The following is a 115,343-nucleotide window of genomic DNA, read 5'->3' on the forward strand; positions in this document are numbered from 1 at the left end:
GCACGAATCGCCGGGGGGTTGGAAAAAGTACGATTTACCGAGCTCCATTGGACACTCGGTCAGGCATATCTGGTGAAACGCGAGAGTGAGCAGGGGATAGCCGTTTTGGAGACCGGGCTGGCGATCGATTCGATGACGCCGGGGATCCACCGTGACCTATACACGGTTGCGGCGTTAATGGAAGATCAGCCGAAAGTCGCTTTGCACCGGGAATGGTTGAAGCAGTTGATACCGTGGTATCTCCCCAGACTCGACTCTATTACCCAGCAACGGCTTGAACGGGCCCGGCAGGGGAGCCAGCAGCCCTGAGCGCGGTCAATTCTTCGAGGAAACCTGTTGACAAGGTTTGTGTCCGGCATATATTGAAAGTCGCCTGAAGTCAACAGACAGGCAGTTCGATAAGCGGGAATAGCTCAGTTGGTAGAGCACCACCTTGCCAAGGTGGACGTCGCGAGTTCGAGTCTCGTTTCCCGCTCTTTTTTTTCGGCGCCATAGCCAAGTGGTAAGGCAGAGGTCTGCAAAACCTTTATTCCCCAGTTCGAATCTGGGTGGCGCCTTATCTTCCCTGGCACTCCCCCTGATCACTCGCTCCAACAGAACAAAGGTCACCTTCGTATATTCTGGTATTCCGTTCGCCATCCGGGGGGGATCTTTTGTTTGTGAATTTGCGTACAAAGTATAGACCATAGAGGTCTCTGTAGGGTGAATCCTTACGGCCAAGTATATGATTGTTGGACAGTGAATTAAAATCTTTCCGGCCCGTGGAAATTCGCTCTTGTGGGACCGACAATATTGCATATATTCTCGCAGAAGATTTGTATCGAAAAAGCTGACCGAGCCAAAAGGAGCATATACCATGGCGATGAAGATCAATGAAGATTGCACGGCATGCGGACTCTGTCTGCCCGAATGCCCGACCAATTCGATTTCTGAGGGTGATATCTATGTGATCGACGAAAGCACCTGCAATGAATGCGATGACCAGGGTGACGGTCCGCATTGCGTCGCGGTCTGCCCGGTCGACGCTATCCATAAGGCATAGATCTAAGCACAGCCTTGCAAAAGCCGCCTTTCGGGCGGCTTTTTTATTGTCAGCAAGAAATGTCGTGGGAGACAATAGAAAGAGGGTGCGACTCTGGTAGGGTAGAGGGGGCTAGGAAACTACCCAGGGACAGCAGAGAAACACCCTCGCACTGATTAAATTAAGCTAAGCTTCTGCCAGATTGTCAAGTACTTAATCTTTCGGCAGGCGGGGCCAAAACTTTAGACAGGAGATAACGGCGCAGATTTTGATGGTTAATATCTGACGATTTTAACCGGAATAGTCAGCAAGAATGGATTGGCGCCCTCGGAGGGGTCTATCCGGAGTCGGAAGCTTGAGTAATATGTCCCTTTGGAGAGGTTCGGAGAGACGGCTACTTCGATCTCAGTTTTTTCACCTTTTGAGACCACCTGTTTCTTCACACTTACAGAGTAGATCGAGTCAGCCTGGTCGATGAAGGTGATTCCAAGTTTACCGGCTCGTGGATTGGATAGAGTCAGAGTCTTTGTCTTATGCGCAGGGAGAAAAAATGCCGATGCCGGCTCAGGTTTTACGCCCAGTAGCCACTGGCCAACGTTACTGATATAATAGTATTCCAATTCCGGAAAGGATGGGTCGGTGGTTGAAATCGTAAATGCCTTGGCGGTTGGTCCAAAGACGTTTTTGGTGTCGAATTCGAGGCGGATACTGGTTGAATCACCCGGCGATACCAGCGTGTCGCCAAACGTCACTTTGGAGCACTCGCATGGGACATTCTTCGTCTTCAGGACAACCGGCTTGGAGGACTGATTCACATACGTGAAAGAGTGAAAGACGAGGAAATCAACGCCCACGGCTCCAAAGTCGACCGTGCGCCTACCATCGGTTTGCGCGGCCTCGATTCCGCAGATTCCAAACAGATAGACGAAGAGGAAGGTGACTAACCCCAAACTCTGTTTATGTAGACGCAAAACCCGTTGGCAATTGATCATGTAGTATCATCCAGTTTGTTGCTTTGAGAAAGCCACCCGTTGTGTGCTTTCTGTCTCAGCAAGTATACCCACAAAGTGCCGGTTCGGACCAACTGATCCATCAGATTTTTGGGAGGCGCGTCCGCAACCGATGTGTGGCCTCATGAGGTTCCCAAAGTAACCAAGAACGAGATTTGGCGCAAGAGCTTACGTAATTGTCGATTCCCCATTTTTACATTGACAGCCGGTGCCTGTGTCTACTAAGATTGCCTGCGACAAGTCACCCTAACAGAAGTCAGGCAGTTCACGTGATTCAAGATAGACAACGGCTATTCGCGGTAGCACTTTTGATGGTGTTGCTGGTGTCGGTACTTGGGATCGGTTGTTCGGAGGAGCGCAAAAGAGAAGCGGCCCGGATCGCCGCCGAGTTGGATGCAAAAGAGCGAGGAGAGGTGCTCCCCCCGGAGACGACCGTTGTCGACACAACGTCCGGAGTTGGTCAGCTCTCAGGATGAAGCCTTGGGTATGCAAACGGCCGGGGAGTCTCTTGCCGTTCCAGACACGGCGGCCCAGATAGAGGCGGCTATTCAGGAAAAGTTGGGACAACAGAGCGAATCGTCTGGTTCCCAAAGTGAGGTCGTCGCGCCTGCTGTTACCCCGCAGTCCATGCCGCCAGTTTTGCACGACGGGTTTACGGTGCAGGTGGAGAGTTCTCCGCTGCAGAGTTATATTGAACAGCAGGTGCAGGTCTTCAAGGATCGTGGCTATGATGCATATATTGGCTCGGTCACCAAGGAAGACAAAACGTATTACCGAGTGAGAGTGGGGAAGTTTGCCGACCGGGCCGAAGCGGTACGCGTCAGTACAGAGATCAATTCGATGTACAATCTGCAGAGTTGGGTAGATCAGGCGAGTTGGTGATAGGCTCGGCACCAGATTATATGAAAACGGCAGGCTGATAGCCTGCCGTTTTTCTGTTCTGTTTGATCGATCCGGCTAGTGCGCTTTTTCTTCCGGCTTCATTTCCGTGTTTTTCAGATACGTATTCAGGAACTGCATCTGCTTTTCATACTCGGGGATGATATTTGACCGCTTGCCGGCGCCATGCCCTTCATCCGCAAAGATCATTGAGTCAACGATTCCGCCGTTTTTGGTGACGGCTTCGATGATCTGGCGGGCTTCGCCGATTGGTACGCGTGGGTCATTAGCGCCATGAATGACCAACAGCGGCGTTTTGATCAAATGCGCCTTGTGGATCGGGGAGATCTCTTTAAGGAATGCAGAGTCGGATAACGGTCCATATTCTGCCTCGCGAAGACCACGCCGATACGCCGCGGTGTTTTGCAGGAAGGTCACGAAGTTGGAGATACCGACCGAGCCGATCGCCGCCGAGAAGAGATCGGGATAGTCAGTGATCATGCCGAAGACGACATAGCCGCCGTACGAACCGCCGCGAATCGCCAGTTTCCCTTGCGCGCTGTAGCCTTTTGAAATGAGCCATTCAGCCGCCGCCTTATAGTCCTGCAGTGAATGTTTGCGGTTTTTGTAATTGTCCAGGTTCAAGTACTCACGCCCATATCCTTCAGATCCTCGCACATTGGGAAGCATCACTCCATAGCCGTTGAGGAGCAGGAACTGGATATTGCGCGTGAAATAGGGTTGTGATTGTCCTTCCGGCCCGCCGTGTGCCTCGATGACAAAGGGGATCGGGGTCCCTTGCTTGTAGGATTTCGGCAGATAGACAAAAGCGGGGATTTCCAGGCCATCAAAACTGGTGTAATGGATCAACTGTGGCTCGGAGAAGAGCTCGCGGTCAATTCCTGCATAGGTGGCGAAAGTGAGTTGGGTCAGTTCGCCTGTTTTCGGGTTCCAGCGCCAGACATCGGTTGTTCTGGTGGGGCCATTAAATGAAAAGACCACGTTGCCGTTCTTGTCAAACCCGCCACCGCTGACTATGCCGTCTAATGGCGGTGTGGAGAGAATCTGGCCGGTTTCAACTTCGCGCAGTCTGATCCGGACATACCCATCTTCGTTGACCAGCGCCATCATATATCGGTAGTCACGCGAGAAGCCGAGAGCGGTCGTTTCCCACCGCGAGTCTATCCAGCCATCCTCGAGGAATTCAGGCTTCCCCTTTCCAACTTTCACTTTGGCAACCCGACTGATCCCCTCTTCATTGTTGTTGGAGAGCCAGTAGATAGTTTGGTTGTCCGGCATCATGGTGGCTGTCTGATAGAGAACATTGCCGGTGTCAGAATTCAGTTTCTGGTACTTGCCGCTCCCCAGTTCCACGAGATAGAGATCATTGGCGACATTTGACCGCAGATTACTGATGATCATTCGGCTGCCGTCCTGTGAGAGGTCGGCTATCCAATTGTACCCACGTATTCCGCCAGTCGTGTCACCAAAGATCTTTTGCGCTACGCCGGTGGTGACATCCATTTTGTAGATGAAGAAGTCTTTGCCATTCTCTTCGGTCGAGTTGTAATAGATCGATCGGTCATCATTGGCCCAGGCGACCGAACCGTATCGTGCAGTGGGGCTGTTGGTCAGAGCAACCAATCTTCCGGTCTCAGTATCCATGAGGAAGAGCTGCGACTGTTCCGACCCGCCAACCGAGGCTCCGACGATTCCCATGTCGCCTCCCCAGGAGAGGGTGAAGAAGTCGATGCCATCTTCAAACATGGTCAACTGGTATGGCCAGCCGCGATCGGTCAGGCGATAGATCTGCGAGGCACCTGATGCTGAAGAGGTGAAGTAGACTGTACTACCGTCCCAGCTTGAAGCTGAGAAGGAATTTGCCCCTATCTGCAAGAAAGTCCCGATATCAGGGATATAGGACCCTTTGAAAAGCAGGGATTGCTCCTTGGTTTTCGTCTGGGAAAAGAGACTGGAGACCAGGCCGAGGAGAATAACCAGGGCGCAAATGAGATGTCGCTGCTTCACTCAAACCTCCTTGATGCGATGAGCTGGGCGTACCGAAAGGTCATCTTGTGCAAATATATAGACGGATTAGCGACGGTAGGCAACTGCAAAAAAAGAGGGCCGGAAATTCATCCGGCCCCTCAAAGTGGCTGTTTTTTCGATAGATCAGACCTCGATAGAGGCCAGGCGACCTGAAATTCGCTGTTCTTCCTCGAAATTGACCCGCCGGTAGAAGTCGCAGGTGTGGCAGGACTGCCCGTAGCAGGGGGAAGTAGCGGGCTTGGAAATCATCCAGCATGCCCTCCCGCCTCCGCGTCCGCCGTTGGTTCCATCGAGTTTCATGCAGGCAGAGACAGGGCACTCGCCCTTTCCGTCTGCCATAAGCCCCCCTCTTTCGTGACCGCAATTCTTGAACTGCCAACAGTTCAGTTTTTGCATCGCACCGGTCCTTCTCACTGCTCGTTCTGCACGACTCTCAGGACGGCAGTATAAGCTCTATCCTGTTCCATACGCTGGAGCTGATCCTGGGTGGCCATCTCCTTGAACTTGTCGTAGCTCTTTTTAACGTTCTTAAGGTCATCATCGCCAAAGTAGCAGAGCATCAGATACTGATAGATGAGCGGATTGCCAGGGTCTTCAGACCGGGCATCCTTAAAGTGCTTGATCGCCTGCTTGTAGTTACCCAGTGCGAAACGGGCTTCGCCAAGGCCGAAATTAGCCTGAGCTGACCGTTTATCGACTTTGAGGATCGCTTCATAGTCGGCAATTGCGGCGATCTCTTCCTGCTTGGCCATATGCAGGCTGGCCCGTCCGAGCAGGGCGGGAACGGAGTTCGGCATCATTTTCACCGCGTTATTGAATGAGGTCATCGCCTGGCCGTAATCGCCATTAACGCGCAGGATCTCCGCCGCCCGGAGGTAATCATCGTGCGCATCGGTGCGTCGAGAGGAGAGCGTGTAGGCTTCGGCTCTCGTCAGATAGGCAGGGGTGTAATTAGGATGCGTTTCAAGGATCGACGAAAGTGTGGTAATTGCATTCTCGACACCGCCTGAACGCAGTGTTGATACGGCTTGATTATATTGGCCTTCCAGTGAAATCACCGCAACATTTTCAGAGGTTGGCGTCAGGCTGACATCCAGGGTGACGATCGCATCCGCGGGGACATTAACGACACCGGAAGCAGTCTGGTAGCCGTCTTTGGAGACGGCGTACGTGCGCTGACCCGCTGAAATGCGGCTGAAGGTCAGGTTGCCGGCACCTACGACGGTGCCATCGATAGTCAGTTTCGCTCCGTCGACGTTGGCCGCAAGGGTTACCTTACCGACAGAGGATTTGTTTGTTTTCGTTGTCGTGGACGGCCGTTGTGCAGTCTCGCTCTGCTGTGCGACTGTCGGACGGTTATCGTCGTATGCCTGGTTGTAGTTCTCTGATGGAGTCGAGGCAACCTGAGGGAGGTCTTCCATGGAGGCGAGTTCTCCGGGGAAGAGGGTCATAGTGGTCAAATCGCCGGCGGTGACGGTCGCGTAGTCGACTTTAATGGTCTGCCCATTGACCAGATATTCGACGCGATGAGTGCCGGGATTAAGACCGCCAATACGGAAGAATCCTTCGCCATTGGCAGTGGTGGATTTGCCAGTCTCGGGGAGGCGAATGACCGCGCCTTCGATGAATGGCTGATGGTTTTCATCCAGCGTGACACCAACTATCTCGCCTTGTCCGTTGTGCGTGTCGCGGACTAACATCGGAACGAGGATAGCGAGCAACACGACGAACGCCGCGGCCGCCACGATACCGTACGTCTTGGTATCGAGTCGCTTCTTGCGGAGGAGGTACGGACGATCATTGATGATGATCTCATCATTTTCGTTTAAGTCAACTTCGCCATGGATCTGAATGTAGTTTTTCATGAAATAGGCGAGACCGCGGCCCCGTTTGGAGACGGCTGGCTTGCCGAGATCAACCGGCTTACCGGTGATCGGGTCCTGCGGTTTTGGAGCAGTGCCGGTACCCATTTTCTTGAGTAGGGCCTGCTTTTCATTTTCAGACAGATATGAGCCGCTGTTGTACAGCTTCTTCTCAATAGACTGTACTTCTTTTTCAGAGAGGCGGCGGATCTGCTGTGATTCGGTTAGATCGGTTTCGGCTTGTTTTGCGACAATTGAGGATTCAACCGGGGGAGGAGTAACAGAACTGGTCGGCTGTTCTTCTTCCTGACGTTCGAGCCATTCAGCGCTCGACTGTACTCCCAGCGTATCCTTAGCGGGTCGACCAGCATAACTGGTGGCATCGTCATCTTTTTCTTTACTGTCGTTCGCCTCGGAGACGGTGAACTCCAGGGCATCGTCATCATTGGGTGTGGCTTTCAGAGACACGCCGCAATGTTCACAGAATTCCGTGCTTTCAAACAGGATTTCCGTCTTGCAGTTTGGGCATCGCTTCAAAGGAAAGTCCCCGTGTTAGCTGGTTATCGCTTTTCTGTAATTATCGACTGCCGAGGAGATTTCTTTAAATACCCTTTGATGTCCAACCGTCTATGCTGCAAGCGCAAACCGCCAAATAATACCCTTGACACTCGCGCGACGCGGGTGTTATACTGGCGGTTCAATTTGACGCATGTTAGTTCAACACATCCGGTTCGCCCCCGGAGGAGGAAGAGATAAATGCTAAGGCGAATTAAGTTCTTGCCTGTATTGCTCTTAGCTGCTTTTGTCGTCGTTATGGCGGCGGGCTGCTCTCAGGATGAGGATGTCGTCAGTCCGGTTTCCACGACCGAACTTACCCTGTCGGCTCTTCGTTTACCGATTCCGCCGCCTGGCATGATATATGAACTGTGGGCTGCCAGCTCCGATGATACCATTTCACTCGGAAAGTTCTCGTATGATCCGACGTTGCAGACCTTTCTGGATGCCAACGGCGATCCGCGCGAGAATGTCTTTCAGCTTGGCGGCGATGTATTCGATTACAATTCGCTGTTTGTATCAGTCGAAGTCGACCCCGACGATGACCTGGATGCACACGGTCCGATCATGTTGATCGACGCTGTCAGCGATCCGGCGAATTCCCCGTTCCAATTGGTCTTTCCGCTTTCAGATTCGCTCTGGGAAGGGTATGCGAGACTGAATATGGAAGGGGTCTCCGACCGCGATCGTAACCAGAATGACGGGAATGGTCTCTGGTTCAGTCGCTACTCGACGATTTTGTTCCAAGTCCCTGATACGTTTGCCGTCACGATTGATACGGTCGACAGTGTTGACTCAGTCGGTACGCAGCCGATCAACTTCATTATCGGGATCGAGGACATTGAAACGACAATCGTCTTTGTCGAGCAGGATACTGCCCTTTGGAGAAAAGGGATGGTCTGGTTGGGTGCGCAGCCGCTGCGCCATTATGGGCTTAGTTACACGTTCGTAACACAGTGGGATTCGACGCCGCCGTTCTCTGCTCGGGCGCTGAAGCCGACCTTTACGACCGGTGCCCGTTCGGACCGCGTTGATTACTTCACGCAGGATTACGATGCTCTTCCCGACTATACCGAATGGGGTTGGAAATACAAGGGTTGGATGGTGCTTCCGCACTACAACTCAGTGGCGATGACGACTAAGTGGCGGATGACGCCGCCGGCGTGGCGCTATAAATCAGACAACTTCAATTGGCTACCCGGTGATACCGGCGTGCTGTTCACAACGGGAACGTTTGCCAGAATCGACACGACCGACGACAGCAATCCGTACAAACTGGATGGACCAATTCCGCCATACCCGGGTGAGGATTTCCTGAATTCGACAGCTCTCCAGGCTGCCTTCGGGATCAATAGCATTGAGATCATGCCGTTTGGATTTGGGAATGAAGGAACGATATTCATCTCCCTTGAGCCTGAGAACAGGCTCACCGACACTACCAATTTCCCGTTGATCCTGATGACGAAAACGTTGCCTTTCAGCCGCGATTCGATCGTTGCCGGAACGGTGCAACTGGGGATGCAGAACCGGAGCAGTACACTGGATAACGATCCGTTGGCGCCCGGATTCCCGCAGATTGACGTAGCGATCAAGCGATTCTAGTTTAGTATCACATTCGCTAAGTAATGAAGTAGAGCCTGTCCTCAGACAGGCTCTTTTTATGTTCGGCAAATTGGTCGTTGATGGTTGGGGGGGAGGCATTTAGGCTGCAACTTTGTTGCACAATACCGGCAGTAGTTCTGACGGCCGTGCCCCGGCACCACTCCCGGAAAGTACGATATTTCATTGCATAATCCGGTACGGGGTCGTATATTTTATCCACATCGGCCAGCGGCACAGCGCTTGCTTGGTTCTAATTCGTGAGAATGCGTCTATCATTCCCTTATTCGTAAACTCGTCACTTGAAATAAGGGAGTGGTGAGCGCTGGTTCGCCAGCCACCTGACGTTAGAGTCGGGCATCCCCCCTCCACCACTCCCTCTTTTTTCTTACAGCCAAGCAGATACTCCGAGTTCCGTCACTGTTCCCCGCTCTTCCAAGGAGCAGGGTAAACCTTTGCCTCAATCTGTCGATATCTCCCCAAGTATGTGGTTTTTCCCAAGACCTAATCTTCGGTCGGCTAAGAGCGATGATATCGTGATGCGTACCGGGTTTCTGGCGCGTCTCGGTCATTTGATCGTTCTACAAGCGATCTTCGTCTTTGCGGCGATCGCCCTGGTGCTTTTCTATCCGGGGCCAAACAAGACTTCGTCCGAAGATGCAGGGCCGTTCCACGCGACCGTACAAGACCTCGGCCAACGCCTATTGGAAAACTACCTTCAGGATCCCAATCTTTCTGACCAGCGCGCGACTGGTACATTGAGAGATGAAATCCAGCTCAGCGGTGAAGGGATCGTCTCGGCCGCTCTGTTTATGGTCAAGGGGGATGGCACTGTCGAATGTCTCAATGCACTCGGTCCGCAAATGCCGACCTCGAGTGCCAGTGATCTGACCGAGGGGGTCAGCACGATCCGCCAGGATCTGATCAGGCACGTTGCCGCCGAAGCCCCCGGATTCTTTCTTTCAAGCATCATCAATGATGAACAGAAGAATGTCTATTACCGCCCGCTGGGAAGCGATATCCCAGCCGTGCTGGTTGCCACAATTAATCATGACCTTTTGATCTCCAGTCGGTCGGAACTACAGTATGCGCTGATCATGCTCTTTCTGGTCTCGGTGCTGCTGTCACTCATGACCATTTATCTCATCTGGAAGCGATTCCGCCAACCGTTGGTGCACTTGATCCGACGCTTGGAGAAGACGGCTGATGGCGAGGTCTATTACCAGTTGGAGACGGAGGGGGATATCGAGTTGAACGTGTTGAGCAACACCTTCAATCGTTTGACGAAAACCCTCTGGTCGAATCAGCAGGAGATGAAATCGTACAACAATCGCCTCAGGGAGATCAATGCTTCGCTTTTGCAGTCGCGTCTCTTCCTGGCGACCCTGATCGACAGCTCGCCTTCGGCGATAGTAGTGACATCACGCGACGGCCAGATAATCATCTTCAACCGGGAAGCGTGCAAAGTATTTGGCTACAGTTCAGATGATGCGGTGGGAAGAAACGTCTCCGAGTTATTTAAACAGCCGATCAATAAGAAGCTCTCGGATGAAGATGATAAGCCGGGTTTTGAGGCGATCAGCCTTCGCGCAGATGGTTCTGCGTTTCCGGTATGGGTGACGATGACACCGACCCGATCCGATGAAGGGGATGTCTGGGCATTCGTTTATATTCTGCACGATATTACTGAGTCGACTAGTTTTCAGGAGATGATGATCCGCCTTGATCGATATTCCACCCGCGGCGAAATGGCGGGCGATATCGCTCACGAGATCAACAACTACCTGGCGGTGCTGTCGGGCAATCTCGAACTGCTCCCTATCATCCTGAAGAAGGGGGATCCCGAGAAGATCGAGAAGAAGCTCGAACTAATGCGGAATACCGTTGATCGAGTGGCCCGCTTCGCCGACGGACTCATGGATACCAATCGAGACGAAGCGACGCCAGAACCGACCAGCCTTAACCAGGTGGTTGAAAACGTGCTGGCATTCCTTAAGCCACAGAACAAGTTTGATGCGGTCGAATTCACGACCATACTCTCGTCCGAACTGCAGGTGATAGCAGTTGATCCGGGACAGGTTCAGCAGCTTCTGGTCAATCTGGTTAACAACGCGACTGATGCCGCTATTGCGATCGGGGTTAAGCCGGACATCAGAATTGCTACCAGCTGTACTCTAATAGAAGGTAATCGCTACGCCCAGGTGTCGGTGGCCGATAATGGCAGTGGCGTACCTGAAGAAAAGGTGGAGGCACTGTTTACGCGCCGGTTCACGACCAAGCGCAAGGGACACGGCATTGGCCTGGTCACCTGTAAGCGGATCATGGATGCCCACCAGGGGAAGATCGAGTATCACTTTGTCGATGGCGCCATTTTTACCTGTAGTTTCCCATATGAACGGACGGCTGTAGTGGAACAAGAAGTCTCGCCTGTTCAGCCGACCTCCGAGTTGGTTCGCGCGTAACTTTATCTTGCCGCTCTCCTAAGGTCACCGTACTTTTCCCACATGCGAGCAAAGCGGGAAGACCAATCCCCCCTTGATCAACGAACCGTTGCCCTGATCATTGTCGCCATAGCATTGGCGGTACTGGTCTTTACGTGGGTTGGGATCAGCCAGAGCCGCAAAGACAGTTTTCAGCTTCTGGTGCGTCAGGGCGTCGCTTTCACAACCGCTTTGGCCGAAGCCTCACAAAATGCCATTGATGCCGAGCGATTCTATGATCGACTGATGCAACGTCGATACGCCGATCTGGTCACGACTCTTCTTGGCAACCGCCAATCCGTTTCCAACCAACAATTATATCAATTTGCCAGAGATCACGACCTGCTGGGAGTCTGGTTGTTCGAGCGCGACTCCAGTGGGGTGATTCGTTCTGAGGCCGGCTCCGCCCGGATCAATCTGCCGGAATTCGTTCGTTTTGAGGCCGATACGCTGGGGCTTTCCAATGCACCCCAGTTCATTCAGTTGATCGATGAGCAGGAGGAATCGGGTGAGGTTGCACTCTACTACCTGCAACTGACTGACAGTCTCAACCGCGTGATCATATTGGCGGCGGATGGCCGCGCGTACCAGTCTGCGTTGCAGCAGACCGGGATCGGCTTTCTCTCGCAGCGCATGGCGCGCGAAGAGGGGGTCGAGTATATCATTTACCAGTCAACTGAGGGGATTATCTTTGCCTCCCGCAAGCCGGGCGAACTGCTGGCTATCGAGTCTGATCCATTCCTGCAGGAAGCATTGAAGAGCGACACGACGGTCAATCGGATATTCGAATTCCAGGGAGAAGATGTCCTGGAACTGGTGCACCCATTCTCAACGGTCGACTATCCTCAGGGTGTATATCGGGTTGGTCTGTCGCTGCGCGGCTACAATGCAGTCTCGAGAGGTTTCGACTGGCAAATGATCGTTCTGTCGATTCTCCTTTTTGGCTTGGTGATTACCGCAGTCCTATATCTCAACAGCCACCGGAAGCGGAGAGAGATATCCCGGGAGTACTCTCAGATAAAGTCAGTGACTGAGCGAATATTCGAGCAGATGGAGACCGGAGTGGCGGTTGTTTCATCTGATGGCGTCGTGCAGTTCGCCAATGCGGCATTTGGACGAGCTATCGGGAAGCCGGAGATCACGGGAAAAGGGTGGCGTGAGGCCGCCGGCGCTGTCGATACACGCTTGCGTGATCTGATCGATGCCGGCGAATCGAAGGGGGAGACCGAGATCGTTCTCCGATCAGGATCTGAAAATCGTTATCTCCTCTTTGGATGGTCCCGAGTGGATTTCGAGCAATCAGGTAAGGCGGCAACTGTCTTTGTAGTCTACGACATCAGTCGAATGCGCCAGATTGAACAGGATGCGGCGCGGAGGGAACGTCTTTCAGAGATGGGGAATCTGGCGGCCGGGGTTGCGCATGAAATTCGGAATCCGCTTAATACAATCTCTATCGCGGCACAACGGCTGGCCTCGGAGTTCACGCCGACCGAGCGGTCGGACGAGTTTGCCCAGTTCACGCAATCGATCCGTACGGAAACCAAGCGCCTGAATGACATCATCACCCGGTTCCTGGCGCTGGCGAGGGAAGATCAGAAGCGCCGCCAGCGTGTCGAGCTCGGTCATTTGATCGAACAGAGCATGGCGTTGGCGATGGTCGAAGCGCCGCAGTTGGGCATCCGGCTCTTGATGGAAATCGAGTCGGGGCTTGAGATCGAGACTGACCCCGATGGAATGAAGCAGGTCTTTGTCAATCTGTTCAACAATGCAAAAGAGGCGGCCGCTGGGAGGCCGATTGATGTCCTCATCGAAGCTCATCGCGAAAATGCGCAGGCGATTATCTCATTCTCGGACACCGGGCCCGGCATTCCGGCTAATGTAAGAGACAAGATATTTACTCCTTATTTCACTACCAAAGAGGCCGGAACGGGACTTGGATTGCCGACTGTCCATAAGATCATCACCGGACTTGGCGGCACCATAGTGACGGGCGATTCGACAACGGGTGCGCGCTTCGTCATAACTTTGCCTCTCCACTAGCCAAAGAAAAAGGCGGTCCTGCGACCGCCTTCTCTCAATCAACAATTGATACTCAGCTTTCTCAGCCTTTGGCTTTCGCCACCTGGGCTTTGAGCCAATCGGTTCCGACCGATTTCGGACGGGTGATCGGCGTGCCGAGTGCACGGTTCAACACCAACTGCGCCAGCATGCCCATGGCACGCGAGACGGAGAAGAGAACCGTATAGTAGTCGAATTCCTTCAGGTCATAATACCAGAGGAGCGAGCCGGAGGCGGCGTCGACATTCGGCCACGGATCTTTCGCCTTACCATGCTCTTTGAGCACTTTCGGGACGATCTTGAAAACGCGATCGACAGTCTGGAAGACCGGATCGTTCGGCATATGCTTGTTGCCAAAATCGCGGAAAGCATCAAAGCGCGGATCGGTGATACGGAGAACGGCATGACCGTAACCCGGGACGACCTGTCCACCCTTGAGAGTTTCCCACGCGTACTTTTCGAGTTCTTCTTCGGTCGGGACGCCCTTGAATTTCTTGATAGTCTCAAGCACCCAGCCGAGGCATTCCTGATTCGCCAGACCGTGCAGGGGGCCGGCCAGTCCGTTCAGACCAGCGGAGACCGAATAGTACGGATCAGACAGAGCCGAGCCTACCGTATGGCAGGTATTGGCGGAGACGTTTCCACCTTCGTGATCTGAGTGGAGCACGAGGTAGAGGCGCATCATGTCATAGACTTCTTCAGCCGCGATCTTCGGAGCGCCCTTTTTTGCTTTCGGCTTGTCGATGCCGAGCATGTGGCAGTAGTCCGCACCCCAGTCAAGTTTCGGGCTCGGTTTGATGATCGGACCCTTCTTGTATTTGATGCGATAGACACCGGCGGCGATACTGTGGATCGTTCCGAGAATGCGCATGGCGTCATCCAGCGTCGGCTCCCAGTATTCAGACTTGTTCATACCTTTGGAATAGCGTTTGCGGAAGATCGACTCATTCTCCATGGCGAGAATAGCGGTATCAAGCATCGCCATCGGATGCGAGGTCTTCGGCATCGCTTTGAGCACTTTCCAGACGTAGTCCGGAACTTTACTGTTCTTCTTCAGCTCTTTCTGGAAACCAACCAGTTCTTCCTTGGTCGGCATTTCACCGGTAAGAAGCAGCCAGAAGATCTCTTCGGGGAGTTTCTCGGTGAGATCTTTGATCGGGATGCCGCGGATGACCAGACCAGTATCCGGTTCGACCAACGAGGTATCACAGACCATACCTTTGATCCCGCGCATGCCGCCGATCGCTTGTTCCACCGTCACCTGCGAGATGACGACATCGCGACCGTCTTTCATGATCTGCGCGCGTTCTTCACGAAGCTTGGGAATCTGTTCGGCCATTCTCTGTTTTAGTGTCTTGGCCATCGAAGTACTCCTTTGTTTATGAGTCGGCGAATAGCTCTCTTACATTCTAATGTGTGAATTGTTTCACATTACCGCAGAAAGTAGTATTACTTGGTTCGGTTTGTCAAGCAACGAACTTGTGAAGATGGGTAGATTTGCCAATTTTTAGTCGGGGAGCAGCTTGCCCGGATTCAGGGCGCCATTCGGGTCAAAGATATGCTTGATCTGTCTCATCGCCGAAATGGTGGCCGGGGGGAATTCAAGGGGTAGGTATTGCCTCTTGGCCAGTCCAATGCCGTGTTCGCCCGTCAGCGTCCCACCCAAAGCAATGGTCTTTTTCATGAGGGTGAGAATCCCCTCTTCGATCAAAGCTCTGTCAGCCTCCGAGCCGGTTGAGGAGAGGAAATTGACATGCAGGTTGCCATCGCCAGCATGACCGAAAGAGTTGATGCGGAGCGGGCTTGCGGCGTTCATTTCCGCCACAAAGTCAACCAGTACAGGGAATTGGCTGTTGGGAACGGCAACATCCTCAGAGATGCGCAGCGCTGCTGATTCTCTGATAGCCTTGGAGAGATTTCTTCTCACCGCCCAGAGCGTCTCTGCCTTTGCAGCATCAGTCTCTGCACGGAGATAGGAGCAGCCATTCCTGGAACATATATCACGAATTTGTGCGGTTTCTTTCTGGGGATCTATACCGGTGGTTTCAATCAGGAGGATAGCTGCAACGTCATCTAAGCCATCATGCTTTTCATATTGATTGGAGCAGGCGGCAGCATCGCCGTCGAGAAATTCCAGCACTGTAGGGATGATTCCCTCAGCCGTGATATCTGAAACAGTCTTAGCCGCTTTGGTTGGGTGTGGAAAAGCGACCAGGATGGTGGCCCCACGAGTCGGGATAGGGATGAGGCGGAGGGCAATCTCGGTGATGATTGCCAGAGTCCCCTCAGATGCCACCAGCAGCTCTCCTAGGCCACCGAAGCCTGATTGTTGACCGAGAATACCTGTTTTCAAGAGTGAACCGTCGGCCAGGACTGCTTCGAGCCCAAGGACGTAATCCTTGGTGACGCCAAAGCGTCGACACCGAAGTCCACCGGCGCCTTCTGCCACGTTGCCGCCAAGTGTAGACTCCAAATAGCTGGCGGGGTCAGGCGGATAAGTCAATCCAATCTTGGCGGCTTCGTCCTGCAGGGTCTTGGTGATTACACCCGGACCCACGAACGCCGAGAAAGTGGCAGTATTAATGCGCTGGTGTGCAATAAGTTCAGTTGATATGACTAAACTATTACTTGAAGGTACGCAACCACCTGAAAGGCCGGTCCCGCCGCCTCTTGGGACAACGGGGATGCTGTGCTGAGAGCAGAAGCGGACTGCCGCCTGAACATCCTCGCGGACCCGCGCCATCAGAATAGCAGAGGGTTTCCCGCTGTAATTGGTGGCATCTTTGAAATACTTTTCGTGAGTATAGTCGGGTTCGATTATGAGCGAATCCGGGAATGAGAGTTGTTCGCGAAGAAGTTCAAAAGGGGACGGAGGCATTGGAGTGAGACTCGATCTCTGCAATTTAGTCCGACTTGGGCTTGTTGCCTGAGTCAGACTTGCTTGAGCTGCTCCCGGAGGATCCGGAATCCGACTTGGATTCCCCTTTGCGCTTATAGTCAGTGATGTAGAACCCGGTCCCTTTGAAGATCAGTCCGATTCCGCCGGAAATGAGTCGCTGGGTCTTTTTGCCACATTTTGGGCAGAGTTCGACCGGTTCTTCAGACATTGCCTGAAATTCTTCGAATTCATGACCACAGCTCGGACACCGGTATTGGTAAGTCGGCATACTCTTCGATTCTCCATAAGGACGCCCGTCTCTCCGGGCAATAGGCTGCAAGTATCGGAGATATTGAACCGCGAAACAAGGGGAAAAGTTCTTCGCCTCGGCCATCAAAGGGCGTTCAGAGCCCCAGTTTTACTGCGAGTCCGCAACTCAGGACGACCAAGCCGGCCATTGCGTGGGAGAACTGTTCGAGCCGTTGCATCGGCAGAAACTTAATACCGCGTTGTAAGAGGAGTACCATGCCGAGCATCGTGCTGATAGTTGTAATAGTGAACACTACGGTGACCAGCCATAATCCGGCGGTGCTTTCGTTGGCGGCGGGGTACATCAGAATCGGGATCAATGGTTCACAGGGGCCAAGGACAAATACTGTGAAAAGGACCCAGGGGGTGATATTGGCGCGCCTGCCTGCCCTGTCATGTGAATGAAAATGCGAATGGGGATGGGCGTGAAGAGTGCCGTCCTCGTGGGTGTGGCGATGTTTGCGAACGCCTGGCGAATACCCCAGACCATGTAGACCAATCCGAAAGCGATTAGTGCCCACCCGGCCAGATCACCGCGAAATGACTCGGCCGATTCCAGGCTAGTAACCGCGATACCCAGACCGATCCCGATAAACCCGAGTACCACGCTACTCAGCACATGGCCGAGTCCGCAGAGTACTGTTATCAGGCTGGTTTTCCAGGTAGACCAATTGCGAGCATGCGACATCGCAAGAAAGGGGAGATAGTGATCCGGTCCCAACAATGTATGGATGAAACCCATAGAAGCGGCGGCAATCAGAAGTGCTGTCATTTCGGACGTCATGGTGCCCTGCCAGAAGTTGTCTTTCTACCCCAATATGCGTGAAAGGCACGAGCGGTCAAGGAGGAATAGTGGATAATCGTGGCTATGTACTGCGTCAATGAAGGAGTGCGGTATTCTGCGAAAGAAATCCGGTTTGGAGGGGATTCTTCCGCAGGAATTGCTCCCTGAATGTCCGCCAAATCAGGTCTTAGTTTTGGATTGGGCAGCCAACATCTCGCGAGAACGGAGGAGGGCGTCATCGTATGTCGGCAACACGTTCTCTTTTCCGATCTGGTCCAACAGGCCAGAATCCTCCATCGCTTTCATCACGGCGGGCTGGGCGCCGGACATAAGAAAGATCGTGCCGGCTTTTTTGAATGAGTGGAAGACATCTTCGATCGTACGAACGCCAGTAGCATCAATGACGGGCACCTGCCGCATCCTGACAATGATCGCTTTGGGTGGCTTGCCAACTACCGTCAGTGATTCCTTAAACTTGTAGGCGGCGCCGAAAAACATCGGACCATTGATCTCAAACACCCGGACTCCATCAGGGATCGGCGAGAGAGAAAAATTGGAGACATCATCGAGGCCGTTGGCGTCATCCCAACTTTCCGATATAGCGGTGACATTGCTGGAATAGGACATGGAGCGCAGGAATGCAATGGAGGCGATCACCAGTCCGACCTGGAGGGCGATGGTCAGGTCGAGCAGGACTGTGAGAGCGAAGGTGCTGAGCAACACGGCCGCGTCGCTCTTGCTACCGCGTAATTGCGCGAGGAAAGTCCGCCACTCGGACATGTTGTAAGCCACGACAATCATAATTCCGGCCAGCGCTGCCATCGGAATCAAACCCGCCCACTTTCCGAAAGCGAGCATAATTATCAACAGGACAACGGCATGGACAATTCCGGCAACCGGAGTTCGTCCACCGTTTTTCACATTGGTTGCTGTACGTGCAATCGCACCGGTGGCAGGAATTCCCCCGAAGATCGGCGAAGCGATATTGGCCACTCCCTGGGCGACCAGTTCCATATTCGAACGATGTTTCCCTGAGATCATTCCATCAGCAACGACAGCGGCAAGCAATGCTTCGATTCCGGCCAGCATGGCGATCGTGATGCCCGGCTGAATCAGATTTTTGATGGTGCTCCAGTTCACATCGGGTAGCGAAGGAGTGGGGAGGCTGTGGGGAATCTCACCGAATCGGGCGAAGATGGTCTCAAGCGGGAGATTCAGCAGCGGGACAGCCGCAGTTGCTGCGACCAGGGCCACAAAGGGACTGGGGATGATTGTCGTGATCCTCGGCCAGAAAACGATAACGATGATCACGCCAAGACCGAGCGCCAGGTTCGCCAGTTGTGCATCTCCAATGTGGGTCAGAATGATGATCCACTTCTCGATGAAATCCGCTGGAAGGTCCTTGATTCCAAGGCCGAGCAGATCGTTCATTTGAGAGGAGAAGATGATCACCGCAATTCCCGTGGTGAAACCAACGATCACCGGGTGCGGAATGAACTTGATGACCGAGCCGAATTTGAGCAGACCCATGGCGATCAGGATCACGCCGGCGATGAGGGTGGCGGCCATCAGGCCATCGACACCATACTGCTGGACGATCCCGTATATGATCACGACAAAGGCGCCGGTCGGACCGCCGATCTGGACGCGACTCCCGCCAAGTGCGGAAATGATGAATCCGGCGACGATGGCGGTAAAAAGCCCTTTTTCCGGAGAGACACCTGAAGCGATGGCGAAGGCGATCGCGAGCGGGAGGGCTACGATGGCTACAATCGTACCCGCCGCAGCATCGGCGCCAAACTGGCGGATCGTGTAACCCTTGATGGTATCGAGTAATTTCGGTCTAAGCATGGTCTGTTATCGACTCCTAAGCAGGCGAAAGTAGACCGTCATAAACCCGATGTCAAGAATTGAGCGAATTTTGTAGAGACCGGCAATTATTCGTCCAAAAAAATCGCAGAGATCATCTTGCCGCAATAGACTTTTCTGTCTATGCTATTAGATAAAGATGATTATCTGACAAGGACTATAGACGATGAAGCGTTCGCTTGGCCCCAAAACGCTGGTTTATCCGACTCCGGCATGGGTGATCGGAAGTTACGACCAACACGGAAAACCGAATATCATGACAGTCGCCTGGGGAGGGATCTGTAACTCCAAGCCGCCGCAGGTGACGATTTCGCTCCGCAAGGCGACCTACACGTACGGCTGCATCATGGAACGTAAGGCGTACACGATCAATCATCTTCCGGAGACATTGGTTGCTGCTGTTGACTATTGCGGGATGGCCTCGGGACGGTCAGGCGATAAATTTGCTGAGACCGGTTTGACGCCGATCGGCTCCGAATTAGTTGATGCTCCATATATCGAGCAGGCAAATCTTGTATTGGAGTGCAACCTAAATCAGGCGATCGAGATTGGGCTGCACACCATGTTTATTGGGGATATTGTTGATGTTAAGGCGGATGAGGCAATCCTTGATGTTGCAGGTAACCCAGACCCGCTGAAATTGCTTCCGATTATCTATGCTACCGGAGTTTCGCGATATTACGGGATCGGCAAAGAGATCGGGAAGGGGTATTCGGTCGGGAAAGCGGTCAAGAAGAGCGACGACCCGACATATTGATCTTTTCCGCCGCAATTTTCATCGTGGCATGAGGGCGGCCTCACACAGTATATTTGCAGAGACGGGGATGGAGTCCCCCTTAAACCGCTCTAATTGAGCTGATGACTCCTGCCAATCGAACATCGAACTTGCAGGAGTTTATTGGATGATGAAAGTGTTGATGATCGCCGCCGCCGGTCTGGTGGGGACTTTGGCACGGTACGGACTTGGGGGGCTGGTCCAGAAACAGGTAGATTCGCTTTTCCCACTGGGAACAGTTGTTGTGAATGTTCTTGGGTGTCTGCTGTTCGGCATCCTCTGGTCTTGGGCCGAAAATCGCATCACGGTCGATGCGACGATCCGCGCCGCCATTTTCATCGGATTTTTCGGCGCATTCACCACATTCTCGAGTTTTGCCTATGAGACAGTTGCACTGATGCGTGAATCGCAATGGTTCGCCGCAGGAGCCAATATTCTCCTCCAGAACCTGCTGGGAATGGCGGGACTTTTCGGAGGGTTGATTGTCGGCCGAAAACTGTTCTAATGGAGGGTCGTATGCAGTTACCAGAGCAATCCGAACTACTCCGCATTTTTGTCGGCGAATCAGATCGCTGGCAGGGGAAACCGCTCTATGAGGCGATTGTCCTCGAAGCGCGCGCTGCTGGGCTGGCCGGGGCAACCGTGAGCCGCGGGCTAATGGGCTACGGTGCGCACAGCCGTATCCACACCACCAAAGTTCTACGGCTGTCGGAAGACCTTCCGATCATTATCGAGATCGCGGACCGGGCAGACCGGATAGAATCATTTCTGCCGAAACTCGATTCGATGATTGTTGAAGGGTTAGTGACGGTGGAGAAGGTGCGGGTTCCTCGGGGAGTAAGCTACCGCACAAGAAGAGGTGGGGCGGGGGTAAAGCGCGGCGGGGCATAAGACATATCGATACTGTGATATGCGGAGTCCTCTGTGGGCCACCCCAAAAGAGGGCTAATTAAGTCTATGTCCCAAACAAAACGAGTTACCGCTCGCTCTTTTTGCGTCCCAGGATCCCGCCGGTCAGGAAGAGGCCGGCTCCCAGCACAAATCCGAAATTGTACCAGTTCCCGTTGTTGTGAACCTCGTAGACGTTGATGCTGTCCATGAAGAGCGACAGGACGAAGGTGATGGGGGAGATCATCCCATGCCAGATGCCGATCAGGAATCCGGCTGTCTTGCCATTGCCTGAGGGGATGTCCTCGACCGTGTTCGGTCCGGGGGTACAGGCGGCAAGGAGAGTCAGTGCGAGTAAAACGATGAAGCCAATCTTGAGATATTGCATGGTTGATACCCTTTGCTGCAAAGGTGATGGGGAAAAGATAGCAGGTTGGAGGGGAGAGGCAAGCGGAAAGAGGCATGGCTTTCGGGTCTCGTCTTCGCTCGACCCGACGGGGCGGAGGTACAATAGGGAGTTCGTAGCCTATCGTGGGCCACAGATCTTTGCGGTGACCTTGCTCGTCTCAATGTTGACCTGGATTTGACAACCGCAGTCTGCGCAGACGAAGAGAGTGTCCGGTGAGACGTACATGTCATAGTCGTAGTTAACTGCCAGGATGGGCGCTCGAAACAAGTAAGTGCGATTTCACTTCTGTGAGATCTTGTTCTCTTTCGCCCAAACCTGATCAGCGGCTGTGACCGCAGACGTCCACGCAGGGTCCATATCTGAGGTGAACTCTCCAACGTACAGATATCCCTTTGAGTCACTTTCGCCATTGACGCAGCATGAAAGCCAACTGCATCCGAGGCTGCACCACAAAGTGACGAGCAAGAGAGATAATGCGAAAAGGAAGCGAACCATACGGTCCTCGCAAGAAACTCGTCTAATGCATGAAGGCAGGAGCTCGCGCTCCTGCCTTCTATCTCGAAACAGTAGTTTACCGCGTTTTCACGAATTCCTTCTTCACCGGGCCGGCGGCGATCACCTCAGGTGTGCAGCCATCACGGAACTTCTTGAAGTTCTCGATGAACAACGCCGCCAACTGCAAATACCTCTCCTGGTAGGCGTTCGGGTCATCCCAAGTCTCGATCGGTTTCAGTACCTTGTCCGGAACATTCTCACAATGCATCGGGACCTGGAAACCAAAGACCGGATCAGTGTAGAATTCGGCGTTGTCGAGTTTCCCATCCAGCGCCGCGTTCAAGAGCGCGCGGGTGTGGTGGATCGACATACGCTTGCCGATACCGTACACTCCGCCGGTCCAGCCGGTATTGACCAGCCAGCACTGAGCGCCATACTTGAGCATCTTGCGGCGAAGCAGATCGGCATAAAAGAACGGATGATGCACCATAAACGGCGCGCCAAAGCAGGCCGAGAAGGTGATCTCCGGTTCTTTGCCGAGATCAATTTCTGTCCCCGACACCTTGGCGGTGTAGCCGGAGATGAAGTGGTACATCGCCTGTTCCGGCGTCAACCGAGCGAGCGGGGGCATCACGCCCGAAGCATCGCAGGTCAACATCAGAACGTTTTTCGGATGTCCGGCCATCTTCTCCGGAACGGAATTGGTAATAAACGAAAGCGGGTATGCGGCGCGGGTGTTTTCGGTCCGCTCCATATCATCCAGATCGAGCATGCGCGTGACCGGATCATAAATGACGTTTTCAAGAACTGTCCCGAATTTCCGCGTGCAAGCAAAGATCTCCGGCTCGGCAGTCGGGGAGAGGTTGATCACCTTGGCGTAACAACCGTTTTCGAAATTGAAGACGCCTTCATCGGACCAGCCATGTTCATCGTCACCGACCAGGAATCGATTCGGGTCAGCCGAGAGCGTGGTCTTGCCGGTGCCGGAGAGACCAAAGAAAAGGGCGACATCGCCAGTCTTGCCGACATTGGCCGAGCAGTGCATTGTCATCAGTCCCTGCAACGGGAGCAGATAATTAAGCAGCGTGAAAACCGCTTTCTTGATCTCGCCGCCGTAGCCTGAGCCACCGATGATGCAGAGCTTCTGATCAAAGTTGAGCATGATAAAGGTCGGCGTGTTGGTGCCATCGATCTCAGGGAGTCCCTGGAACGATGGGACAGAGATAACGGTGAACCCAGGAATGAATTTCCGCAGTTCGTCGTTGCTGGTCGCCTGGATCAGCATATTCTTGACAAAGAGCGAGTGCCAGGCCAATTCAGTGATAATACGGACCGGGAGGCGATAGTTCGGGTCGGCGCCGCCGTAGCAGTCCTGCACAAAGAGGTCGCGCCCTTGCAGAAAGCCCTGCAAGCGCTGGTAGACCATATTGAACTTATCTTCGGCAATCGGGCGATTGTACTGCCCCCACCAGATATGTTCTTCGGTGGTGACTTCGCGGACGATGAATTTATCGTTCGCAGCGCGAGCGGTATGTTTGCCGGTGTCGACGATCAGCGGACCATGAAGGGATATCCTGCCTTCGGAGCGGAAGATCGATTCTTCATACAATGCTTCGACCGGGAGATTCCAGTAGACATTGCGGATATTGCGCAGGCCGTGATTATCCAGGCCGTAGTCGGGTTTGAGCGACGACGCCTGTTTTTGCGCAGGGGTCTTTATGTCCAGAATATAGTGGTTCATTTCCAGTCTCTCCTCAATTTGCGGTCGCCAATGTAGATTTCATTGGGGGATTCCGGATCGAGTGCCCACTTGATACGGGCGACCCCTTCCATAATTTCTTTGATCGTTCCGCAGTAGCTCAGGCGCAAGTGACCCTCGACGCCGAATTCTTTGCCGGGAACTGTCACCACCAACGCCTTCTCCAGCAGGAACTGGGACAGCTTCACCGAGTCCTGACTGTAGGCGCGGAAATCCGGAAGGCAATAGAAGGTGCCGTCCGGCTCGTTGATGCGGATGCCGGTGAAAGCGCGAAGTTCGTTCATCATGACATTCTTGTTATTCTGAAGTGTCTGGCGCAGTGATTCGATCGAGCTTTGCACTCCGTTGAGTGCACCGGCCGCCGCCGCCTGTAGTAAGACTGCCGGGCAGGACATGTTCTGCGCCTGGACGTTGATCATCGCCGCAGTTATCTTCTTGTTGGCGACTGTCCATCCAATGCGGAATCCGGTCATGGCGTACGCTTTGGAGACGCCATTTAGGATGATCAGCTTGGAAGATTCGCTGTCATCCTTGGCGTACTTGTATGCCGAGACCCAGGGAGTCTTGCCAAACGTCAGGCGATGATAGATATCATCCATGATCAGGTAGATACCCTTTTTCTCGCAGAACTCGACTACCTGCTGGATGAATTCGGGAGGATATACAACGCCTGACGGGTTGTTCGGGCTGTTGATCACGATCGCTTTGGTGTATGAGCCAACCACTTCTTCGATATCATCAAACTCCACCTGGAAGGTGTGGTCTTTCGGTTTGACAATCACCGGCTTGCCGTAGACCATCTTGACGATCTCAGGATAGCTGACCCAATACGGGGCGAGAATGACCACTTCATCCTGCGGATTGACCAGCGTCATCATCAGGTTGTAAAAGGAGTGCTTGGCGCCATTGGAGACGATGATATTGTCCGTACTGACCAGTTTGCCATACTGGTCTTCGGTGTAGTGGACGATCGCCTTCAATAGCTGCGAGATTCCCTCGGTTGGGGTATAGCGAATATCCGCAGTATTCAATTTCGAAGCGCAGGCGATGATGGCATCAAGCGGCACCTTGCTTTTCGGTTCGCCGGCGCCGAGGTGGATGACCGCCTCGCCTTTGTCACGCAGTTTGGCCGCCGCTTCATTCAGTTTGAGCGTCGGCGACTCGTGAATTTCTTTGGCCAGTTGACTGATACTCATATTTGTTACCCTCTCATCAGAGTAGCTATAGCCGAAACATCAACGATATCATCGACCGAACAGCCACGGGAGAGATCATTGGCGGGCTTGTCCAGCCCCTGAATGATCGGCCCGGTGGCGGTTGCGCCAGCCAGACGTTGTGTCAACTTGTATCCGATATTCCCCGAATCGAGGTCCGGGAAGATCAGGCAGTTGGCATCGCCGGCAATAGCGGAACCGGGGGCCTTTGATTTCGCAACTTCAGGAATGATTGCCGCGTCGAGCTGGAATTCACCATCGGCCTTGAGATTCGGATAATCGCGCTTAAGGATGGCAAGGGCGGCGAGCACTTTGTCGACATCTTCATGCTTGGCTGAGCCTTTGGTCGAGAAAGAAAGCATCGCGACACGCGGTTCTTCACCTACCAGATTGCGCATCGTCTCGGCAGTCGAGACGGCGATAGAGGCAAGCTGCTCGGCAGTCGGATTCGGAACGACGGCGCAGTCGCCAAACATGAAGACCTTATTTTCGACATTGCGGAATTTCGGGACGGTCATAATGAACGAGCTGGAAACAGTGGTGATCCCGGGCTTGAGGCCAACGCAGTGGATTGCTGCGCGGAGGACATCGCCGGTGGTATTGACTGAGCCGGCTACCGAAGCATCTGCCAGATCATGACGAACCAGCATGGCGCCATAGTACAGGGGAGTGGTCATCGCCTTTTTGGCGTCATCTTCGGTCATTTTCCCTTTGCGGATCGCGACCAGCTCCTTGACGAATTCGGCGTACATTTTGCCAGTGGCCGGGTTGATTACTTCGACCCCGTCTAGACTGACTGAATTCTCTTTCGCCAATTTTTCGATTGTCTTTTCATCGCCGAGCAGGGTGACTTTGCAGATTCCCTGTTCAATGATCTTCTTGGTGGCAAGGATGACTCTTGGTTCGGTTCCTTCAGGAAGGACCACGCGACGCCCTTTGGCTTTCGCTTTTTCCTTTATCTGTGCAACTACGCTCATCTTATTCTCCCGCCGCCCGGATGCGGCTAGATTATTACGAGATTACTTGGTCTTTCAAATCTGGGTCGGACAGATAGGCGGCAATAAACGGATCGATCCCGCCATCCATCACTTCCTGTATATTGGAGGTCTCGTGCATGGTCCGATGGTCTTTCACCATATTGTAGGGGTGGAAGACATAGGACCGGATCTGAGAACCCCATTCGATCTTCTTTTTGGATTTTTCGAATTTCTCCATCTTCTTGGCTTCTTCTTCGCGCTTCAGTTGATAGAGTCGCGCGCGGAGGACCATGAAGGCGGCTTCTTTGTTTTTGTGCTGGCTTCGCTCAGTCTGACAGGTCACCACGATCCCGGATGGATTGTGGGTGATGCGAATCGCCGAAGAGGTCTTGTTGACATGCTGACCACCGGCCCCTGAAGAACGGTAGGTGTCAATACGAATGTCTTCATCCTTGATCTCGATATCGACAGCATCCTCGATAACCGGATAGACGTGGACAGATACAAACGAAGTGTGGCGGCGGGCATTGGCATCAAAGGGGGAGATGCGGACGAGGCGATGGACGCCGGATTCCGCTTTCAGGAAACCGTAGACATACTCACCCTTGATCTCCAACGTGACCGACTTGATGCCGGCTTCTTCGCCCGGTTGATAGTCGATCAGCTCGGAAGTGTAGCCTTTTCGCTCAACCCAGCGACCATACATGCGGAAGAGCATCTCGGCCCAGTCCTGGGATTCGGTGCCGCCGGCGCCAGGATGAATGGTGAGAATCGCGTCGCGGTGGTCATCCGGACCGGAGAGGAGGGTCTTGAACTCAAAAGCATCGATCTCTTCGACCAACTTGGTGATGGACTGCTCAAAGTCGAGCGCATCGGAGGAACCTTCCTCCACCATCTCGCCGATCTCTTTGAGGTCGTTGAGTTCGGAGATCAACTTATTATGGGAATCCAGCCACCGCTTGTGCATGGAGACCTCTTTGAGGACCCCCTGGGCGGTCTGGTTATCGTTCCAGAAGTTTGGTTGAGTGGTTTTCTCTTCTAGTTCGATGATCCGCTTTTGGCGGGCATCAAGGTCAAAGATACCTCGCAAGCTTATCCAGGCGGGACTTCAAATCAGGCAATTTCGTCTTAAACTCGGCAATCATACTATTTCAACACCCTTCCACTTTGAGAAAGAAAGCACAAATATAGCCAGTTTTATGGCTGCCGTCAAACAGATTTGCCAAGTTTTCCACCGTCAAGATACCCCAATGTAGGGCGTAAAATGATACGGGATAATACAGTTTAGAGTTGACAGGGTTAGTCCACGTCGTATTTTCGCCGGATGGCGATTCGCATTGATACTATTGTGGTTGGCCCGTTTGAAGTGAACTGCTACATCGTGTGGGATGAGGCAAGCAAGGACGGGCTGATTGTCGATCCCGGCGCCGATGCCGACGACATTTTTCGGGGGGTACAGCGTTCCGGAGCTCATCCGCGTGCAATTCTGCTGACGCACGGTCACGGGGACCATATTGCCGCCGTGGATGCGGTCAAGTCTAAGTACAATATCCCTTTATACTGCGGCGAAGGGGAAGAGAAGATGCTGGCGGATGCTTCACTCAATATGTCATCCGCGCTCGGCAACCCGATCGTCACACGCCCTCCCGATGTCAAACTGAAAGACGAAGAACATGTGGTTATCGGCTCGCTCCAGTTTCTGGTACTGTCGACCCCCGGTCACACAGAGGCTGGCGTCTGCTATCTGCATGAGCGCGAGGGGATTTTGATATGCGGAGACACATTGTTTGCCGGTTCGGTCGGGCGCACAGATCTACCCGGAGGATCGATGGATAAACTCATCCAATCGATTCGGACAAAAATCCTGACACTTCCTGACCAGGTTATTTGTTATCCAGGTCATGGCCCACGCACCACTGTCGGGGCGGAGCGAAACAGCAACCCATTCTTGAACGGAGAGATCTACGTCTGATGAACCGAATCCAGCCACTGCATATTGACGGGCTTTCGGACTTTCACGTCCATTGCGATTATTCGATCGACGCTTCCGGCACGATCGAGGAATATTGCGAGGCCGCACTCGAGCGCGGGCTGGCGGAGATCTGCTTTACCACACATTATGATTCCAATCCCCGCTCGGATGGTTTTGCAAACTATATCCGGATCGGGGGAGAGAAGAAACCGGCTACACCCGAAAATCTTGCGCCCTATGTGAATGATGTTATGGCCGCGCAGGAGAAGTTTTATCCGCTGGGATTGTCGGTGAAACTGGGACTGGAATTCGGCTGGTACCCCCATTGCGAAGAGAAGGTAACTCGGATCAAGGAGTGGTATGATTTCGATCATTTGATGGCGGGGGTCCATGAGATAAAGGATATCTGTTTCTGCGCCGCCTCAACTTATGAACAGTGTTTCGCCAATCTTTCGATGGAAGAGGCGGTGGCGGATTACTTCAAGCAGGTGTGTGACGCTGCCCGTTCGGGGCTGTTTAACACGGTGGCGCACCTTGATTATTACCGCAAGTACGGCGAGCAGGTGTATGGCCCGGCGATTCATCGTGCCCATTTGCCGCATATGGATGCGGTCTTTGCCGCGCTGACTGAAGGGAGGACCGCGATTGAGATCAACACTGCCGCGCGGCGCAAAGGGCTGGACAGCTACTTTCCTTCAATGGAATTGATCAACAGCGCCAAGCGGGCAGGAGTAGAGATCACGACGCTCGGCTCGGATGCCCATGCTCCCACACAGGTCGGATATGATTTCGAAACCGCCGCACATCTGATCCCACAGCAGATCGGTGGCTGCGACGAGTAAAGAGGATCCGGGCCGGATGTCTCGCGCGCATCGTCTCACTCGATCATTCTTTGATAGACCAACGCTGGATATCTGTCGAGATATTCTGGGCAAGTATCTCGTCTATCGAACTCCTTCAGGCCGGATGGTTGGTCGCATAGTTGAGGTTGAGGCGTATCGAGGAGAGGATGATCCTGCGTGTCATGCCGCCCCCGGACAGACCGGGCGCTCTATCTATCTGTACGCCAAGCCGGGTATCGCCTACATTTATCTCATCTATGGCTACTACTTCTGCTTAAATTTCGTCACGGAGAAGGAAGGCTTTCCTGCGGCAGTGCTGATCCGGGCGGTCGAGCCGATCGAGGGGATCGAGCTGATGCGAGAGCGCACACCGGGGAGACTCTCGGACGACAAGTTGGCATCGGGTCCGGGGCGACTTTGCAGAGCTTTCGGGCTGACACTAAAGCAAAATGGATGGGATGTGGCGGATCGGAGCTCAATGTTGTACCTTGAGGACTGGTATGGAGAGGTGGTGGAGCCCGCAGTGTCAGCCAGAGTGGGGATCACCAAGGGTGTGGATAAGCTCTGGCGATTTTATGATCCAGCCTCATCCGCCGTATCCAAAGGAAGATGATCTCGTATAAGGGGAGACACCAATATGGATGAAAGAAACGATACCTGATGTTTGGACAAGATTTTCTACGACTGGCCGCTATCGGGCTTCCGATCCTGCTCCTATCACTTACGGTGCATGAGTACTTCCACGCATGGTCCGCAAAGAAGTTCGGAGATGATACGGCCGAACGAATGGGCAGATTGACATTGAATCCGATCGCGCATATTGACCTGCTGGGGCTGCTGGTCATGGTGGCCTCGCAGTTTCGTTTTGGTTGGGCCAAACCGGTGCCGGTCAATCTGATGAATGTTCGGAATCCGCGACAGGCCGATCTCTGGATCAGTGCCGCGGGCCCTCTCTCGAACTTTGGCCTGGCTATCATTGCCGCGATCTTTTTTCGAGTGCTCGAATTGGGGGTCGCGGGATACGGCGAAGGGGCATCGGCTCTGTCTACCATGATGTGGTATGCGGTGCGCATCAATCTGGGACTAGCGTTCTTTAATTTGATCCCGCTCTTTCCTTTGGATGGCTCACACATTTTACGAAGTCTGCTTCCTCCGCGATACGAGGAGGCTCTGGAGCGATTCGAGTCCGTGGCACCGTTTGTTTTATTAGGCATGGTGATCTTTGGCTTTACATGGGTGATAATTGGACCACCCGTCGTCATTATTAGCAGAGTACTGACAGGAGCATAATACGAAGCCGGTTTTTTCAAATCGAAGCGGCGCGACAGCGGCATCCATACTTCTTCTGGCCGCCATGTTGTTTTCTTGCCATCCTTCTCCGAAACAAGGGGCAGAGACACAGTCTGCCGGTAGTGGTTCGGCGTTTCTCTTCGATGCCGAATTACGCCGCTCCGGAAAACCGACCTCATTCCGCCTTGAGATCTTCCATACCGACACCGTCATGGCACTTTCCGGGCGCGGGTATCTGGGCAAGGGTGCGCTTCGGGGGCGGGTGACCATAGATTCACTCGAGTGCTATTTCCCATCTACTAACGAATTTGTACAGGAACCGATTCTGAACCTGTTACATTCGCTTGAATGTCAGGTCGCTCCCAAAGGGATCAATCTCGTGAGACTGCTGAATCATCTTCCAGATTCAACTGCGGTCGACCCCACTGTGAAGATCGTGGCGAATTTGCAGGATCAGAAGCGGCCCGGGTACATTATCTACATTGAAAACTGTCCATGGCAGATGGAACTTCGTTATCGCGCAGAGTCGATCTCGGAATGGCGGTTGGACGAGTTCTTCTTCTTCGATGGGAAAGAGACTCGACTCAAAGCGACTTGTCGCGAGTACAAGCGTTCGGTCACGCTTAAGCCGGAGCGGTTTCTGGTTCGTATTCCTGACGACGCACAGCGGATAATCCCCTAAACGATATTTACTTACCCCTCATTGACAAACCGCTCTCAATTGGCGATGTTGGTTAATTGAACTATCCTGAAGAGGAGCCGGTGAATCTCTATAAACGCACATTCTCTGTACTGGTACCATACTGGCGGCAACTGACTGTTGCCTCAGTCTCTGCGGCATTGAATGCGCTCCTCTCCGGTCTGCTGATCTGGATGGTCGGGCCGCTCCTCAACACACTATTCAAGGTGGGTGGTTTAACCAATCCATTGTCCAACACTCCGACTGACTCCCCGGCTGACTCCCCGGCACCGGTCGGTGAGATCGCCAAAGGGTTTGATTCTCTCAAAGAGATCATGAAGAGCTGGGTCGACAGCCTGGTGAACGCCGACAGCCAGTCTGAGATGCTGGTGAATTTCTGTATCCTGATCATGGTGGTGGTCATCCTGAAGAATCTTTTCCTGTATCTTCAGGGGTTCTATATGGCATATGTGCAGCAGGCGATTGTGCGTAAGTTTCGCAATGACCTCTTCTCAAAGTACCTTCGACTTTCACTCGACTATTTTCAGGCCCGACGGACCGGGCATATCATGTCTCGAGTCACGAATGACGTCGTGGTGCTCAATGAGTCGATCGATCTCGGCTTTAATCGCCTGGTGACCGATTCCCTTTTCACTATAATGCTGGCCGGGTTCCTGGTGATATTGAGCTGGAAATTGACGCTGCTAGCTATGATCGTGCTGCCGGTCATATTTGGGTTTATCTGGTTTGTCGGGAGGAAACTTCGCAAATATTCCGAGCGGTCTCAGGAGCGAATGGCCGATGTCACCTCTGTGTTGGAAGAGTCGGTGAACAACGCCCGCATTGTCAAAGCCTTTTCGATGGAGAAGTTCGAGCAGGCGAAGTTTTTCGGAGCGACTCAGAACTATTTCAAGGCGCTCCTGCGGATGACACGCATTCGTCACTTGGCGTCGCCGATCAATGATACTTTGGCGACGGTCGCCGGAGTCATCATACTCCTCTACGCAGGTTCGCGCATAGTCGCTGGATCAGGCGAGTTGAGCGCGGCGGACTTCATGACTTATATACTGGCAATGTTTTCCCTGATCAAACCAGTCAAGGATCTGAGCCAGATCCATATTAAGTTGCAGGAAGGGATGGCCGCCGCCGAACGAGTCTTTGAAGTGATCGACACGCAGGAGAAGATCGTCGAACCATCGCACCCGAAGACAGTCGAGTCCTTCAAATCCGCGATTCGGTACGAGCAGGTCGGCTTTAGCTATAATCCGGGTGAGCCGGTACTTCGCGATATCTCCTTTGAAGTGAAGCGGGGAGAGATCGTGGCGGTGGTAGGACCCTCGGGCGCCGGTAAATCTACTCTTTTTGATCTGCTGCCACGCTTTTATGATCCGCTCCAGGGTCGGATAACTATCGACGGAATCGATATCAGAGAGCTGTCGCTCGGTTCGTTGCGAGGGCTGCTCGGGATCGTCACACAAGAGACCTTCCTGTTTAATGATACGATCCACAGCAATATCGCATATGGTATGCAGGGTGTCGCCAAAGAGAAGCTGATCGAAGCGGCCAAAGCCGCCAATGCGCATGACTTCATCATGCAGTTTGAGCATGGCTACGATACGCAAGTGGGGAACCGGGGAGTGATGCTTTCCGGGGGGCAGCGCCAGCGCCTCGCAATCGCACGAGCTTTGCTCAAAGATCCACAGATCCTCATCTTTGATGAGGCGACCTCGTCACTGGATACCGAGTCGGAGATGCTGGTCCAGCAGGCGATCGATCATTTGATGGCCAATCGCACGACGCTGGTGATTGCTCACCGACTGTCTACGATCAAGAACGCTCACCGCATTCTAGTTCTGGAAAACGGCCAGATCGTTGAATCGGGGACTCACGAACAACTGCTGGCGAACGGCCGCTTGTACGCCCGCCTGTATGAAATGCAATTCCGGGGGGATGCATGAACGTGATGTTTCTCGACTCGATCGAGAAAGAGACCTACGGCGGCATGGAGGAATGGGTCAGGCTGGTTGCATCGGGCCTGGTGGCGAAAGGCCATCGCGTGCGAGTTGTGGGACGACCTGGCTCTCGTTTCCTCGACCGGATCGAGCGTGATACGGAGAATGTACAGATCACCGGCCTTGATATCTCGGGTGATTTTCATCCACGCACGATTGGCGCACTCAAGAGTCTTATGGCCGAGGATCAGACTGAGATAGTAGTAACCAATTTCAATAAGGACCTTCGACTTGGCGGACTGGCGGCTAAACTTGACGGCAATCCTCGCGTTGTCTGGTCAGTGGGACTGGATATCACTCGCGATTCGTGGATTCACCGTCTGCTGACGCCCCGCCTCTTTGACGGCGTGCTGGTCCCATCTAATTCGCTGAAATCGCAGATCACCCGGCACGGATATATTGATCCGAACCTGGTAGAGGTGATCCCGATCGGGATTCCGGAAATACTTCCGGCCGCCGATGCGAAAGAGCGGAGTGTGTTCCGCCAGAAGAATGGTATTCCTGGTGATGCGATAGTCGGCGTCACACTCGGGCGGTTTGTCGAACAGAAGGGGCATCGTTACTTGATTGAAGCGTTGGCGACTCTTGCAGCGCGTTATCCGAATCTCTATTTGATCTGGTGCGGCGATGGCCCTCTGCTGACGGAACTCCAAGAAATTGCAGCGAAATTGCAAGTTGAGAAGCAGATCATCTTTGCCGGAATGCTTACGGATATCGTGCCTGCGCTGGAGGCGTCGGATCTAATGGTCCATCCTTCCATTGAAGAGCCGTTCGGCATCGCCGTTCTTGAAGGGATGCGCTCTGGCCTCTCGGTGGTGGCGTCCAATGTTGGAGGTATTCCGGAAGTGCTGGGAGATGCCGGTCTGCTGGTGAAGGCGGGGGATCCCGAAGCGTTCGCGGAGGGGATATCAGGTCTTCTGGAAAGCAAAGAGACGCGATCGCAGCTAGGCGCCAGAGCTCGTCAGCGATTTGTTGAGCAGTTTTCATTGGAGGCTATGCTCGGTCGAATTGAGGGGTATTTTCAGGCGATGCTTCAGGCGGAGAGACGGCATGGATGAGCTGAAGCCGATTGAGCATAAGATCAAAGCCGCCGCATTCGCACTGGCTCGCCCGCTGTTGAAGCGGCCGCACCGGGAGTTTCAGCCCCTGGACGGCACCAAGTTGTCGCGCGTGCTTTTTCTGCGCCCGGAAAAGATCGGTGATATGGTCATCTCGTTTCCCGTCTTTGATGGCCTCATGTCGAGGTTTCCGAATATCAAGATCTCGATCCTGGCATCGCCGCGAAATCAGTCGATCATCAAAGGCGACCCTCGCTTTGAGCATATATACCTGTACCGGAAGAATCTCTGGCAGGATATTGGCGAGGTTCGAGCGATCCGTAGAATGCGCTTTGATTGTGTTGTTGATATGATCTGCGATGATTCGGTGACCGCGCTCTTTCTTTCGCAATTGTGTGCTCCAGGGAAACCACGGATAGGGGTGGGGAAGGTCAAGTACCGCGAGTTCTATGACTTCAATTATGACCATAGGATGGGGAATACCGGTCACATAATTGACAATACTCTGAAACTACTCGAGGCGTTCGCCATCGACAGTAGCACTGTTTCAGGCTATGCAGCACCGTATATCGAGAAGAGTACTCACCAGCGTATGGCGGAATTTGCCGCCACCGTGCGTGGGGACAGTCGGGATCTGTTGGTGGGATACAATCTATCTGCGGGTTCGCCGACTCGAATTTGGGCGGCGGAAAAATCGGAATCATTGGTCAGGCGGCTGCTCGATTCACAATCAGACCTCAAGGTCATTCTCTTTACCACTCCGGATGAGCGTGAGCGCGGTGATGCATTAGCCGCGCGATTCGATTCTCGGGTCTATCAAGTACCGCCTAGGATGAGTCTGCAGGAAGCTTCCGCGTTGATCTCACAGCTTGATCTTCTGGTGACGCCGGATACATCGCTCGCGCATATCGCCCGGGCCTTCAGAGTACCAGTGGTTGGGTTGTACAGCCGGTTCATGAAGAACTTCCTCCTCTGGAAACCGTTTGGTCAGGAGGTCGGCGCGGTGGTGTCGGGGAATGATGACAATATACACGATATCACTGTAGATCAGGTGTATGAGGCGTTTACGCAAGTCATGTCCAGTCGTAAGGTGGCGACCAGATGAGCCGACTTTCGGTTATCATGATCACGCTCAATGAAGAGGCGAATCTTGCCCGGGCATTGAGTTCTGTCAATTGGGCAGATGAGATAGTCGTTGTGGACAGCGGCTCAACTGATCGAACAGTGGAAATTGCTCAGTCATTCAAGGCCAAGGTATTTCAGTCAGCTTGGGAGGGATTCGGACGAGCCAAGCAATCTGCGGCAGATCATGCCACGGGAGAGTGGCTACTGTCTCTGGATGCGGACGAAGAGATCTCACCGGCGCTGGCGATCGAAATCAAACAGGTGATATCAAGCGCTGACAGTTATCCCGGTTATAGTTTGCCGCGAAAGACGATGTTTCTAGGGCGGTGGATTCTCCATTGCGGTTGGTACCCGGACCATGTGTTACGCCTTTTCAAGAGATCCGCCGGAAGATTTGACACCGCACTGGTCCATGAGCGGGTCTTGTTGCAGGGTGACGAGGGACGGCTAACCGGAGAGATACTTCATTATAGCTATCCCAATCTCGAACTTTATTTGGAGAAGCTAAATCGCTACACCACATTGGGGGCCGAGGAAAGTTGGCGCGAAGGAAAACGGGCCAACTGGTTTCATGTTGTCGTTAAGCCGCCAATTGCTTTCTTTAAGCACTATATCTCCAAGCGGGGATTTCTGGATGGGCTCGAAGGGTTTATCCTTTGCGCGCTGTCGGCGATGTCGGTGATGGTGAAGTATGCCAAATTGCGGCATATGGGGCGAAAGAAGGAAATTGAATGAATAAAGAGATTGAAATTCAGCCGGGCGAAAAGATACTGATCAGCCGATCGGACAAGTTGGGTGATCTGGTGCTTGCGCTCCCTTTCATTGAGACAATGAAAGAACGCTATCCGGAATGTCAGATAGACGTCATGGCCTCGCTGTATGCTTCGCCGATCCTGGAAAACAACCCGCGCATCGATAAGATCGTCCGAGTACAGAATGACCAGTTGATCTCCAACAAGCTGTACAAGAAGGACCTGCTGCATCGTCTGCGCCTGAACAAATATTCCGTGGTTGTCGCCCTATATCCGGAGCGTCATGTCTGCAGCCTGTTTTACAAAGCGGGGATACCACACCGGATCGGTACCGCCGGACGCTTCCATTCGGTCTATTTCAACCATCTGTTGCTGCACAGCCGCAAGGCGAACAAAAAGCACGAATATGAATACAATCTCGACTTCCTCCGTTTCTTTCGAAACGGTCCCACGCTCTCGACTCCAATGGTCTATCCAAAGGAAAAGGAGTTCAAGAACGCTCGGAGAATCCTGAAGAATGCCGGAATCGATAAACCGTTTGTGGTGCTGCATCCCGGGTCAGGAGGATCGGCTGAAAACTGGCCGATGGAGAAATTCCTTGAGCTGTATGCCGCTCTCAAAAAGACCAGTATTCAGGTAGTCATCTCCGGCTCCGATAAAGAAGGGGAGATGATAGACGAACTGGCATTTCGGAAATCGGTCGAGGTACGCAAGATAACCGGCGAAACCGACCTGAGGACGTTGGCGGCGGTGCTTTCGCTTGCGTCGGCTGTGGTAGCGAATTCTACCGGCCCACTTCACCTTGCGGTCGCGGTCGGCACCAAGGTTGTTGGGCTCTATCCGGCACGTGAAGTAATGTCGCCGTTGCGTTGGGGACCGCTCGGAAAAGGACACCAGGTGATCGTCCCGCCCACCAGTTGCAGTTGTCCTCCCAAACTCTGTCGCTGCATGGAGACTATATCGGTGGCGCAGGCGGTCGAAAAGGTTAAGACAGTCTTCAAGGCGAGACAACATCAGGTGGCCTGACCAGTGCAGCTATGAATCTTGCCGAATTTATCATCCGGGTCGAGTCGTACAACGCGAATATTGATATTCCGCTGATCCGCCGAGCCTACGAATTCTCCGACAAAGCCCACGCCGGCCAGAAGCGGCAGTCGGGCGAGCCGTATGTCGAGCACTGCCTCGAGGTTGCGTTTGTCCTCGCTGAACTCCATATGGACTCCACCACCATTGCCGCCGGCCTGGTGCATGATGTTGTCGAGGATACTACCTTCACGCTCGAGGATGTCCGCAGAGAATTTGGTGATGAGGTCGCTGAGTTGGTTGATGGTGTCACCAAGATCGGGGCCGTTTATTTCAACTCACTCGAAGAGCAGCAAGTTGAGTACTTCCGCAAAATGCTTCTCAGTATGGCCAAGGATATCCGGGTCATCCTGATCAAGCTGGCAGATCGACTTCACAATATGCGTACACTGGCCGCTATGCCTCCGGAAAAGCAGAAACGGATCGCGCAGGAAACTCGCGATGTGTACTGCCCGCTCGCTCACCGCCTCGGGATCAACAAAACCAAAGTCGAACTGGAAGACCTCTGCTTCAAGTACCTTGAGCCGGAAGTATACCAGGAACTGGCTGTCCAGATCAAGGAGCGGAAGGAAGAGCGCGAGAGTTACATTCTGGAAGTAACCACTCCTATCAAGGAAGCGCTAGCCCGGGATGGTGTGCTGGGGACTGTGAGTGGACGTGCGAAACACCTTGATTCAGTCTATCGAAAGATCCGCGTGCGGAAAGTTCCGTTCGAGGAAATCTACGATCTGTTTGCCATTCGTGTGATCGTCAACACCGAACGAGAATGTTATCACACGCTTGGTATCATCCATGCCATGTGGAAACCGGTGGCTGGGCGTTTCCACGACTATATCGCCAATCCCAAGCCGAATGGCTATCGCTCACTGCACACGACCGTTATCGGGCCCCGGAGTAAGATGGTCGAGATCCAGATCCGCACTCATTCCATGCATCATGTGGCGGAGAATGGAATCGCGGCACACTGGCTCTACAAAGAGGGTCGCCAGCAGATGTCGAAGGACGACCGCCAGATGGTCTGGCTTCGCGACGTCCTGGAGTGGCAGAAAGATATGACCAACCCGAGTGAGTTCATCGAATACCTCAAGATGGACCTCTACTCGGAGGATATTTTTGTTTATACGCCGAATGGCCGACTGGTTCATCTTCCGCGCGGCGCGACACCCCTTGATTTTGCATTTTCTATTCATACCGAAGTTGGGATTCACTGTACGGGGGCCAAGATCAATGGTCGGCTCCAGCCATTGTCGACCCAATTGAAATCGGGCGACTCGGTCGAGATCATTACCAATCCGAACAGGACGCCGTCGTCGGACTGGCTGAAGATGGTCAAGACTGCCAATGCGAGAACCCGCATCAAGCGGTGGATCAAGCAGGCCGGCTATGAGCAGGCGGTGGCGCTAGGAAAAGAGATGCTGGAGAGGCGTTTGCGGGAACAGCATATCAAAATGCCACACGAGGATCTGTTGCTTGAGTATGCGCAGTCGCAGGAGCGCAAGACGGTCGAAGATCTGCTTGCCGCGATTGGCAATGGATCACTGTCGCTGCAATCGTTGATCCTTTTCATCCAGCCGGAAGAGAAAAAGGAAGAGGTTGGTTTTGTCGGCAAGGTGATCGACCGGATCCGTGGCTCGCGCGGTGTGCGCGTGCAGGGATTGGATAACCTGATGTTCCGGTTTGCCGGATGCTGCCAGCCAGTCCCCGGAGACAATATTGTTGGGTTCATTACGCGCGGGCGTGGGGTGACGATTCACCAGGCCGAGTGTTCGCTGGCTGTGGAGATTTCCAACAAATACCCCGAGCGGAAGATCTCGGTCAGTTGGGATACCGGCAAGGATCAATCATTCGTGGTGCAGTTGGAGATCGTGGTGGAAGACCGCCGCAACATGCTGCGCGATATCACCCAGGCGATCGCCGACTCAAATACCAACGTCCGTGGCGCGGAGATGTACGCGCACGACACGACCGCTATCGGTAAGTTTGTGGTTGAGGTGACCAACCTCGCCCACTTGAATCGGATCATCGACAAGGTGAAGAAAGTCAAGGGAGTGCTTTCGGTCCGGCGTGCGCATGGCCGCGAACAGATGGAGAGCTGAGTTCAGCCTACCTGAAATCTCTGGATTTGAGCGCCATCACCTGCTGCTCGTACGGGACAAGGGCAAAATGATGGCCGATGACATTGATCACATTTTCTTTTCGCTCCACCGTTCCCCGCACCAATATCACGCTCGCATAGACAACGATCTTGCGGTATCGTTTCACCAGATTCGGTTTGACCACAATATTCGAAAATCCAAATTCATCTTCAAGTGTCAGGAAGGTAAACCCCTTGGCGGTCCCGGGGCGTTGCCGTATCACTACGACTCCAGCTATCGTGACCAGCTTCCCGTTCGAGGTCGCAAAGAGGTCGCGTGAGGCGAGCACGCCGCGTTCGGTCAATTGCTCACGGATCAGGCTGATCGGGTGCCGCCCGGTGGAGAGGTCCATGCCGCGGAAGTCTGCGGCGATCGTTTCCAGTTCATCCATCTGGGGAAGCATTGCGCTTCCGGTGTCTGATGTTTCAATCGGCAACTCTCCGGCTGATCGATGCGCGGTAGCAAGTGTCTCCCAGAGCGCTTCGCGTCGTTCGACGCCAAAGCAGGCAAAGGCACCGACCATGGCCAGTTGCTCCAGCGCGTCCTGCGGCAGTTCGGTCCGGAAGATGAAATCACGGATCGAGCGGAAGGGCCCACGCTGTAAAGCTGTTTCGATCTTCTCCTGAGCGGCCGGGCCAAGTTTTTTGGCATAGCGGAAACCAAGCCGGACCGCACCATTCTCGATCGTGCAATCCCAAAGCGATTTGGAAGCATCGATTGGGTGTATCGTGACGCCACGACGTTTTGCTTCGTAAAGAATGGTCGAGGTCGAATAAAACCCCATCGGTTGGGCATTAAAGAGCGAGCAGTAGAATTCAGGCGGGAAGTAGACCTTCAGGTAGGCGGAGACATATACCAGCAGGGCAAACGAAGCGGCGTGTGATTCGGCAAAGCCGAAATCAGCAAACGCAGAGAGTTGCTGGTATATACGTGCGGCAGCTTCCTTATCGATCCCATTCTTCATCATTCCGTGGATGAGCCGTTCACCGATCGCCTGCATTTTTTCGCGGGAGCGTTTGTGTCCCATGGCGCGGCGAAGTTCATCTGCCTCGGATGGGGTAAATCCGGCCGCCGCGACAGCGACCTGCATCCCCTGTTCCTGAAAAAGGGGAATACCGAGTGTTCGCTCAAGGATCGGTTTCAGCGATGGATGTGGATAGCTGACCGCTTCCTCGCCGTTGCGACGTCGCAAATAGGGGTGGACCATATCCCCTTGGATCGGGCCTGGGCGGATTAGCGCAACCTCGACTACCAGATCATAAAATCTGGTCGGCTTATGACGGGGCAGGGTGTTCATTTGTGCGCGCGATTCGACTTGGAAAACGCCGACGGTGTCGGCGGTGCAGAGCAGGCGGTAGACTTGCGGGTCATCGTAGGTCATGCGAGCTGGGTCGAGGGTGATGCCACGATGTTTTTTTACCAGCTTGAGAGCGATATCTATCAGCGTCAGCATGCCGAGTCCCAAGAGGTCGATCTTGATCAGTCGCATCTCGGCCGCATCATCCTTATCCCACTGGATGACCGAGCGGTTGGGCATGGTGGCATTTTCCACCGGGACAAGATGGGAGATCGGTTTGCGCGTGATCACCATCCCACCAACATGGATGCCGAGATGCCGAGGGAAACGCTTGATCTTGCGGGTCAGGTCGATCAGGAGTTGGACACGACGGTTCTTCAGGTTGAGGTGAGCCTCGGCAGCACGCTCTTCCAGTTCGGTCTGATCGGTGTAATGGTCCAGCAGTTTGGCGAGTTTATCTACCTCTTCAAGCGAGAAGCCAAGCGCTTTGCCGACATCGCGCACTGCCGACCGTCCCCGATAGGTGATCACTTCACAGACCATGGCGGCATGACGGCGGTCATACTTGTTATAGACATACTGGATGACTTCTTCGCGACGGTTATTGGCGATATCGATATCAATATCCGGAGCCTCTTTGCGATTCTCGGAAAGGAATCGCTCAAACAATAACTTTAACTTAATAGGGTCAACTGCTGTTATTCCAAGACAATAGCATACAGCGGAGTTAGCCGCCGAGCCACGCCCCTGACAAAGGATCTGTTGTTCGACACAAAACCGCGCGATATCCCAGACGATCAAAAAGTAGCCTGCCAGATCAAGCTTTTCGATTATCCGGAGTTCATGCTCGAGTTGTTTGACAACCGGGTCAGCCGGGTCTCCGTATCGTTTCTGCGCCCCCAAATAGACCAGTTTTCGGAGATAGCTTTGTGCAGTCTCGCCTTGGGGAACGGGAAACTCCGGGAGGGTGGTCTGCAGGTTATCCATTGAAAAACGACAGCGGTCAGCAATGGCGAGGGTATTCTCGATAGCGTCAGGATATTTCCGGAAGCGGTAGGCCATCTGGTCGGCGGTTTTGAGATATCGTTCAGCATTGGGGTAGAGGAGCGCGCCGGCTTCATCGAGAGTCGTGTGATGGCGGATACAGGCCAAAACATCGGCGAGGCGCCGGCCATCCAGATTGGCGTAATGGACGTTATTGGTGGCGACAATGGGAAGGCTGACTTTTCGTGCGAATTGGTCAAGCAGTTCGCAGAGTCGGTCCTGGGCAGGGAGGTTATGGTGCTGCATTTCGAGATAGAGATTTTCACGACCGAAGATATTGACCAATTGCCCGGCAACCGCTTCTGCCTGCAGAGTTTGTTCGGCCAGGAGGAGTGAGGGGATCTCACCCTGACCGCATCCGGAGAGCGCGATCAGACCATCAGCATGTGAAGCGAGGTTCTCGGGTGTGACCTTGGCGTCCCCTTTTTTTCCGGCGAGTTGGGCGAGACTCAGCAGTTCACTCAAGTTGGCATAGCCGGTCTCGTTGCGGACCAGCAGGGTCAGGTGGTGGGAATTGGCAAGAGTGATCTCGGCGCCGATGATCGGGATGATATTCCGCTCACGAGCCGCTTTGTGGAACTGGACAACCCCGTACAATCCACTATGGTCGGTCAGCGCCATTGCCTGATAGCCAAGATACCATCCCTGCTCCACCAGTTGATCCGGATCGGAGGCGCCATCCAGAAACGAGAAATTGGAATGGCAATGCAATTCGACATATGCTTCGGTCGCCATTCAATCAAAGACCCCCTGAATGAACCAGCGTGCGCCGATCCGGTCGTAAAAGATGAGGTAGAATTTCCGGTCGGTGGTCTGTACTTCGTAGTAGAGCCGGTCGAAACCGGATTGCCACCATTCGCCGGAAAGTTTCCAGGGGCCAAAGGTCCGTTCGATGGTGTAGAGCTTCTGCTTGATCCGAAGCAACATCGATTGTGTGCCGGTATTTATCAGATCGCCTGCTAACGGCGGCTGGAGGAGGCGAAGTCCGCTCAGCGAATGACCGGTGTATGGCTGGAGACTGGGCCGATCGATCGGTTCTCGTTTTACTTTTTCGGTCGCCGGAAGCAGACGGAAATTCTGTTCGGGGAGATGTGCCGCCCGAAGGTGCGGGCGACAGCACCGGTATTCCTCGGTCAAGCGTGTCAGTTGCTGTTCTGTATCTCCCGATGCCCCGCCGGTTGACTTCTGCTGGAATGATAACTGCTCAAGAAGCAAGACAGAGCTTCCCGGGATAGAGACAGTGATATCAACCACGCCTGAGGTGAGGTCGATCGTTTCTCCCTGTTGGTGTAATTGCCGCATGAACGGGGGGAGTGTGCCGCTCGGCTGGTCGAGGGCGATGGTCAGGGTGATATCAGAGCGATCTTCGAGACGGCAGATGATATCGATATGGCGCGTGCAGCGCCCTGCCTGACGCAAGCGCTCCAGCATCCGCTCAAGGATCCGCTCGACATACAGGCAGAGTGATCCGACATGGAAAAGCGGGAAACTGAGGGGGAGTCGTTTCACCAGTAGTTCCGGCGGAAATTCCGGAAGGAAATTATCCGGATCATCGCCATTGGCCAGACGGGAGAGCAGCATGCCATCGGCGGCAAATCGCTCCATAAGTTCGTTGAGAGGGAATGCTTTCACCTGGCCGATCGTCCGCAATCCCAGCTCATAGAGCGAACTTCGCGTCTCCGGTGAAATCGGCAACAGGTCGACCGACAACGGTTTGAGAAACGGGCGTTCACCGTTGGTCGGGACGATCTGGATATTTCCCGGCGCACTCATCTGCGCGGCGACTCGAGCAATGAATTTATTCGATGCAATTCCGACCGAGGCGGGGAGTTTGGCGGCTTGTAGCCGGGTGATGATCTGCCGGGCGAAGGTTGTTTCGCTGTCATAGATGAAGCGCAACCCGGAGCCATTGAGGTAAAAGAGTCCATCCTCGGTTGACTGCACGAAGGGAGAAAGATTACGCAGGATCTCGACAATGTCGCGAGTGGCGTTTGCTTCCTGTTGTTTATCTCGCACTTTTACTTTGAGACCAGGACAAAGCGTGTGCGCCTGTGCCACTGTCAGTTCGGGCGTGACCCCAAATTCCAGTGCTTTCCGATTGCAGAGCACCAGCGCGGCCGATTCCCCTTCTTCCTCGGCAATGGCCAATGGCGCATTGGTCAGCGAGGGGATGGTCTGCAGCCAGAGAGCGATCGGGAATTCCGGGATAAAGCAACACCCGATCCGGATCGGCGTCACGTCAGGCGTACCTCCGCCGTCCCCCCATGTAAGGTAAAGCGACTGCGCGTCACGGTAGCGGCAATGATCCGTGAACTGCGACGGGTGATCTCCAGGCGGAGTGAGGTGATACTGGCAGGAATTAGCGACGCATTATTCTCCGTCAAAAAGATCACCATCCCTTTGGCGCGGATAGTTTGCAGCCGCAAACGATGCAAGAGTGTGTAGGGAAGAGGGAGCCGATGTCCTACCAGATCGATCACCACACAACAGGCGAGGCGATGGCGGAAGAGCAGTTCGGTCGCTCGAAGTCCTGCGGCCAGAGTATCCGGACGGATGACTAAAAGCCGTTCAAGATCAACCCCACCGGTCATCGCCGCCGGTGGGAAAAGTGTGCCGTGAAGATCGATATAGGCGGCGGTGCCGGTGCGGGTGATGGCCGCCAACATCACAAAGACCAGACTTGTTTTCCCCGAAGAGATATCTCCCGACAGTTCGATCAACTGCCCATACGGAATCCCCCCCTCAGGAAACAGGCGATCCAGTTCAACCGCGCCGGTTGTAAATCGAAGCGATGACCAGTCGGAACCGGAATAAAATGATTCCGGCCATTTTTCAGTGATGAGTGTTTTCAACTCATCCAGGGACAGCCTGCTCCCGGTGGACTCTCTCGACATATGTTATTCCTAACCCCATATTCGCGTACTGCTCGTTTGTGCAGTATTATGGTACGGTTCGCCCGATTATTGTCAATACCTTTTGAACTGGAGTGAGGATTGAACGGTTAGACAGCAGAGACCTGAGAAAACGAAAAGCATGCAGGACATTTGACAGAAGATGGCAACATATCAACTTACGCGAACCCAAACGTTACCGATATCACTTCCGGAAGGATGGCGATTTTTCTCCGACCCGCGCAACCTGAAGGTGATCACCCCGGAGTGGCTTGGGTTTGAGATTCTGGATGACCTGCCACATCATATCTATCCCGGTATGATCATACGATATAGAGTCCGGCCGTTATTCGGTCTTCCGGTAACCTGGGTGACAGAGATCAGTCAGGTGCAGGAGCCGACACTTTTTGTCGACGAACAACGCGTAGGGCCGTATGCTCTCTGGCACCATCAACATCACTTTCGCCAAGTAGAATCCGGAATTGAGGCAACCGACATCGTCACATTCAAGTTGCCCTTCGGTTTTCTCGGAACGATAGCCTATCACCTGTTCGTAAAGAGGAAACTCAACGATATCTTCGCATATCGGTATCAGGTGCTTCAAAAACGGTTTGGACACCCAATCCAGACTTCAAAACAGTAATTGCGTTTCGTCACATTAGATGGCAGATTCCTTCCATTGCTATTCGCGAAAGGGTCAAGGTGATACAACTTTCTTTTCATGGCGCCGCCGGAACCGTGACCGGCTCAAAATATCTACTCGATGTCAACGGCAAGCGGATCATGGTCGACTGCGGCATGTTCCAGGGGAAACATGAACTTCGCGAACGGAACTGGAACCGACTTCCATTCGATCCGTCCACTGTCAGCGCCGTGATTCTGACCCATGCACATATTGACCATATTGGATACCTTCCGCGGCTGGTCAAAGACGGGTTTAATGGCACGGTCTTTTGTACGCCGCCGACAGCCGATATCGCGCGCATCTCGCTGATGGACACGGCCGAACTGCAGATGGAAGACGCGGAATACCGCAACAAAAAGCAGAAAACTCGTCACGCGCCTGCACTTCCGCTCTTCAACGAGGAAGATGCGGAGGATGCCATCAAGCTCTTCGAGAATGTCAATTTCGGCGAGTGGATCGAATTCAGCCCAGAATTCAAATTCCGGTATCACATTGTCGGTCACCTCTTAGGCGCGGGATCGGTCGAAGTTATCATGAATGACAACGGGCGAGAGGTCTCGATACTCTTTTCCGGAGATATCGGAAGATACGGCAATCCGTTGGTGAAGAATCCCAAGGAGCCACCACAGTGTGATTACCTGGTGTGCGAATCAACTTATGGCGGGCGTATGCATCCGGCCGAAGACCCGTATTTCCAGTTCGATGAACTGCTCGATCGGATCGTAGCCGAAAAACGAGTGCTGGTGATCCCGGCTTTCGCTATCGGGCGCACTCAGCAAGTGATCTATCTGGTCGATGATCTGGTGCGCCACAAACGAATCAAGCCAATCGATATTCATGTAGACTCTCCGATGGCCGTTAGCGCCACCGACATCTACCTGAAATATCACGAATATCACGCGATCGATCTCGACAAGCTGGACCAGTTTGGTTCTGTCCTCAACGGAAAGAGGGTGCATCTGCATCGAACCAGAGCATCTTCGAAGAAACTGAATGATCTGCGCGGACCCGCGATCATCATTTCATCGAGCGGTATGTTGACCGGCGGACGTATCATGCACCATATGATCAATCGCCTTCCAGATCCCGGAACGACTGTAGCACTAGTCGGATTCATGGCGGAGGGGACCCTTGGGCGAAAGTTGCTCGATGGTGAGCGCCAGGTCTATATTCACAAGATCCCTATTGAGGTCCGTGCCGAGATTGTCGTAGTCTCAAGCCTGTCGGGGCATGCCGACTATCACGAGATAATGCACTGGCTCGAACCAATCAAGAAGGCACCAAAAACAACCTTCATCACGCACGGTGAACCTGATCAAGCCGAGGCGATGGCCGGGCATATACAGAAAGAGCGTGGATGGACCACGCTCATAGCAGAACTTGATCAGTCCGTCGAATTATGATCCGGCGCCAGATACCGCGGAGCTTTTCTGTTCACGTTTGATCTGCCAGAGCCGCCAGTAGGTGTAGATAACGGGGATTATTTCGAGCGTCAGGAAAGTTGAGCTGATCAGTCCGCCGACCATTGGCGCGGCGATACGCTTCATTACATCTGCACCTGTTCCATCGGCCCACAATAGCGGCACCAGCCCGATCATGGTTGTCCCGACTGTCATCAGTTTGGGCCGCACGCGCATTACGGTTCCTTCCATATGTGCCCAAATGATATCATCCAAATTGCGAATCAGCCCGGCGGCTTTGCGCCGTTCGAATGCCTGGTCCAGGTAGAGGATCATCACAATTCCTGTCTCAGTTGCCAGCCCTATCAATGCGATGATCCCGACCAAGGTGGCTGTTGAGTAGTTGTATCCGAGGAAGTACATCAGCCAGATAGATCCGACCAGAGCAAAGGGGACGGAACAGAGAACGATCAGCGTTTCGGTGAAATTCCTGAAATTGAGATAAAGAAGTATCACGACGAGAATTATCGTGAGCGGAATGACGATCCGCATCCGCTTGGCCATCACTTCGAGCAGTTCGTACTGGCCGGTCCAGGTCAAGTGGTAGCCAGTTGGGATGGTGATTTCGTTCGCAACAACGCGCTTGGCCTCGTCAACATACCCGCCAATGTCACGCGTCGCCGGGTCCATGTCTATGTAGACGTATCCGACCAGCATGCCGTTCTCATCGCGGATCATAGGTGGACCGCTGACGATCTTCACTTCCGCAATCTGACCCAGAGGGATCGCTGAACCTCCTTCTGGAAGGGAGAATGAGGGAGAAGCAGTCGTCTGAGGCATTGGGTTACCCATCGGTTGCGCCTGCATACCTGATCTGCCGGACATGCCGCCATATCCGCCGGGTAAGGGTGCCCCTCCGGGAATCGTAGAACTGCCGGATTGCATGCTGTTCATTTGCGCAAGTTCGATCTGTTGCCAGACTTGGTAGTCGATTGCTGGGTCAGTTGAGGCGAGCAGAGGTGAGGATGGCTGGAACGATGAGGGAGCAATCATTTTCGTGGGAAGTTGCCCCATGCTCGGCATTACACCGTTGTCTACCTTAGTTGCCTTTGGGAGTGGGACCAATACCTGTTTGAGTTTGTCGATGTTATCCCGTAGGTCGCGGGGATAGCGAACATTAACACTGAAGCGGTTGCGACCTTCGACCGTCATCTCGATTGGCATCCCACCGATGGCAGTTTCAATCACGTCATTGATATCTCGAATGGTCAGGCCGTACCGGGCGATTGCATCCCGATTCGGAATAATGTCAATATAAAAGCCGCCTGTGTTGCGGTCTGAAAAGACGGAGCGGGTGCCTTCGATCTTGGAGAGGGATTGCTCCAGCTCCATACCGATCCGTTCGATCTCATTCAGGTCATTGCCGAATATCTTGACACCAATAGGTGTGCGAATGCCGGTTGAGAGCATATCGATGCGAGTTTTGATCGGCATCGTCCAGGCGTTGGTCCAGCCTGGCATCTGCATGGCGGAATCAAATTGCGCTACCAGTTCTTTCCAGGTGATGTGGCGCTCTTCGGGCCACAGAGCACGGAAGGGGGGCTTGGCAAAATCAGGAACAGAATGTGAGTACCATCTGTCCTGCGCGATCTTGCGCCATTCCTCCGGCGGTTTGAGTTGAACTACAGTCTCAAGCATGCTGAGGGGGGCGGGGTCGGTCGCGGTTTCGGCTTTTCCCGCTTTGCCGTAAACCGAAACAACTTCAGGGAACTGTTTGATCACGCGATCCTGATACTGCATGTACTGCTTGGCGGCCTCGATCGAGATATTCGGAAAGGTAGTCGGCATGTAGAGCACGTCCCCTTCGTTGAGGGCCGGCATGAATTCCGAGCCGATCTTTGGGATCATCGGGAGTGCCGAGAGAATTGCCATGATGCCGATAGCGACCGTGGTCTTTGGATTACGCAGAGCCACAAAGACAAACGGTTTGTAGAGCCGGATCAAGAAGCGAGAGACCGGGTGATTTTCCTCCGAGTGAATTTTTCCTCTGAGCAGTGTGACCATTAGTGTCGGAGCAACGGTCACCGCAGTCACTGCCGCAAAAAACATAGCGAGTGTTTTGGTCCAGGCTAGGGGGGAGAAGAGCCGCCCTGCCTGCCCGGTTAGTGCGAAGATCGGCAGGAAAGCGATAGTGATGATGAGGAGGGAGTAGAATATCGCCGGGCCGACCTCTTTGGCGGCATGAATGATCACTTCGATACGCGGGACAGTCGACTTGGCTCGCTCCAGCTTTTTGTGCGCATTTTCTACCAGGACAATTGACGCATCCACCATCGCTCCAATGGCAATAGCGATTCCTCCCAGCGACATAATATTGGAGTTGATTCCGAGGAGGTACATTGGAATGAAGGCCAGGCCAACCGCTATAGGCAGAGTGATGATCGGGACGAGTGAACTTCCAAAGTGCAACAGGAAGAGGAAGATCACGAGAGCGACGACTATGCCCTCATCGATCAAAGTCCCTTTCAGCGTCTCGATAGCGCGATTGATGAGCCCTGAACGGTCATAAACTGGCCGAATCTCAACTCCGGCCGGAAGGCCAGGTTTGATCTCTTCGATCTTCGCCTTTATGCGGTCGATCACATCCAGCGCGTTTTCGCCATACCGCATGACGATTATCCCGCCAACTGCTTCGCCGATCCCGTTATATTCTCCGACCCCGCGACGAATCTCCGGGCCGAAAGAGACCTCCGCGATCCTGCCCAACAGGATCGGACTGCCCGACTGATTGGTCCCCAGCGATATCTTGCGAATTGCGTCAAGGTCCTGAATGTACCCGCGACCGCGGACATAATATTCGCGTTCAGTCAGTTCGACTACTCTTCCGCCGACATCGGCGTTGGACCCGCGAATGGCGCGTACCACATCGTTGATGGTCAGTCCATAGGCGCGAAGGTTGTTCGGGTCGACCTCGACCTGATACTGCCGTTGAAAACCACCGATAGACGCGACCTCTGCAACTCCCGGTACTGAGGAGAGTGCATAGCGAAGGTTGAAGTCCTGGTACGTGCGCAATTCCGCCAGGTCGTGGCTGTTTGTGGAATCGACAAGAACGTATTGGTAAACCCAGCCAACCGAGGAAGCATCGGGGCCGAGTGTCGGAGTCACGTTGGATGGAAGTTTCCCCTGGATCTGTTGTAGATATTCAAGGACGCGACTTCGCGCCCAGTAGATATCTGTTCCTTCGTCAAAAATGACATACACAAACGACATTCCATACATCGAATAGCCGCGCACTGCGGCTACCCCCGGTGCCGAAAGGAGGGAAGTGACGATCGGGTAGGTCACCTGATCTTCAATCAGATCCGGGCTGCGCCCCATCCACTCGGTGTACAGGATGACCTGGACATCCGACAGATCCGGGATAGCATCGAGCGGAATATTGGCGATCGAATACCAGGCACCGGCCATGGCAAAAAGCAGGCCGATCAGGATCACCAGTCGATTGCGGGCGGAGAAATCAATAATGCCACGGATCATGGTTATTTCCCATGTCCTTGATGTTGGCTTTCTTGTGTGGCACCCATGCCGGAGATTGCCGCCTGGAGTCGACTTTCTGAATCGATCAGGAAATTGGCGCTGGTGACGACGATCTCATTCTCGTTCAGCCCGGAAGTTATCTCGATCCGTTCTGTAGTACGTCGCCCGGTGATTACCTTGCGCGGTGAAAACTGATTCCCGTGGGTGACGACGAAAACATAGGCCATCTCGCCACCGTCGAGGAGAGCCTCTCGAGGGATTGACAGAGGGGTACTGCTCTCTGACTGTAGTGAAACCTCGGCATACATCCCCGGCTTCAGGAGCAGGTCCGAGTTGTCGAACGAGATCCTCACTTTGGCAGTTCGCGTGTCGGAGGAGATAGTCGGATATACAAAAGAGACCGTTCCCGCGAATTCGCGTCCGGGATACGCGGAGGTAGACATTGCCGCGGTCTGCCCCTTCCGAATTGCAGTCAGGTCAGACTCGTAGACATCGGCGACCACCCAAATTGTGCGAATGTCCGCGACTGTCAGGAGGTTGTCTGATGGTGTCACATATTGGCCGGCCAGGACGTTGCGATTGAGAATGATCCCGGTAACCGGTGAGTAGAGCGAGACTATTGATGGATCCGAATCGGTTGATTCGATTGCCGATATCTCTTTCTCCGATAATCCAAGGTTGATCAACCGATTTCGCGATGCGGATAACAGCGGCTGCTTGGAGACATCATCAGAGGTACTGTCAAGTCGGGCGAGCTTATATTCTTGTGCGGCCTGAAGTATCTCCTCGCTGTAGATTGTCAGCAGAGGGTCCCCTTTATGAATAGTCTGACCTGTCTGGTTTGCTTGTAGTTCCCTGACCCAGCCGGAGGTCCGTACCGAGAGATTCTTTGTTTTGGTCTCGTCGGCCACAATGTACCCGAGCAAGCGTGTCGAGCTTGAGAATGGTACACGTTCGGCCTTACCGGTACGAAGTCCGATCAATTGCAGTCGCTGAGGCTCAAGAGTGACTGCTACCAAGCCGGGAACGGCCGCGTCGTGAGCGGACATCTCGGAATTCGGGTTATCATCGTTGGACACGGGCATGAGATCCATCCCGCACTTCGGGCAGTCACCTGGACGGTCAAGGAGTACCTCGGGATGCATCTCGCAACTGAATTTCATGCCCGGTTCGAATTTTTCAAGAAACATACCGCAAGTGGGGCAACGCCCCTCGGTATCTGAAGCCACCTCAGTGCACATGGGACAGTAGTATTGCCCTGGCTTTGCGACCGAGACCTTGCCAAGCTCGCCACCATGCTCCGAAGCGATCGCACTGTCGGTGTCGACTTTCGCGCCGATCGGTACGAGGCTCATCCCGCAGATCGGGCAATCGCCGGGCTGATTCGCTATGTAGGTTGGATGCATCGGGCAATGGTATTGCGTGGATGCGTCCGTTGTGGCGGTCCAGGGAGCCAGCCCGAAATACCCGGCGAGCATAATCACGGCAAGAAGCGTCATTCCTCCAAGGATGCACCATCGCACTATTCCCATAGTGTGCGTCAACGGTGGCGCCTGCTCCGAGCCTTCCGGCATCGGTTCCTCTTCATAGAGGTCGGTATGTTCACTCATAAACTGTCCTTGGTCATTGTTTTTCTTCAGGGTCACTCCGATGGGGTGACTCGTCAGTATATTGCAGAACCTCAGCGCTGGTACGCGCTTTCTCTGAGAGCAAATTGATCAGGGTCATTCTGTCGGCGTGGAAACTTATCTGTGATTGCAGCACTTCCGGCAACGATACACGGTTTGCTTCGTATCCTGTCAGCAGTGATTTGGTGATTTCTTCTGATGCCGGGATAATCTTCTCCTGGTAGAGAGCAATTGACCGGTCGATTCGCCCAAGTCGCTGGTGAAGGGATCGAAGTGCCGATTCTACGTCTCTCCACATCTGTTCGGCCTCGGCCGACCTGCCGGCACTCATCGCCTGCATCGACCGTGCCATCCCCTTCTGGGTGCCGCGAGAGAAGATAGGAAGAGAGATGGAGGCCGAAAAGCTAAGCATATCTTCTCGTTCTTCTCCTGGCTCGCCATGCAGATCGGTCTCTCGCCCGGTGCGTATTCCGTATTCGGCACTTAGTGACAGCATTGGCCAACTCATCCGATTCGCGGCGGAGGCTTCGATCCGGTATCTCTCTGCACCAAACCGGAGTTTCTCCAGCGGGGGATAGTTGGTTCGAGCATCCTCGATCCAAACATCAAGTTCTCTAGCTAGCTCCAATCCACTCTCCGGCGCAGTGAGCTCAACCGCGGCATCGGCAGACTCAGCGCGAAGCGAATTCAGTCTAAGCCTCGCGGCCTCGATCTCCTGCTCCAGGGAGATAATTGATGATTCAATTCGCCAGAGGTCGCTTTGAGCGGAGATAAGTTGATCGCGGCTTGCTCTGCCTGACTCTACGCTGACCGCCGTGGACTGCTCGATCTGGCGAAGAATCAGTTGCTGTTGCAGTAACTCTGCCATCAGCTCTCGCTTGAAATAGAGATCGATAAACGCAAGTCGGGCCGCAAGGGCCAGTTCCCGCTGAATTGTCTTTCGGTCGCTGGCGGATTCTTGCGCGGTTACGATAGCCGCCCTCCGAAGCAGTGTGCGGGAACCCGAATACGGTATCTCCTGTGAAAGCCCGATCACTCGCATCGTCATTGGATCCATATCCAGATCAAAACTTCTGGGTGTATTCTGGATCCCGACCATCAGCATGGGATCAGGCCATCGGCCGGTAGCGCTGGCAGATTCGGAGGAGGAGCTTTCCATGAATTTGGCCGTCTCGGCTCGCTTGTTGGCAAGTGTAACCTGATTGACAACTTGGTCGATTGAGAGGCTGTCTGACGAACGCGCAGACGAGCCAAAAGCAAAAGCCAATAACAGGGCTATCAGGAGCCTCGTGAGCTTCAATCTGATTGAGTTCGCCACATACATAGTGCCGTACCGCAAAGCAAGGCGGATGCCACTTCCCGTGGACGCCCTAACAGGCAGGCTATCAATGAGTTGATGAGGTGACGATAGCGAGATGCGCTTTGGTCAATAGAGAAGATTCAGCACTAATGAAGAATAGTCTCGAGTGGGATCAAGTTTCCGCTCAGTCCCGCTTTTCCGAGAGCTGGTACTTCTTCATCCGATAGATCAGCACATGTCGTGGAATCTGGAGATAATCCGCGGCCCGGGATTTGTTCCAGGCGAACTTTTCAAGTGCGTTGATAATCAGTCGTTTCTCGGATTCATGGAACGAAAGACTCTCACCTCCCGTCATTGTTTCCGTTGCATCAGCACGCAAAAACGACTTTCCAAAGTCATTTGGGAGATCACCAAGAGTCAGCGTATCTGCCGACCGGAGGATCACCATTCGTTCGATCAAATTCTCGAGTTCACGGATGTTACCGGGCCATGGATGTCGCAGAAGAGCCTGCATCAACGCTTTGTCGACAGTCAACGCCGCACCGGGGGAAAATCGCTGGAGGAACTCCTTGACCAGAAGGGCGATATCATCGGCTCTTTCACGAAGAGCAGGGACACGCAGCGGAATCACATTCAAGCGATAGAACAGATCTTCGCGAAATGTCCCCGCGGTCACCCGCTCGGCCAGATCAACATTCGAGGCCGCCAGTAATCGGACATCGATCACTATCCGCTGCTCTGAGCCGACCGGTTCAAGTACTCGCTCCTGAATCACGCGAAGCAACTTGGCCTGCAACTCGAAGGGGAGTTCGCTGATCTCGTCGAGAAGGAGCGTACCACCCTCGGCGAGCTCAAATTTACCCTTTTTGTCCTTCACCGCGCCGGTAAAGGCACCCTTCACATGACCAAACAGTTCGGACTCGATTAGCTCGCGCGGTATGGAAGCACAGTTGATCGCGAGAAATGGCGCGTGCGCGCGATTGCTCTTTCGGTGGATCGACCGTGCGACCAGCTCTTTACCGGTCCCGGATTCGCCGGAAATCAAAATGGTAGCATCGGTAGGCGCGATCTTTTCGATCAGCGCAGTCAAGTCGCGAAAGGCGCTCGATATACCGACCATCTCTCGATTGGCTGATCCGATCCGCAATTGCTCACGCAGTTGGCGGTTCTCGTCTTCTAGCCGTCGGAACTTAAGCGCCTTGTCGATGGCCGTGAATAATTGTTCATCCTCAAATGGTTTGGTCAGATAGTCAAACGCACCCAATTTGACCGCCTGAACAGCCTGGGGGACCGCCGCAAAGGCGGTCATTAGGATCACATGTATTTCCGGCTGCAGTTTCTTCGACTGCTCCAGGAGCTCGATCCCGGTGACCTTGGGCATCTTCATGTCCGAGAGGATCAATTCAAAACGATTGCTTCTCAGTAGCGAGAGCGCTTCCTCGCCATTGGCGGCGGGGGTTACCTCGAATCCATGTTGCGTCAGCTTGAACTGCAGGATACGACGCAATGCGGCATCGTCGTCGACCAGCAATATCTTCACCGCCATGTTGCCTCCCTGCTTACGGTGATGGAGGGGAAAGAGAGCAAAAGCTCGACTCCGCCATCTTCCGGAAATGCCAACTCTATCGTCCCGCCATGAGCGTCGATGATAGACCGAACAATCGCCAGTCCAAGTCCGGTTCCCGATGCTTTGGTGGTGTAAAACGGCTCGAAGATTCGTGCGCGGGATGCTGGTTCGATTCCATGACCATGATCCCGGATCGTCAAGCTTGCGCCTGAATCTGCTGATTCGGAGAGCGAAACCTCGATGGAGGACCCCGCCGATGATGCTTCGATCGCATTCAGTAACAGATTGAGCACGACCTGATGTATTTTCTCCTGATCTCCCTTTATCCAAATATCGGGAGCGATAGCTGTTCTGACTGTCAGGCCGGCCTCTTTGATCTGCCGTTCTGTCTGGCGAAGGCTTGCCTGAAGTGAATTTGAAAGATTGAGCGGGACCAGCCGCGTCTCTTTCGGGCGCGCGAATTCGAGAAACTCCTGAATGGTGCCATCGATCCGTTTGATCTCTCCCACAACTATCTGCTTGAATTCTTCGCGATCACTGCTCGCGGTACTCTCCTCGCTCAGGATCTCAACTGCCCCTTTGATCGATGCCAGCGGATTCTTGATCTCGTGCGCGACACCAGCGGCCATCTGGCCGACGAGGGAGAGTCGGTGCGAACGTTCCAGCTCAAGCTGAGTGCGCTCCTGTCGCTTGCGGATCAGGATCTCCCGATCGACCAACAATCCAATGAGAATTCCGATCGTGTAATAGAAAAAGATCTCGATCAACTCCTGTGAGAGTGAGGTCATATGATTGGCATTGGTCGCCACGGCTCCAAAAAGGTATGGCATGATGGCGACCGAAATCACGGTCGCCGCTATCACTCCACCGCGCAGACCAAACCAGGCGGCCGCAACCATGATCGGCAGATAACAGAAACGGCTGTGCAACGCATGCACCCACTCGCTGTGACCAAACAAATTCTCCAGTACCCATCCATAATGGATGGCCACCGTGAGCGAGGTAAGTCCGATCAAGACGAATATCTTGATCCGGTTGCTCTGGATCATTCGTGAGTTAACTGCCATATTCTCTTGCTAAGGTTTTCTGTTTTGCCGGGCTCAGGGCCCATAGTCATAAATCGGCATCTCTTGGGATGATTGGAGAATATTCTACAGTAATCAAGAATATTCTGTTAGATTAGGGGAGGAGCCCCGTTGTCGATAGGCGTAAGTCACACTCTAACAAGAGCCTGCCGAATTACTTCTTCCGGCATCCGGTTTGTATGCTTACCATTCAGAACATGTATTCGAGACAAGGAGTCGGAATGAAGCAAGCTCTTTTGGCCATTGTTGCTGTAATCGCCTTGGGTCAGGGGACCCTACAGGCCGAGGAAAAAGTCGCGCCACGCGAGTTCAAATCGCAGACCCACTGCCCGGTGATGGGGGGTAAGATCGATTCGACCGTGTTCACCGATATTCAGGGTCAACGTGTGTATCATTGCTGTCCGGGATGTCAGGAAAAGTTGGTTGCTGACCCAGACAAGTACTTCAAGAAGGCGCTCGAAAAAGGGATAGTCTTTGAGAATATTCAGTCTGCCTGTCCGGTCACCGGGAAGCCGATCGATAAAAACGTCGTCACTAACTATGAAGGAAGACGTATCTATTTTGCTGACACGGCAGCACGCGATCTCTTCTTCAAAGAGCCGGCGAAGTACCTTGCCCTTCTGACTGCGCAGGGCGAAGAGAAAAGCGCCAAACCGTCTCCCGAGAAAAAGGCCGAATCCGGCCACTCGCATTGAACCATTTTCCCCGCTCGCTTGTTTAATCATGAAAGGCTGCTTAACTGGCAGCCTTATCATTTTCTGCGAATCAGAGGATCGATCACTGAAAAGAGGAGAGGAATGTATGACAGGGATGAAGCGAACAGGAATGGTGATCGCGTGCGCGGCATTGGGGCTGTTTTGCCTGGGTGGCTGCAAAGGGGAGAAGCAGGCCGAAACGCACGCAGACACGCATGCTGAACAGACCATGGCTCCGGGACTCAGAGCCATCGCTCACTTATCGCCCACGGAGGGTAACCAGGTGTCCGGTACGGTCACCTATACTCAGGAGGCGGACGGTGTTCGCGTGGTTGCTCATGTCACCGGATTGACTCCCGGCAAACATGGATGGCACATTCACGAAAAGGGAGACTGCAGCGCTCCTGATGCTACCTCCGCGGGCGGCCACTACAATCCGGATTCCATGCCGCACAGCGGGCCACACGTCTCTGATCGCCACGCCGGAGATATGGGGAATCTTGAGGCTGATTCCAGTGGTGTCGCGCACATGGAATACCTTGATGCCGTCATGCGATTGCAGGGCCCCAATACGGTCATTGGGCGAGCGGTGATCATTCATGCCGCCGAGGATGACCTCACTACCCAGCCGACCGGCAATTCGGGGGCACGTGTCGCCTGCGGCGTGATCGAACAAGACAACTCGTAGTCGGACAGATATTTCCTACAAGGTCGAGGACGTTTCCTCGGCCTTGCTACCAAAATCAATCACCTTTCTTGCTCTTACTCCAAAATAGACTTGACGCGTCCGCGATAGTATTGTATTTAACCAGTAGGCTAATTAACTGAACGGTAGAATACGATATGCAGACAGACCAGCTCTCCAGCACCTTCTCCGCCCTGGCCGACCCGACCCGCCGGGCGATCCTCGCCTCTCTGGCCAAAGGGGATGCCAACGTGCAAACCCTGGCCAGCCCCTTTGACATGAGCCTTCCGGCGATCTCCAAACATCTCAAAGTTTTGGAGCGTGCTGGGCTTATTGAGCGCGGTCGCGATGCCCAGTATCGTCCTTGTCGACTCAAAGCGGATGGTCTCAAGCTGGCGGCCACATGGTTGGAGCATTACCGCCGCTTCTGGGAAGAGAGCTTCGACCGGCTGGAAGTCTTTCTTCGGGAAATGCAGAACGAACAGAAAACAGTGACCCGGGTAAGCAATAAGAGCAAGCGGCCCAGCCGCGGACGTTCGAAGGGAAACAATAATGCCAGAAGAAAGCAGAAAAATGAGCACTAGCGAGCCTAAGCTGGTCATCGTACGGACATTTGATGCGCCGCTCGCCATGGTCTGGAAAGCCTGGTCAGACCCGGCCATGCTTGCGCAATGGTGGAGCCCGAAGGGATGGACCGCGCCGGTCATCAAGCTCGACTTCCGCGTTGGTGGCAAATATCATTTTTGCATGCGGTCTGCCGAAGGTCAGGAATGCTGGTCGACCGGCGTATATAAAGAGATCATCCCGATGAGCAAGATCGTTTGCACTGATAGTTTCGCCGATGAAAAAGGAAATGTTGTTTCGGCCTCGCATTACGGCATGAAGGAGGAGATCCCCGAAGTGCTGCTGATCACTATCGAGTTCAGGGAAGAGAACGGCAAAACTATCATGACGCTGACTCACCTCGGTATGCCCGCTGGTGAGATGGGCGAAATGACGACTTCCGGCTGGAACCAGTTCTTCGACAAGCTGGCCGCTATCGTGCAATCGAGCCACTAAGCTACATTGTATAAGAGATGTCAGGTTCGCTTGGCCGAACCAGTCACATCTATTGAAATCCGGGCAAATAAGGAGTGCTAAAATGATAGATGTCGAACGCTCGGCGACATTGCCGCCACCCTCCGACCGCGAGATGTTTGCCGTGCGGATAATCAACGCACCCCGAAAGCTCGTCTATGAAGCCTGGACCGACCCGAAACAGGTTGCCCAATGGTGGGGACCCAATGGCTTCACCAACACGATCCATGAAATGGATGTCCGCCCGGGCGGGGTCTTCCGGTTGACTATGCACGGGCCGGACGGCAGAGATTATCCGAACAAGATCACCTTCCGCAAGGTTGTAGAGAACGAGCGGCTGGAATACGATCACCACGGAGACACGGATGAGAGCGATCACCACTTCAAAGCGACCGTTCTATTCGAAGAGGTTGATGGCAAGACAAAGCTCTCGATGTTGATGGTCTTCCCAACCGCTGAAGAGCGCAACAAAGTAGCGGAAGAATATGGCGCGGTCGAAGGACTCCTGCAACATCTGGGACGACTGGCCGCGTTCATCGGCACAAAATAAGGAGATTCATGTCAAAATTTGCAGCACAGTGGAGAGGGTATGCTCCCTACTTATTAGGTATCATGCGAATCATAGCGGCATTCATGTTTATGCAGTCCGGGACGATGAAAATGTTCGGCTGGCCAAAAGCGATGCCGGGTGGAGGGACCGTCGAGCTGATGTCGCAGATGGGGATCGGTGCGACACTCGAAATAGTCGGCGGATTCCTTATCCTGATCGGACTGTTCACCCGGCCAGTGGCGTTCATTCTTTCGGGGATGATGGCGGTCGCCTATTTCCAGTTTCATTTTCCGACCAGTTTCTGGACAGTGGTAAACAATGGCTCCCCGGCAGTGCTCTTCTGTTTCCTCTGGCTCTATTATTCCATGGTCGGCCCAGGGAAGTTCAGCGTGGATGGTTGGCGGGGGAGAGTTCAATAGAGGTAGATGCAGTTTTGTATTGTTCTGAATTCTTGTATGCCTTATGAATAGTTTGTTCATTGGACTAGGAGCAAATAGTGAATCGCGTCCTACTGGTAATTTCCACAGTCTTTGTCTTTATGGCTACAATCCGAAGTGACGAAGTGCAAGGGCAAGCCATAGACGCCAGCACTGTTCCGAGTTCCTCGCGTGACTCACTATCGACGGCCTCTGCACTTTTTGGCAAAGGCGATTATCTGACAGCATATTGGTACTGCTTCCATCTCTTCGGTGATATTCCGCAAGAGGTGACGGACCTCATTTGTAGACGACGCCATGAAGTTGGCAATATTCCGCTGGAGATAAAAACCACATACGAATCCATGTGTTCTCGAAAAATGGCTGTGGACACAGTTGATCGTGATGAATTGACACTGGGTACTGAACAGTTGGTGTCTGTTGGGCTTCTTGTCGACAGCCTCATCTTCGTAATTGAACGTGAATTGATTTCCCGCTACTTCCCTGATGCATTCGCGGCTGATCTCATGAAGGACTTTGTAATGGTCGATTCGACAATTATGGAGGACCAGATGGCTTGGATTGTGGAACAAAATTCAGAGAATGGCGTGGGCAACCACAGAAGGTTGAACTTCCGGTCGCGGGATGGCTTAGCGGTGAAGGGCTTTGAGGGCTCATTATATGATCGAGTACAAATCGACATTGTTACAGCAGACTCCCAATCGACTATTAGCTCATTGGCAGCTGCAGTACTCGACTCAAAGGGAATCCGGCTCCCATTGGTGGGAGGTCCAAATAGCTACGCAAAATCCCCTCCCTGCGTGATGATTGAGTCGGCTGGAGTCTTGGTAATGATCTCTGAGCATTGTGAGAACTATTACCGTTCTGACGGCAGTATGGAGGAGGATGTTTTTTGGTCCAAAGCGGCACATTGGGTGTCACTCATTGCGGGTGTACACCCTATATCGATTCTTGCCTGGAACTGCGGAGGTCCGGTCAGGGAAATGAATTGAGTCTATCGGTTGATGCTAGTCTAGCGGTCACACCGCTCTTAACTTCAAGGGCCCATTCACCCGTCGGAGATTAGTCCGAATAATATTCGCCACTCAGGCGCCAGAGACTCTCGAAAATTCGAATATGTGCGATTCTTTATCGCTTCTTACTCCATCAAATGGACTATATTATCGGCAGTTAGTCTGCTTTAGGCAACCGAGAGGAGCGTCGTACGGGACAGGATATCTATCTTCTGACACTGACCGCAGCATCGATTGCGTTTATTCATACGATCGCCGGTCCTGATCATTATATCCCATTCATCGTCATGGCCAAGGCCCGCGACTGGTCGGTGGCCAAGACGACCTGGATCACGTTCCTGTGCGGGATCGGGCATATCGCCAGTTCAGTCATACTCGGACTGGTCGGAGTGGCTCTCGGGATTGCGGTCTCAAGGCTCGATGGGCTGGAATCATTCCGCGGGTCTGTCGCCGGTTGGGCATTGACCTCATTCGGGCTGGTCTATCTGGTCTGGGGAATTCGCCGGGCGATCAGAAACAAACCGCATACGCACGTTCATCTCCACGAGGACGGCAGCAGCCACGCCCACACCCATGATCACCGTGAGGAGCATACCCATCCTCATGACGTCGAACAGAAGAGCAATCTTACTCCTTGGATTCTCTTTACGATCTTTCTCTTCGGACCGTGTGAACCATTGATCCCAATCGTCATGTACCCCGCCGCGCAACACAGTATGTCCGGCCTGATCATCGTGACGACCGTCTTTGGAGCAGTGACTATCGCGACCATGCTCGGGATCGTCCTTGTCAGTATCTTTGGGATCAATCTTCTGCCGATAGGGAAGATGGAGCGGTACAGCCATGCGATGGCGGGCGGATCGATCTTCCTCTGCGGTCTGGCGATTCAGTTCCTGGGGCTGTGACCGAACAGGGGAAAGCGTTTATTCGGCGCAAATGTCCCGCACACATCCGCGCAACCAACGATGAGCAGGGTCGGCATCCATTCTCGGGTGCCAGAGCATCGACACAACGATCTCCGGGACAGAAAATGGGAGGGGAAAGCTGTTCATTCCGGCGCGGAGAGTTCCCGTGTGCCGCTCTGGGACCGTGGCGATCAGGCCCGTAGACCGGGCCAATGCCAGTGCCGACGCAAATCCGCTAACCGTGGTAACGATATTCCGCCGGAGACCGAGCGCCTGCAAAGCGTCATCGATCGGGCCCTGCTCGATCCCTCTTCGCGAAACTGAGATATGTTCTCCCGCCATATATCGCGCAGTCGAGAACCTTCCATCGCTCAAAGGGTGCTTTTTGCGTACAACCGCGACAAAGTGATCCCGGTAGAGTGACTGCATCCGCAATTCGGGGCTCGTTGTGTCACCAACCACGCCAATTTCCAGATCGACAATTCCTTCTCGAAGTGGCGCACTCTCCTTATCCGGCTTTTGAATGAACCGTAGTCGCGTGTCTGGTGCTTCTTTTCTGGTTTGGGCGATGATTGCCGGTCCGAAGTTCTCCACAAAGCCGTCACTTGCCCGTAACGTGAAAGTACGGACAAGCTTTTTGAGGTTGAGCGCCTCTACAGGACGCAGGACCGTCTCCACCCCTTGCACCAGAAGGCCGACTCTCTCACGAAGTTCCAGTGCACGTGGTGTCGGAACGAGGCCCCGCCCCGCCCTCACCAGCAGCGGATCTCCGGTCGTTTCGCGAAGTCTCGCCAGGGCACGACTCATTGCCGAAGGGCTCAACTGCAGCCGTTTGGCGGCCTTCACCACGCTCCCCTCGGTGAGCAGGATATCGAGGGTGATCAATAGATTGTAGTCCGGTTTTGACATACCGCAACATAGTCAGACATAGCGTAAAACGCAATAATAATGTGCAACCAGTGCGTCTTGTGCAATAGCCGTCGAATGCCTACAATAGGGGTATGAGAACGTCAAATCAAAACCGACCGGAAGCCGGTTCATCATTGGAGCCAACCGGGAAGAAGAATGTGCAGATCTCAGAAATGTACCAAGCAGAGGTCAACGTGCCGACACGGACCAGATCATCCCGTTGGTCGCTGGTGAGCCTTGCGCTGGCCATGTTGCTATCTTCGTTAGGTACAAGCATCGCCAATGTGGCTTTGCCCACGCTGGCCCAGGCATTTGGAGCGTCGTTTCAGGAGGTTCAGTGGGTTGTCCTGGCGTATCTCCTCGCCATAACAACACTGATCGTCAGTGTTGGCAGGCTTGGAGATATTCTTGGACGGCGGCGCTTGTTGCTGGCCGGACTGCTTCTGTTTACGGGATCTTCGCTTTTGTGCGGCCTTGCGCCGACGTTTTGGTGGTTGGTTGCGGCGCGAGGAGCCCAGGGATTTGGAGCGGCCGTTATGATGGCTCTTACCATTGCGATGATTGGCGAGATCGTGCCAAAAGCGAGGACGGGAACTGCAATGGGTCTGCTCGGAAGTATGTCGGCAATCGGAACGGCGCTCGGACCCTCGCTCGGTGGTTTCCTGATCTCCGGGCTCGGTTGGCGGGCGATCTTTTTTCTCAATCTGCCGCTCGGCATATTGGCGCTCCTCTTTGCCTATCGATATCTGCCGTTGGATAGGCAAGAGGAGAAGACGATGCGAGTTGGGTTCGACTATTTCGGAACCCTCGTCATGGCGGCAACATTGGCAGCATATGCACTGGCGATGACCCGTGGGCGCAGCGATTTCGGAATGTTGAATGCTGCCCTGTTGCTGATCGCTCTCCTTGGTACTCTGCTCTTTCTGGCCGTTGAGAAGAGAGCAGCATCGCCGTTGGTGCAAATCAGTTTGTTCCGTGACCGCGAACTCAGCATCTCCCTGAGTATGAGTGCAATCGTCTCGACTGTTCTCATGGCGACACTGGTTGTCGGGCCGTTCTACTTGTCACGTGCACTCGGATTGAGCACTGCAGTGGTCGGCACGGTGATGTCGGTTGGACCAGTCGTCGTGATCCTCGCTGGAGTGCCGTTCGGTCGCCTCGTCGATCGCTTCGGTGCTGATCAGATGACAACTGTTGGGCTTGTCGGCATTGCGATCGGCTCGCTGGCATTGTCAATTCTCCCGATGTCAACCGGCATAGTAGGTTATGTCGCATCGACCGTCATCGTCACGCTGGGATATTCTCTCTTCCAGACAGCCAATAATACCTCCGTCATGAAAGAGGTCGTTCCTGAACAAAGGGGAGCGATATCCGGTATGCTCAATTTGTCGCGTAATCTGGGGTTGATCACCGGTGCCTCGGCGATGGGGGCTGTTTTTGCGATAGCTTCCGGGACAAGCAACGTCATCGCATCCAGTCCCGAGTCGGTGGCTGACGGGTTCAGGACAACATTTGTAGTTGCGGCTGTTTTAATCGTCGCTTTGTTTGCGGTTGTCGCAAGAGGCAAGGCGGTTTCTGTCAGCCGCTTCTCGAAAGGTCATCGGGTCTCATGACCCACTGGAAACAACCCAAACCGCACATTTTCAGGGAATTGTGAATATGACAAGCAAGACGGACTTATACAGAACGGCCGCGATCCTCACCGGCATACTCTTCCTCACGACTGATATCACCGCCATCGTAGGCTTGCAGCTGTACCAACCACTCTTGACCAACCCGCAGTTTATTACGTCAGTGGCAGCGAATGACACGCGAATATTGATAGGTACATTCCTTGAGACGATTCTGGCTTTCTGTAACGTCGGTACAGCGATTGTCCTTTATCCAATCCTGAAGAGACAACATCAAGGCATGGCACTCGGCTATGTAGTTCTCAGGGCGATGGAAGCCACTTTCATTTTGATCGGAGTGATCAGCATACTGGCAGTGCTCTCACTGCGCTTAGACTTTTTGGCAACCGGAGGTGATCCCCTTACCTACCAATCCATCGGGAAAGCCCTTGTTGCTATACAGAAGTGGACGTTTCTGTTCGGCCCCAATATCATCTTGCCTGTCAACGCCACGATACTTGGCTATTTGCTATACAAATCAAGATTAGTCCCTCGGGCAATCTCTGCGTTATATCTCTTTGATGGACCGATTCTCTTCGTTTCGAGTATCTTCATACTATTCGGCTTCTATGAGACGATGTCTGCCCCGGCAATTCTTGTGGCTATGCCGATGCTGGTGTTTGAGGTTCTGTTCTCAATTTGGCTCATGATCAGGGGATTTGATCGGGCAGCGCTTGAATCATTGACTGCTCGCTCTTGACCGACGGAGGGAAGGGTGGGCTGATTGACACCCTGTCGCTGGTAGACCGCCCAGCAGTCTACGAAATATGCGTCAGCTAACCCGTGGAAACGGACTCAGTAAGCTCAGCTACGAGCAATCCCCGTAGCTTCCCGTAAAAAATAATCCGAACTCCGGACTTGACAATTTCGTATCAATGACGATACTATACTTGGAAACTCAAAGTGCTTTGGTGTGAGGAGTAGCATGCAGGATTCAGATCGGCCAGCCGAACAGATAGAACAGATCCACGCCATCATGGCGCGTTCAACCACCTTCCTCTCATTGTCCGGCCTCTCCGGGCTTGCCGCAGGGATCATGGCTTTTGGCGGGCTCTGGCTGATCTACCGGCTATTGGGAACCATCTGGCTCACCGATGTCGTTTTGGCGGCATTCCGCGAATCGCCAAGCCTGGTCAGTTCGCTAACTGGCCTGTTTGTCTGGACTCTGGTGGCCGCTCTGACAGGTGCTTTCCTGTTAACTCTACGCCGAGCGAGTCGCTATCACACGGGGCTCTGGAATCTCGCCTCACAACGTTTCGCTCTGCATCTCGCGTTGCCCTTGCTGGCTGGAGGTCTGTTTATCCTCGCCCTCAATCATCAGGGAGCCTACGCTCTCATCTGTCCGGCCATGCTTATCTTTTTCGGTTTGGCGCTTATCAACTGCGGCAAATATAGCTTTTCGGAGATCTCCTGGTTGGGTCTGATCGAGCTTGCCCTGGGTGTTATCGCGGCAGTCTGGGTTGAGGGAGGATTACTGCTCTGGGGGATTGGATTCGGGGCTGTCACGGCGGGATATGGCCTGGTGATGTATCTGAAGTACGAGCGATGAAACAGATCATCAACCACCTCAATAAGTGCTTCGAGAACCGCACGAGACTAGGGATCATGGCCGCCCTGATGGTCAACGACAGCATTGATTTTAAGGCCCTCAAGCAACTACTCGGCACGACTGACGGCAATCTCTCGAGCAATGTCTCGACACTTGAGCAGTATGGGTATGTGAAGGTGAAAAAGCGATTCATTGAAAAGACCGCGAATACCTCGTATTCGGTCACCAAGGTCGGACGAAAAGCGTTTGAAAACCACCTGTCAGCTCTGGAAGAGTTGATCCGGGGAGTTGGTCCAGGTCAGGGGAGATGACGGTGAAGCGCACGTTCTTCTGTATTTCCATTCTCTTCGGATATGATACTCCGGCGATCGAGCGGATCCGCCGCGTTTGCTCGGAGCTACATTTCATCCCGCTGCTGTCGATCTTCTGTGTCATCAGATGTATGGGCACTCCATCGGCAGTCCTGGTGACCTGGGGATTGATCTCAAAAGACTATTCATCTCAAATGCACCAATATTCAGAAAGGGTTTAGACATGGAACCAGCTCTCCGCAAAAAGCTCATTCGACTCGTGGTCGTGGTGGCGTTGCTGTTGATGATACCACTTGTGGCGATGCAATTCACTGAAGAGGTCGAGTGGACGGCCTTCGATTTTATTGTCGCCGGGATTCTCCTGTTTGGAACCGGGCTGCTGTATGAACTGGTCGCGAGAAGAGGGGGGAGCACCGCATATCGAGGTGGCGTTGGCGTGGCTTGCGCGGCAGGACTCCTGCTTATCTGGGTGAATCTCGCAGTCGGCCTGATCGGGAGCGAAGACAATCCTGCCAATGCGCTGTATTGTGCAGTGATCGCTGTCGGACTGATCGGCGTTTCCATCTCAAGCCTTAAACCGCGTGGTATGGCGCTTGCCATGTTTGCGACTGCGGCTGTTCAGGCGTTGGTACCGGTGATTGCGATGCTTATCTGGCAACCGCCGTTCACTCTCGGCCTGGTGCAGGTACTTGGCGCGAATACTCTCTTTGTCTCGCTCTGGGTCATTTCGGCCTCGCTGTTTCGACATGCCGCCACCAAAGAACCACAGCTTGAACAACGGACTGCGTAGTAGTAGTAAGCGGAGACAGACCATCTTCATCGGTACAGACAAACCAGACCCCATCGGTTGTGATGGGGTTCATTGGTAATTCTGAGTGACCGTTCCTCCAAATCCCCTTGCGCCTTTTCAGCCCATCCTATAACTTACTGCCACCAAACCAATTGCCGGAGTGGTGGAATTGGTAGACACCAGGGACTTAAAATCCCTTGCTCCGTGAGGGGCGTGCCGGTTCGAGCCCGGCCTCCGGCAGAAAAATCACTTGAGCCCCCATACTCAACAGACTACATTTGCCGACAATCACTAGGCAACCTGTTGTATGACTTACAACTGACGTAACCAATGAGATCACCGGGCCCGGCATCGACCAGGCGGTAACTAGACTGCCCGCCTCAAGTCCGCGGTTCCTATCAGGAGGTAGACAGCAGTGGACGTCACCATTATCCCCTTCGACGACAAATACACCGCCGAAACCCTGCAGCTCATGAAAGAGTGGAGCTCCGACCACCCGGAACTCTCTCGCAAGGAGATCTACGACTGGCAACGCTCGACTCGCTGGCTGGCAATGAAGGATGGGAAGGTGGTCGGCCATATCGCCCAGGTTTCGCACGATTTCAAATATGCGGATGGTCGCCCCACGGTACAACTTGGATGGGGGATCACCCTGGTGATCAATATGGGGGATGACCAGACTCGAAAAAATGCCGGCCGCCTACTGCTCAAGACCTGCGAAGAACGCCCGGAACACAAATATGCGGCAGTCGGTGTGGTCCCGATCATCGAGCCTGCCTATATTCGCCGTGGTCACAGGATCACCCGCGATTCCTCGAGCTACTTCGCGCGTTTCTTCAAGCCGGAGAAGGCGCTGGCTTATTGGAAGAAATCTCCACTCCTGGCGACTCCGCTCAAACTGGCAAATCTCTTTTTCTCGGCAGAAACTGATATCAATCATGGTACTATCGAGAAGATCACTCGCTTTTTGCCGGAATGGGATCCGCTCTGGGATACGATCATGAAGGAGCAGTACGAACTGTACGGCATCCGCAACGCTGATTTCCTCAATTACAAGCTCGCCCAGCCGTTCCGCGAGTATCATGCATTCGTTCACCGGGATACTTCGGGCGTGATCGACGGATATATCATTTATCGCCGCGCCAAACATACCACGCGTGATCTGGATATCGTCAGGGTGGTCGATTGTGTGGCGACACGCACCGCCAAGCTGGACCTGCTGGCCGAAGCTATGCGTTTTGCGATCCAGGACTGTCCCGGAGTGTATGGCATTGTCGGGCTCAGCTCCAACACCGATGCTGATACCTTCAAGTCTGCCGGTATGTGGCTAGGTCGGCCTTATCCGGTTGTTTTGGCCGCTGGGGTCGATGGACAGATCCATGTCAGTCTTTTCGATTCGGATCTGGATAATCTCTGGTAAAGGAGCAGTTATGTCTGACGGATTCGTGCTTTGGACTATCTGGCTGATGCTTCTGGGATCGCTCGGCTACGCGCTTTACACCGCGGCCTGTTCCGGTGAGACTGAGCCGGACGCTGATTCAAACTAATTTCGCACCAAATCAGTTACGCAGCATAAGAAAACCCCGGTTCGAGTGAACCGGGGTTTTGTATTGGTGTGGTTCTATATGCCTTAGTGGGCAGATATCGCCATCTCTTCAGGTTTGCGCGGAGCCTCATCCGGAGGAGTATTCGGATTGCCCGTAGCCAGGAAGTTGATCGACGACTTCACGAGGCCAATGGTGTAATCCCAGTTATGCATTCCGCGAGACTGATCTTCGGTGATCCAGTACCAGTTCCAGAGAGCGCCAAGCGAGTCAGCAGATGCCACTACGCGGTCTTTCTTGGACTGATTGGTGGTCCCATTAAGCAGGTTGCCTGCGATCAAGCGGGCGCGAAGATCTGCCACGAGAGTATCCAGTTCCGACTGATATCCTTCAATCACATCGTCACCGTTATAGTCAACAGAATCGATATTGACGTTAAAGTCCGAAGTGATCTTGGCATGGCATGGCGTACACTGCGGAGCCAGCGTGACTGTTGGGTCCTCATGCTCGCGCATGTTGAAACTGTGACCGCCAAGCTGATAGCCAGCGTGAATCGCCGGGTTGCCCATATGGCAGCCGATGCATGCGTCGTCGACTTCCGTGTAGTGCGGGTCGGTCGCATACGTGTAACCGGTGTACTGGTATCCACCCGTGCCACGGATCATATCAGACTGGTTGCTGTGGTGCGGCCCCCAGCGGGACGGCAACGTATACGGCAGAGTGAATTCCGCGAAATAGTCACGAGCGGAGTGACAATTTGAACAGAGATTGGCTGAACCAGCGTCAAAAACGACCGAGTTAGCCAACGTGACCGGCTCGATCGAGCGCAGTTCAAGATTGCCCGTCGTGTGCGGGGCATGGCACGTGAAGCAGTGAATCGCGCTGACGTTTTCGTACGGCGGATTGACGGCGTCAGTGGTGATCCAGTCCACAAAACCCTGGTGGTCGTGGCAGCGAACGCAGTCGTTCGGGGGAACACGATTGGTGTAATCGATACTTAATCCGGAAGCGTGTGTGGAATTATTCCATTCGCCTTCGGCCTGTTGCAGCTTGCCATCCATGTCGTTGTGGCAGCCAAAGCAATTGGCAGCGGCAACTTCGTTGACAACTTCATTGGTCACGTTCCGTTCGCAGCCCCACACGAACAGCAGGGCAGCAGCCAGAAGGACCAGAAGCAGTGTAGTGCGTTTCATACGTCTCTCCTTAGAAGCTGAGATCCTTTATAAGATTCACTGAAATAATATTACCGGTATAGTACTGGGTGTAGTTTCCGCCCAGTGTTTTGTAGTCATCGAAATTGATGGCCGTGTACCGCACGTCAAGATGGTGATTCTTGATGAACGTATACTTGCCGCCGATCTCGATACTGAACTTCTCAATATCATTGTCCCGTTTGCTGCTGAAATAGGTTGCGGTGAAATCGACCGCCAGCGGCCCAACTGAACGAGGCGCCACCGTTCCGCTGATCACGTGATCGCGGAATTCATAGTCGACGCTGTCCTGGACATTCTCAAAAGAACCAGTGATCAGGGAATAGGTCACAGTCAGCGAGCCCAGATCGGCGCGGCGAAGCGTCAATTCAGGGGTAAGCGAGTTGTACTCTACCTTGGTATTGACTTCGCTCGCTTCCGGCGTGGTCAACCCGATACCGGAGGTAAGTCCTTCGGTAAAGAGCGGATCGTTTTCGCGGGTCCTCTGCTGCCAGCGCACCTTGAAACGACCCCAGGTCGGGTCCGTGTAGGACGCGGTGAACTGGTGTCGCGTGACATCCAGATCTCCAAGTAATCTGCGCCCTTCATCGGTTTCTTCTGACCGAGTAGTGAACATACCATTGAACGACAGCTTGTCGGTCGGTTTCAACCAGCCTTCGAACAGGAAACCGGATGAAGTTACCTTTTGGATAAAGTCATCCTGCGTCCGCATTTCGTAGCCGGCACGGATGCCACCGGTCCGCTTGAAGTTCTTTCCGATAGAGAAGAGCTGATAAATGTTATCAACCGTGCGATCCTCTTCGCTGGTCCGTTCGGCCCAACCATAGGTCATCCGGTATTCAACGACAAACTGGTCAGGGAAATTGAACCGGGCGCCGCCCCATCCCTGGTGCGTCTTCAGTTCAGCCTCAAGATTGTCCAGCTTGCTGTTGCGCATGATGTACCCGCCGGAAAGCAGGATCCAATCGTAGTTCGGCACGATAGTCGAGGCTACCAGGTTGAGTTCGCTGCCGGTCCGGTCGTTATCCGCTTCGGTAGCGTCATCAAAGGTGGTCGCACGATAAAACGCCCGCACCATCGATCGCTTGTTGTCCCACTTGATTCCGCCGGTATAGCGCGACTGCTTATAATCGACCAGACGGGGGAGAGTATCGAGTACTTCCGGTCCGTAATTCGACTGCGGCATCAGTTCGTCCGCGCCATGTCGATCTACCAGGTTGAATCCGCCGAACAACTCGACCTGCTTCGCCGGATTGAATGAAAGGCGAAGGTTCGTGTTGTTCCGACGTGTGAAGACCGACCCGTCAATATTATAGAACCGACGGTACTGGCTGTTATTGCCGTTGAACTTGAAGAGTCCCGGCTTGCCGAGCTGCAGATCCATCACGCGATTGTTCAGCGTGAGATTCTGGAAATCGGCATGCAGTCCGACGCCGTTGTCGAACGCGTAATTCCAATCGGACAGGGAAAGCCCCAGACCTTCATACAGATTGTAGCTGCTCTGATCGACCGACAGATTTCCTTCCTCGTCAACCGAGGTGAATCCGACTTTGACCGAGCCGCTGCCTTCAGCCGCCACAACGTTCATACCGAACAGGATGAGCGCAAGGGCAGCGAGCACTACTAGAGTAAGTCTGTTCATGCTATACCTCCTTACCTCAATCCATGACAAGAGCAACCAACACCAAGCCTGACAGTCAGGTCGGCATCGAGCAGCTTGTCGTTATCGTTTGAACCATGTACATCAGTATGGCAGGTCATGCAGGCCATCTTGGAGAAGTCTCCGTCGGCCGCGACCGCCCGATGCTGGGCAACTGTAGTTGGTGCGAGGGAATGTCCCGGCACCGTGTGGCACTGTTTGCACATCAGGTTCGACGGCTGGCGCAATAGCTTGTCATTCTCGCTCCCGTGAGGATTGTGACAGTCGTTGCAACCGGAACCCTCCGCCGACCACCCATGTACCGCCTCGTGATCATACAGATACGGGCCGGTGACATCGGCATGGCAGTCTTCGCAAACCTTGTTGAGTCCGTACGCCATTTCGGTATCTGTCGACTGCACCATCCGGTGGCAGCTCAGGCAGGTGACGTCATTTTGACGGACCGGATGAGCGGAACGGCGAATGAACTGGGTTGCCACTGACTGGTGACAGTCCAGACAAAACCGCGCCTGGTCATCCCGAAGCAGCGAGTTTTTGCCGGCATGTACCGAGTGGCACGATGCACAGTTCGTTTGCAGTAGATTGTGTCCGTTCGCTCCGAAGCCATTCATCTCCGGGTGCGGTACGTGACACGATGAGCATTGCGAAAGAGCATCTGCCCCCGTCATCCGTGCGGGATTGCCGATGTTTTCGATGCTGGGATTCTCAATGTGCGCTGCACCGCCGGAATGGCAGCTTACGCAGGCGACAGCGGATTTACTCGACTTGACCTCAGAACTGAGCCGATGGATGGTCTGGCGCAGTGTAAGATCAAGACCGTCGTGGCAGCCGAGGCAAGTTGCGTCATCCGGCTCGGTCGCTTGTGAAAAAACGAGCGAGGGAGTCCAGATAACGACTAGCCCGACAACCATGAGCGAGTATATCGCTATCGCCGGTATGAGTCGTTTTGGTTTCATCCTGTACCTCAAACCCCTATGTTCGATTGTCATGTTATCGTCATTATCTGATTCTAATGTCGGCACGGCAACAAAAAAGAAGAGGCCAAGTTGCTGTTATTGAATAAATTATGAGGACGAAAGAGTACCTTTTAGTACATTCTTTGTCCCGTATCCGTAATGGCCTACCGTGAAACAAGTTAACCTTTTCCACGTGGGTAAAGTTTCCCACCGTTTACCGATTCGAGATCGCGTTTACTTAAGTGGGAAAGGGAGGAAATAGAGGAAAGTTAGCCACGAATCAGTGCCAAGGCCCTTTCCATGTGGTCGTTTGGCTAATGATGACTAATTCAATATAGAATGCACGCATCAGATATCAAAGACTTTTCCGGGGTTCATAATCCCGTCTGGATCGAACTGCCGCTTGATCTGCCGCATCAATTGCACGGATTGTGCGTGCTCCAACAAAAAGTGTCCTTTATGGCCGATACCGATGCCGTGCTCACCAGAGACTGTCCCACCCAATTCTATCGTCTTTTGTATGATCAGATCATTGATCTCATTGGCCGCAGACCACTGTGCGATATCCTGCTGGTCTGCGATCATTAGTGCGTGCAGTAGTCCCAATCCAACATGGCCGAATGTGAAGATCAACACGCCGCGTGAATCCCCCAGTTCGTGACAGTACGCCACCATCTCCGGAAGTTTGGAGATCGGAAAGGCAACATCATTGCGCAGGACTGAATAGCCTGGTTTGAAATGCTTGACTGCATCGGTTGCCCAGTGCCTGATCTCCCATGGTCGATGCCCCTCACCAAGGGTGAGCGGCTGCCCGCCAAGTTCCCCGCAGATCGCAGACGCAGACTCCGCACTTGCTTCAAGTACCGGTTTTGGACCGTGGAACTCTAGGAAAAGGCAGGGGACCTCTTCCAGTCCATAACCCTTCAGTTGATTGAGTGCGACCAACAGCCTCCGGTCAAGAAATTCTACCGCTGCCAGATCAATACCGTACCGCCGCATTTCAGAGACAGCTTTGGCGGCTGACTTTTCATCCGGAAACTTGTAGGCGAGTTGCGATCTGTCTTCCGGTATGCCGGCCAGCTTAAGGGTGATCCTGGTTATTACCGCCAATGTCCCCTCGGACCCACAGATCAGTTCAACAAGATTGTAACCGCTGGAGCGCTTGATGGCCCGATTCCCGAGCGTCATCACTTCTCCGGTTCCGGTGACAATTTCGAGCGCCAGGATATACTCCCGTGTCCCACCGTATTTGACAGAGTAAATGCCGCTCGCATTGGTCGAGACCATTCCTCCGATAGTGGCAACATCGCCGGAGCCGCCAGGAGATGGAGGGAAGAAAAGTCCTTCGCGCTTGAGCTGATTGTTGAGGTGATCGTAAATGATACCTGGCTCAACCTCGACCTGGAGATCTTCCGGCCAGAGATTGAGCACGCGCGTCATGCGACTGAGATCAAGGACAAGCCCTTGCTCTGATGGAATGGTGGAACCCTCAAGTGCGCTTCCCGCGCCGCGTGTGGTGACCGGAACCTTATGTTCGCGACAGAGTCTGATTGTCCGTGAAATTTCCTCGGCACTCATCGCCCAGACGATCGCCTGCGGCGTTACCGGGGAGAGGGATGATTCATCGCGAGAGGCGACCGCCAGATGGTCCGCCTGGGTGGAAAATCTATCGGCAGGGTAGAGGCTCTTCAAATGCTCAAGAAACGACATGCGTAAAACTCCTTGTTCGAATCAGCCCTAATGTAGGGAAAACTTTCGCCACGGCAAGTCGGAACCGGCAGAAGACGAACCGGAAGTCCATGACAGAATCTGACAGATAAAACTTGACATAATGGGTCCTAAGAGTACAAGTTAAGGTCAGGAAGGAGGTGATATCATGAAGAAAGCACTGATCGTCTTGTTGCTGGTGTTCGGATTCGCATTTGCGATGGGCAGCCTCACGCCGTCGACCGCCGACGCCGGGAACTGCTACTTCACCTGCACCTGTTCCGGAGCGCCGCTGTATTGCTGCGTCAACAATGGTGTGACGACTTGTAAGTTCACATCCAAGATCTACTGTACGCAGGGATACAACTGCTAACCGCAGTGTTACCCAGTTTTGGAGCAATTAGCTCCTGAAACCAGCGGGAAGGCGACCGCCGTCTTCCCGCTGAAATTTCCACTCAAGCGTTAGATTCAAAGGTTTCGTCGTGAGTAAATCATTCTGGCAAAATGCCGTGCTCCTGATCCTGGTTTTTGTCGTCGCGGTGGGCGGCGTATATCTCGGCATCGCTACCAGCCAGCGCAATGCCGCTCCAACCGTACTTCAGGGGGAACTCACCTCCAAATTGACCGAAGGGAGCGGCTTCCCCGACGTCCCCCTAATAGATGAAGCGGGCAATCCCGTTCAGTCACGTGAGTTGCTGAGCGAAAAAGGCACGATCGTTCTTTTTCTTGAGCCGGGATGTCCCCCGTGTGAGACAATGTCCGCGCGATGGCAGGGAATGGCCGATGATGGTCTCTTGGGTGATATGAAACTGATCTCTATCTCGTTTGCGCCGATCTCTGAGGTCAGTAAGTACAAGATGGAACATGGTATCCGGTTTGACTCGTATGCCGACACCAGCTTCACGTTCGTCCAGACATATGATGTGACCAATTACCCGCTAATGGTGGCGTTGGATGGGGACGGTAATATCCGGTGGCATACCTTCGATGCCAACCTGGAGATCGACATGAAAGAGATTCAGGCTACATTCTCGATGTAGTCATCACAGCTTGGTCGTTTTCAGGAGATCGTGACTCTGGCTGGTCGGTCCGATCGGTGTAGCCAGTCGAATGTCGTGCGCCAGGGCGATCGAAGCTCGTGTATCTTCCAGCCCAAATCCCTGACCGGCCAATGTCCGCTTGTAAACCTCGGTGTGAAGTTCAGTGAACCCCTCAGAGAATTCCACTTCTGTTCCATCAATAGTGATAGATCGATAAGTCGGCTGGCCGGCATCAAGCGAGCTCTGCGGAAGATCGTCGCGATCTATCGAGAGGAACCACTTCACCCGCGCATGCTCCAATTCCATGAATCCAGCGGTCTTTTTGCTGGTAGCGATATGCACCTGATTTTCCTGCAATGGTCCAAACAACCAGATCAGGAGATCAAAGAAGTGGATGCCGATATTGGTAGCCAGTCCGCCCGAACGGTCCGCCTGACCCTTCCAGGAAACCAGATACCAGTTGCCGCGCGAGGTGCAGTAAGTCAGCACGACCTCATGCTTTTTCGTCTTCGGCTCCTTGAGAAGCTTTTCTCTCAACGCGATCAGGGCAGGGTGAACTCGCAATTGCAAAATGGTCCAGACGCGACGTCCGGATTCTTGCTCCAGCTCCAACAATGCATCGATATTCCATGGGTTCAGCACTAGTGGCTTTTCGCATATGGCATCGGCACCAATGCGCAGCGCAAAGCGGCAGTGTGCGTCGTGCAGATAGTTCGGCGAGCAAATTGAGAGGTAGTGAACCTCCTGGCCGGCATCCAAACGTCGCAGCTTGTCGATATGTCGATCAAACCGCTCAAACTCCGTGAAGAATTTGACATCCGTGAAATAGCGGTCGAGGATCCCGACCGAATCGTTAGGGTCAACCGCCGCAACCAGGCGGTTGCCGGTATCTTTTATCGCTTTTAAGTGGCGAGGGGCGATATAGCCGCCAACTCCCGTAATGGCAAAATTCTTCGACATCAGTACTCCCGTTATAACCGCGACAGTCAGTCCTATTGATAGGTCTGCCGGACTGCTGGTGAGCGGGTTCGGGAATTATACCACTTCACAGTCAACAGTCCACCAAAAAAACAACCTGTCAATATGACCGAATTCCGTTCGCCGGTTCCGCAATAATCGGTTGTGCCGCATGGTTAAAGGTGACGACGCGAGAATCCAAAAATGACGTTGATTCCGCACTCCAATATTGATATGTTGGCACATCATATAGGATTCAAATAATGGAGATACGCTGATGAAAGAGTTGGTGTTACGGCTACTTCCCGAGATCGCGGATATTCGCGACAAAGAGATACAAGAGAAAGTGATCGCCTGCTGGGCGGAAGCAATAGACTTCCGCGGCTGGACCGAAGAACTACTTCGTAACATCCCGTTTACATTGCTGGCCGAGAATGTCAAGATCACCTTTATCGACCATGTCCGCGCTGTCTGCAAAATGTGTCTGGCGGTGGATGATGTCCTGAACGAAATGCATGGCTCAAACAAAACCCCGATCAATCGAGATTACCTGATCGCCGGCGCGTTGTTGGCCGATGTCGGCAAGTTGCTTGAATTTGAGATCGTGAACGGCAAGCCGATCAAGTCAAACTACGGAAAGCATATCCGCCATCCGTTCTCGGGGGTCGGGCTGGCGTTTAAGCACGGGTTGCCATCAGAAGTAATGCATGTGATCGCGACTCATAGTAAAGAGGGGGCGGGGGAGAAGCGAAGCCCGGAGAGCATTGTATTCCATCACTGTGATTTCATAGATTTTGATCTGGTAAACTGAGCGTTGAGGATTCAGGGACGGACCGAATATGTTCGGACGACTACTTGGAATATTGCTCTTGTCGGCAGTCAGCCTCTTGGGCTGCTTTGCTATCACAGAGCGCCACTATCTGGCATTCTCTGACAGGTGTCAGGACGGGGACTCTCTCTGTTGTACGTTTGAACAGGATAGTGTTCGGGCACGAGTCATAGCAAGCTCGACCGATGGGCATGTCCTCATGGTCGGGATCGAGCTGCTGAATCTGCGTACAGATACGCTCCTTTATCCGCTGAGGTCAATTTCCGCGTGGGAGAATGGCGAGCGACTCAGAGAGTTTTTTGAGCCGGGAATAAACGGTATGCCGCCATGTGTAGGATGTACCGTCATGACTGTCACTGAAAAACCATCTTACGTACATGCTGCCTTTGAGCGCTTGGCGAAGAAAGACAAGAGAAACAGTGCGGTCGTTTTTGACCTTGGTGTTCTGTATCGCGACACCGTACGCGTCAGTTCACTGGGTACTCATATGGTGCTCTTAGATCGGTTCACCACTGAAGAATATTTTGTGAGAATGAAACTAGGGCTTCATTAGGGGAATCAGTGTTTTCGATCACGGTGATTTCATCGGTTTTGGCCGGGTGAAATGGTCAGTGAATAGAAAGAGGGGATAGCGTATATGTTGAACTCAAGAGTCGTTTTGCGTACCAAGGTCCATGTCTTCACTATGCTGGCGGTCACGATACTGGTCTCTTTATCGGCGAGCAGCAGTTATGCCTGGACACCCGTTGACAAGTCGTTTCACTTCACAGGGATGCTGTGCAAAGACACCTGCGTTTTGTCTTTCTGGGAGACTTGCTGGGGGGAACGCGAGTGCAACATCATGCATCATGTGTATCTCGCTCCGGAAGGACACTTGATCAGAGAAAGTCTGGAATATCACTGGAGCGGAAAGGCGATTGTCACCGACGAAATGAACGGATATGACCTGGCCTGGGTCCTCAAATTGCGAGATCAGGATTCGCTGTTTTGCGATCCATTTAACGTGGCCCCGAAATTGCGAGTGCGCCCTCCGGCCTTTGATAGCGTGTTCAATGCAACCTGGGGGGATAGTCTCAGAAACGTATTCGTTACCGGTTTTCCTAAAGCATTACAGGACTCAAGCTGGTTGCGAACCAATCTGGATCATCCGACTTTCGAGAAGGAAGTCGAATTAGTGTATTCGTACCCACTTGGAATTTACAAAAACTACAAGATTATCGAAGTTCTCCAAACCGGCCAGTACTTCTTCGTCCTGACATATCAACCTATCAACACGAGTAGCGAAACTTTCGACGGCGTGTTGATATATCGGATGAAGGGAAAGTGGTAGAAGTCTGCAAGAAGGTATTGCATACCGAGCTGAGCGAAGTCGAAGCGCGCTTCATATACAGAGGTCCCTATGTCCCAGAACTTAGTTGAAAAAATCGCCCAGACGTTTGCCGTCGGGCTTGAACCTGGACATGTCGTCCATTCAGGCGATTACCTGGCTATTCAGCCCGCTCATGTCATGACTCATGACAACAGCGGCGCGGTGATCCCGAAATTCAAAGAGATCGGCGCCAAGCAGGTCTTTAACACACGCCGCGTCGTTTTCACACTCGACCATGATATCCAGAACAAAACCGAAAAGAATGTCGAGAAGTATGCCAAGATCCAGGCGTTCGCCAAGCAGTACGGCATAGATTTTTATCCGGCGGGCCGCGGGATAGGGCATCAGATCATGTGCGAAGAAGGGTACGCCTGGCCCGGGACGATGGTCGTCGCCTCTGACTCGCATTCCAACATGTACGGCGGGCTTGGATGTCTCGGCACGCCGATCGTCCGAACCGATGCCGCCGCTATCTGGGCGACCGGGCGTACTTGGTGGCAGGTGCCTCCGGTAGCCAAAGTTGAACTGACCGGCAAACTTCGCCCGGGAGTCACCGGCAAAGATGTCATTATCACCCTCTGCGGGCATTTTAACAAAGATGAAGTCCTGAACCACGCGGTAGAGTTCACCGGCGATGGGATCGCCGCACTCTCAGTCGATGATCGCCTGGCGATCGCCAACATGACCACTGAATGGGGGGCGATGGCCGGCGTCTTTCCGATTGATGCGACGACCATCAGTTGGCTCCGCCGTCGCATTGAACTGGTCAAAAAACGCGGACCGGCGGGAGTACCTTCCGATGCCGACGGTAATGGGCAACATCCACGCCTGACCGATGCCCGCCTCGCGAGACTTGAGGCAAGTCATCCGGTCGCGGACAAAGATGCGACTTATGCCAAAATTCTGACGCTCGACCTGGGAACTGTCTCGCCGTATATTTCCGGCCCGGATCATGTCAAAGTTATGACCTCAGTTATGGATGCCAAAGCCAAGGGTGTCAAGATAGACAAGGCGTATCTCGTCTCGTGTGTCAACTCACGGGTCGAGGATCTGGCCGCCGCCGCGCGCGTGATGGACGGCAAAAAAGCCGCCCCGCATGTGAAATTTTATGTCGCGGCTGCCTCGAGCGAGGTGCAGGCCGAATCGGAACGTCGCGGCGACTGGCAGAAATTGCTCGCCTCAGGTGCGATTCCACTTCCGCCCGGATGCGGACCGTGCATCGGGATGGGTGAAGGGCTTCTCGAAGATGGCGAGGTGGGTATTTCTGCAACCAACCGAAATTTCAAGGGGCGCATGGGATCGCGAAACGCACAGGCATATCTGGCTTCCCCTGAAGTAGTCGCGGCCTCAGCGATTGCGGGTATGGTTGATTGGCCCGCCTCGATTGAAAATGTGCAATTGAAAGCATCAATCAAAGTGCTGTCGACCTCCGAAGGAGCGAAGGCGAAAATCAAGATTCTAGCCGGTTTCCCGGAGAAGATGACTGGCGAGTTGATCTTCTGCCATCAGGATAATATCAATACCGATGGAATCTACCCCGGCAAATATACCTATCTCGATGATTTCACGCCGACCCAGCAGGCCGAAGTGGTCATGGAAAACTACGACCCCAATTTCGGCAAGTTGGTGAACAAGGGAGACCTGCTTGTTGGCGGCTACAATTTCGGTACCGGATCATCGCGCGAACAAGCCGCGACCGCGCTCAAGTATCGCGGACTGCAATTGGTGATTGCCGGTTCATTCAACGAGACGTACAAACGGAATGCGCTAAATAACGGTTTCCTCGCGGTTGAGGCTCCCGAACTGGTGAACGAGTTGAAACGGAAATTCGGGAAAGACCATTTGACCGTCAGGACCGCGATCAATGCGACGGTCGATTTCACAACTTCGGTACTGACAGCGAACGGCAAAACGTATCCGATCAGCCCGGTTGGTGCGGCGGCCCAGGAACTGGTCCTGGCCGGTGGATTAGAGAATTGGGTTAAACAGAGAATATAGAGGACAACCATGGCTCACGACGGCCCCTTAGACAAATCACTCTCCCGGCAGATCGCTGAATTTGCGGTCAGTCTTCGCTACGAACAACTTCCCAAAGAAGTGGTCCACGAGGTAAAACGTTACCTCTACGACTCAGTCGGCTGCGCTCTCGGTGGTTCGAAGACCAAAGATGTCGGCATCCTCCGCGATATCTACACCGATTTCGGCGGCAAAGCCGAAGCTACCACACTGATCTTCGGCGACAAGATGCCGGCGGTCAATGCGACGCTCGTTAATTCGTTGATGATCCGTGCGCTCGATTTTAACGATATCTACTGGAAAGAGGATCCGTCGCATCCGTCGGATATCATCCCGGCGGCGCTCTCTGTCGGCGAGATGATGAATAGCTCGATGGAAGAAGTTATTGTCGCGATCGTTCTCGCCTATGAGTTCGAACAGCGATTGTGCGAATTTGCGGTCCCCGGCGTGCGGGAACGGAAATGGCACCATGCGACCCTCACCCAATTTGTTTCGCCGATCGTCGCCGGTAAGCTGATGCATCTGTCGGTCGACCAGATGGTCAATGCGATCGGCATCAACGGTTGCCATAACCATACGATCGGTTGCCCGACTGCCGGGAAACTGACCATGATGAAAAACACGGTCGACCCGATGGCGACCCAGACCGGCGTTTTTGCCGCGATGATGGCTAAGCGCGGCTACACAGGCACCGAAGCGGTCTTCGAAGGAAAAGAAGGATTCATGGATTGCTTCGGCCCAGGCTGGGCCAAGCAGAACCTGGTCGGCGGGCTGGGGCAGAGCTATCGGATCATGCAGTGCAGCATGAAGGCGTTCCCGACCGAAGCGCTGACCCACACGCATATCACGGCGACGCTCAAGACGATCAAGGATAACGATATCAAGACCGACCAGATTGACACCGTGACTGTCACCACGATTGCGCGCGCCTGCGATATTTTGTTCGACCCGCACAAGTACCGTCCCGAATCCCGCGAGACCGCGGATCACTCGCTGCCGTATTGTATCGCGGCGGCAATTGTCGACCGGAAGATCACCACGCAGTCATTCTCCGATGAAAAGATGAAAGACCCGCGCATCTGGGATGTGATCGACAAGATCAAGGGAGAAGCCTCCAAAGAATTCGAGGCGATGTTCCCCGCGAAGCAGCCCTCGAAAGTGGTCGTGAAAACGAAAGATGGCCGCGAGTTTTCGTCCTATCTCGAGTATCCGAAAGGGGACCCGCGCGAGCCGATGACGATGGAGGATCTGGATACCAAATTCGGCGCACTGGCCGAGGGTATCCTGACGGCTGACCGTCAGAAACAGTGGCGCGACTCAATCATGAACTGTGAAAAGCAGACCTGCCAAAAGTTCATGGCGGGCCTCGTGAAGTAGGAAATTAAACTGATTTGGAATGTCGAGCGGGTTCACGAGGACCCGCTCTTTCTTTGTCGTACATTTCCCCGTTTGCCAACCGCACTAAACTGCTGTATCCTTATCTCCCAAAAGTGAAACATAGAGATTTTATAGGGCGGATCCGGCCCTCTTCTGCGCTCGGGACGACGTCCGCGAACCCGCCTACGAACTCAAAGGCAATATGCCGTACCCAACGGATCTTTTCCTTGCATATAGTTCTCCGCTCTCGCGGGAGGAAATTCAGAAGCGCCTGTCGCTAAGAACACAGCAGACGACTCTCAGGTCTCAATTGCGGGTGATACTTGACCCAAGACGTCAGGATCCTCTTTGGACCGGAACTGTAGATAGCGCTGGCTTCCTGCTATGTCGCGATGCCCCTTTTTCTCCAAACGAGTATCTCGGGGCATTTCTGCCAGCCCGAACTGGTTGTCAACTTCACATTCGACTATCCGGCGCAGTGGACAGTGGTGCTGGGTGCGCGCTGGGAATCCTCGGCTTTGGTCTTGTGGTGATACTCGCTATTCTCTACGAGTTCCAATTCATCTCAGCAATACTCGCCATTGCTGCTTACTTCGGACTAGTGTCTCTATTGTCAAAACGGCTCTCGTTACGGAGGAGAGTTTCTGCTATGGAAGAGATGGCCTCCCTCCTGGAACTGGACCAACTACCCGGAGCCATTAAGTCGAATCACCGGTTGTGGCGGCGAAGAGAGAGGCGATATATCAAGATGGAGAGCGACAATGGCAAGGGTAAGCGTGTTGCAGGTGATGAGCTTGAGCAACTTATTAGCGGGGCGTTTGCCGCGGAAGAACGACGATGGCGAGTTGTCCCGGTATCCTGGCTAATAAGACTGCCATTAGATAGGCGCATTGCCTATGTGGCAGACCTGGGTCATGACCGGTACGATGTCAGGGCATGTATTGTAGAGCGGTCCGAGCGATTGGTGCGCCTGTCGGTGCAGGTGCGGTACTTTGCGGCCAGGTTTCTGGACCGGTTTGAAGAGCGTACTATCGAGATTCAGTTGCCCGTTTAGTCGTCCGACTTATACTAATCCACATTTGCCAATTTCATTAAACTGACGTATTCTTGCTTATAAACGTAAACATGTCCCATTCGCTGTCGCCCTGAGCGAAGTCGAAGGGTGAAAACATAGACTATAATATGGCTAAAGAGAAATCGACCAAAGTCAGACCGCAACTGCTCAAAGGATTCCGGGATTACCCGCCGGAAGAACAGATCGCCCGCGAAGCGATGCTTGGCAAAACCCGCGATGCTGTCGAGTTGATGGGATTTCTCCCATTGCAGACCGCCTCACTTGAACTGGCCGAGACACTCCTCGGCTCACATTACTCTTCTGATTCACTTGCCGAGCTATTCGGGTTCAAGGGGCCGGATGAGGTCGACATGGCGCTCCGGTATGAGTTCACGCTGTCGCTCGCCCGCTATGTCGCCAGCCAGCCGGAACTGGCGCTGCCATTCCGTCGCTATCAGTACGGCAATGTATGGCGAGTCGACAAGCCGGGGCCGGGTCGATATCGCGAATTCATGCAGTTTGATATTGATATCGTCGGGACAACCAATTTGCTCGCCGATGCTGAGATCATCGCCGCCATGGTGACGATCTTCGAGCATCTGGGCATCAAGAATTTCAAGGTCCGCTTCTCCAATCGGAAACTGCTCAACGGCGTAATCGAGTGGGCAGGGATTTCACCCGACCGCGGCCCCAATGTCATGCGGGTGATCGACAAACTGGAGAAACAGGAGAGAGGCGGTTTTGCTGGAGCTTGGCCCCGGACGGACCGACCGCTCCGGCGACAAGATCCCCGGACTTGGCTTGCCTGATTCTCAAATCAACAAGTTGTGCGTGTTCCTGGATTTCGCCGTCAAACATGGTTCAGACCCGCTTCTCGGTGCAGAACAATTGGTCGGCGGAATTGCCATCGCGAAAGAGGGGATCGAAGAACTACGTCAGATCCAGAGCTACCTCTCCTCGATGCAGATTTCACACGACAAGTTTGAGGTCGACTTGACAATCGTTCGCGGCCTCGGCTATTACACCGGCCCGGTTTTTGAAACGACCCTGACTGACCTTCCGGAATTCGGCTCGGTCTTTTCCGGCGGACGGTACGACAATCTGGTCGAACGATTCCTCAATAAATCCTTCCCAGCGGTGGGTGCATCGATCGGCATAGACCGACTTCTTGCTGCATTGATCGAACTGAAAGCGATTGAGCTGCGAACGTCGACCTCGCAAGTCTTGGTAACTACTATGGACCGAGACCGGATCGCCGATTACCTGAAGATTCTGCGTGAACTTCGCGATGCCGGTATCCGCGCTGAGATCTACTCCGGCGATACCAAAAATCTGACCAAGCAGGTGAAGTACGGCGATAAGGTCGGAATCCCTTTTGCGGTGATCGCGGGGTCAAACGAATTTGACGCCGGGACGATTACGGTCAAAAATCTTGAGGCTGGCCGGGTCAAGGGGTCCGAAACCGCCGACCGCGACGAATGGCTCAAAGCCTCGGGAATTCAGGAGACGATTCAGCGGAGTGAGCTGATTGGATATCTGAAGAAGCATCTCACGTATGGAAAGTAGAATGCGTGTTGTCACATGGATGGTCGCTGGTGCATTTGCCCTTGCCGCGGCCCTCTTTGGTTACGACTTGGTCCGGAAGCTGACCGTCTATCGTATGAAGGTGGACCCGTGGTTTTACCCGGAGAATGTGCTATTCATTCTGCTGTTTGTGCTCTTCCCCCTAGTGGTTGCCTGGGGGCTTGTATTTAGGAGACGATGGGTGTTTGCGGTTTATTCCACAGGGGCGGCGGCAATTGTTGTTTCTATCTTATGGAGTATGCAGCCGTTCAAGGGGTTTGATTTTGGATTTTTCGATAACATCTTGTTTCTGCTTGTCTTCTTTGTGTGGCCAGCGTTCATGGGCTGGGTAGTCTGGCGCTTGAGAAAGTCGTTTCAGATCATTTCGTAATTTCGTTTACGTAGGTCGCATCCGCAGACCTGCCAGGCAAAAGCGTCACCCAAAGCGAAGTCGAAGAACAGACCTGCCCGACAAGACTCGTCCTTCCGTCATTTTTCTGTCATTTGACCTGAGTCAAACCGTTTTCCTCAACATTTCCCGATACTCAGACTCGAAGGAATGATTAGTATGAGTATCGTGAAAACCGTTACCGCCGAAGTTAAGTCCCAGGTCGAACGACATGGGGTACAGAAACTCCGCTTTTACGCGCAAGTTGGCTCGCTTCTTCTCAATATCTGGATCGGGATTCAGTTCTACCTCTGGGTGAAACATATTCAATCCGGGGGAGAGGGATGGGCGATTCCCCGTCCTGCGGGAGTCGAGGGCTGGCTTCCGATCGGCTCGCTCGTCTCCCTGAAGCATTTCTTTGCGACCGGGATCATCAACGAGATTCATCCGGCCGGGTTGATCATCCTGATCATGATCCTCGTGACCGGGTTTGTCTTCCGCAAAGCGTTCTGCTCGTGGGTCTGCCCGGTTGGATTTATCTCCGAGCTGCTTGGCGATATTTCGGACAAAATGTTCGGAAAGCGGATTGTCCCGCCCAAATGGCTCGACTGGCCCCTCCGTTCGCTGAAGTACATTCTGCTGGGATTCTTTGTCTGGATAATCGTGGTCAAGATGAGCCCGGCCGCGATAGAGGCGTTTCTCTATTCGGACTACAACGTCGTCTCCGATGTCCTGATGCTTCGCTTCTTCACCGATATCACCATGTTTTCTCTGATTGTGATTGCGCTCTTGTTTGTAATGTCGCTGGTGATCCGCGGTTTCTGGTGCCGCTATCTCTGCCCTTATGGGCGCGTTGCTTGGAATATTTGGCATGATCTCGCCGACCCGCATCAAGCGGAACGAAGTTAGCTGCATCAATTGTTCTGCTTGCACCAAGGTTTGCCCATCGTTTATCAAGGTTGAGAAAGTCAAGCAGGTCTGGTCGGATGAATGTTCCGGATGCATGGCCTGTGTTGATTCATGCCCGATCAAAAACACTCTGGTCATAAAAGGACGAAGCTCTCGAAAAATAACTACTCGACAGTGGGCGGCCGCCATGCTTATAGTCTTCTGGGGAACGTTGCTCGCGGCAAAGTTGTTTGGACCATGGGACAACGCGATCACGCGGGAGCAGTACATACAGATGCTGCCGCAGGCTGAGCGCGGTGAATTCGGTCACCCCGGAGTGGATGGAAAATGAAAGCGAACGAGATCTCGGTCTTTGACAAATATGCGCACGAATATGATCTGATAACCAATGCGGTCGAACGAGAGAAATCGCATGGTCGCGAAGTCGATGCCCTGATCAGCACTTTCCAGCCCACGAGAGTGCTCGATGCCGGCTGTGCCACCGGTCTGACCTGCTATCTGTTTGCATCAAAAGGTATCCCGGCGACTGGGATTGACCGTGCGCCACGTATGATCGAGGTAGCGCGCGAGAAGTATGAAGAGTCCCGCCTGCCACTGACCTTCGTCCGTGGGCAGTTTGAGAAGCTCCCCAAAACTCTGCACGGCAAATTCAATCTGGTGGTCTGCCTCGCCAACAGTATCAGCGGCGTTTCAACCGCCGCCGGTCTGCTGGCGTCGCTCAGGTCGTTTCGCAAATGCCTGACTGAACAGGGGACTCTGGTGATTCAGATGTTGAATTTCGAGGCTATCAAGAAGGACCAGATCTTTCCGATCCGGGCCACGCGAAATGGCGACATTCTTTACCTGAGATACTCGGAGCGCGTAGGTGACCTTCAGCAGATCCACGTCATACGGACCGACCTCTCGACCCAGCCGCCATCATACGAGATTTTCCGCCATGCGTACCGCAGCCACACCAAGGCAAGTATGGAGTCGGCATTGCGCAAGGCAGGTTTCGGCAAAGTCTCGACTTTTGGAAAACTGGACCTTACCGAACGGTTCACGAAGGCCGCGCGCGATATGGTTTTCATCGCCCACGCCTGACCCAAACCGAGATTTAACATTGCGTTCTTCAATAACTTGGCTATCTTTGCCGGGATATGAAGAAGCTCCTGTTAGCCATTGCCTTACTGGCCATCGCCCCGCTTTCATTGCTTGCCCAGGTTGACACGCTGCAACCGGCGGCTACTTTCGAAGCATTCCGACCCGTCAATGACAGTCGTGTCTGGAATTTCGAGATCGACAAGCAAAACATCGGCACCCTGACCTCAACGATAACCGAGGAGAAGTCCATCGATGGTCTCGACGGTTACGTGATCGAACAGAAGCTGAGCCTCGATTTTCGCAAGGCCGGCACAGAGCTGACGATGCAGTCAGAGGGGGAGCAATACCTCTCGACCACCGGCGCCTATCTGGGATGCGAGTTATCCATCGAGATCAGCGGCCAGAGATCCAAGATCAAGATCAGGCGTGATGGCGATCGCCTCAAGGCCGAAGTGACGGCCGAGAACGGGAGTTCCGAGTCCGCAGAGCTATTCCCGCGCGATGGCTTTGGTTTTGAACTGTTTTATGTCGACCTGATGGAAGCCTATTTTGCTCTACAGGGGGCTGCTGTCGGTCAGACATTCGCAGACACACTCTACGCGGTGCAGTCGATGATTCCGGTCAATCTGAGCGCGCTCTGTCTCGACTACCGCTATCTCGGGCTCTTCACCGGAAAATACGACTCCGTTTTCATCATTAATGTCACCCTACCGGAAAGTTACCGGCTGCATATGAATCGGAGCCACCACCTCTTAAAGGTGGATATGCCGGATCGCAAGCTGAAGATCTACCAGGACTATGCCGGTCCGGCTCGCCAATCCGCTCGTGATCAAGAACCCGGCTTCAGCTTTGCCGGACTTATCAGAGCATTGCCGGTCATTCCGATCTATCTCGCTTTTGCGGCGATCGCGGTCTCACTCCTGGCCTGGCGTGGATGGCGTAATCGCAATGCCTATGCCGCATTTATTGGCGGGGCGGTCCTTTACCTGATTCTCCCCGGCACACTCCATCCGCTCCAGAAACTGATTGTCGATTCACTGGTCATACCAGCGGCAAAGCGTGGAGAGTCGCTTTGGATTCTGGCGATCCTTCCGACACTGGTGGGCGGTCTGCTCACCACGCTCTTGATCTACGGCGCGCTGTACTCATGGCAACGATTCAGAGCCGCACAGGCGGGTGATCTTTCGGCAATCGGCTGTTTTCTTGGCGCTGGATTGGCCCTGGCAGACTCAGTTTACCTGGCGACCACCATACCGTCCGGTTTGCTGATCTCCATGATGCTTCTTGAGCGTGCCGCTTTTGTCATTCTACTGGCGGTTGTTGGTGCCGTGCTCGGGCGGGCGATGGAACGTGACTTGCACGCCTTGATCAAAAACCTGGTCGCGGTGCTGATTCTCGTATCCGGATTCAAATATCTACCGATGCTGGTACAGGGGCGGATTGTCGAGCTCCAGCTCATGTACATTCTTGCGCTTCTTCTGGCTGTCATCCTCCTGGGGGTGGTGATGATCCTCCTGTCGCGCAGCAAAGCCAGGCTGGCGCGTGAGCGAAGAGGAACGCACTGACCGACATTCGGCTTTGTTGTTGACACCTATGCAGCCTCCGTCTATTTTCCACCGCTTAAGTTACCCTCCAAACCGAACAGGGGATTGCAACAGGTCGCATTGCTAAGGCTCCTATGACTGACGAAATAGTCTACGCCGGGATAGACATCGGCGGCACCAATATCAAGTACGGCTTGGTCGACTCACGCGGGAAAGTCCTGTTCAAAGAACAGCGTCCTACCCTGGTTGAGAAGGGGGCCGAACCGCTTATGCATCTGGTCACCAATATCGCTGAACGGCTTTTATATCAGGCGGCGGAAGAAGACCACCCCGTCAAATGGCTCGGCGTCGGCACCCCTGGCGCGGTTGACACCCGAATCGGCAAAGTGATCTCGTTGTCGCCAAACATCGAAGGTTGGCAGGGGATGGAGATCGGCCGGATCCTCAAAGAAAGATTGAATACCAGTGTGTATGTCGACAACGATGTCAACGCCATGGCCCTGGGCGAATCGCGATTTGGCGCGGCGGTAGGCTACAAGTCCGTTTTCTGTACGGCTGTCGGGACTGGGGTTGGAGGCGCTATACTATTGGATGGAAAGCTCTGGCGCGGTTCTAACTTTACGGCTGGTGAAATTGGCCATGTTTCAATCAATGCGAATGGTCCGACATGTCGATGTGGTAATCGTGGCTGTCTTGAAACCTACTGTTCCTCAGCGGCAATGCTTAATTCCGTTAAGTCACGTCTTGGCAACACGCTAACTCCTGCATTTGAAGAAGTACTTGAGGGACCGATCGAAGGGCTCACAATAAAGAAGCTGTTTGCCGCGGCCAAAAAAGGGGACGAGATCGCCCTCTCTGTGGTGACCGAATCAGCCCAGTATCTTGGTACCGCACTGGCCGGCGTGGTGAATCTTTTGAATCCTGAGATCGTAGTGGTGGGAGGAGGGGTTGCTGATGGTGGCGCCGGATTCCTCGAAACCGTCACCTCAGAAATTCGGAAACGTGCTTTTAGTACGGCCGTAGAAAACCTGAGAGTCGCCCGGGCTTCGCTGGGGAATGATGCCGGCTTCATTGGCGCCGGAATACTTGGAGATGCAAAAGTATGAATGCTGCAACCGCACATGCACGAGTCCCGATGGAACGCCCCCTGACTGTCAGGTTATCGCTCTGGTGGGGCTACATTTTTGCCGCCATGTATCTCCTGTACGGCGGCGTGTCGATTGTCCTGGCGATCCTCGATCGTCAGTACGTTGATATGGGGAAACCGATCATCCTGCTGGTCCTCGGCCTCCTGCTAATCATGGTGGCGATGGCCTTTCGGGACGGAAAGGCCTGGGGATGGTACGGTCTGGTAGCCATTAACGGCGGCGTGATCATTCTGGCGCTGTTAGGGCTGACCCATGTTGAGAGTATCGTTTTACTGGTGCTTGCGGTCGCCGCGCTGGCTGCCTTGTTTACTCCTGCCACGAAGGGATATGTCTTCGGCGGAAACTGATGTTGGTCTGTCAATGGGGGCGGCAGTTCCTGATTGCCGCTATCAGATCTTTCAGGCTAACAACCTGCGTGACATAGGCTCTTGAATCTGCTTGACATATCTCAAAAAGCTGCTACTTTGGCAAGCCTGACAATTTAATCGTCCAATATTTCCTGGCGCCCTAGCTCAGTTGGTAGAGCAGCAGACTGAAAATCTGCGTGTCCGCAGTTCGATTCTGCGGGGCGCCACTTTTTATTGCCGATTGTATGGGGGAGAGATCGATCTAATGCTGAGAATCGGTACCGCAGGTTCCGCAACCACCACAGGCCGTGATCGCCTGAGTCAGAACATCTACCTTGATCAATGCCATCATCCGGACCCCTTTAGGACCATGCTCGACCGTTTCTATCGCACAGATGGAATCCGGAGTTGATTGGGCAGTCCCGAGCAGAGCCTGAAGACCAGATTGCACTGCCAGCAGATGTTTGATCGTCAAAAACTCCCACGTGTCACTTGGAGTCGGAAACTCGCTGAGAACGACATCCGGTGTCGTGCTAAGTATCTCTTCAGCCGGTCGGTTCTCGATCCATTTTCTGAGTAAGGAAGGATTACCAACACCACCGCCACAGGTCAATTTGATCAGTGAATAGTGGGTCAGTCGATCCTCAGGATCAAGAGTGAGCGTGAGAACTTCGGTTACATCAGAACAGGGCATAATTCAGGATATAGATTCTCCAGTTACTTTGTCAAGTAATACTCAAGAGTAAACTTTGCCACCAAAGTTCAGCGCAGCATCACACTGTCAGCCAACTACATAACTATTTCCGTGAAGAAGAGTGATTTTATCTTGAAGGCGGAGTATTTTGTCGTTGTTGTTGCCGATAACTAGTGATATATTTCACGTGTGCCGGGCGACCATCCGACTTGGTCAGATAAGTCGTTACGGGCAATGAGCGTAACCGATTGATGGGAATTTGACGGTGAAAGGATAGACGCATGGTGGTCTCTTCGCCACATCAAGTAACCCCCGACAAATGGGGGATAGCACCGCATGTCTTACAGCTCGAAACCTCGATAATCCGCGAAATCCTCAAAATATCTTCACAGCCGGGCGTCATCTCTTTCGCGGGCGGCCTGCCGGCACCGGAGCTTTTTCCGCTTGCCGACTTGAAGCGCATGGCATCTCATGTTGTTGATAAGTACGGCGCTGATTCATTCCAATACTCATTGTCCATGGGGATCACCCCGCTTCGGCAACTTCTGGCCAAGCGCGCGACCGAGCGGGGGACTCAGTCGAGTATTGAAAATATCCTGGTTACTGCCGGTGCCCAACAGGGGATCGAACTGATCGCCCGGACATTCATCGATCCAGGCGACTATGTCCTGGTCGAAAATCCAACCTATGTAGGCGCATTGCAGGCTTTCAATTACTACCAGGCGCGATATGTGACAGTCGAGATGGACGACGAGGGGATGATCGTTGAACAGGTTGAGGCGATGTTGCGCGATTTCCGCCCGAAATTGATCTACACCGTCTCCAACTTTCAGAATCCAACCGGTATTACAATGTCTGAATCGCGTCGGCGTGCTCTGGTCGACGCCGCAATAAAATACAATGTGCCCATCGTCGACGATAATCCCTATGGCGAGATCCGGTTCTCCGGTGAGCGCGTCCCGACCCTCAAATCCTACGGCGGTGACGAAGTCATTGCTCTTCGATCGTTCTCCAAGGTCGTTTCTCCAGGACTTCGTCTCGGCTGGATCAACGGTCCGAGTTCGGTCATGACCCAGTTCGAAAAGGTCAAGCAGTGCACGGACCTTCACACCAGCAGTTTTGGACAGTATCTGATCTATGAGTACGTAAGTCAGGGACTGCTGGAGCCTCAGATCGAGCGGATCAAAGCTGACTATCTGGCTAAGCGAAACTGCATGACCCAGGCAATGGAGCAGCACTTCCCTCAGGAAGTCACCTGGACGAAGCCGGATGGCGGCCTCTTCCTCTGGGTACAGCTTCCTGAGTCGGTATCGGCCAAAGACCTTCTCCCAAAAGCAATCGCCATGAAGGTCGCGTATGTTTATGGTTCGCCGTTTTTTGCCAATGGCGGCGGCGATAACTGCTTGCGTTTGAACTTCTCAAATGCTACATTGGAGCAGATAGTCGAGGGTATCAAACGCCTCGGCAAATTGCTCAGTGAGAATATGTAAAATGACCGTTAACCGACTTTCCCAGACTCAAATGTGGTGGTGGCGCCGTGCGTCCGTATGCATACCGGCTGGGATCGTCTGATATCTCTTATGATAGACTATAGGAAGCCCGCCGGTTGGCGGGCTTTTTTGTTGCCGACAACCCGAAGAGCCAATTAGATACCGGTCTATGAAAGTCAATTTTGCCAAGTATCAGGCCCTGGGAAATAGCTTCCTGGTGGTGGAATCCTCCCAAGCTCGCAATCGCGCTGCTTGGGGAAAGTTCGCACGCGCCATCTGCAATCATGCGACCGGTGTTGGAGCCGATGGTCTGCTCGTGATCAGTAGCCAACGCGGTGCCGATTGCAGGGCTGATGTCTACAACTCCGATGGCGGATGGGCGGAGAAGTCTGGCAATGGAATTCGCATTGTTGCGCTCCATTTTCACCGGAAAAAGCGTACGAAGAAGACGTTCGCGATCGCAATGGGTGGGGCACTTAACCAGGTGACATTGGTAAAGAAGATCGCCGGCGGGTACCAGATACGAGCTGAGATAGGTGTTCCGGATTTCAGCGCCAAGGCGGTGCCGGTAAAGACCAGGCAACCTCATCTGATCAATCAGAAGCTGAAGATCGGACGCGAGCTGGTCGTTGCCACCTGTCTTTCTGTCGGCAATCCGCATTGCGTCGTACCGGTTGATAGTTTTGACTTCGACTGGCAGGCTATGGGGAGCCAGATAGAACATGCGCCGATTTTCCCGAACCGGACCAATGTCGAATTTGTCCGGGTGATTAGTCGGAACAAGATCCTGGTGGCTGAATGGGAGCGTGGTGCCGGAGCGACCGGTTCTTCGGGAACGGGTGCGGCTGCCTCAGTCGCCGCCCTGGTGATGCTCGGACGAATAGATCGAAAGTGCGAAGTGCAGTTTGAAACCGGCACACTGCTCGTAGGTTGGAGAACAGAAGACAATGTGATTGAACTGAGCGGGCCGGTAACAGTTGTGGCAACAGGCGAATTTGAAACCAGATGATGACATTAAGCACATTTAAGCGGATGAACAAGCAGGGGAATGTCCTTCCAATCGCCATTGCGATGCCGTCCGATCTGGAGACGCCAGTCTCCGTATTCCACAAATTGGCCGCAGGGAAGAAGTATTCCTTCTTACTTGAGTCAATCGAGGGAGGGGAGAAACTCGCGCGATACTCCTTTATCGGCGTTGATCCTTTCCTGGTTGTCGAAGCCAAAGGAAAGGTGGTGACACTCCGCAAAGGGAAGAAGACTACCCAGATAGAGGCAGACCCACTGGAATTCATGAAGGAACTGCTTTCGGTATACAGACCGGTCCATTTCGAGGATCTTCCTCGATTTACCGGCGGCGCAGTCGGCTACTTCTCCTTTGATACCGTTCGTTGGAGCGAGCACTTACCGACATCCAAACCAGACAAGATCGGGATGCCGGAAATGATCTTCGGCCTCTATCAGACCATTGTAGCATTTGATCATCTGAAGCAGGAGATGATCCTGATCGGAAATGTCCTTCATGAAAATGGCGAGCCTGGGTTGGCCACAAAGGTCCACAAAACAATCAGGCAGATGATTAGGACCATTGATTCGCTTCAGAAGTTCACTCGGGGACCAAAGCGTTCTCCGTCTGCTACGCGCAGTCGAACAAAATGCTTAACTAGCCGCCCGCAGTTTGAATCGTCGGTACGCAAAGCCAAGAAGTATATCAAGGAAGGGGACATCTTCCAGGTTGTCCTCTCCCGTCGTTGGCAGATTGCATCGAGTGCAGAACCGCTGGAGGTTTATCGACAGCTCAGGCGCACGAACCCTTCACCCTATATGTTTCTGCTGAACTTTGATGAGAACGCAGTGATCGGCTCATCTCCGGAAATGATGGTGCGGGTTGAGCAGGGGAATATCGAAACGCGTCCGATTGCCGGAACTCGTCCGCGGGGGAAGGACGAAGCGGAGGATGCCAAGCGAATCAAGAACCTCTTGTCGGATCAAAAAGAATTAGCCGAGCACACGATGCTCCTGGATCTCGGTCGAAACGACATTGGGCGAGTCAGCAGACCGGGAACTGTTCAGGTGCGCGAACGGATGACCATCGAGAAATACTCGCATGTCATTCACATCGTCAGCTCGGTGGTAGGGAAACTAAAACCGCGAACCGCGGCCCTGGATGGACACTTCGCCTGTTTTCCGGCCGGCACTGTCTCCGGTGCACCAAAAGTGCGAGCGATGGAGATCATCAATGAATTGGAGACAACCAAACGCGGCATTTATGCCGGCTCCATAGCCTATGTCGATTTCTGGGGAAACCTAGATTCCTGCATTGCGATCAGAACGGTCGTAAAAAAAGGAAAGTCCTACTTCGTGCAGGCTGGTGCCGGGATTGTCGCTGACTCCGTTCCCCGGAAGGAAAGCAAAGAGACGGAAGCGAAAGCTCGGGTCATCATTGAGGCAGTTACAGGGAAGAAATTCAAATGATCTTGATGCTCGACAACTACGATTCCTTCACCTATAACGTCGTTCAGTACCTGGCCGAATTGGGTGCAGACCTTAAGGTATTTCGTAACGACGCGGTGACTGTCGAGCAGGTACAGAAGATGAAACCAAAGGGAATAGTGCTATCCCCCGGTCCGGGGAGACCGGAAAATGCTGGCGTTATGAATGAACTGATCCGAGAGTTTGCCGGGAAAGTGCCGATCTTCGGCATCTGCCTTGGACACCAGGCGATTGGGCAGGTCTTTGGTGGAAAGATCGGCTACGCGCCAACCCTGATGCATGGAAAGACTTCTGAGATCCTGCATGATAGTTCTGTGCTTTTCAAAAAAGTACCTTCGCCCTTTGTCGCGACCAGATATCACTCGCTGGTCATCGAGCCAAAGACTCTTCCCAAAGAGTTCAATGTAACCGGCTGGACCGCTGATAAAGTCATCATGGCAATTCAGCACAAACAGATGCCGCTCTACGGAGTTCAGTTTCATCCGGAGTCCATTCTGACCACTGAAGGGAAGAAGATCCTTGGTAATTTCTTGAGGACAATTCGATGATCCAGGAGATGCTCCGAAAATTGCTCTCCGGTGGTCATCTGGCCGAGAATGAGGCGACTCTCCTCATGGATCAGATCATGGAAGGTAAAGCAACCCCTGCCCAGATCGGCGGCCTGTTGATCGCTCTCAAACAAAAGGGTGAGCATGTGCAGGAAGTGACCGGGTTTGTTCGCTCTATGCGGAATCATAGCCAGCGCGTCTCAGTTGCCGATCCGAATGCGGTCGATGGATGCGGTACCGGTGGGGATGGCGCCCACACGTTTAATATCTCAACCGCCGCGGCGATTGTTGCGTCGTCAGCAGGCGCAACTGTCGCCAAGCATGGCAATCGGTCGGTCAGCTCCAAATGCGGTTCAGCCGATCTACTCGAGGCTACTGGCGGCGCAATTGATGCTCCAGCCGACACTGTGAAGAGATGTATCGATCAAGTTGGATTCGGTTTCCTGTTCGCCCCACTCTTTCATCCGGCGATGAAACATGCCGCCGGACCACGCAAAGAACTGGGGGTCAGGACGGTCTTCAATATACTGGGACCGATGACCAACCCGGCTGGTGTGAAAAGACAGGTGATAGGCGTTTATGACCCTTCGCTCATGCATGTTATGGCCGAAGTACTCCAGCGAACCGGATCCACTCATGTGATTATCGCTCATTCGCGCGATGGGCTCGATGAATTCTCGATCTCGGATACGACCGAATATGTGGAACTTCATGATGGCAAGATCACGGTCGGCGAGTGCACGCCTGAAACGGTCGGACTGAAGCGGATGGCCCATGGAGCAGTGGTCGGGGGAGATGCCGCCTGGAATCTCCATATCCTCAGGGAACTGCTCGACAACCATCTCGAATCGTACGGGGGAGCCGTTGTCTACAATGCCGGGGCGATGCTCTACGTTGCCGGGATAGCCGGGTCAATCGCCGAGGGTGTGTCTGCCGCACGAGAGTCCATAGCGGATGGCCGCGCCAAACGGAAACTACAGGATTGGATAGCGGCTTCGCGAAACTAACCGATGCACTCGACCCAGATCAAAAACACCAGCCTTGGGCACCCCACCTCGCATGGACATGGCGTGATATTCGAGTTGCGCGATTATTGGAAGCATGTCCGCCTCTTTTCGCGCAATGCCCGACTTTATCTGCTCGGTGCGTTTCTGCTCGGCATAAACTATGAGTTCTTTCAACTACTGTTGAATCTTTACCTGAAGGAACTTGGATTCGGTGAAAGCAGTATAGGACTAGTCAATTCTTCGCGGGCGATCGGTATGTCGCTGATGGCTATTCCGGCGGCCTTACTTTTGAGTCGGATCGCCCTGAAACCTGTTCTCATTGTGGCCGGGCTCCTGTTTGCCGTGTTTAGTATCGGGATATCCAGTAACCAGCAGTTGGAAATGCTGATCTTGTTTACAATCCTCAGCGGCATGACATTCGCCTTTTCACGGGTTGCGGCCGGGCCCTTTTATATGCGCAACTCGTCGTCTAGGGAGCGGACCCATCTTTTCTCATTCTCCTTCGGCGTACTACTGATCGCCGGGATGGTGGGGTCACTCTCGGCCGGTCGACTTGTTCCGGTTATGTCGCAACTGGCAGGTGACTCGATCCTTGGCTACCGATATACACTGTATATAGGCATCGCCGTCGGATTGATCTCGTTGATTCCGTTCGCTATGCTCCGCCCGGCGCCTGTTTCTGAAGAAGAACGGCGAATCAGCATCACGCGCGAGCAGCTTCGCCGCCGCGGACTCTTTTATTTCAAACTCTCGTTTTCGAATTTTCTGATCGGCCTGGGAGCGGGCCTGATCATCCCATTCTTGAATCTTTATTTTAGGGACAAGTTCGGGCTGTCAACGTCAACCATTGGCGTCTTCTATTTTTGTACGATTCTCTGCATGTTTGCCGGGACTCTCTCCGGCCCAGTGCTGGCTCGCCGTTTTGGCCTCGTCAGGACGATTGTCATCACGCAACTGCTGTCGATCCCGTTTATGCTTTTGCTGGCATATACCACCACACTCTGGGTAGCCTTTGGTGCATATGTTCTTCGAGCCGGGCTGATGAATATCGGCGTGCCGGTTGCCACCAATTTCGGGATGGAAATGTCCAGCCGGACCGAGCAGGGGCTGGTCAATGCCCTCCTGATGGTCTCCTGGACCGCCTCCTGGATGGTTTCGACCGCCATTGGGGGCCATTTGATCGAGCAATACGGCTATACGTTGACGTTTAACATCACTATCGTGCTGTATGTGATGTCGACCATGTTCTATTTCTGGTCTTTTAAAGAGGCGGAAAAGCGCGGCAAAGAAAAGTCCGGATGGTCGATCCCCGAACAGGAGGTTGCGTGAACGGAATTCTCGAACAGATAGCTGACAGCAAAAGAATAGAGATAGCCGAACTAAAACTCCGGCTCCCGCAAGAAAAGCTGACACTGCCGGATCCCGACACGAGACGCAGTCTCCGTGCAGCGTTATCTTCACCGGGCAAGATCAAAGTGATCGCCGAGCTGAAAAAGGCGTCACCCTCACGAGGCGTTCTGGTGGAAGAGTTCGATCCCGAAGATCTTGCCGCGCGCTATCGCCAGGGAGGAGCAGTCGCACTTTCGGTACTGACTGAACACCAGTATTTCCATGGTCGCCTTGAATATCTGGATATCGCCAAGCAGACTGCTCGTCTGCCCGTCCTATGCAAGGATTTTGTGATCGATCCATACCAGTTTAAGCTGGCCGCGCATCACGGGGCGGACGCCATACTCCTGATCGTCCGTCTGCTCACACGTCAGACGTTGACTCAGTTCATTCAATTGGCGATAGAGGTTGGCCTGGATGCACTGGTCGAAGTACACTCGGAGGGGGAACTGGAAATCGCACTGGAGTCGTCTGCAGAGATGATCGGTGTCAACAGCCGCAATCTGCAGTCATTTGAGGTTGATCTCTCGATCGCCGAGAATTTGTCCTCATTGATACCTGACGACAAGGTAAAGGTGGCGGAATCAGGCATTCATACACGCGCTGATATTGATCGGCTAACTGCTGCCGGCTACGATTGTTTCTTGATCGGCGAGTCACTGATGCGTCATCCCGATCCCGCCCAACTACTCCGGGAGTTGATCGGCTGATGAGTTACACGCAGGTGAAAGTCTGTGGTATCACACGACCGAAGGACGCCCAGATCGCAGCGCAATTTGGCGCGGACATGATCGGCATGATTTTTTATAGGGGCTCCTGTCGGCATATCGATAAGCAAGGCGCGAGAGAGATCATCGACGCATTGCCCCCGACAGTCGAGCGAGTAGGCCTCTTCGTCAATGAACCGATCGACAAACTGCTCGGCCTAGCTGATAGACTACGGCTCGACTGGATTCAATTGCATGGGCAGGAGTCCGATGCTGTTATCCGGAGAATCCAGAGGGAAGGATTCAAAGTTATCAAGGCATTCAGCATCGCAGACGACACCGACTGGAAACAGATTGCCTCATCTCCTGCTGATCTGAGACTGTTGGACAACGGCACCGGGGGGACAGGTCAAAGTTTTGATTGGGATAATTGTTCGACACGCAAGATTGATCGTTTGGTGCTGGCGGGTGGGATCAATTCCCAGAATGTAAGCTCGGGAATTAGAAAATTCCGCCCTTTGGTCGTTGATGTTAATTCTTCGGTGGAATCTGCACCCGGCATCAAATCAAAAATGAAACTCGAAGTGTTCTTCAAAGTGGTGAACCGTGCGCGCACAAAGTAAGAAATACAGCTACCCGGATACACGCGGAAGATTCGGTGAGTTTGGCGGACGGTATGTCCCTGAGACAGTCATTTTTGCGCTCGATGAATTGACAGACGCATACACCAAAGCGCGCAAAGATAAGAAGTTTCAGCGTGAGCTGGCCGATCATCTGACCGCGTTTGTGGGACGTCCTTCACCACTCTATTTCGCCGAACGGCTGACCAAAGAGATCGGCGGCCCCAGGATCTGGTTCAAGCGGGAAGATCTCAATCATACCGGTGCGCATAAGATCAACAATACGGTTGGGCAAATTCTGCTCGCGATTCGAATGGGAAAGAAACGGATCATTGCCGAAACCGGAGCCGGCCAGCATGGATTGGCGACCGCCACGGTCTGTGCACGGTTTGGCTTGCCTTGTGTAGTATACATGGGCGCAGAGGATGTCCAGCGCCAGGCGCCCAATGTCCAGAAGATGCGACTGCTTGGAGCCGAAGTTGTCCCGGTCGAATCCGGCTCCAGAACACTCAAGGATGCTACTAATCAGGCGATGCGGGACTGGGTCACCAATATCCGCACCACGTTTTATATCATCGGTTCGGTGGTTGGACCGCATCCGTACCCAATGATGGTCCGAGATTTTCAGTCGATTATCGGGAGGGAAACTAAGGTTCAGGCGAAAAAGCAGTTCGGCAAATTGCCCGATATGCTGGTGGCATGCGTCGGTGGCGGCTCAAACGCGATCGGCCTCTTTTATCCTTTTATTGACAGCAAGGTGAAGTTGGTCGGGGTAGAGGCTGCTGGTTGCGGCATTAAAAGTCAGAAACATGCCGCCACGCTCACCAAGGGAAAACCGGGTGTCCTGCATGGTTCGTACAGCTACTTGCTGTACGATGCGGATGGACAGATCATCCTGCCACACTCCGTTTCTGCCGGGCTGGATTATCCCGGCGTCGGCCCGGAACACTCCTTTCTCCATGATTCAGGGCGAGTGGAATATCACTCAGCCACAGACAATGAAGCACTCGACGCATTCAAATTGGTTTCTCGTCTGGAAGGAATAATCCCCGCGTTGGAGACCTCGCATGCCCTGGCCTGGCTTATTCGGGAAGGGAAGACGTTTAAACGTAATCAAAATATTGTCGTCTGTCTTTCCGGACGAGGGGATAAGGACTTCCCGATCCTCCAGAATCTTGGAGTCCTCCCATGACCAGTCGCATCAGTGAGCTTTTGGCTTCCAGAGATGGTCGCAAGATGATGGTGCCGTTTCTGACTGCTGGCTATCCGAACTACGAGCTATCCCTGCAATTATGCCGTGCGGCAATTGAATCCTGCGCAGATATGCTGGAGATCGGGATCCCATTCTCCGACCCGCTTGCCGATGGCCCACAGGTACAGCTCTCCAGCCAGATTGCGCTGGAAAATGGAACGACCCTGGACACCGTCTTCAAACTTGCCCAGTCTATTCGGTCCGATTCGAATATTCCGCTGATCACCATGGGTTACTACAATCCAATCTATGCGATGGGAATTCCGGACTTCCTCGACTCAGCGCAATCTGCCGGGATCGACGGACTGATCATTCCGGATCTGCCACCTGAGGAAGCCACTGATCTTCGTGCCATGGCAGAAGAAAAAGGTATCTCCACCATCTTTCTTGTGGCGCCGACCTCCTCACGCGAACGAGTAAAATCGATTGAGAAGGCATGTTCAGACTTTGTATACGCGGTCACCGTAACCGGCGTAACTGGATCAGGACACAGCTTCGATAACCAAACCGACGATTACCTGGCCAATCTTCGAACACAGCTCAAGAAGCCGTTTGTCGCCGGGTTTGGCGTCTCCTCGGGCGAGTCGGCTTCACGGCTCTGCCGAGCTGCTGATGGTGTCGTGATCGGTTCCGCGCTGATCAGGGAGATTGAGTCGCACGGTCGCTCGGAGGCCGGTCTGGACCCGGTCCGGAAACTCCTTAAGTCTGTGCGGGATAGGCTTGACCGATAGATTTGCTTTATCGTTGCGCAACCTGAGCATCCAAACCATATTGCCGCCGGAAAATCGTCAGATATGATACTGGACAAGTTCAAAGAACAATTCGCCATAACCGTGGCAACGGCATTTCAGCAATGCTACCCGGAGATCTATCGGACTGTCGGGGACAATGGGCCATTCCATTCTCCGGACGTTCTGAAAGGAATTGAACGCCCGAAAGACCCTAAAATGGGGAGCCTGGCGTTCCCGATCTTCAAATTCCTCCCCATTCTGAAGTCAAAACCAAACGAAGTGACCGCTTCGGTTGCGGCTCGAGCCAATATAATACTGTCCGCATCAGCCTCGCCGGAACTCGCCGTAACCCCTGCCTCGGGCTATTTGAATGCATCGATTGAATTGACTGCAGTAGCGCGCGAGACAATCGGACAAGCCGTGACCATGCAGGATAAGTTTGGTCAATCCACTGTGGGGAATGGCAAACTAAATCTGGTCGAGTATTCATCCCCTAATATCGCCAAACCGTTCGGAGTGGGGCATCTCCGGACAACGATAATCGGCAACTCGCTACGGCGGATCTACAAGAAGCTTGGATATGAAGTCATCGGTATCAACTACCCCGGTGATTGGGGAACGCAGTTCGGAAAGATGATCGTCGCATTCAGGCGTTGGGGCTCAGAATCGACGTTCCAGGGAGAAGCAGTCAAAAATCTGCTCGACCTCTATGTGAAATTCCATGCTGAGGCCGAGACAGATAAGTCGCTCGATGACGAGGCCAGAGTCGCCTTCAAAAAACTTGAGGATGGTGACCCCGAGGCGACAAAACTCTGGGAGCGGATGAAAGAGGTCTCCTTCGAAGAGTGGAGCCGCGTTTATGGAATCCTTGGCGTCGAGTTCGATCTTGTCTATGGAGAGTCCTTCCTGAACGACAAGATGGAGGCCGTGATCGAGCGGCTGCAGAAAGACGGACTGACTTCAACATCGCGCGGCGCATTGGTGGTTGACCTGAATGACCCGCAACTCCCGCCTGCGCTACTGAAGAAGCAGGATGGCGCCACCCTTTATATCACGCGTGACCTGGCAGGGCTTATCTGGCGTTGGGAGAAATACCACTTCAACGAATCACTCTATGTTGTTGGGGTCAGCCAGTCCGACCATTTTAAGCAAGCATTGAAAGTCATCGACATGATGGAGCAGGCGGAGAATCTTCCAGCCGAGTCCCGCATGACCGGTCGCGTCAAACATGTCGACTTCGGCTGGGTGAAGTTTGGCGAAAAGACGATGTCTACCCGACAGGGGAATATCATCTTCCTCGAGGATGTCATCAACCAGGCGATCGATCTGGCCAAACAAAAGATCCGCGAAAAGAATCCGAATCTGGCGAATTTCGACGATGTCGCCCAGATGATTGGTGTCGGAGCGGTGATCTTTTCACAGCTTTCCGTGCGCCGTCAGAAAGATGTCAATTTTGACTGGGACGAGGTCCTCAGTTTTGAGGGAGAAACCGGTCCGTATCTTCAGTATACGCATGCCCGGCTCTGCTCGCTTGAGCGGATGTACGGAAAGCCGATTACTGCCCAAATCGACCATAGTTTGTTGAACCATGACGAAGAACGGCTTGTTATTGAAACCATAGCGGAATTTGAAGAGGCGATTCAGGAGGCCGCGAGGCTCTATGACCCTAACTGCATCTCAACCTATCTGTTGAGACTGGCCAGCGCTTTCAACAAGTTCTACCAGAGAAAAGATGATTCCGGGCGAATCGACAAGATCATTTCAGATGACCCCGACCGCAGTGCGGCCCGCATGGCACTTGTACAGTCGGTCAGGATCGTCATGAACGAAGGTTTGAATCTGCTTGGATTGCGAGCGCCCTATGAAATGTAACGTTGTCTGTCATGTCGCGACCACGGGTCCGACTGGGAGTGATACATGCTTGTAGTGATGGAAGCTTCGGCGACTCAGGAAATGGTCGCCAAAGTATGTGAAGAGATCAGTCGCCTCGGCTTAACACCACACCCGATCCCTGGTGCGCTCAGGACCGCCATTGGCGTCACCGGGAACAAGGCACAGGTAGATTCTGACTGCATCCTGACCCTCCCCGGCGTACAGGATATAATTCATGTTACCCAGCCCTTCAAGCTAGTAAGCCGCGAGTTCTTCAAGGAAGACACCATTGTGGATGTCGACGGAGTCAAGATCGGCGGTCCTGAGTTTGTTGTGATGGCCGGCCCCTGCTCGGTGGAGAGCCGCGACCAGTGCATGATCATCGCCGAGGGAGTCGCCAACGCCGGCGCAAAGGTCTTCCGAGGCGGAGCTTTCAAACCGCGCACTTCTCCTTATAGTTTCCAGGGATTAGGGGAGACCGGACTACAGATTCTCGCGGAAGTTCGCGAACGTTTCGGTCTGAAGATCATTACCGAGGCGGTAGATACCGATACGCTTGATCTGGTTGCGGCCTACACGGATATCATCCAGATAGGCGCCCGCAATATGCAGAACTTCTCGTTACTCAAAAAGGCCGGCAAAACCATGAAGCCGGTATTGCTTAAGCGCGGAATGTCGGCTACGCTCGAAGAGTTTCTCATGGCGGCCGAATACATTATGGCGGAGGGGAATCGCAAAGTGATCCTCTGTGAACGCGGTGTTCGCACGATCGCTGACCATACCCGCAACACGCTTGATCTTGCCGCAATACCATACGTCAAACGGATCAGCCATCTCCCGATTGTCTCCGACCCAAGTCACGGGACCGGCAAGAAAGGGAAAGTGATCCCGCTGTCACGGGCTTCGATCGCAGTTGGCGCCGATGGCTTGCTGGTGGAGGTCCACCATGAGCCGGAACATGCGCTGTCCGATGGTCCGCAGTCGATCACTCCGTCTGACTTCACTCGCTTGATGAACGATATGCGCCGTCTTGCCACAGTCCTTGACAGGACTTGCTCATGACCAAACAACTGAAACCAGCACGCAAGATCGGCGGAACAATCACTGTTCCGGGAGACAAATCGGTCGCCCACCGGGCCGCGTTGTTCTCTATCCTTGCCAGGGGCCCGCTTACTGTGCGCAATTTCCCCAATGGCGCCGATGTGCTGACCTCTCTTGCCGCGGCGAAACAGTTCGGAGTGCAAGTAGAAGAGATCGAGGAGGGGATTCGCCTGACCCCACCGACAGATTTGCGCATCAACCCGGAAACGATCATTGATTGCGGCAACTCAGGCACAACCGCCCGATTGCTGGCCGGCATAGTGGCAGGAAGTAACCTCAGTTTGATCCTTAGCGGCGATGAGTCATTATCTCGCAGACCGATGCGCAGGATCATTGATCCGCTTACCGCGATGGGGGCAGAATTGTTTGCTACCGATGGCCACTTGCCGATGAAGATCAACGGGCGCAAGTTGCTTCCGTTCGAGTATCGCCTGCCTGTGGCTTCAGCGCAGGTCAAGTCGGCTCTCTTATTGGCCGGACTTTCGTCCAACTGCAGTGTGACAGTGCGCGAGGATCATATCACGCGTGATCATACGGAACTGATGCTTGACTCACTCGGTGAGGGGATCACCATCCGCGATATCAAAGCTGTACTGGTGCCTGATCCGGATGACCCCCGCAAAAAGAAATCGGTCATGCCGGAGACTTTCAAGAAAGAGATTTCACTGACGGGGCAAGCCAAGATGAATGGCGGGCTGATCGATATCCCCGGCGACATCTCTACTGCCGCATTCTTTTTTGGTGCCGCAGCGATAAGCGGAGACACGGTCACCGTCACCAATTGCGGCCTGAATCCAACCCGCACGGAGTTTCTCGACTACCTGAAGGCGGCTGGATGCCAGGTCACTATCAGTGATAAAGCAACGATCTCTGGCGAACCACGGGGAACTGTCTCTGTGACGGGCGGAAGTCTGAAAGCACGCAAGATCTCCGGCGAAACGACTGTCGGATTGATCGACGAGATCCCTATGGTCGCCGTCATTGCCGCATTCTCCGAAGGGACAACCATCATCAGGGATGCCGGTGAACTTCGGGTTAAAGAGTCTGACCGTCTTGCTGCCATTACCGAGAATTTGACTCGGATGGGTGTGAAGTGCGGTCTGCTCGACGATGGTCTGGCGATCGAGGGAAGACAAGAGATCAATGGGGCTGATCTTCTCAGTTACGGCGACCATCGGATCGCCATGGCCTTTTCGGTTGCCGCGTTGGCCGCAGTCGGACCATCTACTATGGATGATACCAGTTGCGTGGGTATCTCGTGTCCCGGCTTTTATGACCTGTTGCTCCAGATAGTAGCATGAGCGAACGATTCCATTTTGGACTGTTAGGACACAAGATTGCTTATTCGCAATCGCCTGATATCTTTGCGGCGATCGCCAAACATACCGGACATAAGATCACCTTTGATCTATTCGATATCGCCCCGCTGGACCTTGCTTTCTTCATGCAACGTGTTCATTCGCACGAGCTGTCCGGTATGGCGGTGACAATCCCCCACAAAGAAGCCATTCTGCCTTTCCTTACCGAATGCGATCAAACTGCCGCCGATCTTGGCGCGGTCAACTCCATTCGCATTGGCCCTGAGAACCTCTCTGGATTCAATACAGATTGGCAGGGGGTGGCACAGAGTCTGACCGGATACGACAAGCAGATCAACAACGGCCGCGTGCTGATCCTTGGTACAGGCGGCATTGCCCGCGCGGTCGTTTATGCGGTCTGTCAGTCATACAAGCCAAGAGAGGTCAGCGTGGTGGGCCGATCACATGAACATCTCGCCAACTTGCAACAAACGTGCTCTCGCTTTGACCTTACCTGTCACGCGATTGAGCGCGAAGCCTTCGATGCAGGCAAGGACAAGTTCCACCTGGTGGTCAACTGCACACCACTTGGTGGGTGGCACTACCCGAATGTCACCCCATTGCCCGATGGCCTGGAATGGCGGCAGATCGGCGTTTATTTCGACGTAAACTACAATTCTGACAACATGTATGTTGATGCTGCACGCAAGAGCAAGATCCCCGCGCTGGATGGCCGCTTGCTTCTGGTCGCCCAGGCAGTGAAATCGTTCGAACTCTGGACCGGCGAGACCGTCGAGCTGGAGAAAGTCTATCGCACCGTCTACAAAGCCAAGCCGATCGCCAAGCGATGAGCCGCGATACAGAAAAACAACATATCTGGCTGGTCGGATTCTCCGGCTCCGGCAAATCAACGATCGGACCAGCCCTCGCAAAACTTCTGCATATGCAATTCGTGGACACGGATGAAGTCATCGAGCGTCAATCTCGTACCAAGATCGCTCACCTCTTTGCGAAAAGGGGAGAGGTACATTTCAGAACCCTTGAATCGACGCTGATCCAACGGATCGCCGGCACCTCACGTCCAACCGTTGTCGCACTTGGTGGCGGCGCCTTTCAATCGGCTGTTAACCGAAAGATCATCAGGACGTCAGGAATATCCATTTACCTAAAGTCATCGGTCAGTGTTATCTACCGGAGACTCGCCGAAAAGTCAGATCGTCCACTTCTTGAAGTGGTTGCACGTTCAGGTGAAACTCTCAAACAGGCACGAATCGCGCGAATTGCCAATCTCTTGGCAAACCGCGAACATAACTACCTCAGGGCAGATATTACCGTTTCGAGTTCAAAAGGAACTCCGGCAGAGATCGCCAGACGTATCAGAAAAAGAATAGGGAAACTAAATGGCTGACATACAAGTCTCCGGCAAGACCTTTCGCTACCCAGTTGTGATCGGCAACAAGATTGAGCCAAAGCTCGCTGACCTGGTTCGTGAACGGACAACTGGCAATCGGCTCTTTATTATCGCCGATGCCAACTTCTACGCCCTGCATGGTGAGCGGCTGTTGAAACGGTTAAAGCAATCGGCCAAGAACAGCGACCTGTTTGTACTTCCGTCAGGAGAGCAGTTCAAGAACCAACAAACGCTCGATGCAGTCTACAAGCACTTGCTGTCATCACAGATATCGCGGTCAGATTTTATCCTGGCTGTAGGCGGAGGAGTGACAACTGACATCGTCGGGTATGCCGCGGCAACTGTGCTTCGTGGTGTCAAGTGGGGAGCTGTTCCGACTACTCTGCTCGGCATGGTTGATGCCGCCATTGGTGGCAAGACCGGAATAAATCATCCCCTGGGGAAAAATCTCATCGGCGCGATCTGGCAACCCTCTTTTGTTTTCTGCGACCAGCAGTACCTTCAGACGTTGCCGGTGAGACAGATGGTCGCCGGCTATGGTGAAATACTCAAGTATGCTGGATTGGCCGGCGGCCCAATGCTCAATCGGGTCACTCGCTTGTTTGATGGCAAAGTAAGCGCAACCGATTGGATCACTGTCATCCGCGAGTGTTGCGCATACAAGGCGAAAATCGTCTCCCAGGATGAACGCGAACAGAATATTCGTGCGTACCTGAATCTTGGACACACCTTCGGGCATGCCATCGAAAAGTCGCTTGGTTATGGCAAGCTGTTGCATGGCGAAGCAGTGATCGTTGGATTGTTGGGAGCGATCTGTCTCAGCATGTTGGCCGATCCAAAACAGGCCGGAAAACTCAAAGACTATTACCGACTCGCACTTTCTTCCGCAGAAATTGTACCGAAACGAAAGCTCGCCCCCACGGATATCCTATCCGCCATGGCGCTGGATAAGAAACGGCAGAATCAGGAACTTGGCTTCGTCCTGCTCAAACAGCCCGGTAAGCCATATATTGCGAGTGGTTTGCCGCACGAGATGATCCGGTTTGCCGTTGAGCAGATGATCGCAGATTACTCAGATTACGGAGGTAAATATGCCCCGCATATTGGTCGTTAATGGTCCCAACCTGAACCTTCTCGGAACTCGCGAACCGGAACTCTACGGTACCGACACTCTGGAGACACTCAATCGCCGCCTTAATGATCTGGCGAAGGAGATCGGCCTGGAACTGGCCTTCTACCAGTCAAATCACGAGGGGGAGATCATTGACTTCATCCAGAAGGAGGCCGCTTCGGCCGCCGGACTGATCATCAATCCGGGTGCTCTAACGCACTATAGCATCGGTATTCGCGACGCGATCGCCGGGGTGAAGATCGAGGCGATCGAGGTACACCTGTCCAATATCGCCGCGCGCGAGGAGTTTCGGACCCGCTCGTTGATCGCCCCGGTCTGCCGTGGCCAGATCGCTGGATTCGGTTTTTATGGCTACGCCATGGCGCTGTCGTACTTCTCTGATGCTGTTACCAGGAAGAACTAAACCGCCCACAATCTCACTTTTCGCCGAAATCGCTTGTCAGACAATGCCTGGCTGCCTGATATTCGTGCCTTGGTCAAATGAATGACCAGGCAAATAGCAGGCAGATGAAACCAACTCCGTCAATTACTTCCGGCCCGATCGTTAAAACGGTCTTTTCGCTCGCCATGCCGGTCATTCTTGGAATGGTGATGGAGATAGCCCTCTCTGTCGTCAATTTCTTCTGGGTTGGTAAACTCGGTCCAGCCGCTCAGGATGCTGTCACCTCCTCAATGGTTCTCCATTGGGTGATCTTCTCGACCCTGTCAATTGTCACTATTGGTGTGACCGCTCTCGTTTCCCGTCACATTGGCGCTCGTGAACCTGATCAGGCAAGTTACTATGTCACCCAGGCGATCTGGCTGGCCATTGCCATTGCAGTTCTGCTGACAACTGCCGGACTCCTTTTCGGTCCACTGCTATTGGAGTTCATGAATACCGGCCCGGATACGATGAAACTGGCGCTTCCGTACCTTCGGATATTCTTCTTCACCGCCATCTTCTTCGCGCTATTTGATACGATTGCCGCTACCTTTCGAGCGGCAGGCGATACCAAAACTCCAATGGTCGTGGCCTCACTGACCATTGCGCTGAATATTCTGTTGGATTATCTCCTGATTTTTGGCATTGGACCCTTTCCGGAACTGGGCGTCCCCGGAGCGGCTCTCGGTACCTTGATCTCCACAATAGTGGCCGCGGCCATTTCAGTAATCCTACTTATGCGTGGGAAGGCGGGCTTTTCGGTACCCGGCCTCTTTCGGACCAAACCCGACCTGCGGAACATTGCAAAGATCGGGAAGATCGGACTGCCGATGGCGACTCAGCAGCTAATATTCATTGCCGTGTATTGGTTCCTGATTCGCGTCGTCCATCAGTTCGGAGAACCGGCCGGAGCCGCTATGGGAATCGGGAATCGCATGGAGTCGATCTCCTACCTGACCTGCGCGGGATTTGCCATGGCCGCTTCAACCATGGTAGGGCAGAACCTCGGGGCCGGTAATCCCGAACGTGCCGCCAAATGTGCCTGGGGCTCAGTTGGGCTGGCCGTCGCATTCACCACCGCAATGGGGGCGATCTTTGTGATCTTCCCCGACCTGATTGTCTCGATCTTCACCGATGATTCGCAGGTGCATACCATTGCCGCAGATTACCTGATCATACTTGGTTTATCGCAAATGACCATGGCATTAGAGATCGTCCTTGAAGGCGCCTTCAGCGGAGCAGGGGATACCATTCCACCGATGATCGTTATGATCCCGGGTGCGGTTGTCCGGGTACCGCTGGCCTATTACTTGGCGTTTGATCTCGGCTGGGGAATCAACGGAGTCTGGTGGACACTGACGATCACCACTACTATCAAAGCCCTGATCCTGGCGTACTGGTTCGGACGCGGACGGTGGAAACTCCGCAAGCTATAGTCCCGGTTGAATTTAATTGACCTTGTCGGGGGAAGACTCTTTATTGTCCACATGGTCGGACTGCACATTGAAACCAACGAAAACAGCCACTTTGCCAGAGGGGGGCATCCGGAATCTGCTGGCCGACTTACGCCGATCAAAAACTGGCTCAAAGAGCAATCAAACAGTGGCAAGTATCAACCTATCATAATCAGTCAGTTCGGCCTCGATCCCGTTTATCGTGTTCACAGCAGGAGATATGTCGATCAACTCTCTCATGCGTGTCGTAACGGCGCAGGACATCTCGATCCCGATACCTATGTCTCCGAACAAAGTTTCGAATCGGCGCAGCGAGTGGTCGACTCAGTACTCTCGGCGGTAGACGCCGCGATGACCGGTGAACTTCGATCGAGTTTTCTGTTGGTTCGACCGCCAGGACATCATGCTGAACATGATCGGGCGATGGGGTTCTGTCTTTTTAACAATGTCGCAGTTGCGGCCCAGCACCTCATCGATCATCACAAAGTCAGTAAAGTCGCCATTGTCGATTTTGATGTTCACCACGGCAATGGTACCCAGCATATCTTCTATGACCGTCCGGATGTCTATTTCGTTTCCACTCACCAGTATCCATTTTATCCGGGGACTGGTTCGGTGCATGAAACTGGCTCCGGCGCAGGGAAAGGTTTCAACCTAAATATTCCGTTGGCGGCCGGGGCAGGGGATCTACAATTGGTGGCCGCTTTTGAACAGCAGGTTCTTCCTGCCCTCAGGCGCTATCAGCCGGAGTTTATTCTCGTTTCGGCAGGGTTTGACGCTCACCGACTGGACCCTCTCGGCGGACTGAATGTAACCGGCTCCGGATTTAATACAGTGGCAAAACTTCTAACCAAGGTCGCGACTGAAACCGCCAATGGAAGAATAGTCTCGATACTCGAAGGCGGATACGACCCGCAGGGGAATCTTGACTCTATCAGCAATTACTTACTTGGATTGGACCATACATGAAACAGACATTTGTTCGGTATTCACCAGTGGGGAACGATCAGGCCAAGTTCGGTCGAATTGACGGGGAGAGGATTGTTGCGTTGTCAGGCGCTCCGTGGGACTCCGGCACCGAAACCGGCGCGAGCATTCCGCTCGATGAGGTCAGGTTGCTTGCTCCCGTACAGCCCTCCAAGATCATCTGTATCGGCCTGAACTACCTCGCTCATGTGCAGGCGTCATTCTCTGCGGAAAAGCCGCCGGAATATCCTCTGATATTCCTGAAACCGCCATCCTCTATCATCAACCCCGGCGACAAGATAGTTCATCCGCCACAATCGGAACGCGTCGACTACGAGGCCGAGCTGGCAGTAGTGATCGGCAAAACTGCCAAAGGCGTGACCGAAGCTGATGCTGAAAAACATATCTTCGGGTTCACTTGCGTGAACGATGTCACCGCGCGCGATTTGCAGAAAAAGGATGGTCAGTGGTCACGCGCCAAAGGATTCGATACTTTCTGCCCGGTTGGTCCATGGATCGTGACTGAACTCAATTGGCAGGATGTCCTGGTTGAGGGGGTCCTCAATGGGAAGATCATGCAGTCAGGGAGGACTTCTCTGATGATCTTCAAGATCCCCTATCTCATAAGTTACATTTCCTCGATCATGACTCTTAACCCCGGCGATCTGATTTCGACCGGCACTCCCTCAGGGATCGCCCCAATGAAGTCCGGCGACATTATCGAAGTCCGTGTGGAAGGAATCGGGACTCTTGCGAACAGCATGGCTTAGCCTTCTGACACTCATACTCCTGGCCGGGTCTTTGATGGCTCGCGACCGGATAACTCTTGATGTCTCTCTCCATGACTCGAGCAAAACGCTCTCAGGGAAAGTCGCCGTCACCTGGTACGGAGTGGACAGCAGCTTCAGCAACCCACACTTCCGCCTTTGGGGAAATCGGGTCTGCCAGGAAATGGATAAGGAGATTCCTGATTCCTGTGGGATGCTGATCCATGCCGTCGAAGTGAACGGCGTCAGTCTGGGGACCGATCCGGTCATTGATGGAACGGACCTGGCCATTCCGTTGATGATCACCGAGCCGAGCGACAGCCTGACCCTGACCCTGCTTTTTGAAACTCGGGTCCCGGAAACGGCAGGTCGATTTGGCTATTTTGAAGGGAATTACCTCCTTGATGGTTGGTTTCCGATGCCGGCGCCGCATCGGAACGGAACATGGCTGGTCATCCCATATGATGACGAATCTGAGTTGGTAGGCGATTTCTTTGATTTTCAGGTCTTTGTCAATTACCCGGACAGTATGCAACTGATCGCCCCCGGCCGAGTAGGTTCCGATACCACCGACCACAAGATCAGGGATCAGTTTCTGCTGTCACCTGCCCACGACTTTGCGATGTTGATCGGGCGAGAATTCAAGCTGAAGAGCTATGCCAGCGAGAATACGACAGTCAATATCTACTATCAGACTAACGAGGATGAGTCAATTGACTCTACCGCACGCTCCGTGATCTTCACTCTCGACTGGATGGCCGAGCATGTCGGCCCGTATCCGTTCCCAGAATTGGTGATAGTCGAAACCGGCATCGGAATCTCAGGCGGCGTAGAATTTCCTCAGATGTTCTGGCAATCCGATGTCTCGTCGGGGGCTTATAGTCGGTTCCTACGGTCAGTCGCTATTCATGAGACTCTGCACCAGTGGTTTTATGGCATACTGGCATCCAACCAGGCTGAAGAACCCTGGCTGGATGAATCGATAACCCAGTATTTCACTGAACTGATCAACGATGCTGAGATGGGTGGCGAGCCACACAATGTCAGGTTCTTTGGCTTCGTTGCCTCAGCTCATTCTGAAAACCGACTTCGCGGATACTCCCACCTCGATGCTATGCCGATCACCCGGTCGGCAGTGGGGTACACCAGGGAAGACTACTTCCCGGTGATCTACGGCAAAGGCCCCATGGTCATTAAGACTATCGCAGGTCTCCTTGGCGATTCAGCGCAGCCGTTCTGGCAGGAGTATTACCGTCGCTTTCTGTTTGGTTATCCGACTGAATCAGACTTTGTCGCTCTGCTCAACCAATACCCTCCGTTTGCAGAAAGACAGAACGCGCAACAGTTCATTCGAATTGCAGGAGCAGTCGATTACCGCGTGGAAAAGATTGAATCCGAGGCTGTCCCGGATAGCAATCAATACCGGTCGAAAGTCACCCTGACTGCGATCCACCCGCTTCCGTTTCCGGTCAGACTCCGGCTGGCTTTTCCGACCGAACCGTATTTTGATACGCTTATTATTCCATCTCCCGGACAACAACTCTTCACCGTAACACGCGCAGAACCGGTAATGTCGGCACAATTCGACCCCAACGGTTCCGTCGCCATCGACAGTGACTATCTCAATAACTCATATGCGCGCAACGGTCACGGGGCTGCGTTCCGGCTTTTCTCCGGCATCACGTTTCTCGTTGAATCGTTTATCAGTCTGGTGTGGGGGATGTGATGCAAAGGCTCAGGGAAAATGCCGCCGCCATTATTGGGCCGTTCCGCACGCTCTGGCTTTCACTCTATAGCCTGAAACTGCTTTTTGGATTGGCAATCACTCTGCCGATCCTGCTGATCATTCAGTCGAAACTGGATAACTCCATTTCTGCTGAAGTCCTGCTCGGAGACTGGTCGATAGATGTCATCCTTGAGCTGATTCTTACCAACGACAACATCTTCAGCCTGTCTCTCCTTTTCATGCTGGCCATTGGTGTGGTGGCGTTTCTGCTCAAGCAATTCCTCAATGGAGGCATCTACGATTCGCTCGTCAATCGTCACGCCCCGGTCCGTGATCGGTTCTTTGCGCAGTCGGCAGCGATGTTCCTTCAGCACCTGACTATCGGTCTCTGGATGTTTGGCATCTATTTCCTGCTTTTCCTGGCGGGGATGTTTTTCGGCGAGTTGGCAACAAAGTTAGCACATTCGCTCTGGCCGAACGCCGAGCTAGTGCACACAATCGCTAAAATAGTCGTTCTTTACTTAGTAATGATCGTGGGCGGTGTTTTCTCGGAGTTTGTCAGAATACACCGTACACTTGTTTTGCAGCAGGGGAGAGCGGAAGGTCCGGCGCCATCCGTTGGAATCGGAGGCCTGGGCTTATCATTCAAAGCCGCTTATCAACTTGTCACCAGACGCGGCCCGAAAGCGTTGGCAACCTATCTGGTTTATTTCCTTCCGTTTGTCTTTGTCTGGCTGCTGATCGAGGGTCTGGCCCTGCTGGTGACCGGCGGAATTGGAAATATATTTGGCGCCATTATAGAATTTGCGCTATTTCAGGCGTGTGCTATGGCCAAAGTCTGGCAATCGCTGGCTGGCTCGCTTGCCATGACCGACTTTGTGGAACCCCCCGTGGCGGAGAACAGACTTGAGGAGAGCAGTGACCGAACGCCTGTATTATCGTGACCCCGCCTTACTTGAGTTTGAGGCGACGATCATATCTTCTGAAAAGGCCGATGGCCGGTATCAGACGGTGCTCGATCGCTCCGCATTTTATCCTACCTCCGGCGGTCAGTTGTTTGACACAGGGGTTTTAGGCGGAGTTGAGGTGCTGGATGTCATCGATGCCGATGACAGCGTTTTGCACATTACCGGCCAAAGTGTTGGCGAACCCGGAAGACGAGTTGCCGGATCTGTCAATGCCGCTCGCCGAAAGATGCACCGCCAGCAACATACGGCCCAGCACATCTTGTCGCAGATAGCCGTCAGGCAATACCAGTTCGAAACGGTCTCCGTACATCTTGGTGATGATTATGGCGCAATCGAATTAAACACACCCTCGATCGATCAGTCACAATTGGATCAGCTCGAAACGGCAGCTAATGAGATACTCTTCGCCAATTGGCCGGTTTCAATTCTCTTTGTTTCCGGACAGGAGCTGGACAAACTTCCCCTCCGCAAAATTCCGTCCCGCGAGGGAGAGCTTCGCGTGATCAAAGTCGGAGAGTTCGATTATTCAGCCTGCGGAGGAACGCACTGCAACTCGACAGCCGAGGTGGGCGTCATCAAGCTCATCGGATGGGAGAAACTTCGCGGCCACGCCTTAGTGAAGTTCGTGGCCGGAAGTCAGGCAATCGAGGATTATCGCCTCCGTTTTGCTGTGACTGACTCACTCACCAAATCACTGACCTGCCACCTGAAGGACCTGAACGATAAGGTCGACAAACTGACAGGCGAGAACCGCGATCAACGCAAACAGCTAGGGGCGTTGTTCAAAGAACTGCTCCCGATCCGTGCGGATGAACTGGCCGCAACCGCAGTTACCATCGGTGCACTCAAATTCGTGTATAAAGCAGTTGACGGCATGGATGCTACCACGGCGGGCCAGCTTGGCTCGACTGTCGCCGAGCGGATCAACGGCGTCGCCTTGCTGGTCGCGGACGGCAGATTATTGATCTCGGTTGGTACCGGCTCAAAGCTCCATGCTGGTGAGCTCTCAAAACAGCTCTCTGCCTCGATCGGCTTGAAAGGCGGGGGGAGTAACAAAGCGGCACAACTGGGTGGAGCGGACCCGGCCAAGTTAGAGGAATATAAGGCAGCATTGCTGTCACTCATCGGGCATGCCTAGAATTATCTGCATAATCGCCTTGCTGGTAATGGCCGCTTCGGCCCATGGTCAGCGAGCACAGCGCCTGGATCTCGACCATGCGGATCTGCTCGAAGTCCTGCTTGGCGTTTCGCAAGATACTACGATTGCGGTCGGCTCAGTCTTTTTCCGCACCGAATCAGGCACCATCTCTTGCGATTCCGCCACCTGGATACGCGGTAAGAAAGCGATCCTCCGCGGCTCCGTCATGGTAGAGGATACCATCTACCGCCTGCTTGCAGATTCAATCGATTACGATCTTCTCACCAATCAGGCCTTTGCTCGCGGCCCCTATGTCGAACTCTGGTCCCGCACTGACTCCCTCTTTGCCACCGGAACCAATGCTTTCTATGACCGGAATAAGAAGTACTTCAGGATGGAGAAACGCCCGACCGTCTACCTGAACTATCCGGATTCCGCTGAGATGGTCCAGATCGATGCCAATCAGGTAGAATTCTTTGCTGATTCCTCCCTCGCGATCGCCCTGGGCGAGGTGATCATCAGCTCCAAAGATATCAAGGCAACCGCCGGGCGCGCGGTCATGCAGCAAAAACTGGGTATCCTTGATCTGTATGAGCAGCCAGTCTTGGTGCGAGGTCAATCCACTGTTAAAGGCTCGTTCATTTCTGTCCTATCAGAACAGGATCTGCTCCGACGGATCGACGTCACCGACTCGGCTCGCGCGGAGTTCAAGGAGGTTGTGGATACCCTGCCGGACAGCACAGTCCTGATCGATCAGTCTATCCTGACCGGTCGGCGAATCTATTTTGATTTTAAGTATGGCGTACTCGATCGAGTAACTTCCATTGGCCAGGCCTATTCATGGTATTATCCGGCTAAGAAGGGAGGGGACGAATCGAGCGAAAATGCCGTCTCCGGCGATACGATCCAGTTCGCAGTTGCCAATGAGCAGTTACAGTCTGTCACCGTCCTGGGTGGGGCGATCGGCAACTATATCAACACCAAAAACAAGAATGTCGATTCAACCGTCATCACCGTGCAGGATACGATCGACTATTCATCCTCCTTCATTCGCTACGAAATGGCTGACTCCGTCATCACGCTGCTTGGGCAATCGCACATTGAATCAGGAACAGTTGAGCTGGATGCTCACCAGGTGCTGTTTGATACTCGGGACCGACTGATCAAGGCCTACTCAGCTGACATCGTTTGCGACAGCTTCCCCGATGACAGCACCCTGACCGCCCGCTACCAACCAAATCCGATCCCGGTCATTCTGAAAGACAAGCAGGAAGAGTTGTACGGCGATTACCTGGAATACTCGATTGACACGGAAAAAGGGAAGATCGTTCAATCGAAATCCAAGTATGAAACCGGCTTTTATTATGGTGAACGGGTCTATCGCGCTCAGGAGAATATTTTCTATGTTGAGGATGGCCGCTACACCACCTGCGATGCCGACGAACCGCATTTTCATTTCTATTCAAAAAACATGAAGTTTATCGAGGATGACAAGCTCATCGCCCGTCCCGTGGTGTTGAATATCGGACGTCTGCCGATCCTGGCACTCCCTTATTATGTGTTCCCACTAAAGAAGGGGAGACACTCGGGCATCCTCCCATTTACCTTTGGCA

Annotated in this window: 107 protein-coding genes and 4 tRNA genes (2 of these 111 only partly in view); 83 read left to right on the forward strand and 28 right to left on the reverse strand. The window is 53.5% G+C overall.

Translation table 11 applies throughout. From position 1 onward, the window contains the following. The 4 genes from IPH75_04085 to IPH75_04100 form a co-directional block, all read left to right on the forward strand. On the forward strand, window positions 1–309 hold the 3' portion of the coding sequence (locus tag IPH75_04085; protein ID MBK7141244.1) for a hypothetical protein. 1,593 nt of this gene lie to the left of the window's left edge; only the last 309 of its 1,902 coding nucleotides appear in the window; the start codon falls outside the window, past its left edge; it ends in the stop codon at window positions 307–309. Between the two features lie 93 nt (window positions 310–402). Then, a tRNA-Gly gene (locus tag IPH75_04090) sits at window positions 403–475 on the forward strand. A 10-nt stretch (window positions 476–485) separates the two neighbouring features. Next, window positions 486–557: transfer RNA gene (locus IPH75_04095), tRNA-Cys, on the forward strand. Window positions 558–856: 299 nt separating this feature from the next. After that, window positions 857–1,042, forward strand: a complete 186-nt coding sequence (locus tag IPH75_04100) for a 4Fe-4S binding protein (GenBank protein ID MBK7141245.1) — start codon at window positions 857–859, stop codon at window positions 1,040–1,042. Between the two features lie 254 nt (window positions 1,043–1,296). Here the strand turns inward: IPH75_04100 and IPH75_04105 are convergent, their stop codons facing one another. After that, window positions 1,297–1,971 carry a DUF1573 domain-containing protein gene (locus IPH75_04105; GenBank protein ID MBK7141246.1) on the reverse strand — a complete coding sequence of 225 codons (675 nt, stop codon included), beginning with the start codon at window positions 1,969–1,971 and terminating at the stop codon, window positions 1,297–1,299. Window positions 1,972–2,300: 329 nt separating this feature from the next. On the opposite strand from IPH75_04105, the gene IPH75_04110 reads away from it, so the two are divergent. Continuing rightward, a complete protein-coding gene (locus tag IPH75_04110) occupies window positions 2,301–2,507 on the forward strand; it encodes a hypothetical protein (GenBank protein MBK7141247.1) in 207 nt (68 codons plus the stop codon). Between the two features lie 4 nt (window positions 2,508–2,511). Beyond that, window positions 2,512–2,913 (forward strand): SPOR domain-containing protein, encoded by a 402-nt coding sequence (locus IPH75_04115; protein MBK7141248.1) that lies wholly within the window; start codon window positions 2,512–2,514, stop codon window positions 2,911–2,913. 75 nt (window positions 2,914–2,988) lie between these two features. Here IPH75_04115 and IPH75_04120 read toward each other — a convergent pair whose 3' ends face one another. The 3 genes from IPH75_04120 to IPH75_04130 all read right to left on the reverse strand — a co-directional run bounded on the left by IPH75_04120 (window position 2,989) and on the right by IPH75_04130 (window position 7,289). After that, the gene (locus IPH75_04120; GenBank protein MBK7141249.1) at window positions 2,989–4,938 is read right to left on the reverse strand and encodes a S9 family peptidase; all 1,950 of its coding nucleotides are present in this window, start codon (window positions 4,936–4,938) and stop codon (window positions 2,989–2,991) included. A 144-nt stretch (window positions 4,939–5,082) separates the two neighbouring features. Continuing rightward, window positions 5,083–5,355 (reverse strand): hypothetical protein, encoded by a 273-nt coding sequence (locus IPH75_04125; GenBank protein ID MBK7141250.1) that lies wholly within the window; start codon window positions 5,353–5,355, stop codon window positions 5,083–5,085. Between the two features lie 14 nt (window positions 5,356–5,369). Beyond that, window positions 5,370–7,289: a tetratricopeptide repeat protein gene (locus IPH75_04130; protein ID MBK7141251.1), complete on the reverse strand. Its 1,920-nt coding sequence runs from the start codon at window positions 7,287–7,289 to the stop codon at window positions 5,370–5,372. Between the two features lie 288 nt (window positions 7,290–7,577). On the opposite strand from IPH75_04130, the gene IPH75_04135 reads away from it, so the two are divergent. The 3 genes from IPH75_04135 to IPH75_04145 all read left to right on the forward strand — a co-directional run bounded on the left by IPH75_04135 (window position 7,578) and on the right by IPH75_04145 (window position 13,495). Beyond that, a complete protein-coding gene (locus IPH75_04135) occupies window positions 7,578–8,978 on the forward strand; it encodes an anti-sigma factor (protein MBK7141252.1) in 1,401 nt (466 codons plus the stop codon). A 536-nt stretch (window positions 8,979–9,514) separates the two neighbouring features. Then, window positions 9,515–11,437 (forward strand): PAS domain S-box protein, encoded by a 1,923-nt coding sequence (locus tag IPH75_04140; protein MBK7141253.1) that lies wholly within the window; start codon window positions 9,515–9,517, stop codon window positions 11,435–11,437. Window positions 11,438–11,479: 42 nt separating this feature from the next. Next, the gene (locus IPH75_04145) at window positions 11,480–13,495 is read left to right on the forward strand and encodes a PAS domain-containing protein (protein MBK7141254.1); all 2,016 of its coding nucleotides are present in this window, start codon (window positions 11,480–11,482) and stop codon (window positions 13,493–13,495) included. Between the two features lie 61 nt (window positions 13,496–13,556). On the opposite strand, the gene IPH75_04150 is transcribed toward IPH75_04145, so the two are convergent. From IPH75_04150 to IPH75_04165, 4 genes are all read right to left on the reverse strand, one after another. Beyond that, entirely contained in the window at window positions 13,557–14,876 is a 1,320-nt protein-coding gene (locus tag IPH75_04150) for a citrate (Si)-synthase (GenBank protein ID MBK7141255.1), read from the reverse strand. Between the two features lie 144 nt (window positions 14,877–15,020). After that, window positions 15,021–16,391: an FAD-binding protein gene (locus tag IPH75_04155; protein ID MBK7141256.1), complete on the reverse strand. Its 1,371-nt coding sequence runs from the start codon at window positions 16,389–16,391 to the stop codon at window positions 15,021–15,023. Between the two features lie 25 nt (window positions 16,392–16,416). Further along, window positions 16,417–16,680 carry a zinc ribbon domain-containing protein gene (locus tag IPH75_04160; protein MBK7141257.1) on the reverse strand — a complete coding sequence of 88 codons (264 nt, stop codon included), beginning with the start codon at window positions 16,678–16,680 and terminating at the stop codon, window positions 16,417–16,419. A 984-nt stretch (window positions 16,681–17,664) separates the two neighbouring features. Next, window positions 17,665–19,335 carry an STAS domain-containing protein gene (locus tag IPH75_04165; protein ID MBK7141258.1) on the reverse strand — a complete coding sequence of 557 codons (1,671 nt, stop codon included), beginning with the start codon at window positions 19,333–19,335 and terminating at the stop codon, window positions 17,665–17,667. Window positions 19,336–19,519: 184 nt separating this feature from the next. On the opposite strand from IPH75_04165, the gene IPH75_04170 reads away from it, so the two are divergent. The 3 genes from IPH75_04170 to IPH75_04180 all read left to right on the forward strand — a co-directional run bounded on the left by IPH75_04170 (window position 19,520) and on the right by IPH75_04180 (window position 21,019). Further along, on the forward strand, window positions 19,520–20,110 hold the full coding sequence (locus tag IPH75_04170; protein ID MBK7141259.1) for a flavin reductase family protein: 591 nt from the start codon (window positions 19,520–19,522) through the stop codon (window positions 20,108–20,110). A 145-nt stretch (window positions 20,111–20,255) separates the two neighbouring features. After that, a complete protein-coding gene (gene crcB / locus IPH75_04175) occupies window positions 20,256–20,633 on the forward strand; it encodes a fluoride efflux transporter CrcB (GenBank protein MBK7141260.1) in 378 nt (125 codons plus the stop codon). An 11-nt stretch (window positions 20,634–20,644) separates the two neighbouring features. Continuing rightward, entirely contained in the window at window positions 20,645–21,019 is a 375-nt protein-coding gene (locus IPH75_04180; GenBank protein MBK7141261.1) for a DUF190 domain-containing protein, read from the forward strand. Window positions 21,020–21,104: 85 nt separating this feature from the next. Here the strand turns inward: IPH75_04180 and IPH75_04185 are convergent, their stop codons facing one another. From IPH75_04185 to prfB, 5 genes are all read right to left on the reverse strand, one after another. After that, window positions 21,105–21,404, reverse strand: a complete 300-nt coding sequence (locus IPH75_04185; GenBank protein ID MBK7141262.1) for a hypothetical protein — start codon at window positions 21,402–21,404, stop codon at window positions 21,105–21,107. Between the two features lie 592 nt (window positions 21,405–21,996). Next, window positions 21,997–23,661 (reverse strand): phosphoenolpyruvate carboxykinase (ATP), encoded by a 1,665-nt coding sequence (gene pckA, locus IPH75_04190; GenBank protein ID MBK7141263.1) that lies wholly within the window; start codon window positions 23,659–23,661, stop codon window positions 21,997–21,999. Continuing rightward, window positions 23,658–24,875 carry an aminotransferase class I/II-fold pyridoxal phosphate-dependent enzyme gene (locus IPH75_04195; protein ID MBK7141264.1) on the reverse strand — a complete coding sequence of 406 codons (1,218 nt, stop codon included), beginning with the start codon at window positions 24,873–24,875 and terminating at the stop codon, window positions 23,658–23,660. Before IPH75_04195 ends, pckA begins: the two co-directional genes overlap by 4 nt. Window positions 24,876–24,880: 5 nt before the next feature. Next, on the reverse strand, window positions 24,881–25,870 hold the full coding sequence (gene pta / locus IPH75_04200) for a phosphate acetyltransferase (protein ID MBK7141265.1): 990 nt from the start codon (window positions 25,868–25,870) through the stop codon (window positions 24,881–24,883). A gap of 34 nt (window positions 25,871–25,904) precedes the next feature. Further along, window positions 25,905–26,966, reverse strand: a complete 1,062-nt coding sequence (prfB, locus tag IPH75_04205) for a peptide chain release factor 2 (GenBank protein ID MBK7141266.1) — start codon at window positions 26,964–26,966, stop codon at window positions 25,905–25,907. A 228-nt stretch (window positions 26,967–27,194) separates the two neighbouring features. Between prfB and IPH75_04210 the strand changes: the two genes are divergently transcribed. From IPH75_04210 to IPH75_04260, 11 genes are all read left to right on the forward strand, one after another. After that, the gene (locus IPH75_04210) at window positions 27,195–27,842 is read left to right on the forward strand and encodes an MBL fold metallo-hydrolase (GenBank protein ID MBK7141267.1); all 648 of its coding nucleotides are present in this window, start codon (window positions 27,195–27,197) and stop codon (window positions 27,840–27,842) included. Next, window positions 27,842–28,684 (forward strand): histidinol-phosphatase HisJ family protein, encoded by an 843-nt coding sequence (locus tag IPH75_04215; protein MBK7141268.1) that lies wholly within the window; start codon window positions 27,842–27,844, stop codon window positions 28,682–28,684. The genes IPH75_04210 and IPH75_04215 overlap by 1 nt, the downstream gene beginning before the upstream one ends. Window positions 28,685–28,700: 16 nt before the next feature. Beyond that, on the forward strand, window positions 28,701–29,297 hold the full coding sequence (locus IPH75_04220) for a DNA-3-methyladenine glycosylase (GenBank protein MBK7141269.1): 597 nt from the start codon (window positions 28,701–28,703) through the stop codon (window positions 29,295–29,297). Between the two features lie 47 nt (window positions 29,298–29,344). Next, window positions 29,345–29,974 carry a site-2 protease family protein gene (locus tag IPH75_04225; GenBank protein MBK7141270.1) on the forward strand — a complete coding sequence of 210 codons (630 nt, stop codon included), beginning with the start codon at window positions 29,345–29,347 and terminating at the stop codon, window positions 29,972–29,974. Between the two features lie 64 nt (window positions 29,975–30,038). Beyond that, window positions 30,039–30,656, forward strand: a complete 618-nt coding sequence (locus IPH75_04230; protein MBK7141271.1) for a hypothetical protein — start codon at window positions 30,039–30,041, stop codon at window positions 30,654–30,656. Between the two features lie 80 nt (window positions 30,657–30,736). Next, a complete protein-coding gene (locus IPH75_04235; protein ID MBK7141272.1) occupies window positions 30,737–32,611 on the forward strand; it encodes an ABC transporter ATP-binding protein in 1,875 nt (624 codons plus the stop codon). Next, window positions 32,608–33,723, forward strand: a complete 1,116-nt coding sequence (locus tag IPH75_04240) for a glycosyltransferase family 4 protein (protein MBK7141273.1) — start codon at window positions 32,608–32,610, stop codon at window positions 33,721–33,723. The genes IPH75_04235 and IPH75_04240 overlap by 4 nt, the downstream gene beginning before the upstream one ends. Continuing rightward, window positions 33,716–34,828: a glycosyltransferase family 9 protein gene (locus IPH75_04245; GenBank protein ID MBK7141274.1), complete on the forward strand. Its 1,113-nt coding sequence runs from the start codon at window positions 33,716–33,718 to the stop codon at window positions 34,826–34,828. The genes IPH75_04240 and IPH75_04245 overlap by 8 nt, the downstream gene beginning before the upstream one ends. Beyond that, window positions 34,825–35,583 (forward strand): glycosyltransferase family 2 protein, encoded by a 759-nt coding sequence (locus tag IPH75_04250; protein ID MBK7141275.1) that lies wholly within the window; start codon window positions 34,825–34,827, stop codon window positions 35,581–35,583. Before IPH75_04245 ends, IPH75_04250 begins: the two co-directional genes overlap by 4 nt. After that, the gene (locus tag IPH75_04255) at window positions 35,580–36,626 is read left to right on the forward strand and encodes a glycosyltransferase family 9 protein (GenBank protein MBK7141276.1); all 1,047 of its coding nucleotides are present in this window, start codon (window positions 35,580–35,582) and stop codon (window positions 36,624–36,626) included. Before IPH75_04250 ends, IPH75_04255 begins: the two co-directional genes overlap by 4 nt. Before the next feature lie 11 nt (window positions 36,627–36,637). Continuing rightward, complete coding sequence (locus IPH75_04260) at window positions 36,638–38,779, forward strand: bifunctional (p)ppGpp synthetase/guanosine-3',5'-bis(diphosphate) 3'-pyrophosphohydrolase (GenBank protein MBK7141277.1); 2,142 nt, start codon at window positions 36,638–36,640, stop codon at window positions 38,777–38,779. Window positions 38,780–38,786: 7 nt separating this feature from the next. On the opposite strand, the gene IPH75_04265 is transcribed toward IPH75_04260, so the two are convergent. The 3 genes from IPH75_04265 to IPH75_04275 are packed head-to-tail and all read right to left on the reverse strand — an operon-like array spanning window position 38,787 to window position 44,053. Then, on the reverse strand, window positions 38,787–41,894 hold the full coding sequence (locus IPH75_04265; GenBank protein MBK7141278.1) for an error-prone DNA polymerase: 3,108 nt from the start codon (window positions 41,892–41,894) through the stop codon (window positions 38,787–38,789). Beyond that, on the reverse strand, window positions 41,895–43,397 hold the full coding sequence (locus tag IPH75_04270; protein MBK7141279.1) for a DNA polymerase Y family protein: 1,503 nt from the start codon (window positions 43,395–43,397) through the stop codon (window positions 41,895–41,897). It abuts the gene before it with no gap. After that, window positions 43,394–44,053 (reverse strand): hypothetical protein, encoded by a 660-nt coding sequence (locus IPH75_04275; protein MBK7141280.1) that lies wholly within the window; start codon window positions 44,051–44,053, stop codon window positions 43,394–43,396. The genes IPH75_04270 and IPH75_04275 overlap by 4 nt, the downstream gene beginning before the upstream one ends. 160 nt (window positions 44,054–44,213) lie before the next feature. Here IPH75_04275 and IPH75_04280 point away from each other — a divergent pair, with 160 nt between their 5' ends. Further along, window positions 44,214–44,693: an SRPBCC family protein gene (locus IPH75_04280; GenBank protein ID MBK7141281.1), complete on the forward strand. Its 480-nt coding sequence runs from the start codon at window positions 44,214–44,216 to the stop codon at window positions 44,691–44,693. A gap of 59 nt (window positions 44,694–44,752) precedes the next feature. Continuing rightward, window positions 44,753–46,138, forward strand: coding sequence for an MBL fold metallo-hydrolase (locus IPH75_04285; protein ID MBK7141282.1), 1,386 nt, complete (start codon window positions 44,753–44,755; stop codon window positions 46,136–46,138). Here IPH75_04285 and IPH75_04290 read toward each other — a convergent pair. The 5 genes from IPH75_04290 to IPH75_04310 form a co-directional block, all read right to left on the reverse strand. After that, a complete protein-coding gene (locus IPH75_04290) occupies window positions 46,133–49,675 on the reverse strand; it encodes an efflux RND transporter permease subunit (GenBank protein ID MBK7141283.1) in 3,543 nt (1,180 codons plus the stop codon). The two genes, IPH75_04285 and IPH75_04290, sit on opposite strands and share 6 nt — an antisense overlap. A 2-nt stretch (window positions 49,676–49,677) precedes the next feature. Then, window positions 49,678–51,285, reverse strand: a complete 1,608-nt coding sequence (locus tag IPH75_04295) for an efflux RND transporter periplasmic adaptor subunit (protein MBK7141284.1) — start codon at window positions 51,283–51,285, stop codon at window positions 49,678–49,680. A 13-nt stretch (window positions 51,286–51,298) separates the two neighbouring features. Next, on the reverse strand, window positions 51,299–52,603 hold the full coding sequence (locus tag IPH75_04300; protein ID MBK7141285.1) for a TolC family protein: 1,305 nt from the start codon (window positions 52,601–52,603) through the stop codon (window positions 51,299–51,301). Between the two features lie 184 nt (window positions 52,604–52,787). Continuing rightward, entirely contained in the window at window positions 52,788–54,149 is a 1,362-nt protein-coding gene (locus IPH75_04305) for a sigma-54-dependent Fis family transcriptional regulator (protein MBK7141286.1), read from the reverse strand. Continuing rightward, window positions 54,140–55,237 carry a hypothetical protein gene (locus IPH75_04310; GenBank protein ID MBK7141287.1) on the reverse strand — a complete coding sequence of 366 codons (1,098 nt, stop codon included), beginning with the start codon at window positions 55,235–55,237 and terminating at the stop codon, window positions 54,140–54,142. The genes IPH75_04305 and IPH75_04310 overlap by 10 nt, the downstream gene beginning before the upstream one ends. A gap of 239 nt (window positions 55,238–55,476) precedes the next feature. Here IPH75_04310 and IPH75_04315 point away from each other — a divergent pair, with 239 nt between their 5' ends. The 8 genes from IPH75_04315 (at window position 55,477) to IPH75_04350 (ending at window position 60,617) form a co-directional block, all read left to right on the forward strand. Continuing rightward, window positions 55,477–55,950 carry a hypothetical protein gene (locus IPH75_04315; protein MBK7141288.1) on the forward strand — a complete coding sequence of 158 codons (474 nt, stop codon included), beginning with the start codon at window positions 55,477–55,479 and terminating at the stop codon, window positions 55,948–55,950. A 115-nt stretch (window positions 55,951–56,065) separates the two neighbouring features. Continuing rightward, a complete protein-coding gene (locus IPH75_04320) occupies window positions 56,066–56,638 on the forward strand; it encodes a superoxide dismutase family protein (protein MBK7141289.1) in 573 nt (190 codons plus the stop codon). Between the two features lie 155 nt (window positions 56,639–56,793). Beyond that, window positions 56,794–57,219 carry a helix-turn-helix transcriptional regulator gene (locus IPH75_04325; protein ID MBK7141290.1) on the forward strand — a complete coding sequence of 142 codons (426 nt, stop codon included), beginning with the start codon at window positions 56,794–56,796 and terminating at the stop codon, window positions 57,217–57,219. Then, entirely contained in the window at window positions 57,188–57,694 is a 507-nt protein-coding gene (locus tag IPH75_04330; GenBank protein ID MBK7141291.1) for an SRPBCC domain-containing protein, read from the forward strand. The genes IPH75_04325 and IPH75_04330 overlap by 32 nt, the downstream gene beginning before the upstream one ends. Before the next feature lie 82 nt (window positions 57,695–57,776). Then, window positions 57,777–58,262: an SRPBCC family protein gene (locus IPH75_04335; protein ID MBK7141292.1), complete on the forward strand. Its 486-nt coding sequence runs from the start codon at window positions 57,777–57,779 to the stop codon at window positions 58,260–58,262. Between the two features lie 8 nt (window positions 58,263–58,270). Further along, window positions 58,271–58,681: a DoxX family protein gene (locus tag IPH75_04340; protein ID MBK7141293.1), complete on the forward strand. Its 411-nt coding sequence runs from the start codon at window positions 58,271–58,273 to the stop codon at window positions 58,679–58,681. A gap of 77 nt (window positions 58,682–58,758) precedes the next feature. After that, complete coding sequence (locus IPH75_04345; protein ID MBK7141294.1) at window positions 58,759–59,691, forward strand: hypothetical protein; 933 nt, start codon at window positions 58,759–58,761, stop codon at window positions 59,689–59,691. A gap of 308 nt (window positions 59,692–59,999) precedes the next feature. Further along, window positions 60,000–60,617 (forward strand): sulfite exporter TauE/SafE family protein, encoded by a 618-nt coding sequence (locus IPH75_04350; GenBank protein ID MBK7141295.1) that lies wholly within the window; start codon window positions 60,000–60,002, stop codon window positions 60,615–60,617. A gap of 18 nt (window positions 60,618–60,635) precedes the next feature. On the opposite strand, the gene IPH75_04355 is transcribed toward IPH75_04350, so the two are convergent. Continuing rightward, window positions 60,636–61,526, reverse strand: coding sequence for a LysR family transcriptional regulator (locus tag IPH75_04355; protein MBK7141296.1), 891 nt, complete (start codon window positions 61,524–61,526; stop codon window positions 60,636–60,638). 173 nt (window positions 61,527–61,699) lie between these two features. Between IPH75_04355 and IPH75_04360 the strand changes: the two genes are divergently transcribed. The 8 genes from IPH75_04360 (at window position 61,700) to IPH75_04395 (ending at window position 67,266) form a co-directional block, all read left to right on the forward strand. Further along, complete coding sequence (locus IPH75_04360; GenBank protein ID MBK7141297.1) at window positions 61,700–63,139, forward strand: MFS transporter; 1,440 nt, start codon at window positions 61,700–61,702, stop codon at window positions 63,137–63,139. A gap of 46 nt (window positions 63,140–63,185) precedes the next feature. Continuing rightward, a complete protein-coding gene (locus IPH75_04365; protein ID MBK7141298.1) occupies window positions 63,186–63,896 on the forward strand; it encodes a DUF4386 domain-containing protein in 711 nt (236 codons plus the stop codon). A 225-nt stretch (window positions 63,897–64,121) separates the two neighbouring features. Continuing rightward, window positions 64,122–64,745 carry a hypothetical protein gene (locus IPH75_04370; GenBank protein ID MBK7141299.1) on the forward strand — a complete coding sequence of 208 codons (624 nt, stop codon included), beginning with the start codon at window positions 64,122–64,124 and terminating at the stop codon, window positions 64,743–64,745. Continuing rightward, window positions 64,742–65,056, forward strand: a complete 315-nt coding sequence (locus IPH75_04375) for a transcriptional regulator (GenBank protein ID MBK7141300.1) — start codon at window positions 64,742–64,744, stop codon at window positions 65,054–65,056. Before IPH75_04370 ends, IPH75_04375 begins: the two co-directional genes overlap by 4 nt. A gap of 2 nt (window positions 65,057–65,058) precedes the next feature. Beyond that, window positions 65,059–65,277: a hypothetical protein gene (locus IPH75_04380; protein MBK7141301.1), complete on the forward strand. Its 219-nt coding sequence runs from the start codon at window positions 65,059–65,061 to the stop codon at window positions 65,275–65,277. Window positions 65,278–65,279: 2 nt separating this feature from the next. Beyond that, window positions 65,280–65,846: a hypothetical protein gene (locus IPH75_04385; protein ID MBK7141302.1), complete on the forward strand. Its 567-nt coding sequence runs from the start codon at window positions 65,280–65,282 to the stop codon at window positions 65,844–65,846. Window positions 65,847–66,000: 154 nt separating this feature from the next. Then, window positions 66,001–66,086, forward strand: a tRNA-Leu gene (locus tag IPH75_04390). A 175-nt stretch (window positions 66,087–66,261) separates the two neighbouring features. After that, window positions 66,262–67,266, forward strand: a complete 1,005-nt coding sequence (locus IPH75_04395; protein ID MBK7141303.1) for a hypothetical protein — start codon at window positions 66,262–66,264, stop codon at window positions 67,264–67,266. A 210-nt stretch (window positions 67,267–67,476) separates the two neighbouring features. Here the strand turns inward: IPH75_04395 and IPH75_04400 are convergent, their stop codons facing one another. The 4 genes from IPH75_04400 to IPH75_04415 form a co-directional block, all read right to left on the reverse strand. Further along, a complete protein-coding gene (locus IPH75_04400; GenBank protein MBK7141304.1) occupies window positions 67,477–68,583 on the reverse strand; it encodes a hypothetical protein in 1,107 nt (368 codons plus the stop codon). A gap of 10 nt (window positions 68,584–68,593) precedes the next feature. After that, window positions 68,594–70,243: a hypothetical protein gene (locus IPH75_04405; protein ID MBK7141305.1), complete on the reverse strand. Its 1,650-nt coding sequence runs from the start codon at window positions 70,241–70,243 to the stop codon at window positions 68,594–68,596. 11 nt (window positions 70,244–70,254) lie between these two features. Then, complete coding sequence (locus tag IPH75_04410; GenBank protein ID MBK7141306.1) at window positions 70,255–71,217, reverse strand: hypothetical protein; 963 nt, start codon at window positions 71,215–71,217, stop codon at window positions 70,255–70,257. Window positions 71,218–71,565: 348 nt separating this feature from the next. Continuing rightward, window positions 71,566–72,927 carry an FAD-binding oxidoreductase gene (locus IPH75_04415; GenBank protein ID MBK7141307.1) on the reverse strand — a complete coding sequence of 454 codons (1,362 nt, stop codon included), beginning with the start codon at window positions 72,925–72,927 and terminating at the stop codon, window positions 71,566–71,568. A gap of 166 nt (window positions 72,928–73,093) precedes the next feature. Here IPH75_04415 and IPH75_04420 point away from each other — a divergent pair, with 166 nt between their 5' ends. Both IPH75_04420 and IPH75_04425 read left to right on the forward strand, forming a co-directional pair. Next, window positions 73,094–73,297, forward strand: coding sequence for a hypothetical protein (locus tag IPH75_04420; protein ID MBK7141308.1), 204 nt, complete (start codon window positions 73,094–73,096; stop codon window positions 73,295–73,297). A 109-nt stretch (window positions 73,298–73,406) separates the two neighbouring features. Then, complete coding sequence (locus IPH75_04425; GenBank protein MBK7141309.1) at window positions 73,407–73,964, forward strand: redoxin domain-containing protein; 558 nt, start codon at window positions 73,407–73,409, stop codon at window positions 73,962–73,964. A 3-nt stretch (window positions 73,965–73,967) separates the two neighbouring features. On the opposite strand, the gene IPH75_04430 is transcribed toward IPH75_04425, so the two are convergent. After that, window positions 73,968–74,924: a Gfo/Idh/MocA family oxidoreductase gene (locus IPH75_04430; protein ID MBK7141310.1), complete on the reverse strand. Its 957-nt coding sequence runs from the start codon at window positions 74,922–74,924 to the stop codon at window positions 73,968–73,970. A 274-nt stretch (window positions 74,925–75,198) separates the two neighbouring features. On the opposite strand from IPH75_04430, the gene IPH75_04435 reads away from it, so the two are divergent. The 16 genes from IPH75_04435 (at window position 75,199) to IPH75_04510 (ending at window position 88,775) form a co-directional block, all read left to right on the forward strand. Then, window positions 75,199–75,732 (forward strand): HD domain-containing protein, encoded by a 534-nt coding sequence (locus IPH75_04435; protein MBK7141311.1) that lies wholly within the window; start codon window positions 75,199–75,201, stop codon window positions 75,730–75,732. 28 nt (window positions 75,733–75,760) lie between these two features. Further along, complete coding sequence (locus tag IPH75_04440) at window positions 75,761–76,303, forward strand: hypothetical protein (GenBank protein MBK7141312.1); 543 nt, start codon at window positions 75,761–75,763, stop codon at window positions 76,301–76,303. Window positions 76,304–76,387: 84 nt separating this feature from the next. Beyond that, window positions 76,388–77,080 (forward strand): hypothetical protein, encoded by a 693-nt coding sequence (locus IPH75_04445; protein ID MBK7141313.1) that lies wholly within the window; start codon window positions 76,388–76,390, stop codon window positions 77,078–77,080. Window positions 77,081–77,149: 69 nt separating this feature from the next. Then, a complete protein-coding gene (gene lysF / locus IPH75_04450; GenBank protein MBK7141314.1) occupies window positions 77,150–79,117 on the forward strand; it encodes a homoaconitase in 1,968 nt (655 codons plus the stop codon). A 9-nt stretch (window positions 79,118–79,126) separates the two neighbouring features. Continuing rightward, the gene (locus tag IPH75_04455) at window positions 79,127–80,512 is read left to right on the forward strand and encodes an MmgE/PrpD family protein (protein MBK7141315.1); all 1,386 of its coding nucleotides are present in this window, start codon (window positions 79,127–79,129) and stop codon (window positions 80,510–80,512) included. A gap of 649 nt (window positions 80,513–81,161) precedes the next feature. Continuing rightward, window positions 81,162–81,566 carry a hypothetical protein gene (locus tag IPH75_04460; protein ID MBK7141316.1) on the forward strand — a complete coding sequence of 135 codons (405 nt, stop codon included), beginning with the start codon at window positions 81,162–81,164 and terminating at the stop codon, window positions 81,564–81,566. A gap of 128 nt (window positions 81,567–81,694) precedes the next feature. Beyond that, on the forward strand, window positions 81,695–82,375 hold the full coding sequence (locus IPH75_04465) for an ATP phosphoribosyltransferase regulatory subunit (protein ID MBK7141317.1): 681 nt from the start codon (window positions 81,695–81,697) through the stop codon (window positions 82,373–82,375). Then, window positions 82,308–83,132 carry an ATP phosphoribosyltransferase regulatory subunit gene (locus IPH75_04470; GenBank protein MBK7141318.1) on the forward strand — a complete coding sequence of 275 codons (825 nt, stop codon included), beginning with the start codon at window positions 82,308–82,310 and terminating at the stop codon, window positions 83,130–83,132. The genes IPH75_04465 and IPH75_04470 overlap by 68 nt, the downstream gene beginning before the upstream one ends. 1 nt (window position 83,133) lies before the next feature. Further along, window positions 83,134–83,520 (forward strand): hypothetical protein, encoded by a 387-nt coding sequence (locus tag IPH75_04475; protein ID MBK7141319.1) that lies wholly within the window; start codon window positions 83,134–83,136, stop codon window positions 83,518–83,520. A gap of 177 nt (window positions 83,521–83,697) precedes the next feature. Further along, window positions 83,698–84,426, forward strand: a complete 729-nt coding sequence (locus IPH75_04480) for a 4Fe-4S binding protein (GenBank protein ID MBK7141320.1) — start codon at window positions 83,698–83,700, stop codon at window positions 84,424–84,426. After that, on the forward strand, window positions 84,389–84,757 hold the full coding sequence (locus IPH75_04485; protein ID MBK7141321.1) for a 4Fe-4S dicluster domain-containing protein: 369 nt from the start codon (window positions 84,389–84,391) through the stop codon (window positions 84,755–84,757). The genes IPH75_04480 and IPH75_04485 overlap by 38 nt, the downstream gene beginning before the upstream one ends. Then, entirely contained in the window at window positions 84,754–85,509 is a 756-nt protein-coding gene (locus tag IPH75_04490; protein ID MBK7141322.1) for a class I SAM-dependent methyltransferase, read from the forward strand. Before IPH75_04485 ends, IPH75_04490 begins: the two co-directional genes overlap by 4 nt. A gap of 56 nt (window positions 85,510–85,565) precedes the next feature. Continuing rightward, window positions 85,566–87,074 (forward strand): hypothetical protein, encoded by a 1,509-nt coding sequence (locus tag IPH75_04495; GenBank protein MBK7141323.1) that lies wholly within the window; start codon window positions 85,566–85,568, stop codon window positions 87,072–87,074. A gap of 113 nt (window positions 87,075–87,187) precedes the next feature. After that, window positions 87,188–88,159: an ROK family protein gene (locus IPH75_04500; GenBank protein MBK7141324.1), complete on the forward strand. Its 972-nt coding sequence runs from the start codon at window positions 87,188–87,190 to the stop codon at window positions 88,157–88,159. After that, window positions 88,156–88,548: a hypothetical protein gene (locus tag IPH75_04505; GenBank protein MBK7141325.1), complete on the forward strand. Its 393-nt coding sequence runs from the start codon at window positions 88,156–88,158 to the stop codon at window positions 88,546–88,548. The genes IPH75_04500 and IPH75_04505 overlap by 4 nt, the downstream gene beginning before the upstream one ends. Window positions 88,549–88,702: 154 nt before the next feature. Further along, window positions 88,703–88,775, forward strand: a tRNA-Phe gene (locus IPH75_04510). Between the two features lie 35 nt (window positions 88,776–88,810). Here the strand turns inward: IPH75_04510 and IPH75_04515 are convergent. Then, complete coding sequence (locus IPH75_04515) at window positions 88,811–89,242, reverse strand: hypothetical protein (protein MBK7141326.1); 432 nt, start codon at window positions 89,240–89,242, stop codon at window positions 88,811–88,813. Between the two features lie 281 nt (window positions 89,243–89,523). On the opposite strand from IPH75_04515, the gene IPH75_04520 reads away from it, so the two are divergent. From IPH75_04520 to IPH75_04635, 24 genes are all read left to right on the forward strand, one after another. Continuing rightward, complete coding sequence (locus tag IPH75_04520; protein MBK7141327.1) at window positions 89,524–90,732, forward strand: PLP-dependent aminotransferase family protein; 1,209 nt, start codon at window positions 89,524–89,526, stop codon at window positions 90,730–90,732. 169 nt (window positions 90,733–90,901) lie between these two features. Then, the gene (gene dapF / locus IPH75_04525; GenBank protein MBK7141328.1) at window positions 90,902–91,741 is read left to right on the forward strand and encodes a diaminopimelate epimerase; all 840 of its coding nucleotides are present in this window, start codon (window positions 90,902–90,904) and stop codon (window positions 91,739–91,741) included. Next, a complete protein-coding gene (gene trpE, locus IPH75_04530; protein MBK7141329.1) occupies window positions 91,738–93,204 on the forward strand; it encodes an anthranilate synthase component I in 1,467 nt (488 codons plus the stop codon). The genes dapF and trpE overlap by 4 nt, the downstream gene beginning before the upstream one ends. After that, window positions 93,201–93,770: an aminodeoxychorismate/anthranilate synthase component II gene (locus IPH75_04535; GenBank protein ID MBK7141330.1), complete on the forward strand. Its 570-nt coding sequence runs from the start codon at window positions 93,201–93,203 to the stop codon at window positions 93,768–93,770. The genes trpE and IPH75_04535 overlap by 4 nt, the downstream gene beginning before the upstream one ends. After that, window positions 93,767–94,777: an anthranilate phosphoribosyltransferase gene (gene trpD / locus IPH75_04540; protein ID MBK7141331.1), complete on the forward strand. Its 1,011-nt coding sequence runs from the start codon at window positions 93,767–93,769 to the stop codon at window positions 94,775–94,777. Before IPH75_04535 ends, trpD begins: the two co-directional genes overlap by 4 nt. Window positions 94,778–94,780: 3 nt before the next feature. Continuing rightward, the gene (locus IPH75_04545) at window positions 94,781–96,106 is read left to right on the forward strand and encodes an MFS transporter (GenBank protein MBK7141332.1); all 1,326 of its coding nucleotides are present in this window, start codon (window positions 94,781–94,783) and stop codon (window positions 96,104–96,106) included. Then, window positions 96,076–96,876, forward strand: coding sequence for an indole-3-glycerol phosphate synthase TrpC (trpC, locus tag IPH75_04550; protein ID MBK7141333.1), 801 nt, complete (start codon window positions 96,076–96,078; stop codon window positions 96,874–96,876). The genes IPH75_04545 and trpC overlap by 31 nt, the downstream gene beginning before the upstream one ends. Further along, window positions 96,876–97,496, forward strand: a complete 621-nt coding sequence (locus tag IPH75_04555) for a phosphoribosylanthranilate isomerase (GenBank protein MBK7141334.1) — start codon at window positions 96,876–96,878, stop codon at window positions 97,494–97,496. Before trpC ends, IPH75_04555 begins: the two co-directional genes overlap by 1 nt. Continuing rightward, window positions 97,480–98,685: a tryptophan synthase subunit beta gene (gene trpB, locus IPH75_04560; GenBank protein MBK7141335.1), complete on the forward strand. Its 1,206-nt coding sequence runs from the start codon at window positions 97,480–97,482 to the stop codon at window positions 98,683–98,685. The genes IPH75_04555 and trpB overlap by 17 nt, the downstream gene beginning before the upstream one ends. Then, a complete protein-coding gene (locus IPH75_04565) occupies window positions 98,682–99,476 on the forward strand; it encodes a tryptophan synthase subunit alpha (GenBank protein ID MBK7141336.1) in 795 nt (264 codons plus the stop codon). Before trpB ends, IPH75_04565 begins: the two co-directional genes overlap by 4 nt. A gap of 63 nt (window positions 99,477–99,539) precedes the next feature. Further along, window positions 99,540–101,348: an arginine--tRNA ligase gene (gene argS, locus IPH75_04570; protein ID MBK7141337.1), complete on the forward strand. Its 1,809-nt coding sequence runs from the start codon at window positions 99,540–99,542 to the stop codon at window positions 101,346–101,348. Window positions 101,349–101,393: 45 nt separating this feature from the next. Then, window positions 101,394–102,410 carry a 3-deoxy-7-phosphoheptulonate synthase gene (aroF, locus tag IPH75_04575; protein ID MBK7141338.1) on the forward strand — a complete coding sequence of 339 codons (1,017 nt, stop codon included), beginning with the start codon at window positions 101,394–101,396 and terminating at the stop codon, window positions 102,408–102,410. After that, the gene (aroA, locus tag IPH75_04580) at window positions 102,407–103,750 is read left to right on the forward strand and encodes a 3-phosphoshikimate 1-carboxyvinyltransferase (GenBank protein MBK7141339.1); all 1,344 of its coding nucleotides are present in this window, start codon (window positions 102,407–102,409) and stop codon (window positions 103,748–103,750) included. The genes aroF and aroA overlap by 4 nt, the downstream gene beginning before the upstream one ends. After that, on the forward strand, window positions 103,747–104,598 hold the full coding sequence (locus IPH75_04585; protein MBK7141340.1) for a shikimate dehydrogenase: 852 nt from the start codon (window positions 103,747–103,749) through the stop codon (window positions 104,596–104,598). The genes aroA and IPH75_04585 overlap by 4 nt, the downstream gene beginning before the upstream one ends. After that, window positions 104,595–105,155, forward strand: a complete 561-nt coding sequence (locus IPH75_04590; GenBank protein MBK7141341.1) for a shikimate kinase — start codon at window positions 104,595–104,597, stop codon at window positions 105,153–105,155. The genes IPH75_04585 and IPH75_04590 overlap by 4 nt, the downstream gene beginning before the upstream one ends. Further along, window positions 105,148–106,272: a 3-dehydroquinate synthase gene (gene aroB, locus IPH75_04595; protein MBK7141342.1), complete on the forward strand. Its 1,125-nt coding sequence runs from the start codon at window positions 105,148–105,150 to the stop codon at window positions 106,270–106,272. Before IPH75_04590 ends, aroB begins: the two co-directional genes overlap by 8 nt. After that, window positions 106,250–106,693, forward strand: a complete 444-nt coding sequence (gene aroQ / locus IPH75_04600) for a type II 3-dehydroquinate dehydratase (protein ID MBK7141343.1) — start codon at window positions 106,250–106,252, stop codon at window positions 106,691–106,693. Before aroB ends, aroQ begins: the two co-directional genes overlap by 23 nt. A 77-nt stretch (window positions 106,694–106,770) precedes the next feature. Then, window positions 106,771–108,147, forward strand: coding sequence for an MATE family efflux transporter (locus IPH75_04605; GenBank protein MBK7141344.1), 1,377 nt, complete (start codon window positions 106,771–106,773; stop codon window positions 108,145–108,147). Between the two features lie 51 nt (window positions 108,148–108,198). Next, a complete protein-coding gene (locus IPH75_04610; GenBank protein ID MBK7141345.1) occupies window positions 108,199–109,134 on the forward strand; it encodes a histone deacetylase in 936 nt (311 codons plus the stop codon). Then, the gene (locus tag IPH75_04615; protein ID MBK7141346.1) at window positions 109,131–109,901 is read left to right on the forward strand and encodes a fumarylacetoacetate hydrolase family protein; all 771 of its coding nucleotides are present in this window, start codon (window positions 109,131–109,133) and stop codon (window positions 109,899–109,901) included. Before IPH75_04610 ends, IPH75_04615 begins: the two co-directional genes overlap by 4 nt. Then, window positions 109,882–111,624 (forward strand): hypothetical protein, encoded by a 1,743-nt coding sequence (locus IPH75_04620; protein ID MBK7141347.1) that lies wholly within the window; start codon window positions 109,882–109,884, stop codon window positions 111,622–111,624. Before IPH75_04615 ends, IPH75_04620 begins: the two co-directional genes overlap by 20 nt. Continuing rightward, window positions 111,624–112,568 (forward strand): hypothetical protein, encoded by a 945-nt coding sequence (locus tag IPH75_04625; GenBank protein ID MBK7141348.1) that lies wholly within the window; start codon window positions 111,624–111,626, stop codon window positions 112,566–112,568. The genes IPH75_04620 and IPH75_04625 overlap by 1 nt, the downstream gene beginning before the upstream one ends. Then, on the forward strand, window positions 112,543–113,730 hold the full coding sequence (locus IPH75_04630; GenBank protein ID MBK7141349.1) for a hypothetical protein: 1,188 nt from the start codon (window positions 112,543–112,545) through the stop codon (window positions 113,728–113,730). The genes IPH75_04625 and IPH75_04630 overlap by 26 nt, the downstream gene beginning before the upstream one ends. Beyond that, window positions 113,723–115,343: the 5' portion of a hypothetical protein gene (locus IPH75_04635; GenBank protein ID MBK7141350.1), read on the forward strand. It continues 1,775 nt past the right edge of the window; the window shows 1,621 of its 3,396 coding nt (coding positions 1–1,621); it begins with the start codon at window positions 113,723–113,725; its stop codon lies beyond the right edge, outside the window. The genes IPH75_04630 and IPH75_04635 overlap by 8 nt, the downstream gene beginning before the upstream one ends.

The organism is bacterium (assembly GCA_016708025.1).
In the GTDB taxonomy this organism is placed as follows: Bacteria; Zixibacteria; MSB-5A5; order GN15; family FEB-12; genus FEB-12.

Excerpts from the sequence above, each read along its gene's own strand:
- IPH75_04100 (MBK7141245.1), top strand. The coding sequence starts at position 857 with ATGGCGATGAAGATCAATGAAGATTGCACGGCATGCGGACTCTGTCTG.
- IPH75_04125 (MBK7141250.1), bottom strand. The coding sequence starts at position 5,355 with ATGCAAAAACTGAACTGTTGGCAGTTCAAGAATTGCGGTCACGAAAGA.
- IPH75_04135 (MBK7141252.1), top strand. The coding sequence starts at position 7,578 with ATGCTAAGGCGAATTAAGTTCTTGCCTGTATTGCTCTTAGCTGCTTTT.
- IPH75_04140 (MBK7141253.1), top strand. The coding sequence starts at position 9,515 with ATGCGTACCGGGTTTCTGGCGCGTCTCGGTCATTTGATCGTTCTACAA.
- IPH75_04145 (MBK7141254.1), top strand. The coding sequence starts at position 11,480 with ATGCGAGCAAAGCGGGAAGACCAATCCCCCCTTGATCAACGAACCGTT.
- IPH75_04150 (MBK7141255.1), bottom strand. The coding sequence starts at position 14,876 with ATGGCCAAGACACTAAAACAGAGAATGGCCGAACAGATTCCCAAGCTT.
- IPH75_04155 (MBK7141256.1), bottom strand. The coding sequence starts at position 16,391 with ATGCCTCCGTCCCCTTTTGAACTTCTTCGCGAACAACTCTCATTCCCG.
- IPH75_04160 (MBK7141257.1), bottom strand. The coding sequence starts at position 16,680 with ATGCCGACTTACCAATACCGGTGTCCGAGCTGTGGTCATGAATTCGAA.
- IPH75_04165 (MBK7141258.1), bottom strand. The coding sequence starts at position 19,335 with ATGCTTAGACCGAAATTACTCGATACCATCAAGGGTTACACGATCCGC.
- IPH75_04170 (MBK7141259.1), top strand. The coding sequence starts at position 19,520 with ATGAAGCGTTCGCTTGGCCCCAAAACGCTGGTTTATCCGACTCCGGCA.
- crcB (MBK7141260.1), top strand. The coding sequence starts at position 20,256 with ATGATGAAAGTGTTGATGATCGCCGCCGCCGGTCTGGTGGGGACTTTG.
- IPH75_04180 (MBK7141261.1), top strand. The coding sequence starts at position 20,645 with ATGCAGTTACCAGAGCAATCCGAACTACTCCGCATTTTTGTCGGCGAA.
- IPH75_04185 (MBK7141262.1), bottom strand. The coding sequence starts at position 21,404 with ATGCAATATCTCAAGATTGGCTTCATCGTTTTACTCGCACTGACTCTC.
- pckA (MBK7141263.1), bottom strand. The coding sequence starts at position 23,661 with ATGAACCACTATATTCTGGACATAAAGACCCCTGCGCAAAAACAGGCG.
- IPH75_04195 (MBK7141264.1), bottom strand. The coding sequence starts at position 24,875 with ATGAGTATCAGTCAACTGGCCAAAGAAATTCACGAGTCGCCGACGCTC.
- pta (MBK7141265.1), bottom strand. The coding sequence starts at position 25,870 with ATGAGCGTAGTTGCACAGATAAAGGAAAAAGCGAAAGCCAAAGGGCGT.
- IPH75_04210 (MBK7141267.1), top strand. The coding sequence starts at position 27,195 with ATGGCGATTCGCATTGATACTATTGTGGTTGGCCCGTTTGAAGTGAAC.
- IPH75_04215 (MBK7141268.1), top strand. The coding sequence starts at position 27,842 with ATGAACCGAATCCAGCCACTGCATATTGACGGGCTTTCGGACTTTCAC.
- IPH75_04220 (MBK7141269.1), top strand. The coding sequence starts at position 28,701 with ATGTCTCGCGCGCATCGTCTCACTCGATCATTCTTTGATAGACCAACG.
- IPH75_04225 (MBK7141270.1), top strand. The coding sequence starts at position 29,345 with ATGTTTGGACAAGATTTTCTACGACTGGCCGCTATCGGGCTTCCGATC.
- IPH75_04230 (MBK7141271.1), top strand. The coding sequence starts at position 30,039 with ATGTTGTTTTCTTGCCATCCTTCTCCGAAACAAGGGGCAGAGACACAG.
- IPH75_04240 (MBK7141273.1), top strand. The coding sequence starts at position 32,608 with ATGAACGTGATGTTTCTCGACTCGATCGAGAAAGAGACCTACGGCGGC.
- IPH75_04245 (MBK7141274.1), top strand. The coding sequence starts at position 33,716 with ATGGATGAGCTGAAGCCGATTGAGCATAAGATCAAAGCCGCCGCATTC.
- IPH75_04250 (MBK7141275.1), top strand. The coding sequence starts at position 34,825 with ATGAGCCGACTTTCGGTTATCATGATCACGCTCAATGAAGAGGCGAAT.
- IPH75_04255 (MBK7141276.1), top strand. The coding sequence starts at position 35,580 with ATGAATAAAGAGATTGAAATTCAGCCGGGCGAAAAGATACTGATCAGC.
- IPH75_04260 (MBK7141277.1), top strand. The coding sequence starts at position 36,638 with ATGAATCTTGCCGAATTTATCATCCGGGTCGAGTCGTACAACGCGAAT.
- IPH75_04265 (MBK7141278.1), bottom strand. The coding sequence starts at position 41,894 with ATGGCGACCGAAGCATATGTCGAATTGCATTGCCATTCCAATTTCTCG.
- IPH75_04275 (MBK7141280.1), bottom strand. The coding sequence starts at position 44,053 with ATGTCGAGAGAGTCCACCGGGAGCAGGCTGTCCCTGGATGAGTTGAAA.
- IPH75_04280 (MBK7141281.1), top strand. The coding sequence starts at position 44,214 with ATGGCAACATATCAACTTACGCGAACCCAAACGTTACCGATATCACTT.
- IPH75_04290 (MBK7141283.1), bottom strand. The coding sequence starts at position 49,675 with ATGATCCGTGGCATTATTGATTTCTCCGCCCGCAATCGACTGGTGATC.
- IPH75_04295 (MBK7141284.1), bottom strand. The coding sequence starts at position 51,285 with ATGAGTGAACATACCGACCTCTATGAAGAGGAACCGATGCCGGAAGGC.
- IPH75_04305 (MBK7141286.1), bottom strand. The coding sequence starts at position 54,149 with ATGGCGGTGAAGATATTGCTGGTCGACGACGATGCCGCATTGCGTCGT.
- IPH75_04310 (MBK7141287.1), bottom strand. The coding sequence starts at position 55,237 with ATGGCAGTTAACTCACGAATGATCCAGAGCAACCGGATCAAGATATTC.
- IPH75_04315 (MBK7141288.1), top strand. The coding sequence starts at position 55,477 with ATGAAGCAAGCTCTTTTGGCCATTGTTGCTGTAATCGCCTTGGGTCAG.
- IPH75_04320 (MBK7141289.1), top strand. The coding sequence starts at position 56,066 with ATGAAGCGAACAGGAATGGTGATCGCGTGCGCGGCATTGGGGCTGTTT.
- IPH75_04325 (MBK7141290.1), top strand. The coding sequence starts at position 56,794 with ATGCAGACAGACCAGCTCTCCAGCACCTTCTCCGCCCTGGCCGACCCG.
- IPH75_04330 (MBK7141291.1), top strand. The coding sequence starts at position 57,188 with ATGCCAGAAGAAAGCAGAAAAATGAGCACTAGCGAGCCTAAGCTGGTC.
- IPH75_04335 (MBK7141292.1), top strand. The coding sequence starts at position 57,777 with ATGATAGATGTCGAACGCTCGGCGACATTGCCGCCACCCTCCGACCGC.
- IPH75_04340 (MBK7141293.1), top strand. The coding sequence starts at position 58,271 with ATGTCAAAATTTGCAGCACAGTGGAGAGGGTATGCTCCCTACTTATTA.
- IPH75_04350 (MBK7141295.1), top strand. The coding sequence starts at position 60,000 with ATGGCCAAGGCCCGCGACTGGTCGGTGGCCAAGACGACCTGGATCACG.
- IPH75_04355 (MBK7141296.1), bottom strand. The coding sequence starts at position 61,526 with ATGTCAAAACCGGACTACAATCTATTGATCACCCTCGATATCCTGCTC.
- IPH75_04360 (MBK7141297.1), top strand. The coding sequence starts at position 61,700 with ATGTACCAAGCAGAGGTCAACGTGCCGACACGGACCAGATCATCCCGT.
- IPH75_04365 (MBK7141298.1), top strand. The coding sequence starts at position 63,186 with ATGACAAGCAAGACGGACTTATACAGAACGGCCGCGATCCTCACCGGC.
- IPH75_04370 (MBK7141299.1), top strand. The coding sequence starts at position 64,122 with ATGCAGGATTCAGATCGGCCAGCCGAACAGATAGAACAGATCCACGCC.
- IPH75_04375 (MBK7141300.1), top strand. The coding sequence starts at position 64,742 with ATGAAACAGATCATCAACCACCTCAATAAGTGCTTCGAGAACCGCACG.
- IPH75_04385 (MBK7141302.1), top strand. The coding sequence starts at position 65,280 with ATGGAACCAGCTCTCCGCAAAAAGCTCATTCGACTCGTGGTCGTGGTG.
- IPH75_04400 (MBK7141304.1), bottom strand. The coding sequence starts at position 68,583 with ATGAAACGCACTACACTGCTTCTGGTCCTTCTGGCTGCTGCCCTGCTG.
- IPH75_04405 (MBK7141305.1), bottom strand. The coding sequence starts at position 70,243 with ATGAACAGACTTACTCTAGTAGTGCTCGCTGCCCTTGCGCTCATCCTG.
- IPH75_04410 (MBK7141306.1), bottom strand. The coding sequence starts at position 71,217 with ATGAAACCAAAACGACTCATACCGGCGATAGCGATATACTCGCTCATG.
- IPH75_04415 (MBK7141307.1), bottom strand. The coding sequence starts at position 72,927 with ATGTCGTTTCTTGAGCATTTGAAGAGCCTCTACCCTGCCGATAGATTT.
- IPH75_04420 (MBK7141308.1), top strand. The coding sequence starts at position 73,094 with ATGAAGAAAGCACTGATCGTCTTGTTGCTGGTGTTCGGATTCGCATTT.
- IPH75_04430 (MBK7141310.1), bottom strand. The coding sequence starts at position 74,924 with ATGTCGAAGAATTTTGCCATTACGGGAGTTGGCGGCTATATCGCCCCT.
- IPH75_04435 (MBK7141311.1), top strand. The coding sequence starts at position 75,199 with ATGAAAGAGTTGGTGTTACGGCTACTTCCCGAGATCGCGGATATTCGC.
- IPH75_04440 (MBK7141312.1), top strand. The coding sequence starts at position 75,761 with ATGTTCGGACGACTACTTGGAATATTGCTCTTGTCGGCAGTCAGCCTC.
- IPH75_04445 (MBK7141313.1), top strand. The coding sequence starts at position 76,388 with ATGTTGAACTCAAGAGTCGTTTTGCGTACCAAGGTCCATGTCTTCACT.
- lysF (MBK7141314.1), top strand. The coding sequence starts at position 77,150 with ATGTCCCAGAACTTAGTTGAAAAAATCGCCCAGACGTTTGCCGTCGGG.
- IPH75_04455 (MBK7141315.1), top strand. The coding sequence starts at position 79,127 with ATGGCTCACGACGGCCCCTTAGACAAATCACTCTCCCGGCAGATCGCT.
- IPH75_04460 (MBK7141316.1), top strand. The coding sequence starts at position 81,162 with ATGGAAGAGATGGCCTCCCTCCTGGAACTGGACCAACTACCCGGAGCC.
- IPH75_04465 (MBK7141317.1), top strand. The coding sequence starts at position 81,695 with ATGGCTAAAGAGAAATCGACCAAAGTCAGACCGCAACTGCTCAAAGGA.
- IPH75_04475 (MBK7141319.1), top strand. The coding sequence starts at position 83,134 with ATGCGTGTTGTCACATGGATGGTCGCTGGTGCATTTGCCCTTGCCGCG.
- IPH75_04480 (MBK7141320.1), top strand. The coding sequence starts at position 83,698 with ATGAGTATCGTGAAAACCGTTACCGCCGAAGTTAAGTCCCAGGTCGAA.
- IPH75_04485 (MBK7141321.1), top strand. The coding sequence starts at position 84,389 with ATGATCTCGCCGACCCGCATCAAGCGGAACGAAGTTAGCTGCATCAAT.
- IPH75_04490 (MBK7141322.1), top strand. The coding sequence starts at position 84,754 with ATGAAAGCGAACGAGATCTCGGTCTTTGACAAATATGCGCACGAATAT.
- IPH75_04495 (MBK7141323.1), top strand. The coding sequence starts at position 85,566 with ATGAAGAAGCTCCTGTTAGCCATTGCCTTACTGGCCATCGCCCCGCTT.
- IPH75_04500 (MBK7141324.1), top strand. The coding sequence starts at position 87,188 with ATGACTGACGAAATAGTCTACGCCGGGATAGACATCGGCGGCACCAAT.
- IPH75_04505 (MBK7141325.1), top strand. The coding sequence starts at position 88,156 with ATGAATGCTGCAACCGCACATGCACGAGTCCCGATGGAACGCCCCCTG.
- IPH75_04515 (MBK7141326.1), bottom strand. The coding sequence starts at position 89,242 with ATGCCCTGTTCTGATGTAACCGAAGTTCTCACGCTCACTCTTGATCCT.
- IPH75_04520 (MBK7141327.1), top strand. The coding sequence starts at position 89,524 with ATGGTGGTCTCTTCGCCACATCAAGTAACCCCCGACAAATGGGGGATA.
- dapF (MBK7141328.1), top strand. The coding sequence starts at position 90,902 with ATGAAAGTCAATTTTGCCAAGTATCAGGCCCTGGGAAATAGCTTCCTG.
- trpE (MBK7141329.1), top strand. The coding sequence starts at position 91,738 with ATGATGACATTAAGCACATTTAAGCGGATGAACAAGCAGGGGAATGTC.
- IPH75_04535 (MBK7141330.1), top strand. The coding sequence starts at position 93,201 with ATGATCTTGATGCTCGACAACTACGATTCCTTCACCTATAACGTCGTT.
- trpD (MBK7141331.1), top strand. The coding sequence starts at position 93,767 with ATGATCCAGGAGATGCTCCGAAAATTGCTCTCCGGTGGTCATCTGGCC.
- IPH75_04545 (MBK7141332.1), top strand. The coding sequence starts at position 94,781 with ATGCACTCGACCCAGATCAAAAACACCAGCCTTGGGCACCCCACCTCG.
- trpC (MBK7141333.1), top strand. The coding sequence starts at position 96,076 with ATGGTCGATCCCCGAACAGGAGGTTGCGTGAACGGAATTCTCGAACAG.
- IPH75_04555 (MBK7141334.1), top strand. The coding sequence starts at position 96,876 with ATGAGTTACACGCAGGTGAAAGTCTGTGGTATCACACGACCGAAGGAC.
- IPH75_04565 (MBK7141336.1), top strand. The coding sequence starts at position 98,682 with ATGACCAGTCGCATCAGTGAGCTTTTGGCTTCCAGAGATGGTCGCAAG.
- argS (MBK7141337.1), top strand. The coding sequence starts at position 99,540 with ATGATACTGGACAAGTTCAAAGAACAATTCGCCATAACCGTGGCAACG.
- aroF (MBK7141338.1), top strand. The coding sequence starts at position 101,394 with ATGCTTGTAGTGATGGAAGCTTCGGCGACTCAGGAAATGGTCGCCAAA.
- aroA (MBK7141339.1), top strand. The coding sequence starts at position 102,407 with ATGACCAAACAACTGAAACCAGCACGCAAGATCGGCGGAACAATCACT.
- IPH75_04585 (MBK7141340.1), top strand. The coding sequence starts at position 103,747 with ATGAGCGAACGATTCCATTTTGGACTGTTAGGACACAAGATTGCTTAT.
- IPH75_04590 (MBK7141341.1), top strand. The coding sequence starts at position 104,595 with ATGAGCCGCGATACAGAAAAACAACATATCTGGCTGGTCGGATTCTCC.
- aroB (MBK7141342.1), top strand. The coding sequence starts at position 105,148 with ATGGCTGACATACAAGTCTCCGGCAAGACCTTTCGCTACCCAGTTGTG.
- aroQ (MBK7141343.1), top strand. The coding sequence starts at position 106,250 with ATGCCCCGCATATTGGTCGTTAATGGTCCCAACCTGAACCTTCTCGGA.
- IPH75_04605 (MBK7141344.1), top strand. The coding sequence starts at position 106,771 with ATGAATGACCAGGCAAATAGCAGGCAGATGAAACCAACTCCGTCAATT.
- IPH75_04610 (MBK7141345.1), top strand. The coding sequence starts at position 108,199 with ATGGTCGGACTGCACATTGAAACCAACGAAAACAGCCACTTTGCCAGA.
- IPH75_04615 (MBK7141346.1), top strand. The coding sequence starts at position 109,131 with ATGAAACAGACATTTGTTCGGTATTCACCAGTGGGGAACGATCAGGCC.
- IPH75_04625 (MBK7141348.1), top strand. The coding sequence starts at position 111,624 with ATGCAAAGGCTCAGGGAAAATGCCGCCGCCATTATTGGGCCGTTCCGC.